General features: G+C 62.6%; 82 protein-coding genes and 1 tRNA gene (1 of these 83 only partly in view). 36 read left to right on the plus strand and 47 right to left on the minus strand.

Annotated features, from left to right (window positions below; genetic code table 11):
- Together ACN2XU_RS17570 and pedF are read right to left on the minus strand one after the other, a co-directional pair.
- Positions 1-161, minus strand: the 5' end (the start) of a protein-coding gene (locus ACN2XU_RS17570; RefSeq protein WP_419411765.1) for a transporter substrate-binding domain-containing protein. 748 nt of this gene lie to the left of the window's left edge; only the first 161 of its 909 coding nucleotides appear in the window; the start codon lies at positions 159-161; its stop codon lies off the left edge, out of view.
- 77 nt (positions 162-238) lie between these two features.
- A complete protein-coding gene (pedF, locus tag ACN2XU_RS17575; RefSeq protein ID WP_419411766.1) occupies positions 239-931 on the minus strand; it encodes a cytochrome c-550 PedF in 693 nt (230 codons plus the stop codon).
- Positions 932-1,096: 165 nt separating this feature from the next.
- On the opposite strand from pedF, the gene ACN2XU_RS17580 reads away from it, so the two are divergent.
- From ACN2XU_RS17580 to ACN2XU_RS17595, 4 genes are all read left to right on the plus strand, one after another.
- Positions 1,097-2,260: an ABC transporter substrate-binding protein gene (locus ACN2XU_RS17580; RefSeq protein ID WP_419411767.1), complete on the plus strand. Its 1,164-nt coding sequence runs from the start codon at positions 1,097-1,099 to the stop codon at positions 2,258-2,260.
- A gap of 33 nt (positions 2,261-2,293) precedes the next feature.
- Entirely contained in the window at positions 2,294-3,262 is a 969-nt protein-coding gene (locus tag ACN2XU_RS17585) for a YVTN family beta-propeller repeat protein (protein ID WP_419411768.1), read from the plus strand.
- A 100-nt stretch (positions 3,263-3,362) separates the two neighbouring features.
- A complete protein-coding gene (locus ACN2XU_RS17590) occupies positions 3,363-4,079 on the plus strand; it encodes an ABC transporter ATP-binding protein (RefSeq protein ID WP_419411769.1) in 717 nt (238 codons plus the stop codon).
- A complete protein-coding gene (locus tag ACN2XU_RS17595) occupies positions 4,076-4,867 on the plus strand; it encodes an ABC transporter permease (protein ID WP_419411770.1) in 792 nt (263 codons plus the stop codon). Before ACN2XU_RS17590 ends, ACN2XU_RS17595 begins: the two co-directional genes overlap by 4 nt.
- A gap of 35 nt (positions 4,868-4,902) precedes the next feature.
- Here ACN2XU_RS17595 and ACN2XU_RS17600 read toward each other — a convergent pair whose 3' ends face one another.
- Together ACN2XU_RS17600 and ACN2XU_RS17605 are read right to left on the minus strand one after the other, a co-directional pair.
- Positions 4,903-5,538, minus strand: a complete 636-nt coding sequence (locus tag ACN2XU_RS17600; RefSeq protein WP_419411845.1) for an ABC transporter ATP-binding protein — start codon at positions 5,536-5,538, stop codon at positions 4,903-4,905.
- Positions 5,538-6,512, minus strand: coding sequence for an ABC transporter substrate-binding protein (locus tag ACN2XU_RS17605; protein WP_419411771.1), 975 nt, complete (start codon positions 6,510-6,512; stop codon positions 5,538-5,540). The genes ACN2XU_RS17600 and ACN2XU_RS17605 overlap by 1 nt, the downstream gene beginning before the upstream one ends.
- Positions 6,513-6,675: 163 nt before the next feature.
- Between ACN2XU_RS17605 and ACN2XU_RS17610 the strand changes: the two genes are divergently transcribed.
- Both ACN2XU_RS17610 and ACN2XU_RS17615 read left to right on the plus strand, forming a co-directional pair.
- Positions 6,676-7,080, plus strand: coding sequence for a c-type cytochrome (locus ACN2XU_RS17610; protein WP_419411772.1), 405 nt, complete (start codon positions 6,676-6,678; stop codon positions 7,078-7,080).
- 225 nt (positions 7,081-7,305) lie between these two features.
- Positions 7,306-9,069, plus strand: a complete 1,764-nt coding sequence (locus ACN2XU_RS17615; RefSeq protein WP_419411773.1) for a PQQ-dependent methanol/ethanol family dehydrogenase — start codon at positions 7,306-7,308, stop codon at positions 9,067-9,069.
- Positions 9,070-9,519: 450 nt separating this feature from the next.
- Here the strand turns inward: ACN2XU_RS17615 and ACN2XU_RS17620 are convergent, their stop codons facing one another.
- A complete protein-coding gene (locus ACN2XU_RS17620) occupies positions 9,520-11,070 on the minus strand; it encodes a helicase HerA-like domain-containing protein (protein ID WP_419411774.1) in 1,551 nt (516 codons plus the stop codon).
- Between the two features lie 491 nt (positions 11,071-11,561).
- On the opposite strand from ACN2XU_RS17620, the gene ACN2XU_RS17625 reads away from it, so the two are divergent.
- Positions 11,562-12,197, plus strand: coding sequence for an invasion associated locus B family protein (locus ACN2XU_RS17625; protein WP_419411775.1), 636 nt, complete (start codon positions 11,562-11,564; stop codon positions 12,195-12,197).
- A gap of 127 nt (positions 12,198-12,324) precedes the next feature.
- Here ACN2XU_RS17625 and lpxB read toward each other — a convergent pair whose 3' ends face one another.
- The 12 genes from lpxB to frr all read right to left on the minus strand — a co-directional run bounded on the left by lpxB (position 12,325) and on the right by frr (position 23,662).
- Entirely contained in the window at positions 12,325-13,485 is a 1,161-nt protein-coding gene (gene lpxB / locus ACN2XU_RS17630) for a lipid-A-disaccharide synthase (RefSeq protein WP_419411846.1), read from the minus strand.
- Positions 13,485-14,270 carry an LpxI family protein gene (locus ACN2XU_RS17635; RefSeq protein ID WP_419411776.1) on the minus strand — a complete coding sequence of 262 codons (786 nt, stop codon included), beginning with the start codon at positions 14,268-14,270 and terminating at the stop codon, positions 13,485-13,487. The genes lpxB and ACN2XU_RS17635 overlap by 1 nt, the downstream gene beginning before the upstream one ends.
- Before the next feature lie 4 nt (positions 14,271-14,274).
- Positions 14,275-15,063, minus strand: coding sequence for an acyl-ACP--UDP-N-acetylglucosamine O-acyltransferase (gene lpxA / locus ACN2XU_RS17640; RefSeq protein WP_419411777.1), 789 nt, complete (start codon positions 15,061-15,063; stop codon positions 14,275-14,277).
- Positions 15,060-15,521 carry a 3-hydroxyacyl-ACP dehydratase FabZ gene (gene fabZ / locus ACN2XU_RS17645; protein WP_419411778.1) on the minus strand — a complete coding sequence of 154 codons (462 nt, stop codon included), beginning with the start codon at positions 15,519-15,521 and terminating at the stop codon, positions 15,060-15,062. The genes lpxA and fabZ overlap by 4 nt, the downstream gene beginning before the upstream one ends.
- 62 nt (positions 15,522-15,583) lie before the next feature.
- Positions 15,584-16,168 (minus strand): OmpH/Skp family outer membrane protein, encoded by a 585-nt coding sequence (locus ACN2XU_RS17650; protein WP_419411779.1) that lies wholly within the window; start codon positions 16,166-16,168, stop codon positions 15,584-15,586.
- 4 nt (positions 16,169-16,172) lie between these two features.
- Positions 16,173-18,575 carry an outer membrane protein assembly factor BamA gene (gene bamA / locus ACN2XU_RS17655; RefSeq protein ID WP_419411780.1) on the minus strand — a complete coding sequence of 801 codons (2,403 nt, stop codon included), beginning with the start codon at positions 18,573-18,575 and terminating at the stop codon, positions 16,173-16,175.
- A gap of 150 nt (positions 18,576-18,725) precedes the next feature.
- Positions 18,726-18,857 (minus strand): hypothetical protein, encoded by a 132-nt coding sequence (locus ACN2XU_RS17660; RefSeq protein WP_419411781.1) that lies wholly within the window; start codon positions 18,855-18,857, stop codon positions 18,726-18,728.
- Positions 18,858-18,946: 89 nt separating this feature from the next.
- Positions 18,947-20,290 carry an RIP metalloprotease RseP gene (gene rseP, locus ACN2XU_RS17665; RefSeq protein WP_419411782.1) on the minus strand — a complete coding sequence of 448 codons (1,344 nt, stop codon included), beginning with the start codon at positions 20,288-20,290 and terminating at the stop codon, positions 18,947-18,949.
- A 25-nt stretch (positions 20,291-20,315) separates the two neighbouring features.
- Positions 20,316-21,479 (minus strand): 1-deoxy-D-xylulose-5-phosphate reductoisomerase, encoded by a 1,164-nt coding sequence (dxr, locus tag ACN2XU_RS17670; protein WP_419411783.1) that lies wholly within the window; start codon positions 21,477-21,479, stop codon positions 20,316-20,318.
- A gap of 12 nt (positions 21,480-21,491) precedes the next feature.
- A complete protein-coding gene (locus ACN2XU_RS17675) occupies positions 21,492-22,274 on the minus strand; it encodes a phosphatidate cytidylyltransferase (RefSeq protein WP_419411784.1) in 783 nt (260 codons plus the stop codon).
- Positions 22,271-22,996 (minus strand): undecaprenyl pyrophosphate synthase, encoded by a 726-nt coding sequence (uppS, locus tag ACN2XU_RS17680; RefSeq protein WP_419411785.1) that lies wholly within the window; start codon positions 22,994-22,996, stop codon positions 22,271-22,273. Before uppS ends, ACN2XU_RS17675 begins: the two co-directional genes overlap by 4 nt.
- Positions 22,997-23,098: 102 nt before the next feature.
- Positions 23,099-23,662 (minus strand): ribosome recycling factor, encoded by a 564-nt coding sequence (gene frr, locus ACN2XU_RS17685; RefSeq protein WP_419411786.1) that lies wholly within the window; start codon positions 23,660-23,662, stop codon positions 23,099-23,101.
- 341 nt (positions 23,663-24,003) lie between these two features.
- On the opposite strand from frr, the gene ACN2XU_RS17690 reads away from it, so the two are divergent.
- Positions 24,004-24,978, plus strand: coding sequence for a GlxA family transcriptional regulator (locus ACN2XU_RS17690; RefSeq protein ID WP_419411787.1), 975 nt, complete (start codon positions 24,004-24,006; stop codon positions 24,976-24,978).
- Here the strand turns inward: ACN2XU_RS17690 and pyrH are convergent.
- Complete coding sequence (gene pyrH / locus ACN2XU_RS17695) at positions 24,929-25,660, minus strand: UMP kinase (RefSeq protein WP_419411788.1); 732 nt, start codon at positions 25,658-25,660, stop codon at positions 24,929-24,931. The two genes, ACN2XU_RS17690 and pyrH, sit on opposite strands and share 50 nt — an antisense overlap.
- 121 nt (positions 25,661-25,781) lie before the next feature.
- Here pyrH and miaA point away from each other — a divergent pair, with 121 nt between their 5' ends.
- The 4 genes from miaA (at position 25,782) to ACN2XU_RS17715 (ending at position 30,443) form a co-directional block, all read left to right on the plus strand.
- Complete coding sequence (gene miaA, locus ACN2XU_RS17700; RefSeq protein WP_419411789.1) at positions 25,782-26,693, plus strand: tRNA (adenosine(37)-N6)-dimethylallyltransferase MiaA; 912 nt, start codon at positions 25,782-25,784, stop codon at positions 26,691-26,693.
- A complete protein-coding gene (locus ACN2XU_RS17705; protein ID WP_419411790.1) occupies positions 26,690-27,532 on the plus strand; it encodes a helix-turn-helix domain-containing protein in 843 nt (280 codons plus the stop codon). The genes miaA and ACN2XU_RS17705 overlap by 4 nt, the downstream gene beginning before the upstream one ends.
- A 205-nt stretch (positions 27,533-27,737) precedes the next feature.
- Entirely contained in the window at positions 27,738-29,408 is a 1,671-nt protein-coding gene (locus ACN2XU_RS17710) for an ABC transporter substrate-binding protein (protein WP_419411791.1), read from the plus strand.
- 159 nt (positions 29,409-29,567) lie between these two features.
- Positions 29,568-30,443, plus strand: a complete 876-nt coding sequence (locus ACN2XU_RS17715) for an endonuclease/exonuclease/phosphatase family protein (RefSeq protein ID WP_419411792.1) — start codon at positions 29,568-29,570, stop codon at positions 30,441-30,443.
- A gap of 53 nt (positions 30,444-30,496) precedes the next feature.
- Here ACN2XU_RS17715 and ACN2XU_RS17720 read toward each other — a convergent pair whose 3' ends face one another.
- On the minus strand, positions 30,497-31,102 hold the full coding sequence (locus ACN2XU_RS17720; RefSeq protein ID WP_419411793.1) for a lytic transglycosylase domain-containing protein: 606 nt from the start codon (positions 31,100-31,102) through the stop codon (positions 30,497-30,499).
- 142 nt (positions 31,103-31,244) lie between these two features.
- Between ACN2XU_RS17720 and ssb the strand changes: the two genes are divergently transcribed.
- On the plus strand, positions 31,245-31,769 hold the full coding sequence (ssb, locus tag ACN2XU_RS17725) for a single-stranded DNA-binding protein (protein ID WP_419411794.1): 525 nt from the start codon (positions 31,245-31,247) through the stop codon (positions 31,767-31,769).
- A gap of 234 nt (positions 31,770-32,003) precedes the next feature.
- On the plus strand, positions 32,004-32,867 hold the full coding sequence (locus tag ACN2XU_RS17730) for a VPLPA-CTERM sorting domain-containing protein (protein WP_419411795.1): 864 nt from the start codon (positions 32,004-32,006) through the stop codon (positions 32,865-32,867).
- Positions 32,868-32,942: 75 nt separating this feature from the next.
- On the opposite strand, the gene aroB is transcribed toward ACN2XU_RS17730, so the two are convergent.
- Positions 32,943-34,058: a 3-dehydroquinate synthase gene (gene aroB / locus ACN2XU_RS17735; protein WP_419411796.1), complete on the minus strand. Its 1,116-nt coding sequence runs from the start codon at positions 34,056-34,058 to the stop codon at positions 32,943-32,945.
- Positions 34,055-34,627 carry a shikimate kinase gene (locus tag ACN2XU_RS17740; protein ID WP_419411797.1) on the minus strand — a complete coding sequence of 191 codons (573 nt, stop codon included), beginning with the start codon at positions 34,625-34,627 and terminating at the stop codon, positions 34,055-34,057. The genes aroB and ACN2XU_RS17740 overlap by 4 nt, the downstream gene beginning before the upstream one ends.
- Positions 34,628-34,724: 97 nt before the next feature.
- On the opposite strand from ACN2XU_RS17740, the gene ACN2XU_RS17745 reads away from it, so the two are divergent.
- The 3 genes from ACN2XU_RS17745 to ACN2XU_RS17755 are packed head-to-tail and all read left to right on the plus strand — an operon-like array spanning position 34,725 to position 37,292.
- Positions 34,725-34,874 carry a hypothetical protein gene (locus ACN2XU_RS17745; protein ID WP_419411798.1) on the plus strand — a complete coding sequence of 50 codons (150 nt, stop codon included), beginning with the start codon at positions 34,725-34,727 and terminating at the stop codon, positions 34,872-34,874.
- A 19-nt stretch (positions 34,875-34,893) separates the two neighbouring features.
- Entirely contained in the window at positions 34,894-36,369 is a 1,476-nt protein-coding gene (locus ACN2XU_RS17750) for a hypothetical protein (RefSeq protein WP_419411799.1), read from the plus strand.
- Positions 36,366-37,292: a site-specific tyrosine recombinase XerD gene (locus tag ACN2XU_RS17755; protein ID WP_419411800.1), complete on the plus strand. Its 927-nt coding sequence runs from the start codon at positions 36,366-36,368 to the stop codon at positions 37,290-37,292. The genes ACN2XU_RS17750 and ACN2XU_RS17755 overlap by 4 nt, the downstream gene beginning before the upstream one ends.
- On the opposite strand, the gene ACN2XU_RS17760 is transcribed toward ACN2XU_RS17755, so the two are convergent.
- Positions 37,271-38,113 (minus strand): metallophosphoesterase family protein, encoded by an 843-nt coding sequence (locus tag ACN2XU_RS17760; RefSeq protein WP_419411801.1) that lies wholly within the window; start codon positions 38,111-38,113, stop codon positions 37,271-37,273. The two genes, ACN2XU_RS17755 and ACN2XU_RS17760, sit on opposite strands and share 22 nt — an antisense overlap.
- 70 nt (positions 38,114-38,183) lie before the next feature.
- Between ACN2XU_RS17760 and ACN2XU_RS17765 the strand changes: the two genes are divergently transcribed.
- Positions 38,184-39,491, plus strand: a complete 1,308-nt coding sequence (locus tag ACN2XU_RS17765) for an HlyC/CorC family transporter (protein ID WP_419411802.1) — start codon at positions 38,184-38,186, stop codon at positions 39,489-39,491.
- On the opposite strand, the gene ACN2XU_RS17770 is transcribed toward ACN2XU_RS17765, so the two are convergent.
- A complete protein-coding gene (locus ACN2XU_RS17770) occupies positions 39,488-40,591 on the minus strand; it encodes a histidine kinase dimerization/phosphoacceptor domain -containing protein (RefSeq protein ID WP_419411803.1) in 1,104 nt (367 codons plus the stop codon). The genes ACN2XU_RS17765 and ACN2XU_RS17770 overlap by 4 nt on opposite strands.
- A gap of 361 nt (positions 40,592-40,952) precedes the next feature.
- Here ACN2XU_RS17770 and ACN2XU_RS17775 point away from each other — a divergent pair, with 361 nt between their 5' ends.
- Positions 40,953-41,555, plus strand: coding sequence for a nucleotidyltransferase family protein (locus tag ACN2XU_RS17775; RefSeq protein ID WP_419411804.1), 603 nt, complete (start codon positions 40,953-40,955; stop codon positions 41,553-41,555).
- Positions 41,556-41,681: 126 nt separating this feature from the next.
- On the opposite strand, the gene ACN2XU_RS17780 is transcribed toward ACN2XU_RS17775, so the two are convergent.
- Positions 41,682-45,158 carry an Ig-like domain-containing protein gene (locus tag ACN2XU_RS17780; RefSeq protein WP_419411805.1) on the minus strand — a complete coding sequence of 1,159 codons (3,477 nt, stop codon included), beginning with the start codon at positions 45,156-45,158 and terminating at the stop codon, positions 41,682-41,684.
- Positions 45,159-46,048: 890 nt separating this feature from the next.
- Here ACN2XU_RS17780 and aroQ point away from each other — a divergent pair.
- Positions 46,049-46,480 carry a type II 3-dehydroquinate dehydratase gene (gene aroQ, locus ACN2XU_RS17785; RefSeq protein WP_419411806.1) on the plus strand — a complete coding sequence of 144 codons (432 nt, stop codon included), beginning with the start codon at positions 46,049-46,051 and terminating at the stop codon, positions 46,478-46,480.
- A 354-nt stretch (positions 46,481-46,834) separates the two neighbouring features.
- On the opposite strand, the gene phoB is transcribed toward aroQ, so the two are convergent.
- The 11 genes from phoB to ACN2XU_RS17840 form a co-directional block, all read right to left on the minus strand.
- A complete protein-coding gene (gene phoB, locus ACN2XU_RS17790; protein WP_419411807.1) occupies positions 46,835-47,524 on the minus strand; it encodes a phosphate regulon transcriptional regulator PhoB in 690 nt (229 codons plus the stop codon).
- Between the two features lie 16 nt (positions 47,525-47,540).
- Positions 47,541-48,269, minus strand: coding sequence for a phosphate signaling complex protein PhoU (gene phoU / locus ACN2XU_RS17795; protein ID WP_419411808.1), 729 nt, complete (start codon positions 48,267-48,269; stop codon positions 47,541-47,543).
- A gap of 4 nt (positions 48,270-48,273) precedes the next feature.
- Positions 48,274-49,074, minus strand: a complete 801-nt coding sequence (gene pstB, locus ACN2XU_RS17800) for a phosphate ABC transporter ATP-binding protein PstB (RefSeq protein WP_419411809.1) — start codon at positions 49,072-49,074, stop codon at positions 48,274-48,276.
- Positions 49,075-49,116: 42 nt separating this feature from the next.
- Positions 49,117-50,475 carry a phosphate ABC transporter permease PstA gene (gene pstA / locus ACN2XU_RS17805; protein ID WP_419411810.1) on the minus strand — a complete coding sequence of 453 codons (1,359 nt, stop codon included), beginning with the start codon at positions 50,473-50,475 and terminating at the stop codon, positions 49,117-49,119.
- Positions 50,475-51,941: a phosphate ABC transporter permease subunit PstC gene (gene pstC, locus ACN2XU_RS17810; RefSeq protein ID WP_419411811.1), complete on the minus strand. Its 1,467-nt coding sequence runs from the start codon at positions 51,939-51,941 to the stop codon at positions 50,475-50,477. Before pstC ends, pstA begins: the two co-directional genes overlap by 1 nt.
- A 111-nt stretch (positions 51,942-52,052) precedes the next feature.
- Positions 52,053-53,087 (minus strand): PstS family phosphate ABC transporter substrate-binding protein, encoded by a 1,035-nt coding sequence (locus ACN2XU_RS17815; protein ID WP_419411812.1) that lies wholly within the window; start codon positions 53,085-53,087, stop codon positions 52,053-52,055.
- 226 nt (positions 53,088-53,313) lie between these two features.
- Positions 53,314-54,348: a sensor histidine kinase gene (locus ACN2XU_RS17820; RefSeq protein WP_419411813.1), complete on the minus strand. Its 1,035-nt coding sequence runs from the start codon at positions 54,346-54,348 to the stop codon at positions 53,314-53,316.
- 3 nt (positions 54,349-54,351) lie between these two features.
- Positions 54,352-55,530, minus strand: coding sequence for a trans-sulfuration enzyme family protein (locus ACN2XU_RS17825; RefSeq protein ID WP_419411814.1), 1,179 nt, complete (start codon positions 55,528-55,530; stop codon positions 54,352-54,354).
- 134 nt (positions 55,531-55,664) lie between these two features.
- Positions 55,665-56,186, minus strand: a complete 522-nt coding sequence (locus ACN2XU_RS17830) for a gamma carbonic anhydrase family protein (RefSeq protein WP_419411815.1) — start codon at positions 56,184-56,186, stop codon at positions 55,665-55,667.
- Entirely contained in the window at positions 56,183-56,824 is a 642-nt protein-coding gene (gmk, locus tag ACN2XU_RS17835; protein ID WP_419411816.1) for a guanylate kinase, read from the minus strand. Before gmk ends, ACN2XU_RS17830 begins: the two co-directional genes overlap by 4 nt.
- Before the next feature lie 6 nt (positions 56,825-56,830).
- Positions 56,831-57,721: a YicC/YloC family endoribonuclease gene (locus ACN2XU_RS17840; RefSeq protein WP_419411817.1), complete on the minus strand. Its 891-nt coding sequence runs from the start codon at positions 57,719-57,721 to the stop codon at positions 56,831-56,833.
- A gap of 280 nt (positions 57,722-58,001) precedes the next feature.
- Between ACN2XU_RS17840 and ACN2XU_RS17845 the strand changes: the two genes are divergently transcribed.
- Entirely contained in the window at positions 58,002-58,751 is a 750-nt protein-coding gene (locus ACN2XU_RS17845; protein WP_419411847.1) for a PAS domain-containing protein, read from the plus strand.
- Positions 58,752-59,000: 249 nt separating this feature from the next.
- On the opposite strand, the gene ACN2XU_RS17850 is transcribed toward ACN2XU_RS17845, so the two are convergent.
- Positions 59,001-60,371: a class II 3-deoxy-7-phosphoheptulonate synthase gene (locus ACN2XU_RS17850; RefSeq protein ID WP_419411818.1), complete on the minus strand. Its 1,371-nt coding sequence runs from the start codon at positions 60,369-60,371 to the stop codon at positions 59,001-59,003.
- 187 nt (positions 60,372-60,558) lie between these two features.
- Here ACN2XU_RS17850 and ACN2XU_RS17855 point away from each other — a divergent pair, with 187 nt between their 5' ends.
- Complete coding sequence (locus tag ACN2XU_RS17855) at positions 60,559-61,569, plus strand: GlxA family transcriptional regulator (RefSeq protein WP_419411819.1); 1,011 nt, start codon at positions 60,559-60,561, stop codon at positions 61,567-61,569.
- Between the two features lie 291 nt (positions 61,570-61,860).
- On the opposite strand, the gene ACN2XU_RS17860 is transcribed toward ACN2XU_RS17855, so the two are convergent.
- Both ACN2XU_RS17860 and ACN2XU_RS17865 read right to left on the minus strand, forming a co-directional pair.
- Complete coding sequence (locus ACN2XU_RS17860; RefSeq protein ID WP_419411820.1) at positions 61,861-62,280, minus strand: hypothetical protein; 420 nt, start codon at positions 62,278-62,280, stop codon at positions 61,861-61,863.
- Positions 62,281-62,380: 100 nt separating this feature from the next.
- Positions 62,381-63,463: a PQQ-dependent sugar dehydrogenase gene (locus ACN2XU_RS17865; protein WP_419411821.1), complete on the minus strand. Its 1,083-nt coding sequence runs from the start codon at positions 63,461-63,463 to the stop codon at positions 62,381-62,383.
- Between the two features lie 161 nt (positions 63,464-63,624).
- On the opposite strand from ACN2XU_RS17865, the gene ACN2XU_RS17870 reads away from it, so the two are divergent.
- The 8 genes from ACN2XU_RS17870 (at position 63,625) to ACN2XU_RS17905 (ending at position 70,134) form a co-directional block, all read left to right on the plus strand.
- Positions 63,625-64,821 (plus strand): ABC transporter substrate-binding protein, encoded by a 1,197-nt coding sequence (locus ACN2XU_RS17870; protein ID WP_419411822.1) that lies wholly within the window; start codon positions 63,625-63,627, stop codon positions 64,819-64,821.
- Between the two features lie 115 nt (positions 64,822-64,936).
- A complete protein-coding gene (locus tag ACN2XU_RS17875) occupies positions 64,937-65,716 on the plus strand; it encodes an ABC transporter ATP-binding protein (RefSeq protein WP_419411823.1) in 780 nt (259 codons plus the stop codon).
- Positions 65,713-66,540: an ABC transporter ATP-binding protein gene (locus ACN2XU_RS17880; protein WP_419411824.1), complete on the plus strand. Its 828-nt coding sequence runs from the start codon at positions 65,713-65,715 to the stop codon at positions 66,538-66,540. The genes ACN2XU_RS17875 and ACN2XU_RS17880 overlap by 4 nt, the downstream gene beginning before the upstream one ends.
- A gap of 20 nt (positions 66,541-66,560) precedes the next feature.
- Positions 66,561-67,097 (plus strand): hypothetical protein, encoded by a 537-nt coding sequence (locus ACN2XU_RS17885; protein WP_419411825.1) that lies wholly within the window; start codon positions 66,561-66,563, stop codon positions 67,095-67,097.
- Positions 67,094-67,504, plus strand: a complete 411-nt coding sequence (locus ACN2XU_RS17890) for a hypothetical protein (protein ID WP_419411826.1) — start codon at positions 67,094-67,096, stop codon at positions 67,502-67,504. The genes ACN2XU_RS17885 and ACN2XU_RS17890 overlap by 4 nt, the downstream gene beginning before the upstream one ends.
- Complete coding sequence (locus ACN2XU_RS17895; RefSeq protein WP_419411827.1) at positions 67,504-68,514, plus strand: branched-chain amino acid ABC transporter permease; 1,011 nt, start codon at positions 67,504-67,506, stop codon at positions 68,512-68,514. The genes ACN2XU_RS17890 and ACN2XU_RS17895 overlap by 1 nt, the downstream gene beginning before the upstream one ends.
- 1 nt (position 68,515) lies before the next feature.
- Positions 68,516-69,796: a branched-chain amino acid ABC transporter permease gene (locus tag ACN2XU_RS17900; RefSeq protein ID WP_419411828.1), complete on the plus strand. Its 1,281-nt coding sequence runs from the start codon at positions 68,516-68,518 to the stop codon at positions 69,794-69,796.
- Positions 69,797-69,900: 104 nt separating this feature from the next.
- Positions 69,901-70,134, plus strand: coding sequence for a hypothetical protein (locus ACN2XU_RS17905; protein ID WP_419411829.1), 234 nt, complete (start codon positions 69,901-69,903; stop codon positions 70,132-70,134).
- A gap of 9 nt (positions 70,135-70,143) precedes the next feature.
- On the opposite strand, the gene ACN2XU_RS17910 is transcribed toward ACN2XU_RS17905, so the two are convergent.
- On the minus strand, positions 70,144-70,764 hold the full coding sequence (locus ACN2XU_RS17910; RefSeq protein WP_419411830.1) for a helix-turn-helix domain-containing protein: 621 nt from the start codon (positions 70,762-70,764) through the stop codon (positions 70,144-70,146).
- A gap of 68 nt (positions 70,765-70,832) precedes the next feature.
- On the opposite strand from ACN2XU_RS17910, the gene ACN2XU_RS17915 reads away from it, so the two are divergent.
- The 3 genes from ACN2XU_RS17915 (at position 70,833) to ACN2XU_RS17925 (ending at position 74,682) form a co-directional block, all read left to right on the plus strand.
- Positions 70,833-72,338, plus strand: coding sequence for a class I adenylate-forming enzyme family protein (locus ACN2XU_RS17915; RefSeq protein WP_419411831.1), 1,506 nt, complete (start codon positions 70,833-70,835; stop codon positions 72,336-72,338).
- A 55-nt stretch (positions 72,339-72,393) separates the two neighbouring features.
- Complete coding sequence (locus ACN2XU_RS17920; protein WP_419411832.1) at positions 72,394-73,041, plus strand: DsbA family oxidoreductase; 648 nt, start codon at positions 72,394-72,396, stop codon at positions 73,039-73,041.
- Between the two features lie 429 nt (positions 73,042-73,470).
- Positions 73,471-74,682 carry a multidrug effflux MFS transporter gene (locus tag ACN2XU_RS17925; RefSeq protein WP_419411833.1) on the plus strand — a complete coding sequence of 404 codons (1,212 nt, stop codon included), beginning with the start codon at positions 73,471-73,473 and terminating at the stop codon, positions 74,680-74,682.
- Between the two features lie 30 nt (positions 74,683-74,712).
- Here ACN2XU_RS17925 and ACN2XU_RS17930 read toward each other — a convergent pair whose 3' ends face one another.
- Complete coding sequence (locus ACN2XU_RS17930) at positions 74,713-76,260, minus strand: methyl-accepting chemotaxis protein (RefSeq protein WP_419411834.1); 1,548 nt, start codon at positions 76,258-76,260, stop codon at positions 74,713-74,715.
- 498 nt (positions 76,261-76,758) lie between these two features.
- On the opposite strand from ACN2XU_RS17930, the gene ACN2XU_RS17935 reads away from it, so the two are divergent.
- Positions 76,759-77,973 (plus strand): NADP-dependent isocitrate dehydrogenase, encoded by a 1,215-nt coding sequence (locus tag ACN2XU_RS17935; protein WP_419411835.1) that lies wholly within the window; start codon positions 76,759-76,761, stop codon positions 77,971-77,973.
- A gap of 136 nt (positions 77,974-78,109) precedes the next feature.
- Positions 78,110-78,727, plus strand: a complete 618-nt coding sequence (locus tag ACN2XU_RS17940) for a YitT family protein (protein WP_419411836.1) — start codon at positions 78,110-78,112, stop codon at positions 78,725-78,727.
- A gap of 45 nt (positions 78,728-78,772) precedes the next feature.
- Here the strand turns inward: ACN2XU_RS17940 and ACN2XU_RS17945 are convergent, their stop codons facing one another.
- On the minus strand, positions 78,773-79,024 hold the full coding sequence (locus tag ACN2XU_RS17945; RefSeq protein WP_419411837.1) for an EF-hand domain-containing protein: 252 nt from the start codon (positions 79,022-79,024) through the stop codon (positions 78,773-78,775).
- A 240-nt stretch (positions 79,025-79,264) separates the two neighbouring features.
- Here ACN2XU_RS17945 and ACN2XU_RS17950 point away from each other — a divergent pair, with 240 nt between their 5' ends.
- Positions 79,265-79,699 (plus strand): RNA polymerase sigma factor, encoded by a 435-nt coding sequence (locus tag ACN2XU_RS17950; protein ID WP_419411838.1) that lies wholly within the window; start codon positions 79,265-79,267, stop codon positions 79,697-79,699.
- 239 nt (positions 79,700-79,938) lie between these two features.
- On the opposite strand, the gene ACN2XU_RS17955 is transcribed toward ACN2XU_RS17950, so the two are convergent.
- From ACN2XU_RS17955 to ACN2XU_RS17980, 6 genes are all read right to left on the minus strand, one after another.
- A complete protein-coding gene (locus ACN2XU_RS17955) occupies positions 79,939-80,808 on the minus strand; it encodes a glycosyltransferase family 2 protein (protein WP_419411839.1) in 870 nt (289 codons plus the stop codon).
- Between the two features lie 50 nt (positions 80,809-80,858).
- Positions 80,859-81,395 carry a hypothetical protein gene (locus tag ACN2XU_RS17960; protein ID WP_419411840.1) on the minus strand — a complete coding sequence of 179 codons (537 nt, stop codon included), beginning with the start codon at positions 81,393-81,395 and terminating at the stop codon, positions 80,859-80,861.
- Positions 81,392-82,330: a hypothetical protein gene (locus ACN2XU_RS17965; RefSeq protein ID WP_419411841.1), complete on the minus strand. Its 939-nt coding sequence runs from the start codon at positions 82,328-82,330 to the stop codon at positions 81,392-81,394. Before ACN2XU_RS17965 ends, ACN2XU_RS17960 begins: the two co-directional genes overlap by 4 nt.
- Positions 82,331-82,545: 215 nt before the next feature.
- Positions 82,546-83,067, minus strand: a complete 522-nt coding sequence (locus ACN2XU_RS17970; RefSeq protein WP_419411842.1) for an acyloxyacyl hydrolase — start codon at positions 83,065-83,067, stop codon at positions 82,546-82,548.
- A gap of 182 nt (positions 83,068-83,249) precedes the next feature.
- Positions 83,250-84,551 carry a hypothetical protein gene (locus ACN2XU_RS17975; RefSeq protein ID WP_419411843.1) on the minus strand — a complete coding sequence of 434 codons (1,302 nt, stop codon included), beginning with the start codon at positions 84,549-84,551 and terminating at the stop codon, positions 83,250-83,252.
- Positions 84,552-85,044: 493 nt separating this feature from the next.
- Positions 85,045-85,121: transfer RNA gene (locus ACN2XU_RS17980), tRNA-Met, on the minus strand.

The raw sequence follows: 85,121 nt of genomic DNA on the forward strand, positions 1-85,121 counted from the left end.
ACGATCTGATCGAAATCCTGCCCGACGATATCCCGGCCTGCATTCTGCGGCTTGGCCTGCGGGACATAGTCGGCGCAGGGATCGTTCGCCAAGACCGGACCGGCAAGCCCGGCCAGCAGACAAAGCACGGCGATCCCCGCCACAATCCCCTGTTTGCGCATGGTCTGCCTCCCCGCAGTCCCTGGTCCGTCTGTCCGTCTGACCGACTGGATGCCGGATCACGTCCAGCCCTCGCCTATCAGTGTGCCGCCGACAGCCCGATGGTCAAGGCCTCGGTTGCATGGCGGAAGCCTTCGGGCGTGCCATCGATCAACCGCGCCGCACGCCGTGCCGCGCTGTCCGCAACCGGCGCGCCCGAAAGCGTCTCGATGCCGCCCGCAATCTCGCTCAGCCGCGCCTTGAGCGCATCGCTGTCCGCGCCCGAGGGATCTTCGGACAGCACCGCAAGCTGATCGCGGATTCCCTTGAGCTCGTCCGAGACCTCATCCATGGAGGCGTCGTCCGGGCGCGTCTCGATATACGTCCGGATCGCCCAGGCCGCATCCTGTCCAAGCAATTCGCCAAAGGCCGGCATCTTGGTCACGCCGTTCTGCGTATAGCCGGTGCGAATCCGCTCCACGAACCATTCATCGCCATACTCCTCCGCTTCGAGAAACCGCAGGTCCGGTGCCAGACCGCCGGAAATCACCTCCAGCCCATGGCACCGCGCACAGTTCTGATTGTAACCCGACGCGCCGATCTCCACCGCTTTTTGCCAGACGTCCTCCCCCGCCGCCGCGGCCCGGTACGGATTCTCCGTCAGCCATTCGTCCCCGGTCTCCGGCAGACCCGCCGTGTCCACGGCCTGCGGCGCCACATCGCCATGCGCAAGCGCCATGACGGGGGTCAGGATCAGGCCTGCAAGGGCCGCTCTCAGGGTCAGTCTGCGCATCGTATCCTCCTCCGGATGTCTCCGTTCGCGTTGCCCTTTGGTGTAGGCGATGGCCACGCAGGGCTCTATTGGACTTTCGTGGCGCGACGGCCCCGGCCCTGTGACACCTTGGTCGTATTGTTCGCCCCGGCCTGGCCAATAAGGTCATCCCCGGGAGGATTTTTCATGCTCAAGGCACTCGCCCTGTCGGCGCTCTGCGGATGTGTCTGCGCCGCGCCCGCGATCGCGGCCGATATCACGGTGCATTACCTGCGACGTGAAACCGTGATGCCGCCGACCCTGTCGAACCTCGATCCGGTCCCCGCCGATCTCGGCTTGCGCGGCGCGCAACTGGCGCTTGAGGACAACCGCACCACCGGGCGTTTCCTCGGTCAGACATGGACCCTCGACACCACCAGCGTCGCCCCGGAGGCGGACCTGACCGCCGCCGCGCAAGAGGCGCTGGGCGATGCCGATCTTCTGCTGATCGACGCCCCCGCCGCCGATCTGCTGGCCGCCGCCGATCTGCCGGAGGCGGCGCAGGCTCTGATCTTCAATGTCTCCGCCCCCGATCCGGCCCTGCGCAGCGGGGACTGCCGCGCCAATGTGCTCCACACCGCCGCCTCGCGCGCGATGCTTTCGGATGCGCTGATGCAGTTCTTCGTGGCGCGCCGCTGGACCGATGTCGCCGTGATCGTCGGTGAAGGCCCCGGCGACAGCGAACAGGCCGAGGCGCTGGACCGCTCCGCCACCAAGTTCGGCCTGCGCCTCGGCGCGCGCAAGACGTGGGCCTTCGATGCCGACATGCGCCGCAGCGCCGGCGCCGAGGTGCCGCTCTTTACCCAGGATCTGGGCGATTACGACGTGCTGCTGATCGCCGATGCGCGCAACGATTTCGCCCGCTACATTCCCTACAACACATGGCTGCCGCGCCCCACCGCCGGGGCCGAGGGCCTCACCGCCAAGGCATGGGACAGCGTCGTCGAGCAATTCGGCGCGGCCCAGCTCCAGGCCCGCTTTGCAGAGCTGACCGGGCGCGACATGCGCTCGGACGATTACGCCGCCTGGGCTGCCCTGCGCGCCATCGGCGAGGCCGTCACACGGACCGGGGCCGCAGACGCCGCCACGCTGCGCGCCTACATGCTCGGTCCGGAATTCGAGCTTGGCGGCTTCAAGGGCGCGCCGCTGACCTTCCGCACCTGGAACGGCCAGATGCGGCAGCCGATCCCCCTCACCCATCGCGGCGCTCTGGTCGCGCAGGCGCCGCTCGATGGCTTCCTGCATCAGCGCAACCCGCTCGACAGCCTCGGCCTCGACGCGCCCGAAAGCGCCTGCGCCGCCTTTGACTGACCCCTCGCCACCCGTTACCGCAAGGATCCCTTCATGACCCGCCTGCTTGCCTCCACCGCCATCGCCCTCACCCTCGCCACCGGCGCGATGGCGGATGAAATCTGGGTGACCAATGAAAAGGACAACACCGTCTCGGTCATCGACATCGACACACAGCAGGTCACGCGCACGATTCCCACCGGCGAGCGTCCGCGCGGCATCATCTTCAGCCACGATTATTCCGTCGTTTACATCTGCGCCTCCGACAGCGATTCCGTCCAGGTCATGGATCCGAATACGGGCGAAATCCTGCACGATCTGCCCTCCGGCGAGGACCCGGAACAATTCGCCCTGCATCCTGACAATCGCCACCTCTACATCGCCAATGAAAACGATGCGATCACCACGATCGTCGACACGGAAACGCGCACTGTGGTCGCCCAGATCGACGTCGGCATCGAGCCCGAGGGCATGGCCGTCTCTCCGGATGGCACGATCGCCATCACGACCTCCGAGACCACCAACATGGCGCATTGGATCGACACCGAAACACAGCAGCTTTTTGCAAACACACTGGTCGACAGCCGCCCGCGCCACGCGGAATTCGTCAAGAACGGCAGCGAACTATGGGTCTCGTCCGAGATCGGCGGCACGATCTCGGTCTTCGACGTCGCAACCCAGTCGGAAAAGGCCAAATTCGGCTTCGAACTGCCGAACATTCACCCCGACAGGGTTCAGCCTGTCGGCTTCGAGCTTGGCGCTGAGGATCGCTTTGCCTATGTCGCGCTCGGCCCGTCCAACCACGTTGCCGTGGTCAATGCCGAGACCTTCGAGGTCGAGGATTACATCCTCGTTGGCCGCCGTGTCTGGCACATGGCCTTCAATGCCGACAAATCCCTGCTCTTCACCACCAACGGTGTCTCCGGCGATGTCAGTGTGATCGACGTGGATTCGCGCAAGGCGGTCAAGGCGATCAAGGTCGGTCGCTTCCCGTGGGGCGCCGCCTACCGCCCCACCAAGTGACGAATTTCATGCGCAAAACGTCCTGTAATGCCCTGCTTGCTGCACCAAAGGCCAGACTTGCGCCTCAAACCGCCCGCCACACAGCCCGGCGGCCGCGCCCATGAGCCTGAGCACACAGGATCTGAGCTATGCGTATGGCAGCAAGCAAGCTCTGAAATCGGTCTCCTTCACCGCGCGCCGCGGCCGCTTCACCGCGCTTCTTGGCCCGAATGGGGCTGGAAAATCCACGTTATTCGCCCTGCTCACACGGCTGTTCACCTCCGCGCAGGGCAGCATCCATGTTGCCGGGCATGATCTGAGGCGCAATCCCCGCGCCGCGCTGGCCGAAATGGGCATCGTCTTTCAACAGCAAACCCTCGATCTGGACCTCACGGTCCGCCAGAACCTGAACTATTTCGCCGCGCTGCACGGGTTCTCCGGCAAGGACGCGGCCACCCGCATCGACGCGGCGCTCGACCGGCTGGCCATGCGCGAGCGTGCCGCCGAGAGGGCCCGCTCGCTCAACGGCGGCCATCGCCGCCGCACTGAAATCGCCCGCGCCCTGCTGCACGATCCCAGCGTCCTGCTGCTCGACGAGCCCACCGTCGGCCTTGACGCCGCCGCGCGCGCCGCCATCACGCATCACCTGCATGATCTCGCCTCGGCGGACAATCTGACCGTGCTCTGGGCAACCCACCTCACTGACGAGGTCACCCCGGATGATGATCTGATCGTGCTGCATCAGGGCGCAATCCGCGCAACCGGACGCGCTGCCGATCTGCATGGGCAAACGCCGCTCGCCGACTGGTTCCTCGAACAGACCAAGGGACCGGCATGAGCGCCTACCTGATCGCGTTCCGCGCCATCGTCTCCCGCGAGGCGCTGCGTTTCGTGCATCAGCGTGAACGCTTCCTTGCCGCCCTTGTTCGCCCGCTCGTCTGGCTTTTGGTCTTTGCCGCCGGATTTCGGGCCGCGCTCGGCCTGTCGATCATCCCGCCTTATCAAACCTACATCACCTACGAGACCTACATTGTCCCCGGACTCTGCGGCATGATCCTGCTGTTCAACGGCATGCAAAGCTCCCTCAGCCTTGTCTACGACCGGGAAATGGGCTCAATGCGGCTTCTTCTCACCGCCCCGCTTCCCCGGTGGTTTCTCTTGTTTTCAAAGCTTTGCGGGGCGACCTTCATTGGCGTTCTGCAGTGTTACGCGTTCCTCGCGATCGCTTGGATGTTCGACATCACGCATCCGCCCTTTGGATACCTGAGCGTTCTGCCCGCCCTGCTGATCGCCGGGCTGATGCTTGGGGCGCTTGGCCTTGCGATCTCCAGTTTCATCAAACAGCTGGAGAACTTCGCGGGGGTGATGAACTTCGTGATCTTTCCGATGTTCTTTCTCAGCTCCGCCCTCTATCCCCTTTGGAAGATGGCAGAATCCTCGCCTCTGCTCTACGATATCTGCGCCGTGAACCCGTTCACACACGCGGTCGAACTGATCCGTTTTGCCATGCATATGCAGTGGAACGGCATGGCGCTGCTCTGGACCGGACTGGCCATGGTTGTGTTCATGACCCTGGCGCTCTGGGGCTATGACCCGGCGCGAGGACTGACATCAAAACGTCAATAATTCAGAAGCATACGCACCGAATTTAAGGCATAACATTACCGAAAAGTCGCGGGGCTGCCATCCAGCCGCAGCACCCGGTCCGCCAGGCGCCGCGCCTCGGCCGGGGCGTGGGTGACAAGCAAGGTCGTCACCCGGTGCACGCTGCGAAGCCGTTCGAAAAGACCCATCATCTCATCCGCCAGCGCCTCATCGAGCGATACGAAGGGCTCATCCATCAGCAAAAGCTCCGGCTCGGCGGCGAACGCCCGCGCCAGCGCCATGCGCCGTTGCTGCCCAAGGCTCAGCACGCCGGGAAATACATCGCCGCGCCCGGCAAGCCCGACATCCGCGAGCATGGCATCGGCCCGCGCGGCGTCCGCATCGGTCGTCAGGATGATATTATCCCGCAACGACCGCCACGGCAGCAGCGTCGGCTCCTGAAATACCATGGCCATCCGATCCGGGACGCGCACGTCGCCGGTGTGCCGCGTCTCCAGACCGGCCAGAATGCGGATCAGCGTGGTTTTTCCCGCCCCCGACGGGCCGGTCAAAGCCAGCGTTTCTCCCTGCCGGAGGGCAAGAGACACCGGTCCCAGCACATCGTGCCCGCCGAGGCGCAGGCCCGGCAGCTCAAGACGGGCGATGGTGTCGCCCGCCGGAGTTTCAGCATCATGAACCAGCGTCAGGCCCATCACGATCCGGGCTGCACGAACAACCCTTCGGGCAGCTCCGTCGCGGTCCCGACAAGGTCCGCGCCGCCCAGTTCCGCCATCAGCTTCAGCATCTTGGCCGCTGCCGCCTCATCCACCGGGCCCGCCGCCGGAATACCCTCGCGGAACCCGGCCTTGAGGTTTTCGAATTGTGCGTCGGTTTGCGCGTTCATCCGCGGCCGCAGCCGTGTCCATTCCTCCTCGGAAGACATCAGCAGGTCCTTGGCATCCCGCGACGCTGCCGCCAGCCCCTCGACCAATTCCGGGTTCTCGCGCAGCAGCGCGCCCCTGACCACATAGCCAAGCAATGGCGTCTGCGGATCAAGCCCGAGCGCCGTGGCCGCCTCGTCCACCGTCACCAGCGGACGCATGCCCGCCGCTTCCATCTTGGCCAGGAAATGCCAGAAGTTGATCGCCCCCGCCAATTCGCCGTTCAACGCGGTCTTGAAGATCAGCGGCGGCGCGCCAAAGACCTGTTCGGTCTCGGTCTTCAGATCCATGCCGAATTCCTGCTCCGCATAGGCCTGAAGGATCAGCCAGCTTTTGTCGAGCGGCCCGCCCGCGATGCCGATTTTCTGTCCCTTGAGATCCGCAAGGCTCTGCGCCGTGCTGCCCTCCGGCACCATGACCGACCCAACCGCGCGGCTGTAGGGGATGAAGACAAAGTCCTTGCCAGCCGCCCGCTGCCGCGCGACCCAGAGCCAGTCGGAGACGATCACATCGGCCTTGCCACCCTGAAACGCCACCTGCGCCGCAGAGCTGCCCGCAACGCCTTGCACCACGAGCTCAAAGCCATGCGCCTGGTCGAAGTCATTGTGCTGGATGCTGTCCAACTCCCAGTTGACCGTGCCATATTGCAAGACGGCGGCCTTGAGCACCGGCATGTCCGCGAAGGCCGCGCCTGCGGTCAGCGCCAGCGCGGTTGCAGCGCTCCCCAGCATTCTCATGAAGCTCATGGTTTTCCTCCCGAAGGGTTTGTTCGCCAGCAACAGTACCAGTGCCATGATCCCCTGATATACGACCAATGGACAGGGGCGACAGGGGCCAGCGTTGACATGGATCAAGATGTTTGTCCCCGAGCGGCGTAGCCTTGCGGGCAGGTTACAAAAGGATAGACCCATGCGCCTGCTCGCTCCCTGCATCACCGCCCTGCTCCTCGCGGCTCCCGCCTTCGCCGACAGCTTCGAGGAGGTGAAAGTCACCGCCGGCAAGACCTTGTTCGATGGCGAATGCCGCCGTTGCCATGCGGACAATGCTTCGGACCCCTCCTACGGGCCGCCATTGGAAAACGTGCTCTATCGCGCCGCTGGCAGCGTGCCGGATTACGACTATTCGATTGCGCTGGAAGCCTCGGGGATCGTCTGGACCCCGGCGGCGTTGCGGGCCTGGATGGAAGACAACGACGGTTTCATGCCCGGCACCAAGATGCGCCACGTGGGCATCGAGGATCGCACGGTGCAGGATTTCATCCTCGCCTACCTGTCCTCCATAAGCCCGCAGGACAACCGGCAGATCTCCAAATGATCGCGCGCCGCGCCCGGCCGGTTCGGGCGCGGTTTGCCCGGCGTGTCGCGCAATGCCGATTCCCCCGGCTCAGAAAAGCGAACCCCCTGTCAAGACCGAAAGGGTCGTACGACCTATGGCCCGTTCCGCGACACGGGCCTCTCCCTATAGGCTTCACGCAGTATTGATCCCCGCCGGGAAACACCCGCCACGGGGAGCACGATGCGTGTTCACGGGAGGAGACACATGAACAAATTCGTCGCAGCCGTCACCCTGGCCCTGCTCGCCACCGGCGCCCAGGCGCAGGTGACAGAGGAGATGCTGGCAAACGATGCCACGATGACCAACCAGGTCGTCACCAATGGCATGGGCCGCCACCTTCAGCGCTATTCCCCGCTGGAGACCCTCAACAAGGACAACGTTCGCAATCTCGTCCCCGCCTGGGCCTTCAGCCTCGGCGGCGAGAAACAGCGCGGGCAGGAAACCCAACCGCTCGTCTATGATGGCATCATGTACATCACCGGCTCCTACAGCCGCCTTTACGCCATCGACGTCAAGACCGGCAAGGAAGTCTGGCAGTACGACGCCCGCCTGCCCGAAGGCATCCTGCCCTGCTGTGACGTGATCAACCGCGGCGCGGCCATTCACGGCGACAAGGTGATCTTCGGTACGCTCGACGCCCGCCTCGTGGCGCTCGACCGCGCCACCGGCGACGTGATCTGGCGCGACAAGATCGCCGATTACAAGGCGGGCTACAGCTACACCGCCGCCCCGCTGATCGTTGGCGATCTGGTCATCACCGGCAACTCCGGCGGCGAATTCGGCATTGTCGGCGAAGTGCAGGCCCGCAACGTCGACAGCGGCGAGATCGTCTGGACCCGTCCGGTCATCGAAGGCCACATGGGCACGCTCAACGGCGAAGAGTCCACCATGACCGGCACGCTCAACGCCACATGGCCGGGTGATATGTGGAAGACCGGCGGCGGCGCCACCTGGCTGGGTGGCTCGTATGACGCGCGCACCGACACCATCATCATGGGCACCGGAAACCCGGCCCCGTGGAACAGCCACCTGCGCGATGCCGGCACACCGACCGAAGGCAACACCGGCGACAACCTCTATGCCGCCAGCCGCCTTGGCCTCGACCCGGCCACCGGCGAGATCAAGTGGCACTTCCAGAGCACGCCGCGCGAAGGCTGGGACTATGACGGCGTCAACGAAGTGGTTGCCTATGACGACCGCGAGGGCAACATGCGGCTCGCCACTGCCGACCGCAACGGCTTCTTCTATGTGCTGAACGCCGAGGATGGCGGCTTTGTCGGGGCCACGCCCTTCGTCAAGGACATCACCTGGGCCTCCGGCATCGACGAGACCGGCCGCCCGATCTTCAACGAAGACAACCGCCCCGGCAATCCCGCCGACGCGGCCGATGGCAAGAAAGGCGATGTCGTCTTCTCCTCGCCCGGCTTCCTCGGGGGCAAGAACTGGATGCCGATGGCCTTCTCGCAGCGCACCGGCAACTTCTACGTGCCCTCCAACGAATGGGGCATGGACATCTGGAACGAGCCCGTCTCCTACAAGAAGGGCGCGGCCTACCTCGGCTCCGGCTTCACCATCAAGCCGAACTACGAAGACCACATCGGCAGCCTGAAGGCGATCGACCCCGATACGCTCGAAGTGCTCTGGGACGTGCAGAACGAGGCCCCGCTCTGGGGCGGCGTGATGACCACCGCGGGCGGTCTCGTGTTCTACGGCACGCCCGAAGGTGAGTTCGTCGCGCTCGATGACGAGACCGGCGAAAAGCTGTGGTCCTTCCAGACCGGCTCCGGCATTGTCGGCCAGCCGATCACCTGGGAGCAGGATGGCGAGCAGTATGTCTCGATCATCTCCGGCTGGGGCGGCGCGGTTCCGCTCTGGGGCGGCGAAGTGGCCAAGAAAGTGTCCTACCTGAACCAGGGCGGCACCCTCTGGACCTTCCGCCTGCCCAAGGAACTGGCCTCGGCCAACTGATCCCGAGGATCGGCTTTGACAGGAACGCCCGGGGCATGGCTCCGGGCGTTTCTCTTGCCAAAGGGAGATACCGGCGCAAACTGGGCAAAAACCGCATGAAAGCGCGCTCAGCGCGGGCTATTGAGGCCCAAAACCGGACTTTGTTAACCCCCCTGCCGCTGCAAATGTGCAAACCCTCCGGGGCCGGAGTTTGCAAACCGCGTTTTGTACCAAACTCGGCCCGAATCGTACCAACTTCATAAAGATCCGGTAAATCGCGCCTTTACCTTTCGTTCACCCGGCGCGAACCCGTTACCAAACCCTTTCCAAAACGCTGGCAAAGCCCACCGGGCGTTGCGTTCACACGCCCGCGCGCCGCTGCAACAGCGCCTTAACCCGGCGCGCCCCGCCCCGAATTCAATACAAAATAAACGGTTCAGGGCCGCTCGAAACACCGGGCCAAAGGCGCGTTCACCGCGCCTTGAACAGCCCGCCAAGGATGCCCCGCACGATGCGCCGACCGGTGGTGCCGGTCAGCTCCTTCACCACCATGTCCTGCATCTGCTCGCCGAAGCTCTTGCTCTGCCGCGTGCGCCGCACCGGCTTGGACGACGAACGCCCGACCCGCGTGCCGGAATAGCGCCGCCCGGCGCTGTATTCGCGGGCCGCCGCCTCCTGCTGCTCTTCCTCGGCTTCGGCCGCCTCCGCCGCCCTGGCCGCGTCCTCGGCACGCTGTTTCAGCATCTCGAAGGCGGACTCACGGTCCAGCCGGGTCTCGTACTTTCCGGCCAGTGCCGAGGCCCCCATGACACCCCCGCGCTCAGCGGGCAGAATCGGGCCAAGCTGCGACGATGGTGGCCGGACAAGCGTCCGCTGCGCCATGCCCGGCACGCCCTTTTTCTGCAGCATGGACGTCACCGCCTCGCCGACACCCACCTCCCGGATCGCCGCTTCGATGTCGAAGGCGGGGTTCTCGCGATAGGTCTCCGCCGCCATCCGCAGCGCCTTGCGATCCCGCGCCGTAAAGGCGCGCAGCGCGTGCTGCACCCGGTTGCCAAGCTGGCCAAGGATGTCTTCGGGAATGTCGTCGGGGTTTTGCGTGATGAAATAGACGCCGACGCCCTTGGAGCGGATCAGACGCGCCACCTGTTCGACCTTGTCGATCAGGGCCTTGGGCGCGTCATCAAACAGCAAATGTGCCTCATCAAAGAAGAAAACCAGCTTCGGCTTGTCCGGATCGCCGACCTCGGGCAGCTCCTCGAACAGCTCCGACAAGAGCCAGAGAAGGAAGGTCGCATAGAGGCGCGGGCTCTGCATCAGCGTGTCGGCGGCCAGGATATTCACCTGCCCGCGCCCCTCCGCATCGACCCGCATCAGATCACTCAACTCCAGCGCCGGCTCCCCGAAGAGCGCCGCACCGCCCTGATTTTCCAGCACCAGAAGCCGCCGCTGGATCGCCCCGACGCTCGCGGTCGAGATATTGCCATAGCGCAGGCCGAGGCTCGCGCGGTTCTCCCCGACCCAGACCAGCATGGCCTGCAGATCGCTCAGATCGAGCAGCGGGAGCCCCTCTTCATCGGCGGCCCGGAAGGCAATGTTCAAAACCCCCTCCTGCGCCTCCGACAGCTCCAGCAGCCGCGCCAGAAGCAGCGGTCCCATCTCCGACACCGTTGTGCGCACCGGGTGCCCCTGCTGCCCGAAGAGGTCCCAGAAGGTCACCGGAAAGGCCTCGTAGGTGAAATCGTCAAAGCCAATCGTGGCGTTGCGCTCCATGAACGGGGCATGCAGCTTGCCTGCGGGATCGCCGGCCTTGGCCATGCCGGACAGATCGCCCTTGACGTCCGCCATGAAGACCGGGACCCCGGCCTTGCAAAAGCCTTCGGCGAGGATTTGCAGCGTCACCGTCTTACCGGTCCCCGTTGCCCCCGCAACCAGCCCGTGGCGGTTGGCATATTTCAGTGTCAAATGCTGCGTCTCGCCGTAATCCGGCCCACCGCCGCCGACGAAAATTCCGTCCGTCATTTGCTGTTCTCCCCGCGTGTTCGCCCGAACATACATCCTTAACCATTTGATGCGATAGTCCAATTGCCCGGGATGACATGTCCTCTCCTATTCCGGGTAAACTTCCTCCCTGTCAGACTGACCGCGCCCTCGGGCGCGGTTTTTTTCTTCGGGGTGGACAGATGCGCACGGTCTTGGCGCCCCGAGGGGCAAGACCCTGGTAACCTTTTGCGCAGAGACGGATTTTCCCAAAAAATCACTGTTGACCGATGCCTCTGGTTTTCGTAGCGTTCCGATCAATGAAAAGTCGGCCAGTCCGACAGGGAGTGAAACGAAAGGGGGCCTGTGCAGGCCCCTTTTCAATTTTTCAAAGATATTCAATTGCTTGTATCGGCTGTCTTCCAGCATTTTTTCGCCCGCTGACGGGAAAGTCAGGAAATTCCGCCCTGACACTGCCCGCGGGACATGCTAAGCGAACAGGCAACCATAAAAGAGGATTTCAGAGGACTTCCATGAAACGATCCATTCTTCTTCTGTCTCTGCTTGCCGCGCTTGGCGCCGCCCCCGCACTGGCCCAGGACAGCACCGAGGCGCCCGCAGCGGATGCCCCGGCGGACGCACCGGCAGGCGGCTCGAACATTGGTGGTGCCCTCGATCTGGGCGAAGACGCCAACGCCGCCCCGGTCGATCCCAACCAGCCGGAAACCTACATCAAAGAGACGTTCAACGACTGGTCCCTGCAGTGCCTGAAGGTCGAAGGCAGCGAAGACGTCTGCCAGATGTACCAGTTGCTGCAGGACCCGAATGGCGCCTCCGTCGCCGAAGTCAGCATCTTCCGTCTCAACAACGGCGGCCGCGCCGTGGCCGGTGGCACATTCGTGGTGCCGCTTGAAACATTGCTGACGCAAAAACTGATGGTTGCGGTCGATGGCGGCCAGGCCCGCCGCTACGATTACAGCTTCTGCGCCCCGGTCGGCTGCTATGCGCGCGTTGGGTTTACCCAAGAGGACATAAACCGCTTCAAAGCCGGCGCCTCCGCCACCGTCACCCTCGTCCCCGCGCTTGCGCCGGATCAGAAGGTGGAGATCAAGATGTCGCTGAGCGGCTTCACCGCAGCCTATGAGCAATCTTCGGCGCTTAACCAATAATCGCAGGTCACACAGACCATCAAAGCCCCCGCAGCCTGCGCTGTCCGGGGGCTTTTTCGTGGGGATCGGGATGCTTGGTTAAAGTGCCACGGCCCGCATACCGCCCGAAACAGGTGCATTCCGGTGATCAATCACGGACGCTCTCCCTGCCCAGCCCGGTCAGCACAGCCCGCGCCGCGCGCAGTCCGGGGAAGTCTTGCCCTTGCCCAAGCCGCTGCATGGTCAGCGCCATCGCTGCATCCTGAGCGCGCGGATCGTCGAGCACGGACAGCACGGCGCTGGCAATCGGGTCGGGCTGGCATTTGTTGCCGATGAACTCGGGCACGGCGCGGGTCTCGGAGACTAGGTTGACCAGGGTCACCGTATCCACAAGCAGCATCCGCCCGATGATCTGCCGCGACAGCCAGCTCATGTCATAGGCAATGACCATCGGCGTGCCCGCCGCCGCCAGCTCAAGCGAAACTGTTCCGGACGCCGCCAGAGCGACATCCGCCGCGCGAAAGGCGGCGCGTTTCTCGGCGCCGTCGCTGTCGTCGTCTGGCGTGATGACTAGCGGCGCACCGGGCCAGTTTGCAACGGCGTCGCGCACCGCGTCGGCCACATTCGGCGCCGCCGGAACGACCAGCCGGAGCTGCGGCCGGGTCGCGTGCAATCGCGCGGCCACCTGTGAAAAGATCGGCATGAGCCGCGCGATTTCCGACCGGCGCGAGCCGGGCAGCATGAGCGCCAAAGGCCCGCTTATGCCATGCCTCGCGCGAAAGTCCTTTGCGTCGGCGTCGCTGGCCTGCGGGTCCATGACCACCGGATGGCCGACAAAGTCACAGGCAATCCCGGCGGCCTCCATATAGGGCGGTTCAAAGGGCAGCAGAGCCAGCACCTGGTCCACATGCGCCGCCATCTTCTTCGCCCGCCCCGGCCGCCATGCCCAGACCGTCGGCGCGACATAATGCACCACCCGCACATCGCTGACCGCCTTGACCAGACGGTTCACACGCAGGGAAAATTCCGGCAGGTCGATGGTGATCAGAACATCGGGCTTTTCCGCGATGACCGCATCGGCGGTCTGCCGGATGCGGGCCTTGAGATTGCGATATTCCCTGAGGATTTCGCCAATCCCCATGATGCTGATCTCGTCCATCGGAAACAGGCTTTCCAGCCCTTCGGCCGCCATGCGCGGCCCGCCGATTCCACGAAAACTGACGTCCGGCATGAGCGTCTTGAGTCCCTGCATCAGGGCTGCACCGAGCTTGTCCCCGGAGGCCTCCCCGGCGGTGATAAAGACGCGCATCACTCAGGCCTTTCCCGAACCCAGAGAAACAGGCCCGCATTGTTTAAAATCTGGATGACTTCAGCGCGGTCGAGCACCATCACGCCGCCCGCTTCGATGATCAGGCCCGACAGCCCGAGGCTCACCGCGCGTCTGGCGGTCTCGGGACCGATGACCGGCAGATCGGCCCGGCGGTCCTGTCCCGGTTTGGGCGCTTTGTAAAAGACTGCGCCGGGCGCGGGCGCCATGGCAGAGAGCATGGCATCTGTGCCGTCCTGCCCTTCGCGCGCCACCGGCCCACCGCCGGTCACGACACAGGCCTGCCCAAGGTCTTCAAAGGCTTGCGACAGGCTGATCCGGTCGCCTTCCACTGCGGCGTGGCGGGCTTCCTTGTCCGGTTGCGCCCGGGTCAGCACACCGACAGGCGGCAACAGCGCCGGGGCAACCTCATGGGCGGCCACGACCTGAAACCCGGCATCCTCGATAATCGAGATTGCAATGCGCAAAGCACCATCATCACCGTGTTTCAAGGCGCGATTGATCCGGGGCAAGAGCTTCATCGTGGCGAAATCCAACCGCATCGGGGACAGCTTTGGGCGATCCACGCTGCCGCAGAGGCAGAGCCGTGTCACCCCCCGCCGCCGCAACCAGCGCAAGAATCCTCCGAGCCGTTCAAGCGGAAAAACCCGGACCGGATCAAGGCCCTCCGGCTCTGATCCTTGCAGCGCGCAGACCAGAGGCGGTTCGGACAGGGCGCCAATCACAGCCGCCGGCAACGCGCCACGTCCGGCAATCAACGCCAGCATGGGATCACCCCGGCGTCAGGAACGACCGGTCGCTGTCACCCAGAACGAAGGTGACGATCTCCCGCACGTAATCGCTCTGGGTTTCCTCGCCCAGACGCCGGGCGCGGTCCTGAAAGGCACCCTCGCCCTGAGCCAGCATCTGGAACGCGGCGCGCAGCGCGGTGATGTCCGATCTCGCGACGCCCTTGCGCTTGAGCCCGACGAGGTTCAGCCCATCGAGCCTGCCGCGCGGCGCCTGGACAAGGCCATAGGGGATCACGTCATTGGTGACCATGGTCACGGCGCCAATGATCGCACCACGTCCGATCCGAACCCATTGATGCACGCCGCTGAGCCCACCGATGATCACGTCATCTTCCAACACGCAATGTCCGGCCAGGGCCGCGGAATTCACAACGATCACGCGATTGCCGACCTGCGCGTCATGCGCCACGTGACAGCCCGCCATGAACAGCCCATCGTCGCCGACACGGGTCACGCCGCCCCCGCCGCTCGTGCCGGTATTCATGGTGACATGTTCCCGGATGCGATTGCGCTTGCCGATGATCAGCTTGGTCTTCTCGCCCTTGAACTTCAGATCCTGCGGGATCTCGCCCAGCACGGAAAAGCTGAACACGCTGGTCTCATCGCCGATCTCGGTCTGGCCGGTGACCACAACGTGGGATTTCAGGACGACGCCCTGCCCCAGCACGACCTCGGGGCCGATGTGGCAGAAGGGACCGATGTCGCAGCCCGGGCCGATCTGTGCGCCCTCTTCGATGACGGCGCTGGGGTGGATCACGGCGTCGGTCACGCCGGAATGTCCATCATGGCCGTGAACTCGCATTCCGCAGCCATTTCGCCTTCGACCTCGGCGACGCCGCCGAATTTCCAGACCTTGCCGCCCGGTTTCCCCCGCAATGTGTTCAACGTCATACGCAGTTGATCGCCCGGAACCACCTTGCGACGGAATTTGCATTTGTCGATCGACATGAAGTAGACCTTCAGCTCCTTGTCGGCCATGCCAAGGGCGGTGCCCACCATGACCGCCGCCGTCTGCGCCATGGCCTCGACGATGGTTACGCCCGGCATGATCGGCATGCCCGGGAAATGGCCCTGGAAATGCGGCTCGTTCATAGTCACGTTCTTGATCCCGACCGCCGACTGCGTGCCGTCGATGTCAACCACCCGATCAACCAGAAGAAAGGGATAACGATGGGGAATGATCCGCTGGATCAACTGGATGTCTGCGGTCAGCAGCGTGTCGGTCATGGCCATTTCCTTGGGTCTTGTCTGTCTGTTTCCCTACCAACCGAGCGCTGCCGGGGCAAGCGTCAGGGTTGGTGAGGCTGTTGAGACTCCGGCTCGACCTGTGTGCTGCCGTCGCCGATCTGCGCATCCATGCGCTCGATCACAAGGTCCGTCACATCGACGTCAGACACCGCAACAATCACCGCGCGCCGTTCAAGGATCACCGCCGCACGGCTGTCCTGCATGATCTGCCGCAGGATCGGTTGAACGATCTGGATCATCTGGCGCCGCACCTCCTCGGGGCGGGCGCTGATCGCACGGGCCTTTGCGTCCTGTTCGCTGCGCAGGCGCTGGACTTTTTTGTCGAACGCATCGGCAAGCGCGCGAAAATCTTCCGGCGCCAGCGTCCGGCGCTGCTCCGTCAGGCGCTGCTCTTCTTCTGTCAGTTCCGTTTCAATGCGCCGGTTCTCGGCCGCAAGCGCGACCCCTTCGTTCTCGATCTCTTCGACCGCGCGCTTGCCGAAGGCGCTTTCGGTAAAGACCCGCTCCAGCTCGATCACCAAAATCGGGCTTTGCACAACGCCTTCGTTCAAGCCACCGGTCAGCGGCTGCGCAGCCAGCGAGAGCGGCCAGAGCCACAGCAGCGCGCAGACGACGAACCGGAGCATCACGTCAGAATTCGGTCGAGATGGACAGGTTGAAGTTCAACGGAATGTCTTCCTTTTCCTTCTTGAGCGCTTCGGAGAAGTTCAGCCGAAGCGGGCCGATGAAGCTGTCCCAGAAGATCGACACACCGATCACGTGGCGCGCGCTGAAGTCGCTGTAGAGCACGTTGGGATTGTTGGTCGGGTTGTCATAGCCCCAGACCGACCCGATGTCGTAGAACACGCCGCCGGTGATGCCGTATTCCTCCGGCAGACCAAGCGGGAATTCCGCCTCCAGGCTGGCGACGGCATAGTAGTTGCCACCAAGAACGTCGTTGACGTCCGTTCCGCCCACGTATTCGCGCGGGCCGATGCCGCCATATTCGAAGCCGCGCATCAGGTTCGGGCCCGTCACGAACCGGTCGTTAACGCGGCTCGATCCCTTCGAGTAGCTCAGCGCACCACCTTCGATGGAGGCACGCAGCGTGACCTCTTCATTGAAGACCTTGGTCTGGGCAACGGCCTTGGCCTTGGTCCGAATGAAGGTGCTGTCGCCGCCAAGACCGCCGAAATCCTGACCGAACTCAAGCAAGACGCCCGCGTTGGGATTGAGTCCAGTGCGGCGGGTGTCATAGCTGTAGGTATAGCCGATCGAGCTGTCCCAACGTTCTTCCAGACCCGCCTCTCGCGCAACCTCAAGGCCGGTGGACGGCGTACCATCCAGATCCGGATGTCCAATCACCGTGGTGGTGTCCAGATCACGCATGTCCGAGTACCGCAGCGTATAGCGCAGTTGCAGGCGGCCGTTGTCAGACACCGGGAAGGTGAGCGATGGCTGGAAGATGCCATCGGCAGAGGTATAGGCGGAGGACAGCACATCGGTTTCGGAATAGCTCAGGTTCAACCCGAAGGCGACATCACGGCCAAGGAAGCGCGGCTCGACAAAACCGAGCGAGTAGCGGTTGGCACTGGCCGCGGTCTGGACGGCAAAGCTGAACTGCTGGCCCCGTCCAAGGAAGTTGCGCTCGCTGAACGAGATCGACGCGCCAAATCCGTCAGTGGTGGAATACGATCCGCCGAAGCTGAGCGCGCCGGTCGGCTTTTCCTCGACGTTCACGTCAACAATGACCTGGTTCGGCGAAGAGCCTTCCCGGGCCTCCACGTCGGCATTGTCAAAATACCCGAGCGCCCGGATCCTTTCGGCGCTTTCGCGAATGGCGCGCGGGTTGAAGGGGTCGCCCTCGGCCACGTCGAATTGTTCGCGCACCACGCGATCGAGCGTGGTGGTGTTGCCCTCGATGTCGATCCGCTCGACAAAGATGCGCTCACCGCGCGTCAGCATCAGCTCCACATCCAGCGTCAGGTCGCGGTCGTTGCGGGTGATACGCGGCTCGACGCGGACGAAATTCAGCCCCTCGTCGATCGCCAGCCGTTCGAGGCGGGCAATCTCGTTTTCGACCTTGGAGGGCGAATAGGTCGCGCCGCTGCGCAGCTTGACGACTCTTTGGAAAACGTCGGGATCGACATCCGACAGGTCCGATGTCACCGTGACCTCTCCGACGTTGAACTGCTGGCCTTCTTCGACGTTGAAGGTGACGAAGTAACCGTCCCGTTCTTCGGCAAGCTCGGCATTCACGCCGGTCACCCGGAAATCGACATATCCGCGCGAGGCGTAGAAATCGTTCAGCAGCTGCTTGTCGAACTCGATACGGTCTTCGATGAAGGTGTCTTTCTTGATCAAGGCCCGCAGCAAGCCCGCTTGCTTGGTCTCCAGCACCCGGCGCAGGCGGCGATCGGAATAGGTGCCATTGCCGGCAAATCCGATGCGCTCGATTTCGGACACACCGCCCTCGAAAATTTCGAAGGCAAGATCGACACGGTTGTTGCTGCGCTTGATGACCTTGGGGGTCACCCGGGCCGCGATCCGGCCCTGAACGGCATAGGCTTCGGAAATCGCCTGCGCGTCGGCTTCGGCCTGACGCGGGCTGAACACGCGGCGGGACTGGGATTGCACGATCTCGGCCAGATCATCGTCCTTGAGACGCTTGTTGCCTTCGAAATTGATCCGGTTGACGGTCGGGTATTCCACGACTCGGATCACGAGGGTCGCGCCCTGCGGGATGATCTCCACGGATTCGAAAAGGCCAGAGGCGACGATTTTCTGATAGGCGTCGTTCAGCTCTGCGGCGGTGACGCGCTGCCCGCGGGCAATCCCGGCGTAGGACAGGATGGTACTGCCCTCGATCCGGCGGTTACCCTCGATCGAGACCGAACTGAAGGAGTAGGCCTGTGCAACGGCACGTTGAGGGAGGGTGACCGCCCCAACACCAACACCCAGCGCGATGGCGACAGCCACGGCCTTCGATGCGTTGGAAACCTGGTTCGCTTTGAACATCTTTCGCGCGTAACGCGCGGAAACGACCTTTGCCATTCTCGCCAATCCACTCCGACCTGTCTTAAAAAGTCACTATCGGGATTGGGGAGGCTTGTCAAAAGCCGATGACAGGGCTCGCTACAAGATATTGCGGTTTTTGCGCCAATTGGCGCAAACCGGCCATAGCGCTCCGCGCGCCGGTCCGGCTTATTGCAAGAACGTTCCGATGTACGCTCCGAAAAACAGAGCGAAGACGATGGTCGCGATATAGAGCAGCCGGTCCCAGTTGATCGAGACAAGCAGGCTCATGCTGCGGTATCCGGCGTGAATCGTTTGCATGGATTCGGTCCCTTTCTGAACGGAACCTTTCTGACAAGGAAATGGGGCAGGATTTTGACCCCCGCCCCATCAATCCCCGTAAACTGTGCTCAGTGGCAGAACAAATCGTTTGTCAGCCCGAAGATCATCAACGCAAGCACAACAGTCAGGCCAATGGACATCAACACGCGCAGTGCCTTGTCGCTGGGCGGGCGACCGGAGATGGCCTCGTAGGCATAGAAAACCAGGTGTCCGCCATCGAGCACCGGAACCGGGAACAGGTTCAACATGCCGACCGCCGTCGAGAGCACCGCGATAAACCAGATGAAGTTCACCGCGCCCTGGCTTGCCATCTCGCCCGAGGTCTGGGCAATGCCGATGGCACCGGACAGATTGCAGGTGCTGATCGCGCCGGTGGCCATGTGCCAAAGGCCGGAAATGGAGCCGGTCATGATGGCCCCGACCTGCGAAAGCCCCTCGCCAATCGCTTCACCAAAACCAAGCGGTACGGTGTCGGGTTCAAAGAGCAGGCTGCTGCTCAGGCCGATGCGATACACAGTGCGGAAACCGCCATCCGGCAGCGGCTCGTCGGTGCTGCGCGGGGTCAGGGTGCGGGTCAATGTCTCGCCATCGCGCCAGATTTCCAGCTCTGCGGGGGCGCCTTCGGAGTTTTCGATCACTTCGGGAAGCTGGTCGAAGGCAAAGATATCCTTGCCATCCAACTTGACGATCACGTCGCCCACCTCCAACCCGGCATCCATGGACGCAGACCGCGGCGCGACACCGCCGACGATGGGTGCGAAGAAATAAGGTCCGTCTACGGTCATCTCGCGACCATCGCGCAAAACACGGTACTCCAGCACCGGCTCGCGCGGCAGATCCGCCATGAATTCGTTGTAAGCGGCGGTTTCCTCCGCGCTCGGCAGAGCCTTGCCCGCGATGGCGAGGATCTGATCGCCCTCCTCCAGTTCCTGAACGAAAGGCACCGGCTTCAGACTTGCGATCACCAGCGGATCGGCGGGCTGGCCCTTGACCATGAAAACACCGGCAAAGATCGCCAGCGACAGGATGAAATTGAACAGCGGTCCGGCAGCCACCGTCGCGGTGCGCGCCCAGAGCGGCGCACCGTCCATGGTCGTGCGGCGCTGTTCGTCGGAGATCGTCTGGTAGACCTCTTCGTCACGCCCGCCCGAGGGATTGGCATCCCCGCGAAATTTCACATATCCGCCAAAGGGAATCGCCGCGATCTGCCATTTGGTGCCATCACGGTCGACGCGCGACCAAAGCACCGGGCCGAAGCCCAGCGAGAAGACCTCCGGGAAGATCCCGGACTTCTTGCCAACAATGTAATGTCCGTACTCGTGGATTGCGACGATGATCGACAATGCCACGATGAAGAACAGGATATTCCAGAGCGAGCCACCGAATTGCGGCATCAGCGTGGTAATTTCCAAGGTCTCGCCCCCTCTTTCTGAGCCGTCAGACCGTCATGAACTCTCGGGCCTTCTGCCTTGCGAGATGGTCTGCCTGCATGACGTTATCAAGAGTAACTTCGGCATCAATAAGGCCCGTCTGGGCCGAAAGGCTGGTCAGGACCTCTTCAACAACAGCCGCCATACGGGTGAACTGTATCCGATTTTCGATGAAACCGTCGAGGGCCGTCTCCTTGGCCGCGTTGAAGATCGCCCCGGCCATGCCGCCGGCTTCCATCACCCCGCGTGCCAGCCGCAGCGCGGGCCAGCGGGTCTCGCAGGCGGGCCGGAAGGTCATCTGACCCAGCTTCACAAGATCGAGCCGCTCCACCGGCAGCGCGCGGCGCTCCGGGTAATGCAGGGCAAACCCGATGGCATGGCGCATATCCGGCATGCCCACATGCGCCATCAGCGCGCCGTCACGGAACCCGACCAGCGCATGGATCATGGATTCAGGATGCACTACGGTTTCGATCATGGCCGGGTCGATGCCAAAGAACTCCTTGGTCTCAATGAGTTCCAGCGCCTTGTTGAACATGGACGCGCTGTCGATGGTGATGCGCTGGCCCATGTCCCAATTGGGATGGGTCGCCGCCTGCGCCGGAGTTGCCTTGTCGAGATCCTCCAGCGGCCAGTCCCGGAACGCGCCGCCACTGGCGGTGATCACGATGCGTTCAACCGCTGACAGATCCTCACCGATCAGCGCCTGAAAAACCGCCGAGTGCTCGCTGTCCACCGGCAACAGGCTGCCCTGCCCGTCCCGCGCGGCCTTCAACATCAAAGGCCCGGCGCAGACCATGCTTTCCTTGTTCGCGAGCGCCAGCGCTGCGCCACCCTGCAACGCCCGCAACCCCGGCTCCAGGCCTGCCGCACCGACGATCGCCGACATCACCCAATCCGCCGGACGGCTGGCGGCCTCGATCAGCGCCGCGCGCCCGCCCGCGGCTTCGATCCCACTTCCTGCCAGAGCCTCGCGCAATTCCGGCAAGGCGGACTCATCCGCAACGACGGCAATCTCTGCCCGGAGCGCGATCGCGTCACGCGCCAGCGCAGCCGCGTTGCGACCACCGGTCAGCGCCACGACGTGATAAGCCTCCGGCGCCCGTGCGATCAGGTCGATGGTATTCTGTCCGATAGACCCCGTGGCCCCGAGGATGGAAACGCGCCGCATCAGACTCTCCTGTCAGGGCCCCGGCGGGAAGCCGATGATCTGCCCTGCGATCACGAGAAATACCGACGCGCCAAGCATGCCGTCAAAGCGGTCGAGCAAACCGCCGTGTCCCGGTATCAGCGACGAACTGTCCTTGACGCCGCAACGGCGCTTGATGGCGCTTTCCGCAACATCGCCAAGCTGGCTGGCCATGCTGATCGCGACAGACACCCCGGCAAGGCCGGCCCCGGCCACGGTCCATTGCGCAAAGATCAGACCGACAACAGCCGCCGCGATCCAGCCCGCAACCGTTCCGGACCATGTCTTCTTCGGACTGACGCGCGGCCAGAACTTCGGACCGCCGATCATCCGCCCGGCAAAGTAGCCTGCCACATCCGTCACCACGACGACCAGAACCAGCCAGAGCATCCAGAGCAGGCCAAAATCATCGCGCAGGCCTGTCATGCCAAAACCCGCGAGCAGGATGAGCGCCGTAAAGACACCGTAAGTCACCCCGCCGCGGCCCATACGGCCAAGCCCGACCATCGAGGGCGCCAGCAACAGCGGCAAGGCCACGGCGGCTGGCAAATGCGGTGCCAGAAACGAGACCAGCGCCGCCAGGCCGCCAAGCATCAACGCCTCGGTCCGGCGTTCCGGGTCCAGCATGCGCACCAGTTCCCAGACCATGAGGCCCGAAATCAAACCGATCAACGCATGAAACCACAGTCCACCAAGCCAGACCGTCATCAGGCCCACAACGATCATCGCAACGCCCGACAGAACGCGCGGCTTGAGGTCTTCCCAGTTGGCACTCATTTCTTCACGGCTCCAAACCGGCGGTCGCGTCTGGCAAAGGATCGCACCAGCTCGCCCAGTTCAAGGGCGGTGAAATCCGGCCAGAGCGTGTCGACAAATTCGTATTCCGCGTAGGCCGATTGCCAGAGCAGGAAGTTCGAAATCCGCGCCTCGCCGCTGGTGCGGATCACAAGGTCCGGATCCGGCAGGACATGTGTATCAAGATAGCGCGGCAGCGTCTCCTCATCCACCGATGCCGGATCGAGCTTTCCGTCCGCCACATCCTGCGCCAGCCGTTGCGTGGCGCGGGCGACCTCATCGCGACCCCCATAATTCAGGGCAATGGTCAGGTTCGTCCCCGTGCAGGACGCAGTCAGTTGTTCGAGTTCGTCCATGAGGCCGATCAGCTTGTTGTCGAGCCGCACCCGGTCTCCGATAAAGCGGACCTGGACGTTCTGCTTCTTGAGCGCGCGCGCCTCCTTGGCGATATACCGGCGGAACAGGCTCATCAGCCCGGCCACCTCGACCTGTGTGCGTTTCCAGTTCTCGGTCGAAAAGGCAAAGATCGTCAGATACTTTATACCAAGGTCGGGGCAGGCTTCGACGACTTCGCGCACCCGTTTGGCGCCCGCGTGATGCCCAAACAGCCGGGGCCGTCCGCGCATGGTCGCCCAGCGGCCATTGCCATCCATGATGATGGCCACGTGACGCGGGCCATGGGTCTCACGGAGGGAATGTTTCATCAGGGCGTCCTTGCAATCCGGCTTCAGCCGGAAGTGTAGATGATCGCTCAGGCACTCGCCAAAGGCAACGGGCGGGTCGGCAAGACACCGCCCGGACCCGGCTCAGACCTGCATGATCTCTTCTTGCTTGTTCTCAAGCGCCGCATCGACGTTCTTGATGTATTTGTCGGTCAGCTCCTGGACTTCCTGCTCCCAGAACTTCTGGTCATCCTCGCTGAGGCCATCGGCCTTGGCTTTCTTGATCTGGTCCATCCCGTCGCGGCGTACGTTTCGGACGCTGACGCGGGCGTGTTCGGCATAGGTACCGGCAACTTTGCCAAGCTCGCGGCGACGCTCTTCGTTCAACTCCGGGATCGGGAGCATGATGATCGTGCCGTTGAGCTGCGGATTGATGCCGAGGCCCGACTCGCGGATGGCCTTTTCAACCTTGCCGACAAGACCCTTGTCCCACACGTTGATCGTGACCATGCGCGGCTCCGGCACGTTGACCGTCCCGACCTGGTTGATCGGTGTCATGCTGCCATAGGCATCGACCATGATCGGCTCAAGCATTGAGCCGGACGCACGACCTGTGCGCAGCGACGCGAATTCGGTACGCAAGTTGGCGATCGCGCCATCCATGCGGCGCTTCAGATCATCGGTATCAAGCTCGAAATCTTCTGACATCTGCCTGTCTCTCCCCTGTTCGGTGTCGCCGAAACCCGGCGGCGCAATTTGGTGATGCTATAACCAAAGAACGTGCGTGTTGTATAGAGCATGGCTTTGGAGGGAAACCGTAAATTCGGCGAGTTCCGGCACCGCATGGGCCGGGCATCGCGGCGCATGCAAATGCTGTGCGGAATTCATCGAACCCAACCCTGTTCGAAAAGCCTGCCAGATTGCGGCATCGCTCAGAATTCTCCCGATTTCGTGCGCAAAAGGCAGGTCAAGGCAAGAGAGTCTTTACGTTTCTGCTCCAAAACAGCTCGTACCGCAGCAGGATCGGCGGGTTTCATAAAGAGGACAGGATGCAAGTCTGTTTCGTGGTATGCCCCGACGCGCCCATGCTGGATATGGCCCTGACGCGGCATGTGCTGGAACACGCCAACCGCGCCGCCGGACGGCCCTTGATCACCTTCCGCACCCGCACCCTGACCGGAGAGCCGGTCGCCACCGCCGAGGGCGCGCGGCTCTTTCCTGATGCCAAGGGCTGGGATCGTGGGCCGGGGCTCGATCTTATTCTTGTCTTCGCCGGCCAAAGCCCCTTGGCGCGGATTCCCTTTGGACTTCGTGGGTTCTTGCTCGATGCGGACCGGATCGGCGCAACGATTGGCGGGATTGGGTCCGGGACGCAAATTCTGGCCGAGCTGGGCTTGCTAGCCGGGCGTGAGGCTGTGCTGTCAGGCCCCTTGCCGCAGGACCGCGATCCGCTCTGGCCTGACATCGCGCGCACGCAGGCTCCCTTTGTCCTGGCGCGGCAGCGTCTGACGACGCCCGGCGGCCTGACGGTGATCGATTCCCTTCTGGCATGGCTGTCGCGGGCCATCGCTCCGGAACTTGCCGCGGAAATCCGCCGCGCGGCGCTGAACGGTGCCGCCCTCCCATCGCGCCCCAAGAACGAAGAAACCGCAGACCCCCTGCTCAGCCGGATGGAATCGGTCATGTCCGCGCATATCGACACGCCGCTGCCCCTGTCCGCCATCGCGCGAGAGCTCGACTTGTCACCAAAGCAGATGCGCCACCGCTGCCAGACCGGCCTTGGCAAGACACCAAGCCAAGTTTATCTTGATCTGCGGCTCGCGCGGGCAAGGCGTTTGGTGCAGGAAACCGGGCAAACCGTGCATGAAATCGCCAAAGCCACCGGCTTTGTCTCTCCCTCGGCCTTCACCCGAAGCTACAAGTCGCACTACGGCGAGACGCCAAGGGCGCTGCGCGCATCAAAACGCCAGAGTGTCAGCCGTGGACGCGCGTATACGTCCCCTGCCCTGCAAGGATCCCCTTGAACCCGCCGGGTTCGTCAAGCGAGAATACGATAATCGGCAGATTGTTGTCGCGGGCCAGAGCGATAGCGCTGGCGTCCATGACATTGAGATGCTGCGCAAGCACATCGTCATAGGACACGCTGTCGTAGCGCACCGCATCGGCATGTTTGACCGGATCCTTGTCGTAGACGCCGTCCACCTTCGTGCCCTTGAAGATTGCTTCGCAGGCCATTTCATTCGCCCGCAGCGTCGCGGCCGTGTCGGTGGTGAAATATGGATTTCCCGTTCCGGCGGCAAAAATGCAGACACGCTTTTTCTCAAGGTGACGCACGGCACGTCGGCGAATGTAGGGTTCGGCCACCTCATCCATGCGAATGGCACTGATGACCCGGCAAAACACCCCCAACCCTTCGAGCGCGGACTGCAGCGCAAGGGCGTTCATCACTGTCGCAAGCATGCCCATGTAATCCGCCGTGGTGCGTTCCATGCCCTGCGCGCTGCCCGCGAGCCCGCGAAAAATGTTGCCGCCGCCAATCACCATGCAGATCTCGACGCCCATGTCGTGCACGGTTTTCACTTCGTTGGCGATGCGCTGAACCGTCGGCGGATGCAGGCCAAAGCCCTGATCCCCCATCAAGGCCTCGCCGGAGATCTTCAACATCACGCGTCTGAACTTTGTTTCTGGCGTGCCGGTTTCGGTCATGTTGCGCTCCATCTAGGCTGGGGGATATGATCGCGCCATATTTGGCGCAAATCCGCAGTGGCTGCAATGGCTCGCTGCTGCAATGCGGCAATGGCAAGCAACAGGACCGGACCAGAGCAAAATGGCAGTGTCGCACATGGTGGCCGCGAGAGAAATCGCGCGAGAATTCGACCCTGCGCGGCCGGTTTTGATCGCCGGACCCACGGCCAGCGGAAAATCCGCGCTGGCGCTGGCGCTCGCCGAACTACAGGGCGGCGTGATCGTCAACGCTGACGCCATTCAGGTCTACGAGAACTGGCGAATCCTGACCGCGCGGCCCTCCGCTGAAGACGAAAACCGTGCACCCCATGCGCTTTATGGGCACGTGGCGGGCGATACGCCCTATTCCGTCGGAGACTGGCTGCGGGCTGTTGCGGACTTGCGCCAATCCGGGGCGCGGTTGATCGTGACTGGCGGCACGGGGCTGTATTTCACTGCCCTGACCGATGGATTGGCGGAGATTCCGGCCACGCCGCCGGAGATCCGCGCGGAAGGCGCCGCGCTGCTGGCAAAGATCGGGCTCGAAGCAATGGTCGCGGACTTGGATGCCGAAACCGCCGCGCGCATTGATCGGAACAATCCGGCCCGCGTGATGCGCGCCTGGGAGGTGCTTCGGAGCACGGGACAGGGGCTGGCCGCCTGGCAGGCGCAGACACCGCCGCCACTCTTGCCGCTCAATCATGCGCAAACTGCCCTTTTTGAGGCGCCAAAAGACTGGCTGACACCGCGGATCGAGGCACGATTCGACAAGATGATCGCCACCGGAGCATTGGAGGAGGCACAGGCCAACCTGCCTTCCTGGTCCCCGACCCTGCCGTCTTCAAAGGCCATCGGAGCGGCCGAGTTGATTGCCGTGGTGCGGGGGGAGATGCCGCTCCCGGCCGCCTCTGCGCGCGCCACGATCCTGACGCGGCAATTCGCCAAGCGCCAGCGCACATGGTTCAAGGCCCGCATGTCCGGCTGGCGCAGGGTTCATCCCGGGGCGTTGGCATGAGCGGCGTGCCCACCTTTCTGCGCAAGGCCATGCCTCCGGCCCCGGCTCCGAAAGGACCGGTTGCCTGCGGCTCTTTTGGTCTCGCGGCGCAGGGTGCGGCCTGGAAATACGGTTTGCAACATGACCGGCCAGACAACTATTTGTTGTGGATCACACGGGGTCAGGGCCGGGTGATCGTAAACGGGGTCCGGCGCGGCCTGTCGATGCACAGCGCCCTTTTTCTGCCTGCAGGCACCCTGTTCTCCGTCGATCTGCCCAACACCGCGCAGGCGCTCTATCTTGAAAGCCCGGCGGGGCTGACCGGCAGGCTGCCGAAAGATCCCGTGCACCTGCGCATCCGCGAGAGCCTGGCACAGGCAGAACTGACGGGCACCATGGACACGATTCAACGCGAGCTTGCACAACGCAGGCCACTGCTGGAAGAGGCCATCGAGGCGTATGTCGCGTTGCTGGGGGTATGGCTGAACCGGCAGATGCAGGCGGGACAGGCGGACGAGAGCCGCGACACCGCCGCCACACGGCTTGTTCGGCAATTCGCCCAGAAGGTCACCCGGGATTTTCGAACGCCTCTTGCGATGGCGGCCTATGCGGAAGCTCTGAACGTGACCCCCACGCATCTGAGCCGCGTGTGCCGCCAGACCTGTGGCAAGACCGCCGCCGATATATTGACCGAACGCAAATTGCACGCGGCACGCATTGCCCTCGCCAGCCCCACGCCCGCCGTGCAGATCATCGCCCGCGATCTCGGCTTTGCCTCGCCGGCCTATTTCACCCGGTTCGTGCAAAATCACACCGGACTGTCGCCGACGGCCCTGCGGGCGCAATCGCGCAGCCGCTGAGCTTTGCCCAGGTCAAATAACGCAGGAGAATTGGCGTTTCAGGAACATTTTGCCGATACTGGCCGGTCCGGACCCGAAGAAACGAAGCATTGACCCCGGGCAAAGAGTCATGCGCAATAGTCCCTGAAGGGTGCAGACCATGCCTCGCATCTCGGGCATCAGGACGCGCGCCACGGGAACTCAGGCCGATCTCAGGGAGACACGCATGACGCATACGTCCGACGGCACCCGGATCCATCCGGCGGCCCGTATGTACGCAGAAGAACTCAGGGCCGGGCTGCTGGATCGCCGCGAGTTTCTTGTGCGGACCACGGCTCTGGGCGTGTCGGTCCCGGCGGCCTATGCGTTTGGCGGTCTGGGGAGTCCTGCCGAGGCCGCCACCCCCATGCAGCAAGGTGGCACCCTGCGCATTCAGCAAGAAGTGCGTGCCCTGAAGGACCCGCGCACCTTTGATTGGACGCAGATTTCCAATTTTACCCGCGGCTGGCTCGAATACATGGTCGAATACAACCGCGACGGCAGCCTGCGCGGCATGCTGCTCGAAAGCTGGGAAGCCAATGACGATGCCACCGAGTACACGTTGAACGTGCGCAAGGGCGTGACGTGGAATACCGGCGAGGCCTTTACCTCCGCCGATGTGGTGCGGATGATCGCGTATTGGTGCGACCGCTCCGTCGAGGGCAATTCGATGGCCGCGCGCATGGCACCGCTGATTGACGCAGAGACGAACAAACTCATGGCGGGCGCGGTCACGGCGGTGGACGACCACACGGTCAGGATCGTGCTGCCCATCTCGGACATCACGATCATTGCCGGCATGGCCGACTACCCGGCCGCCGTCGTTCACAGCTCTCACGACCCGGCAGCCATGCTGACCAATCCCATCGGCACCGGACCCTACCTGCCCGAAAGCCTTGAGGTCGGTAAAAAGGGGGTGCTGGTCAGGAACGTGGATCATCAATGGTGGGGCGCCTCGGCAAACGGCATCGGTGGCGCCGCGCTCGACCGGATCGAATTCCTCGACTATGGCACGGACCCCGCCGCGTGGATCGCTGCCATAGAGGCCGACGAAGTCGACATGCTGTATCAGAATGTGAACGAATTCATCGCGATCGGCGACGCCATTGGCCTGGAGAAATCCGAGGTCGTCACCGGGGCCACCGTCGTCATTCGGTTCAATCAACAAACGCTGGTTGACGGAACCGCGATCTATGCCGATCCGAAGCTGCGCGAGATTTTGGTCAAGGCGGTCGACAATGGCATCTGTCTTGAACTGGGCTATGCCGGGCTTGGCACAGTGGCCGAGAACCACCATGTCGCGCCGGTCCATCCGGAATACGCCGATATCGGTCCGGCCCCCTATGCGCCGCGGGACGCCGCCGCACGTCTCGAAGAGATCGGCATGGCCGCGTTCGAGCATGAGTTGGTTTCGCTGGATGACGGATTCACAAAGAACACGGCAGATGCCGCCGCCGCCCAGCTGCGCGACGCCGGGATAAAGGTCCGTCGGCGGGTTCTGCCCGGATCGACGTTCTGGAATGATTGGGCCAAGTATCCGTTCTCGACCACGGAATGGAACCACCGCCCGCTGGGTGTTCAGGTGCTTGCGCTGGCCTATCGGACGGGTGAGGCGTGGAATGAGTCCGGCTATTCCAACCCCGACTTTGACATCCGGTTGAACGCCGCCCTGTCGATTGCCGATGCCGAGGCGCGGCGCACGGTGATGGCCGAGATCGAAACGATCCTGCGCGGTGATTGGGTCATCATCCAGCCATATTGGCGCTCCCTCTATCGGCATTTCCGGCCCGGTGTTCTGGGCGCGGACATGCATCCGTCGTTTGAGATCCATCTCTACAAACTCGGCTTCGCGGCCTGATCGGACCCTGTCGTCAGGGGCGACTGACCCGCAGGTAGGCCTTCGGCACCGGCGAGGCGGACCACGGCGTCATTTACACATCCGGCCGCTTTCGCATAGGTTTCAACTATGGCGTTTATTGAACGCCAATAGCAACAACTGCCGCGAGAGGAATTTTCCATGCCCTTTGTGTTTGCAACCTTCAACACCGAATGGCTTTTCGACGATGAAGACCCCTTGAAACGCTGGGGTTTGCGTTTGCCGCCGGGCGGGATCAACGAAAAGATCGAGCGCATCGCGCAGGCTATCATCGCGATGGGTCCGACCCCGGGACGCGGGCCCGATATCATCGCCCTGCAGGAGGTCGAAGGGCCGGTGACGCTTGACCCGTTGCTGGCGAGGCTGCAGGCGCTCGGCTCGCCGCTGAAGCACGCCTACTGTTCGGAAACGCTTGATCCGTTCACCGGACAGAACGTGGCGGTGCTGAGCGCGACGCCGGTGTCCATTCGGCCTGTTACGCGCCTTGACCAAACCGCTGTGCCCTATATCGACGCGCGCGAGCGGGAGATGATGGGTTCTTTGGGCAAGTTCCTGCGGGTCGATATCGAGGTCGATGACACCGTCCTGACGATCTTCAATTGTCATCTGAAATCGCGCCGGGGCGGCACAGAAGAAACCCGCCGTCTGCGCGATGTGCAGGCCAAGATCATGCGCGATCTGTCGCGCCCGCGCGTCGAGCAGGGCAGCCTGCGCAGCCCCTCCTTTACCCTCATTGCCGGCGATATGAATGACGAACCCCGCACCCGCCCCATCGACATCATGGCAGGCAAGCTGGACACCAGTTACAACCTGATCTCCGCCACGGCCGAGCTGCCGATTGAGGAGCAATACACCTATATCTACGATGGCAAGAAACAGCAGCTGGATCACATTCTGCTGTCGAAATTCACCCATGACCGAATGCAGAGCGCCGGATTTACCCGTGTGCCCGAAACGACCTCGGATCATGACGCGATCTGGTGCGCAATGGATCTGACCCTGCCGCCCCCCGCGTGACAGATCAAAGGGGATTGACCGGAAGGTGTAATCCCCTCCGGGGGCGGCCAGGCTTAGCTGCCCCAGATTTTCTTGACGTAGTTTTTCGTCTCACGGTAGGGCGGTATGCCGCCATGTTTCTTTACCGCGCCGGGACCCGCGTTATAGGCGGCGAGCGCAAGGCGCCAGCTCTTGAAGGTCTCGAACTGCATCTTGAGATAGCGCGCGCCACCCTCAAGGTTCTGCTGCGGGTCATGCGGATTGACGCCCAACACACGCGCGGTGCCCGGCATCAGCTGGGCAAGGCCGATGGCGCCCTTGTGTGATTTGGCAGAGGCGTTGAAGCGCGATTCCTGATTGACCAGCCGCAGGAACAGATCCTCTGGCACACCATGTTTGCGCGCAGCGGCGCGGGCCATATCAACGAATGCACCGCGATAGCTGCCCCGATAGCTCGGCAGCGTTCCGTCGAGCGCGCCGTATTTGGTTGGGGTGATGACACTGGCCGGTTTGAGACGAACGGAGTTGTTGTACTGTTGGGATGCCCGGCTATCGAGAACGCGAGTCTGATTGGAAAACAGGCGGGCCCGGCCCTGCGTCGATACCTGTTCGGCCACCACGACCGTTGACGTGCATAGTAATGCCGCCCCGATCACAAGGCTCAAGATCCCCCGAAACATCGCACCGTCCCAATTCCAAGCACAAAATCGCCTGCACTATACCCAATCCTTCAGATTTGGCCAGCCGCCCCTTTATGCCCCGGCACGGGGTGGTATACCGTGCGGCAATTATCTGCCGACAAGATTCGAAGGGGAACGACGCATGGCCGGTTCAGTGAATAAGGTGATCCTGGTGGGCAACCTGGGGCGTGACCCTGAGGTGCGCAGCTTTCAGAACGGCGGAAAGGTCTGCAACCTGCGGATCGCGACCTCCGAGAACTGGAAGGATCGCAACACCGGCGAGCGCCGTGAACGGACGGAATGGCATTCGGTTGCCATCTTCAACGAAAACCTCGCCCGCCTGGCCGAGCAATACCTGCGCAAGGGGTCCAAGGTGTATGTCGAGGGCAAACTCGAAACCCGCAAATGGCAGGATCAGAACGGTCAAGACCGGTATTCGACCGAGGTCGTGCTGCGCCCCTATGCCGGTGAGCTGACCTTCCTTGACAGCCCGGGCGGCGCCGGTGGTGGTGGCGGCGGCGCCGGTGGCAGCTTTGGCGGCGGTGGCGGCGGCGGATATGATGACCGTGGCGGCTATGATGAGGGCGGATACGGCGGTGGCTCCAGCTCCGGTTCCGGGCCGTCGCGCGCCCCGGCCCGCGATATCGACGACGAAATTCCGTTCTGAGCCGAGGTGCTCTGAGAAAAGACAAGAGCGGCGCATCGTTTGCGCCGCTCTTCTTATAGGGGTGTACACTTATCCTGACACCACCCTGACCCATCTCCCGAACGGTTTTTTTGCGTTTCAACAGTCTGTTAACCACGAAAAAACCGGTCGAATTCTGGCAAAATGATGGCAACGCTGCTAAAAATAGAGCGCTTTTGAAACTTCGGACCATTCCACGTTAGCGCGAGAGGCCTCATGACCCTGATAAAGACCACGCTCTTCTCTGTCCTTGCCACAGCTGCCCTTTTTCCCGTTGCGGCCTCCGCAGCCACACTGACCGTATCCACCTCCGTGGACGTGACCCAGCGGATCAGCTACGATAAGGACGGCGATCCGAATTATGCGGATCCGTTTTCCGGCGAATATGTTTTTTGGGACGAGTACATCCGTATCCTGACCGAAGAGGCCAACGTTTGGGACGCGTCACAGATTCCCACCGCGCCACCCGCTGCTAACCCCTATGACATCGAAAGCACCGGAACGATCGGATTCAACTTCACCTTCGATCCCGCGACGCTCAATACAGCCGCCCTGGAAACCGGCGCATTCGATCCGGACACCGGCGCCAATCCGACCGTCGTGGGCGCCACGGGAACGGTGAACGCCACGATCACCAACGCGCAAGGCACAAGCACGGAAGTCGTGCCCGGCCCGATGCCGATCTACGCAAGCAACAACTTCGCGACAGGGGATGCGAGTATCGGAACCATCGACGCGATCTTCGTCATGATGTTAAACTCGACGCGTCCGGACGGATCTACAGAAGTCGGCTTCTTTGCGGCCGGGTTCGACGATAATTACTTTGAAAGCCTGACCGGCGGGACTTCGTTCAGCTGGGAGGACGCGAACCTGTCCTATCTCGAAGTGCGCAACTCGATCCATTCCTTTGACGGCGATCCGCTCTATGACGAAGAGGTTCGTGGATTCGGTAACGGCTACAGCGTGACGACAGGCGGCGCAGGCGGCGGTCTGTCCCCCGTACCGGTTCCGGCGGCCCTGCCGTTGCTGCTCGCGGGTCTTGGTGGTCTGGCCATGGTGCGTCGTCGCCGGAAGGGGTGATTACGGCCCGCAAGCATGATCCAAAGGGCGCCTTTCGGGGCGCCCTTTTTCGATGTCTGCGCAGGGGACTTCGGCTCAGCCGCAGGCGGCACGCTGCTCCGAGAGCAAACCAAGCACCGCCTCGCGCGGCACATCGGACGTGACAAAGCTTTGCCCGATGCCACGGGCAAGGATGAAGCGAAGCTGACCGTCGATGACCTTCTTGTCCTGCCCCATCAGGTCGAGCAAGGTCTCCGCGTCTGGAAGATCGCCGGAAATGTCCTTCAGGTCGCGCTTCATGCCCATCGTCGCAAGATGCGCACGCACCCTGCTCGGGTCTTCCTGCGAACACAGGCCAAGCCGGGCCGAAAGCTCGAAGGCAAGCGCGCAGCCGATCGCCACGCCCTCGCCGTGCAACAGCCGGTCGGAATAGCCCGTCGCCGCCTCCAGCGCATGACAGAACGTATGCCCCAGGTTCAGCAGCGCGCGGTCGCCCTGCTCTGTCTCGTCGCGCAGGACGATCTCGGCCTTCATCTCCACCGAGCGTTTCACCGCGTAAGTGCGCGCCGCCACATCGCCCGCCGCCGCGGCAGGGCCGTTTTCTTCAAGCCAGTCGAAAAAATCAGCATCGCCCAGAAGGCCGTATTTCGCCACCTCGCCATAGCCAGCAAGAAAATCGCGGCCGGTCAGCGTCCCCAGCACGCCGACATCCGCCAGAACCAGCGCCGGCTGGTGAAAGGCTCCGATCAGGTTCTTGCCCTGCGGTGCGTTGATCCCGGTCTTGCCGCCCACGGAGCTGTCGACCTGCGCCAGCAGCGAGGTCGGAACCTGCACGAAGCGCACCCCGCGCCGCAGCACCGCCGCCGCGAACCCCACCAGATCGCCGATCACACCGCCCCCGAGAGCAACAACCACATCGCGCCGCTCGACCTTCTGCTCCAGAAGCCATTCGACCGTGCGGGTGAATTGTGGCCAGCCCTTCGTCGACTCGCCCGCGGGCAGCACCAGCGACACTGACGCGATCCCCGTCGCGGCCAGCGCGTCCTCCAGCGATTTGAGATGCAGCGCTGCGACGTTTTCATCGCTGACGATGGCCACACGTTTGCGGTGCAGCAGCGGTGCGATCTCCTGTCCGGCCCGGGCAAGCAGCCCCTCGCCAATGCGCACCTGATAGGCCCGGCCCGGCAGTGGAACGTCAACGATTTGGGTCATGTCTGGCTCTCCAATACATCGGGGCGCGTCTCAAGCAAGGTTTCCCGCACGATCCGGGCCATCGCCTCCAATGAGCGCTGCGCCTCGGACATCACGATCACATCGGCCAGCCCATAGGTTGGAACACGCTTGTCATAAAGCGCCTTCAACGTGCCTTTCGGGTCCGGCGAGCGCAGCAGCGGGCGCGTGTCCTTGTGGCGCACCCGCTCCCACAGCACATCCAGATCGGCATTGAGCCAGACCGAAACGCCCTTCTTGCTGATCATTGTGCGGTTGTCCGCGCTCATGAACGCGCCGCCGCCGGTGGACAGAACGCAAGGCGTCGCATCCAGCAAGCGGTCGATGACCTGGGTTTCCTTGCGGCGGAAAAACGGCTCGCCGTCGCGTTCGAAAATCTCGGCGATGCTCATGTTGGCGGCCTGTTCGATCTCGTGATCGGAATCGCGGAATGGCACGCGCAACTGGCCAGCGAGAGTCCGCCCGACGGCGGTCTTGCCTGCGCCCATCATACCGACCAGCACAACCGTCTTGTGCAGGATCAGCCGCTTTGCCCGTGTCCCCTCGGCCATCTTACGCCCATTCGTTTCTTCGTTGCGTGAATGACGTGAACGCGACAAAAAGGCTAGGTATAAACTTTAAAAAACACCGAGGCAGGGAGAACCGCGCATGGGGCGCATACTGAAATATCTGTTCTATCTTCTTGTTCTTGGGGCAATAGTGCTGATCGGCTATGCTTATCTGGGACCGTTCTTCGGAGCGGATTTCAGCCCGCCCCAAACCGAGATTCGCCTGCCAGTCGAGCTTGATGCCAAATAGAACCAACAGAAATCGCGCCATGAAACGTTTGCTCGCGGGATTGTGCAGTGCCGGTCTTGCCTGGCCCGGCGGTGCGCTGCTGGCGCAAAGCGACCCCGTGGCTAATAGTGCGACGGCCCCGATCGTCTCGGAGACGCCGCTGGACAATCCCGGGAGCGGCGGTGCCGGCCTGTTGTCATCGCGCGTCACCGGCCTGCCCGGCACGCTCTGGATCGGCTCTGATCCCATGCGGCTGCGCGAATTGATCACCGCCGCGCGCCCGGCGGTGCCCGCCCTGCGCGAGCTTTTGCACACGCTGATGCTTGCCGAGGCGGATCCGCCCGCGTCCGGCGCGGCGGGCATTGCGCATCTCGGGGCGCGGCTCGATTGGCTGATCCGGCTTGGCGCCGTGGAAGAGGCGCAGGCCCTGATCGAAATCGCCGGGCACGATACGCCCGAGCTGTTCTCGCGCTGGGCGGATCTCAACCTGTTGCTTGGTCAGACAAACGCGCCCTGCGCCGCCTTGCGCAGCACGCCCGGCCTGAGCAACGACATCGCCTTGCGGATCTTTTGCACCGCGCGCAGCGGCGATTGGCAGCGGGCAACGCTGCTGCTTGGCTCGGCGCGCACGCTCGGCGATCTTCCCGCGCGCGATGTGGATCTGTTGGAGCGGTTTCTCGACGACGCGCTCGCCGAGGAGCGCCCGGCACTGATCCCGCCGGTGCGCCCGACGCCGCTGGAGTTCCGGCTGTTCGAAGCCATGGGCGAGCCTTTGCCGACCGCGCCGCTGCCGTTGGCGTTTTCGGTGCTCGATCTGGGCGGCGACAACGGCTGGCGCGCGCAGATCGAGGCCGCCGAGCGGCTGGCCCGTGTCGGCGCGCTGCCTGCCAACCAATTGCTTGGCCTCTACACCCTGCGCGAACCGGCCGCGTCCGGCGGGGTCTGGGACCGGATCGATGCGCTGCAAGACTTCGAGAAGGCGCTGAACCGCGGGGCGCCGGATGCGGTCTCGCTGGCCCTGCCCAAGGTCTGGTCACAAATGGCCAGCGCCGGGTTGCTTGTGCCCTTCGCGGATCTGTTTGCCGAACGGCTTGTCGGTCTTGGACTGAGCGGCCGGGCAAGCCGTATGGCGCTGCGCAGCGTCTTCCTTTCGCCCGGTTACGAGGCTCTGAGCAGCCGGATCGGCGATGAAGGTCCTGAGGTCCGGTTCCTGACAGCCATCGCGCGCGGGCAGATGCCGCCCGACGCCGGGGTGGTCGCGCTGCCGCATTCGGCAGCCGTGGCGGCCGGGTTCTCCGGGGCGCAGATTCCGGCGGTTCTGCACGAGCAACTGGCGCAGGGGCGGCTTGGCGAAGTCATCCTGCGCGCCGTGGCCCTGTTCAACTCAGGTGCCGATGGCAATGCTGCGGATCTGACCGATGCGCTGGTTACGCTGCGCGGGATCGGGCTGGAGGATGTGGCACGCCGGGCCGCCCTGCAACTGATGATCCTCGATGCCGAGCGGGCGCGGCGATGAGCGCCCGATTCTGGATCGCGAATTTTCTCGAAGCCATGGCGGCGGAGCGCGGCGCGGCGGGCAATACACTGGCCGCCTACGAGCGCGACCTGAGCCACGCCGAAACGTGGCTCGGGGATCGCGACCTGGATTTTACCACGGCGGAAAAGCGCCACGTCGAGGACTACCTTGTCTATTGCGATCGACAGGGGCTGTCCCGCGCGACACGGGCGCGTCGGCTCTCGGCGATCAAACAGCTCTATCGCTTTGCTTTTGAAGAAGGCCTGCGCAGCGACAATCCGGCGATCCAGATCTCCGGACCGGGGCGCGACAAGCGGCTGCCCAAGACTCTGACCATCGAAGAGGTCGACCGGCTGTTGATCGCCGCCACGGAGCAAGGGCGCACGACCGCTGACAACCTGCGCAACGGCTGCCTGATGCAGGTGCTCTATGCCACGGGTATGCGGGTGAGCGAGTTGGTCTCGCTGCCACTGAGTTCCGCGCGCGGCGATCCGCGCATGTTGCTGATCCGAGGCAAAGGCGGCAAGGAGCGCATGGTGCCGCTCTCTCCGCCCGCGCGGGAGGCGCTGGCAGACTGGCTGGCGGCGCGCGATGCGGAAGAGGACATCAAACGGGTCAAAGGCAAACCGGCCTCCGCTTTCCTGTTTCCCTCACGCGGCAAGGCGGGACATCTAACGCGCCACGGGTTCTATATGCTGATCAAGGAGATCGCGGTGCGCGCCGGTGTCATGCCGGACAAGGTCTCGCCGCACACGCTGCGCCACGCCTTTGCCACGCACCTTCTGCAGAACGGGGCCGACCTGCGCTCGATCCAGACGTTGCTTGGCCATGCGGATGTGGCGACGACCGAGATTTACACCCATGTGCTCGAAGAGCGCCTGCGCGCGCTGGTTCTGGATCATCACCCCCTGGCCAGGGACTGACGCCGCAGCCCGGCCGGCAGGATGTCTTCCGACGGCCACCAGCCGCTGCGCAGGGCGTAATGATAGCCTTGCGTCAAACCGGCCTGTTCCATCGCCTGTGCAGCGGCCTCGAAATCATAGCTCAGCGCGCAAATCTCTGCCTGCCCGTCGCCGTGCAGGATGGCATAGCGTGTCAGCGGCGCGCCGTCGTTGGGCGGCAGGCCGATGACCCCGGCATTGACCCAAAGCCCATTCTGCACCGGGGTCATGAAGGGCATGCCGCTGTGGCCGGCAAGAACAACCTTTGGCCCGCGCGGCGATGATGCTGGGGCGAGGCCAGCGATCTGCGCCTCCAGACCCTCGGCGGAAGTGTCCGGCCAGACAAAGCGGTTGACCGCATCGCTGCCACCATGCAGGACCCACACAGGGCCACGCGTCTTGTCTTCGAAACACAGCACATCTGGCAAAGCGGCCATCCAGGCCCGCGCTGCCGCACCGACCCGCGCATTGGCATGGGCATACCAGCCCGCCGCAAGACGATCGCAGACCGAGCCAGCCTCGAATCCGCAACCGCAATCCAGCGCCCCTTCCGCCAGTTGCCGTTCGACATTGCCCGCAATCACATGACAGCCCCAGTCCCGGATCTCGTCGATGGTCGCTTCGGGATCGGCACAGTAGCCGACAACATCGCCAGTACAGATACAGCGTTCCGGCGGAATGCCGCGCGCTTCGGCGACGGCACGTATGGCCTGCGTCGCCTGAAGATTGGAGTACGGCCCCCCGAATACCAGCACCGGACCGGCCGAAGACAGGACTTTGCGGCGGGTGGATGTGACCAACATGTTCCAAGCCCTTGAATGCAGAGAGCCCGGCCCCCATAACCCCTTTAATCAATAAAGGAACGCCCGCCACATGGAACCCGAAACCAGCCTGCTGGATACCGCCTTCTGGATCACATCCACGTCAATCGTGGCGCTGTTGATGCTGTCCGCTTTCTTTTCGGGGTCCGAAACCGCGCTGACCGCCGCCTCGCGCGGGAAATTGCGCAACGGCGCCGACAAAGGCTCGCGCGGAGCGGCGACGGCGCTCAAGATCACCGAGGACAATGAACGGCTGATCGGTTCGGTCCTGCTTGGCAATAACCTCGTCAACATCCTGGCTACCTCGCTGGCGACGGCGCTCTTTACCCGGCTGTTTGGTGAGAGCGGCGTGGCGCTGGCGACCCTGGTGATGACGCTGCTGGTTCTGATCTTTGCCGAGGTGCTGCCGAAAACCTACGCCATCACCAATCCCGAGACCGCCGCCTCGCGCGTGGCGGCCCCGATTGCTCTGATCGTCAAACTGTTTGCCCCGGTGGTGTCCGCGGTGCGGGTTCTTGTGCGCGGGGTGTTGCGGGTGTTCGGCGTCCCCACCGACCCGGACAGCCACATCCTCGCCGTGCGCGAAGAGATCGCAGGCGCGCTGCAACTCGGCCATTCCGAAGGCATTGTCGAAAAGGAAGACCGCGACCGCATTCTCGGGGCGCTGGATCTGTCCGAACGCACGGTCGAGGAAATCATGCTGCACCGCTCGGGTATCGAGATGATCAACGCCAGCGCCGATCCGCAGGAAATCCTGCAGCAATGCCTTGAAAGCCCGCACACCCGCCTGCCGGTCTATCGCGGAGAGCCGGAGAACATCGTCGGCGTCGTGCATGCCAAGGATCTCGTGCGCGCGATGTACAAGCTCTACGAGGATGGCGGCGCGGCAGAGGAACGCTTCCGCGAGTTCCGTGTTCTGGATGTCGCCATGAAGCCCTACTTCGTGCCGGACACCACGTCGCTCGACGATCAGATGCGCCAGTTCCTGCGCCGCCGCACGCATTTCGCGCTGGTCGTGGACGAATACGGCTCGCTGCAAGGCCTGATCACGCTGGAGGACATTCTCGAAGAGATCGTCGGCGAAATCACCGACGAACACGACCCGCAGGGCAGCGATACGCTGGAAAAGGGCGATGATGGCAATTACTGGATCGACGGGGGCATGACGATCCGCGATTTCAATCGCGCGACCGATTGGTCCCTGCCCGACGACGAAGCCAACACCATCGCCGGTCTGGTCATTCACGAGGCGCAGATGATCCCGACCGTCGGACAGGTTTTCTCGTTTCACGGCTTCCGCTTCGAAGTCGTCGCGCGCGAAAACAATCGCATCACACAGTTGAAGGTGCGTCCGCTCTAGGGCGCGGGCTCCAGTGGAACAGTAAGATCGAGACAATAGCCCCCGGGCTGTGGCCCGGCATTCATGGTGCCGCCGATTTGCTCGGCGGAGGCTTCCATCAGCCGAATGCCGATTCCGGTACTGGCGTCGATGGGGCCCTTGCTCTCGCCGCCAGTGCCATTGTCCCGGCAAATCAGCACAAGGCTCCCCGCGTCTTCCGACACCGCGATCGACACCACCCCGCCGGCGCCCTCCGGAAAGGCATGTTTGAACGCATTGGCGGCAAATTCGCTGATGATCAGCGCGAGCGAGGAGGCGACCTGCGGCGACACGGTCAGCGGCGCGCATGTGATTTCAAGCACGATGCCGGCCGGAGCTTGGCTTTGCAGCAGGACGACCATCCGATCAAGATACTCGGAGAGCGAAACACTCTTGTGGCTGTTTGATTGGTACAAGGCCGCGTGCAGCTCTGCCACCGCCGTCACCCGCCGGTCCACCGCCTGCAGAATGTCACGGGTTTCGTCATGGTCTGCCCGTGATCTATAGATTCGCAGAAAAGACGAAACCGTCTGCAGCGAGTTCTTGACCCGGTGGTCGATTTCATCGCGCAACACCTCTTCCGCAGCCAGTGCCCTGTGCAAGTCAAGCTGCTTCATGACCTGCTGCGCCATCACCCGCAGCACATCGCGCTGCAGATCCGTCAAGACGCGCGGCTTGTCATCCAGAACGCAGAGCGTACCAATCGCTCGGCCAGTCGGCGTGATCAACGGCGCACCTGCATAAAACCGCATCTTCCCGGTCATCCCGGAACACAGAGGGTTGTCGCGTGTGCGATCGTCATCGAGCGTATCGGGAATTTCCGTCAAGTCATCGTGTAAGATCGCATGCGAGCAGATCGAGGATTCGAGATCGGTCTGCGCGACATCCAGACCGACACGGGCTTTGAACCACTGCCGGCTGTCATCCACAAAACTGATCAAGGCTGTCGGAACATCGAGCAACCTCGCCACCAGTGCGACGAGCGCGTCAAAATCCGGTCCCGTCTCGGTGTCGAGTATATTGTACCCTTTGAGCTCTTCCAGGCGAACAGATTGATCGCCGGGGATGTCGGCCAATGTCATGATCGCCTCTCTTTCCTTTGAGTAAGCAATATTAGCAAATTCAAACGCTCTAGCAAGGCATTGATTTTATGCAAGAACATTACGCGACGACAGTCTTACGTAACGCAGTTTCCGATGCGTTCACGTTCGGGATGGCAACGCTGGCCGATCCGGACAGCCAGGGATTGCCAGGCCAGACGACGAGGTGGATTTCCCATGGCATGACCGGATCTCCCGCGCATCAATCCCGCACCGACCGTGCGAAGAAAGGACGCTATGCTACTGCAGCAATTAGGGAAACTCTTCTGCCCTGATACAATATCGACCGTTTCTGACACAGCTCTGGCTGACAAATGACCGCACTTTCTGCTATAAATGCCCCATGCATGATATTGCCATTCTGATCCCCGCTGCCGGCGCCAGTTCCCGGATGCTTGGGAAAGACAAACTGCTCGAAGTGGTCGACGATGCCCCGCTGCTGCGCAGGCAGGCCAGTCGTGCATTGGCCACCGGCTGCCATGTGACCGTCACCGTGCCGGATCACGACCATCCGCGCTGTGCGGCGTTGGCCGGGCTGCCGGTGCAACTTATTGCGATCCCGGATGCATCCGACGGCATGTCTGCTTCGCTGCGACGCGGGGTTGGACTCCTGCCGAAGGGGATGTCTGCCGTGATGATACTGCCCGGTGATATGCCTGACCTTGAGACTGCGGATATGATGCAGCTTATCAAGGGGTTCCGCGCCCTTCCTCATCCGATGCTTCAACAGGCCTGCGGCGCTGACGGAACGCCCGGTCACCCGGTCCTGTTTCCTGCGGATTGCTTCCTCGCGCTGACCCGCCTGACCGGCGATCAAGGGGCGCGGGACATTGTCCAGGCAAACGCGCATCGGCTGGCGCGTATCCCGCTTGAAGGCAACCGTGCCTTGACGGATCTCGATACGCCGGAGGCTTGGGCCACGTGGCGGGCTGAGGTGATGGCTTAGCAAGATCGTTCAATCTATTGATTTCAAATAAAAATGAGGCAGGTCACCCTGCCCCGTTTCTTTGTCTGTCCGCACTTGAGAAGGCGTTTGGCCCAGCCCTGTGGGGCTGAACCGAAACCATCCCAATCACTTTGTCAGAAGCTGTGCTTCGTGCTTTTTCAGCGAGCGGCGCGCGGCGCCATAGGCTTCGAGGCCCTCGGCCTGCTCCAGTTCGGGGAACAGCTCGAAGATTTCTTCAAGTTGCGCCGTCCCGATGCCCTTCAGCGTGTAATCTCCAGGCTGGAAGCTTTCGGTCCAGGCGCCGTTCGACAGGATTACTTCGTGGTTTTCGAACATCACGTGAATGTACGAGACCCCGAGGCTTTCGACCTCGTCCACCCCGTCAAGACCGGTCAGGTGCTTGGCCGCGACCAGAACTTCCCGCTCTTCAAAGTAAAGCGCGGTCTTGTCGTTGGCCACCAGGATGCGGTGATTCGGCGAGACCAGCATATCGTGCTCAGGCAGGTTATTCCCAAGAACGCCCTTCTGGATCAGGATCGGCTTGAAGTGCGGCTTGCGCGCCAGATCAAATCCGGTCAGGTCCTTGCGGCCCACCCATTTGATCGCCTGAATGCCGTTGTCACGGGTGATGACACGGTCGCCGGGTTCGAGATCTTCGACAAGACGCTCACCCTGCGGCGTCGCGATCAGCGTACCGGGGGTAAAGCACGGGACCACTTCTTCGATTTCGAAGAAGTCCATGGTGCCGGTGACATCGCCATCAGCATTGAGGAATTCGACGGTGCCGTCGATGCCGTTGCCGTTGCTGTCCGGCGAGGTGTCGACAATGCGCCAATCCTCGCCGCGCACCCCGACGCCGCTCAAATCGAGGATGTCGTAGTCATCCCCTTCCGCGCCGCCATCCACGGTGTCGCCGATGCCGTCTGCGGCGCTATCGACGACGATCACGTCGCGATCCGCACCACCAGAGATGCTGTCGTCACCTGCGCCGCCGTTCAGAGTGTCGCCACCCTGACCGCCGATCAGCGTGTCGTCGTCACCGCCACCGTTGATCGAGTCTTCATCGATGCCACCGTCAAGGTAGTCATTGCCAGAACCGCCAAGCAGAGTATCATCATCGTCGCCCCCAAAGATTGTGTCATTTCCGAGCGCGCCAATCAGACTGTCGCGGTCGTTCTCGGTGTTAACGTCGATGTCGTCGGTTAGTTCCAAGGCCGCCGGTGCGGAGCCGTCGATATAGTCGTCGTCCTGACCGCCGTCGATGGTGTCGGAGCCATGACCGCCAAGCAGCGAGTCGTTCCCTTGGTTGCCGGTGATGAGGTCATCATCAATGCCGCCATCCACCGTGTCATCGCCCTGTCCGCCGTCGATCGTATCATCGTCGTCGCCGGTTTCGATGGAATCGTTCCCGGTGTTGCCCTCGACATAATCGCGGCCATCCTCGGTGTTGGGATCAGAGGTGAAGCCCAGCGTCGGGAAAAACGGATCGTCGCCTTCGTAGTTCGAGAAGGTGTTGACGCCCGCAATGATCGTGTCATCGCCCGCGCCGCCAAAGATGGTATCGGCCCCCTGCGGGTCCACGAGGATGTCGTTGCCATCGCCCAGCGTGACAAGGTCGTTGTCGATGCCAGGGTTGACTACATCGTTGCCAGCGCCGGCATTGATGGTGTCGTTGTCGTCCCCGGTGTTGATCACGTCGACACCAGCGGTGCCGTCAACGCTGTCCAGATCGTCGCTCGGATCGGGGTCTTCGTCCAATCCGTTGAACGGGTCGTCATCCTGCAGCGACGGATCGACCGGGAAGATGTCCGTGTCGATGCGGCCGGGATCCGCAGGTGTGACGGTCACGATGATCTCGGCCGTGTCGGTGCCGCCGTTGCCGTCGTCGATGGTATAGGGAATCGTGTCTTCACCGATAAAGGTTGGATCGGGCACATAGGTCACGGTGCCATCGGGGTTGAGCGTCGCCGTTCCGTTGGTGGGCGTGCCGATCGCGACACAGACAACCGGATCGCCGTTGGGATCGCTGTCATTCTCCGTCGGATCAAGCGTGACGGGCGTGCCGACCTCCGTGGTTGGCGTGTCGTCGACAGCGACCGGCGGATCGTTCGGAGCGTCGTCGGACACGGTGACCGTAACGGTCGCAGCGTCGGTGCCGCCGTTGCCATCGTCGATGGTGTAATCGAACGTATCGGTTCCGGTGAAACCGGCGTCCGGCGTGTAGGTGATCGTCCCATCGGGATTGACCGCCACCGAGCCGTTGGCCGGATCGGTTGCCGATGTCGTGCTCAGCGTGTCGCCTTCGGGATCGGTGTCGTTGCCGAGCACGGTGAGGGTCACAGGCGTGCCGACGGTGGTCGTGCCAGCATCGTCGACAGCATCCGGCGCGGTGTTCGCATCCGTCACGGTGACCGTGATGGTGCCCTGATCGCCGAGACCACCCGTGTCGCGCAGCTCGTAGGTGAAGCTGTCGGTCCCGGTAAAGCCGGCGTTCGGCGTATAGGTCACGGTGCCGTCAGCATTCAGGACTGCGGTGCCGTTGGCGGGGGTGCCGATGGAGAGAACGGACAGATCGTCGGTGCTGTCTTCGGCATCCAGATCGTTCAATGTAGGGTCAAGCGTCACGGGCGTTGCGACGCCCGTGGTTTCGGTGTCGTCGAAGGCCACCGGCGGCGTGTTGGTTCCGTTATCAACCACCACGGTCACGGTTGCCGTATCGGTGCCGCCATTGCCGTCATCAATGGTGTAATCGAAGGTGTCAGTGCCCATGAAGCCCGCATCGGGCGTGTAGGTGATGGTCCCGTCGGGATTGACCACAACGGAGCCATTGGCCGGATCGGTGGCGGAGGTCGTGGTCAGCGTATCGCCTTCGGGATCGCTGTCGTTGCCCTGTACCTGAACAACAACGGCCGTATCGACCGAAGTCGTTTCGGTGTCGTCCACAGCGTCCGGCGCGGTGTTGCCATCCACGTCAACGGTGGTGAAATGCACGTCGGAAACGGTCACGGCCTGCTGCACGGTGCCGCCGTTTTCGTAAATGATCTCAATGCTGTGAACCGGCTGATCAATGGTCACAAGGAGCGAGCCGGAGGCGTCGGTAAACGTGCCTTCTGTTGTGCCTGTCGCGGTCTGCCCAGACGTCGCGACGGCGCCCGCAGGGGTCAGCGTGACCGGCACGAGGTTGCCCTCGGCGTCATAAGCGTTGACCGTGACGATGTCTTCGAAGTCTCCGGCGCCGATGTTGTCCATATCGCCGTTCAGGGAAGAAAAATCGAGGTCGTTGATGCGGAATGAAACGGCCTGCACCTCGTCGGTGAAGCTGTCGGTGTCCGTGGCGGTAAAGGTCAGCGTTGTGCTGGCGGTCGACGGCACGCCATCGTCATTCGCATCGTCGAACATCTTCAGGAAGGAATTCGGGTTCAGGTCTTCGCCATCGGCGACATAGCCTTCGGCGCTGTAGGTAAACGCGGAGGCATACGGATCGGCCGCATTGAACGTGACCCCGACTTCAACACCGCCGGTGTCGACCGCGACGCTCGCCCCGTCATCCAGATTGGTACCATAGGCGCCCAAAGCACCCCAGTTAAGAAACAGATCAGCCATCTTTCGACCCTCATTACCTTTCCCGGGGAGAACCCGGTTCGCAGTGTCGGCGACAATGCGCGCGGCACTGCCCGTTTCCTCAGTTACCCGTCAGGCTTGCGATTGATTGCGAAGTGTCACGGCAAAGCGCAACGCCCTGAAATAAGAGCAGACACACTTCGCCATAGCAGCACGGGCGGATTCTCCACCCTCGCATCACCTCGCATCCATCGCGGATGCTCAACAGATCAGCGGCCGCCCCCGTGGCCAACAGACTTCACCCCCCAGTGGGCTTGCGTTAATTAATACGCAATGACCGGTGACGCACAAAGGACAAAATTTGCCAACGCTTCCCCCTGGCCGGGCTGACCGGGCCAAATGTGACCGAATTTTCGCAAAGGCTGAGCGAAATTTTCATCACATTGTTTCCAGTTTTTCCGGAGTTCGCTTCGGTAAATCCCTTAGAATTTGTCGAAATCTTGATCTCCGGCTCAAATGGCGCTTTTGCAGCCGCATTGATTGTCCGCGCTTTGATAACAGTTGCCCGGCTCCGGAGATCTGGCCCGTGCGATCGCATTCGGTGACAAAATGTGGCGATATTCGCCACCTCGCGTGAACCAATCGCGACGCGACGCTGAGATTGTTCATGCGCGGGGCGGGTTTGCAGCACTCCTGGCTCGAATCATTCGGCCCATTTCGCCACAGTTTCGCTACAATTGAGACAGGCTCAGGGGCCGCAGATGCCGGGCTCGCCGTGATCCATGATATTGGCGATGCATTGCGCCATTGCCAGACGAAACCGAGGCGCGCGCCTCGGTCAAGGATGTCCTTGCGGCAGGCGTGGTGGCATTTTTCTTTTCAATGTCAGGCGGCTTGGCTACATCGGTGGCAAAATCGGGAGTGAGAATGGCATGAAGACGATCTATGTATTGAACGGTCCGAACCTGAACCTGCTGGGCAAGCGGCAGCCGGACCTCTATGGCACTGAGACCCTGGACGACGTGACCGCGCTCTGTACGCGTGTCGCCGATGACGGGTTCGCCATTCATCAGGCACAATCCAATTACGAGGGTGGCCTGGTCGACCTGATCCATGAGGCGCGCGAAAAAGCGTGTGGAATCGTAATAAACGCAGGGGCTTATACGCACACGTCCGTGGCCATTCTGGATGCGCTGAACACCTTTGAAGGACCGGTTATGGAGGTGCACATCAGCCAGGTGCACAAGCGCGAGAGCTTTCGCCACCATTCCTATATATCGATGCGCGCCGATGGCGTGATCGCGGGTCTCGGGACGGAGAGCTATGCTGCGGCCGTGCGCCGGATCTGCCAATTGGTGGGTTAACCTTTCGGGCGCGCCCTGCCCCGGTTAACGCAGCGCGCCGAGGGGTAACGGCGCGTACGTTGCCAGTGCAACGCCCATATCTTGTGATCAACGCCTCTGCCCGGCAGAGGCGTTAACCGTTTCGAGGCCAGCGTTAACGGGCGTTTGGTACGATTCTCGCCGAGTTTGGTACAAAATCCAAAAGCCGCATGCATTGTGATAGCGCTACCGGGCCAAACCCGCACATGACATTGCGTCAGAATTGGTTAATCACCGCGAAAACCGGGCAGCACAGGGCGGACATTCCGCGCCCGCAGGGAACCGGATTGCTTGCAGGAACCCGGCGCCGGTCGCTCAGGGCCGGTCGCTCAGGGCCTATCCGAGTGCATAGCCCGCCCCGCGCACGGTGCGCAGCGGGTCCTCGCCGCCGTGTTTGCACAGCGCCTTGCGCAGGCGCCCGACGTGCACATCGACGGTCCGGGTGTCGACGTAGATATCGCGCCCCCACACCCGGTCCAGCAGTTGTTCGCGAGTAAAAACGCGCCCCGGCTTTTCCATGAAGGTGGAGAGCAGACGGAATTCCGTCGGTCCGAGTTTCAACGGATCTTCGCCGCGGGTCACCCGGTGCGATTCAGAATCGAGCCGGATGTCCTCGTACTCCAGAACCAGCCCGGAGGCCGCCGGACGGCTGCGGCGCAACTGGGCGCGAACCCGCGCCATCAACTCGACCACCGAATAGGGTTTGATCACATAGTCATCCGCGCCGGTCTCAAGCCCGCGCACCCGGTCCACCTCTTCGGAGCGGGCCGAGAGCATGATGATCGGCACCGCACGCGTCTCTGGCCGGGTCTTGAGCTGGCGGCAAACCTCGATTCCGGACACCTTGGGCAGCATCCAGTCGAGCACGATCACATCAGGGTGCTCCTCGTCCATGAGCACAAGCCCCTCCTCGCCATTCTCGGCGGGCACGACGCGGAAGCCCTCCGCTTCGAGATTATAGCGCAGGACTTCCCGCTGGGCGGGTTCGTCCTCGACCAGAAGAACGGTGGGTTGATCGGCAGCCATGGGCGTGCTTCCTCTGTCAGTCGGTCAGCGGGGTGCTGAGCGCGGCATCGGTGGAGGTTTCATCCTGCTTGTCGCGCGCCTCTTCGGGTCTGCGGCCCGAGGTGAGAAAAACGACCTGCTCGGCGATGGAGGTGACGTGGTCGCCCATGCGCTCCATGTTCTTGGCAATGAAATGCAGGTGCATGCAGGCGGTGATATTGCGCGGGTCTTCGAGCATGAAGGTCAGGAACTCGCGGAACAGCGTATTGTACATCTGGTCGATTTCGCTGTCGCGGTCGATGACATCAAGCGCCAGCGCCTCGTCACGCTGGATGTAGCTGTCGAGCGCGTCCTTGAGCATCACTTCGATCTCGCGGGCCATGCGGCGCAGCGAGTGCGAAGCGCCGTCGATGTTCGGCATTTCGACCAGGACGGAGGTGCGCTTGGCCATGTTCTTGGCCAGATCGCCGATGCGTTCGAGGTTGGCGGACATGCGCATGACCGAGAGGATCACCCGCAGGTCGATCGCCGTGGGCGCGCGCAGGGCAATGACGCGGGCGGCCTCGGCGTTGAGCGCCTCTTCCATGGCGTCGATCACCTTGTCCCCGGCGCGGACCTTTTCAGCCAGCTCGATGTCCCGGTTCTCAAGGCTGATGGAGCCGTCGCGGATGGCAACTTCGACCAGACCGCCCATCTTGAGGATCTTGGCCTGAATGCCTTCCAGGTCGCGGTCGAAGGCTGAGGAAATGTGCTGGTACGTTTCCATGAGATTATCCAATCCGTCCGGTGATGTAGGACTCGGTCCTTGGGTCTACGGGGTTGGTGAAGATGGTGCCGGTCTCGCCGAATTCCACGAGATTGCCGAGGTGGAAGAAGGCGGTTTTCTGGCTGACGCGGGCCGCCTGCTGCATCGAGTGGGTGACGATGACCACCGAATAGTTCTGGCGCAGCTCGTCGATAAGCTCTTCGACCTGGGCCGTGGCGATGGGGTCGAGCGCGGAGCATGGCTCGTCCATCAGCAGCACCTCGGGTTCGGTGGCCACGGCGCGGGCGATGCACAGGCGCTGTTGCTGGCCACCGGAAAGGCCGGTGCCCGGCGCGTGCAGGCGATCCTTGACCTCGTTCCAGATCGCACCGCGTTTGAGCGCGGTTTCGACGATCTCGTCCAGCTCCGCCTTGTTCTTGGCCAGACCGTGGATGCGCGGGCCGTAGGCGACATTGTCGTAGATCGACTTCGGGAAGGGGTTGGGCTTCTGGAACACCATGCCGACCTTGGCGCGCAGCTGCACGGGGTCGACACGCTTGTCGTAGATGTCCTCTCCGTCGATCTCGATCCGGCCTTCGACGCGGCAGATGTCGATGGTGTCGTTCATACGGTTGAGTGTGCGCAGGAACGTCGACTTGCCACAGCCGGAGGGGCCGATGAAGGCGGTCACGGTCTTGTCTTCGATATCGACGTCCACGTCCTTGATGGCGTGTGTATCGCCGTAATAGACCTGAACGCCGCGCGCGCCGATCTTGATGTCTTTTGCGGTCACGTCTCTCTCCGTAAATAGCGGTGCGTCGTACATGGGTATACCCCTTTAACGGTGGCGCTCAAAGCGCGCGGCCTTTTACCAGCGGCGCTCGAAACGGCGGCGCAGCAGAATGGCGATGAGGTTCATGGTCAGAAGGAAGACCAGAAGGATGATGATGCCGCCCCAGGCGCGTTCGTAGTAGGCCGGGTCGGCGCGTTTCGCCCATTCGTAGATCTGGGCGGGCATGGCGGAATTGGGCGACAGGAAGCCCTCCGCGATGCCGTCGGGCACGTTCGTAGCGATATAGCCGACCATGCCGATGAGCAGCAGCGGCGCGGTTTCCCCAAGCGCCTGCGCGAGGCCGATGATGGTCCCGGTCAGGATGCCCGGCATGGCCAGCGGCAGCACGTGGTGAAAGGTGGCCTGCATCTTCGACGCGCCGATACCAAGCGCGGCATCGCGGATCGAGGGCGGCACGGCCTTGAGTGAGGCGCGGGTCGAGATGATGATCGTCGGCAGCGTCATCAGCGTCAGCACGAGGCCGCCGACCAACGGTGCGGATTGCGGCAGGTGGGCGAACTGGATGAACACGGCGAGGCCGAGAATGCCGAAGACGATCGAAGGCACGGCGGCGAGGTTGGAGATGTTCACCTCGATCAGGTCGGTCCAGCGGTTTTGCGGGGCGAATTCTTCGAGGTAGATCGAGGCGGCGACGCCGATGGGCAGCGAGAGCACAAGCACCACGATCATCATGAAGAAGGAGCCGAGCATGGACACGCCGATCCCCGCCTGTTCGGGGCGCGATTCAGAGGCGTCGGCTCCGAAGACGAAACCGGCGTTGAACGTCTTGGCGATCACGCCGCGCTCAACCAGCGCGTCGGTCAGATCCAGGTGTTCGGCATCGATGTTCTTGTCGCGGACGACGTCTTCGCGGTTCACCCGGCCCTTGAGGTAGCCATCGACGCGGGAGGCCGCGAGCATGCGAAACTCGACGGTCTCGCCCACAAGATCGGGGTTGGCCAGCACCACATCACGCACCTGCGCGGCGGCAGAGGCAGACAGGAGCGCCTTCATGTCTTTGGATTTGCTCAGCGGGGTTTCGATGCCCGCATCGGTAACGGCGGCAAAGATCGCCTGCTCGATGAGCGGGTTGTAGCCAAAGGTCGAGACCTTGGCCATCTCCTCGGGATCGCGGTTGCCGGACTTGTCGAGCTTGGCCGGGTCGAGATAGACCGGCACGGTGATGAAGGTCTGCTGGAACGCACCGACACCGGAGGACAGGATGGCGCCGATCAGGACCAGCAGGAAGAAGATCCCTGCTCCGATCGCGGCCAGCCCGTAGAGGCGGAAGCGCTTTTCGGACGCGTTGCGCTTGGTGGTGCGCGCGTCGGCCGTCGTCAGCGAGCCATGGCGGCGCGGCGTGTCGGCGGCGGGATTGATGGATGCGTCGGTCATCAGTCGTACTGCTCCCGGTATTTGCGCACGATGTAGAGTGCGAGAACGTTGAGCCCCAGCGTCAGGACAAAGAGGGACATGCCAAGGGCAAAGGCGACCAGAGCCTCGGGCGAGGCGAAATCGCTGTCGCCGGTCAGCTGGCTGACGATCTTGGCGGTCACGGTGGTCATGGCCTCGAACGGATTGAGCGAAAGCCGGGCGGCGGCCCCTGCCCCGAGCACCACGATCATCGTCTCGCCGATGGCGCGCGAGGCGGCCAGGAGAACGGCGCCGACGATGCCCGGAAGCGCGGCAGGCAGGATCACCTGTTTGATGGTTTCGGATTTGGTCGCGCCAAGCCCGTAGGAGCCATCGCGCATCGACTGCGGCACGGCGTTGATGATGTCATCGGACAGCGAAGAGACGAAGGGGATCAGCATGATGCCCATGGCGATCCCGGCGGTCATCACCGCGCGCTGCCCCTGCATCCAGCCCAGCCCGTCGTCGCCAAAGACGCTGAGCAGGATCGGCCCGATCGTCAGCAGCGCAAACAGACCGTAGACGATCGTCGGGATGCCGGCGAGGATTTCCAGCAGCGGCTTGGCAATCGCGCGGACCTTGGGTCCGGCATATTCCGACAGGTAGACGGCGGCGAAGAGGCCGATGGGCACGGCGACAAGCAACGCGACAAAGCTGATGTAGAGCGTGCCCCAGAGCAGCGGCAGAATGCCAAGCGAGGACGATCCACCCCGGCCCGAGAAGCTCGGCGACCAATCCAGCAGCATGAAGAAGTCAGCGGCCGGATAGAGGCGGAAGAACTCGATGGTGTTGAAGATCAGCGAAAGCACGATGCCGATGGTCGTCAGCACCGCGATGGAGGCGGCGGCAATCAGCAGCGCCTTGATGCCCTTTTCCACGGTGTTCCGGGCACGGAAGTCGAAATGCGCGTCCTTGAGACCAAACCCGAGCCCCGCCAGGGCAACGACGAGCACGGCAATCGCCATGACCAGCGTGGCCGTTGCGTTTTCGGAGCGATAGGCCTGCGCGGCGGCGAGAACCGGCCCGGTCAGTTCGGAGGTGACAACCTGCCCTGCGTCCTTGAGCCCCTGCGTCACGGCGGCGGCGTCGCTGCCGCTGGCGGTTGTCTGGGTCATCAGTCCCGCAGCGGTGGCAGCGTCGAGGCCGTCGGCGGTGCGGCGCACCTCCGCCATGACGAGCCCGAGGTTCGAGCCCTCTGCGATCTCGGTTTCGGGGATCATGCCGGAGACCGACATGTTGATCCAGATCGGCTGAACGATCAGCCAGAGGACCAGCAGCAGGAAGGCCGGTACGACTGCCTTCATCGCCACATTGGCGCCGTAGTAACTGGGCAGCGAGTGCATTTGGCGGATCTCTCCGCCGGCGCTGGCGAGGGCGCGGGTGCGGCCAAGGATGTATCCGGCGGCGGCTATCCCGAGCACGATGACGATGAGCCAGAGTAAAGGCATATGCCCCCCGTGTGTTGCGGTCTGGTTTGGGAAAAGGGTCTAAAAGAGTGAGGGGGCGGCGGAATATGCCGCCCCCTGCATGTCCGGCCTGGGGAAGGCCGGTCCGGCAGATTACATGCCTTCGTTCATGGTCACTTCGTCAGCGACGATGCCCTGGGTCTGTGCCAGCTCCGGATCGGAGACGAGGCCGTACTCGGAGAGCGGGCCGTCGGGACCTGCGATCTCGTCGGAGACGAAGAACGTGGCATACTCTTTCAAGCCCGGGATGACGCCGATGTGTGCCTTCTTGATGTAGAAGTACAGCGGGCGGGAGACCGGGTAATCACCGGCGGCGATGGTCTCGGTGGTCGGCTCGACGCCGTCCATGGTGGCGACCTTCAGCGTGTCGGTGTTGTTCTCGTAGAACGCGAGGCCAAAGACGCCGATGGCGTTGGTGTTGGCTTCGATGGAGGCGAGCGTCTCAGTGTAGTCGCCGTCGATGTCCACGGACTTGCCGTCGGTGCGCACCGCGAGGCAGGCATCCTCTGCGTCGTCCTCGGACATGCCCGAAGCGATCATGGCTTCCATGGCGCCGGTGGCTTCACAGCCCGCTGCGATCACCTTCTCTTCAAAGACTTCACGGGTGCCGTGCTTGGTGCCCGGGATGAAGGCGAGGATGTCTTCGGCCGGCAGGTCGGCGTTGAAGTCGGCCCACTGGGTATAGGGGTTGTCGACCAGTTCGCCATCGACAACAACCTTCGGCGCCAGGGCGTTGAACAGGTCGGACGGGGTGAAGGCGGTGTAGGCCGGGCCGTCGAGCTGCGATGCAAAGACGATGCCGTCATAGCCGATGCGCACTTCGATGATGTCAGTCACGCCGTTCTCGGCACAGGCCGCGATTTCCTTCTCGCGGATGGCGCGGGAGGCGTTGGCGATGTCGGTGTGCTCTTCGCCGACACCTTGGCAGAAACGCTTGAGGCCCGCGGAGGAGCCGCCCGATTCCACGACCGGTGTCGGGAAGTCAAAGTTTTCGCCGAAGGCTTCGGCCACGATGGACGCGTAGGGCAGCACGGTCGAAGAACCGGCGACCTGCACGTTGTCACGGGCAGCAGCGGAGGTTGCGGCGGCCGCGATGGCCAGCACGGAAGCGGTGAGCTTGATGTTCATGTCGAACTCCTGAAGTCTCGTGGCGGCCATCCCCTTGATGCCGCCTTAAGGGGCGTCCTAAGGGGGCCGCGCAATGCTTTTGTGACACTTGCGTAACGGTTTTATGACAGTGTTCGATTTGCGCGACGTTTCCCGCAGGCGCGGTTGTCTGTGCACGGCGCAAAGCGCGCGTGACGGCGCGCGGCACCGGTGTGCCCGCCTGGTTGCCCGAAAGGCGCGCGCCCGGTCAGCCGACGGGTAGAATCACGGAAAAACAGGTGCCTTTGCCCAATGTGCTGTCGACCGTGAGCCGACCGCGATGACGCGAGACGATGTGTTTCACAATCGCAAGGCCAAGTCCCGTTCCGCCCTTCTCGCGCGAGCGGTGGCTGTCGACACGGTAAAACCGCTCGGTCAGGCGCGGAATGTGCAGCGGCTCGATGCCGGGGCCAGTGTCCTGCACGTCGATGCGAATCCCCTCGCTGCGCAGCCGGGGCCGGAACTCCGGCGCGGTCAGGCGCAGCGTGACGGCGGCCCCCTTGCCGGAATACTTGATGGCGTTCTCGATCAGGTTCGTGAGCACCTGGCGGAGCTGGTCGGCGTCGCCGACGATCTCGAAGGCCGTCTCTGGCAGTTCCGAAGTCAGATCCACACCCGCCTCGTCGGCAAGCTGTTCAAGCCCGTGCACGGTGCTGCGGATGAGCTCGGCGGGATCGACGCGGCCGGTGGGGCGGACGCGCTCTTCCTGCTCCACACGGCTCAGCGACAGCAGGTCGCCCACCAACCGGTTCATCCGGCTCGCCTCACGCTCCATGATGTCGAGAAAGCGCGCACGGGCGGGCGAATCATTGGCCGCCGGCCCCTTCAGCGTTTCGATGAAGCCCATGATGGCGGTCAGCGGCGTGCGCAGCTCATGGCTGACATTGGCGACAAAATCGCGCCGCATCCGGTCCGATTGCTCCAGATGGGTGAGGTCCTGAAAGCAGCACAGCGCCCCGAAGCCACCCTCGTTCAATGGCACGGGGCGCACGGTAACGCGATAGGTGGTGTCCTGATCGCCGTCCTTGATCAGGAAGTCGGCGGTGCCGGGGGTCTGGCGCAGCAGGCAGGCCTCGATGGCGTCGAGCAAGGCGGGCTGGCGCAGGGCGGTGATGAAATGCCGCCCCTCCAACCCCTGCCCCAGCAGCCGCGTTGCCTCGTCATTGACCGCCGCCACCCGCTCGCTCTGCCGGATCAGCAGGGCCGGAAGCGGCACCGCGGCGAGAAAGGGCTGCGCCAGCATGGCTCAGGCCTCACGGGCGGCGCGCAAGCCATCGTCAAAGCAGGCCAGCAGCGCCTCCGGCTCTTCGAGCCCGACCGAGACCCGGAAAAACCCTTCGGACACGCCGATGGCAGCGCGGCCCTCCGGTGTCAGGGCGCGGTGCGAGGAGGACGCCGGGTGCGACAGCGTGGTGCCCACATCGCCCAGCGTGGGCGCAAAGGCGATGCCATCGGCCGCCCGTGCAAAGGCATTGGCCGCAGCGCGCCCGCCGGCAATCTCGAAGCTGACCATGTTGCAGCCTTGCCCTTGCAGCAGCCCCTGCGCGCGCGCCGCATCGGGATGATCGGCGCGCGTGGGATAGAGCACCCGTGTCACGCCCGGCTGCGCCGCCAGATGCGCGGCGAGCCGCTGCGCGGTCTCCTGAGTTCGCTGAAACCGCAGGGCAAAGGTGGCCAGGCCGCGCTCGGCAAGCCAGCAGTCAAAGGGGCTCGCGGTCAGGCCCGTGGTCACGGCAAAGACCCGCATCCGCTGTGCCAGCTCCGGGTCCTTGGCTGCAACCCAGCCCAGCGTGACATCCGAATGCCCGGCCAGCAGCTTGGTCACCGAATGCAGGACGATGTCCGCGCCATGCTCCGCAGGCCGGATCGCGGCGGGCGTGGTAAAGGTGTTGTCGACCACCAGCAGAACGCCCTTCGCCTTGCACAGCGCCGCGATGCCATCGAGATCGGCAACGCGCAGCGTCGGGTTCGAGACCACCTCGATCAGCACAATCTTTGTCTCGGGGCGCAGTGCCGCCTCCATCGCCGCCACATCGCAGGGATCGGCCAGAGTGGTCTGTATCCCCAGGCGCGGCAAATCCTCCGCCATGAGCCGCAGCGAGCGGCCATAAAGCTGATTGCCGCCAACCACATGATCGCCGGCCTTGCACAGCCCCATCAGAACCGCCGTCACCGCCGCCATGCCGGACCCGACCACAAGGCCGTTCTCCATGCCTTCGAGCGCATCGACGCGCGCGGCCAGCAGGTCGGCGTTGGGATGGCCTTCGCGGGCATAGGTGTGCCCCTTGGTGCGCCCTTCATATTGCGCATCGAGCGCGTCAGGCGTGTCCGAGGCATAAACGACAGAGGGCATGATCGGCGAGATCACCGGGCGCGACGCGCCTTCGATCATCGGCACCACGGGGCGTTGCAAGGTCGGTTTCATCTTGGTTTGTCCTGTTTTCTTTGGCCTGACGCATAGCCCGGGGCGTCCTCAGGCCGGGGCAACGCCCCAAATCAAAAAACCGGGGCAGCGCCCCAGATCATAAAACGGTCCGTCCGGAAAAATCCAACACGCACTCAGAGCGCCTGCAGTCCCCTGGCAAAGCGCGCCGCATTGTCTTGGTAGTTCAGCGCGGAGGCCTTCAGCCCCTCGATGGCGGCCTCGTCCAGTTGCCGCACCACCTTGCCCGGCATCCCCATGACAAGCGATCCGTCCGGGATCTCCTTGCCCTCAGTCACCAGCGCCCCGGCGCCAATCAGGCAGTTGCGGCCAATCCTGGCGCCGTTGAGGATGGTCGCGCCCATGCCGATCAGAGTGTTTTCGCCGATGGTGCAACCATGCAGCATGACCTTGTGGCCGATGGTGCAGCCTGCCCCGATCACCAGCGGATAGCCCATGTCCGTGTGGCACACGACGTTTTCCTGGACATTGGCGCCCGCGCCGACGCGGATTTCCTCATTGTCACCACGCAGCGTGCAGCCGAACCAGACGCTGGAGCCCGCCTCCAGCACCACCTTGCCGATGACATTGGCATCGGGGGCGATCCAGGCATCCGTCGCCACATCCGGCGCGACTCCCTCCAGCGAATACAGCGTCATGTCAGCTCCTCGAATTCTGTTTGCAACTTGCGCACATGCGTCACCAGCATCGGCTGCTGCAACCGGCGCAGGCGTGTGGCGGTGACAATGGTCTGCAGGTCGGCGAAGGTGCGGTCAAGATCGTCGTTGACCAGCACGTAATCATAGCTGCCCCAGTGGCTGATCTCGTCCCAGCTTTTCTGCATGCGCTTGGTGATCACCTCTTCGGAATCCTGGCCGCGCGATTTCAGCCGCCGCCGCAATTCCGCGATGGAGGGGGGCAGGATGAAGATCGACAGCGTGTGCTGTCCCAACACCGAATTGACGATCTGCTGTGCCCCCTGCCAGTCGATATCGAACAGGACGTCGCGCCCGGCGTCGATGGCCGCCTGCACCGGGGGGCGCGGGCTGCCGTAGAAATTGCCAAAGACATGGGCGTGTTCAAGCATGCCATCCTCGGCCACGGAGCGTTTGAACTCGGTCTCGGTCAGGAAATTGTAATCGCTTCCGTCGACCTCGCCGGAGCGCGGCGCACGGGTGGTCGCGGAGACCGAAAAGCTCAGGCTCGGGTCCCAGGCCAGGAGCCGCTTCGAGAGGGTCGATTTGCCCGCGCCGGACGGCGAGGACAGGATGATCAGGAGGCCGCGCCGCTGCATCATGTCATGTTACTCCACATTCTGAACCTGCTCGCGCATCTGCTCGATCACGGTCTTGAGCGCCAGACCGGTTGTGGTCAACGCGGCGTCACCCGATTTGGAACACAGCGTGTTGGCCTCGCGGTTGAACTCCTGCATGAGAAAGTCGAGCTTGCGCCCGACCGCCCCCTCGGCGCGCAGCAAATCGCGCGCGGCGGTGACATGGGCGCGCAGGCGGTCGATCTCTTCGGTCACATCGGCCTTTGTAGCCAGCAGCGCCAGTTCCTGTGCAATGCGGGTCTCGTCGAGGCCATCGGTGTTTTCCATCACGCGGGCAAGCTGCGCCTTGAGGCGCTCTGCCTGCGCCGGGGCGCGGGCGGCGGCGCGGGCCTCAGCCTCGTCGACCAGCGCCGCGATCTCCTCGGTCTGGCGGGTCAGCACGGCGGCGAGTTTGTCGCCCTCGGCGCGGCGCATGGTGATGAACTCCGCAAGCGCAACGTCGAAATCGGCGAGCAGCACGGCGGTCAGATCGCTTTGGTCGATTTCGGGGGCCTCGGCGGTCATGACCCCGCGCAATGCGACGATATCGGCCGCCGTCGAGGGCGCAAGCGACAGGCCAAGCGACATGGCTGCCTGTTCGATGGTCATCATTGCATCGAGCACGGCGGCAAGCTGTGGCTCGTCGAGGCGCTGTGTGCCGTCCTCGGTGGCCGAGGTGATGCGCAGCCCGATTTGCACGTTGCCCCGGGTGAGCGCTGCCGCCGCGCGGGCGCGCACCTGCGCCTCCAGCCCGTCGATCCAGTCCGGCAGCCGCAGCCGCAGATCCAGCCCCTTGGCATTCACGCCGCGCAGCTCCCAGGTCCATCTCAGGCCAAGACCCTCGTCTTGCCTCGATGCAAAGCCCGTCATCGACTGCCGCATTCCGGCCTCCTTTCACTTGTTGCCTCCGGGGTAGCGCCCCCGTTCGGGCAAGGCAAGCGCTGCCGCGGTTAAGAAAGGTTAACACCTTGAAATGGCGCAGGATTATCAGGGAACCCACAAGCTATTGAAAAGCTGAGAATTTAGCGCGGCGTTAACCTCTTGGTCACAAATGGGGCGAAATTGGGACAGCCTTCTGCTAGTAATGTTTCAGCAATACTGATTAAATCGTCCGAGTGGCAGGGGGCTCCCGCCGGATGAGCGAACGCTGGGAGTGACTGCGATGTTTGGCAATGGTGGCAATGATCGGGACGTGGTTTCGATGACGGATCGGGAAAAGGCAAAGCGGATGGGCCCCGTAAGGGCGGTCGAGGCCTATTGGATGGGCCTGTGTGGCGAGGACCAGATCCCGCTGCGCAGCCAGATCGATCCGCGTGGCATGGAAACCGCACTTGAGAATGCCTTTCTCATGGAGCGCATCGCACCGACCATGGGCAAGATCCGGGTTGCGGGCACACATCTGTCGGACCTGATGGGGATGCAGATCGCCGGAATGCCGCTCTCGACGATGATTGCGCCCTCCGACCGGGAACAGTTCGGCCTCGCCATCGAGGCACTGTTTGCCGAGCCCTCCATCGTCAGGGTCGAGTTGCGGGCCGAGGGCGGCTTTGGCAAGCCCGACATGGAAGCGCATATGATCATCCTGCCGCTGCGCTCCGACTTCGGCGACGTCAGCCGCGCGCTTGGGGCGCTCATCACGCAGGGCCGCATCGGCCGCACCCCGCGCCGGTTCAACATCGTCAGCATCGACGTGACCCCGGCCCTGAAGATCGCCAATCCGGGCAAGCCAGCGCCAATGACCCCCGCCGAACAGGGCGCGCCCGCGCCGCTCCCGCGCATGTCCGCGCCAAAGCCGGTTTCGGTCGGGTCCGGCTTCTCCGAACGCCGCGCCGTCGTCAAGACCGACGCAGAGGCCCGCCCGCCGGTAGTCCAGCGCGGCCACCTTCGGCTGGTGGTCTCGAACGACGACTGATCGGTTTTCCGCCCCGATCCCTAAGATTAGAGAAAAATCAAAGACATACATCACGGCGCTCCACGCAGGGCGCCGTGATCTGTCAGGATCGCACGCAACGGCCCGCCGGGACCGGGGCAAGCGGCCGCTGGTCTGCTGCACTTGGCGGCGAGATGACCCCGGCGCGTTGCCATTCGAAGCCGCGTCGCACACGAAAAAAGCCGCCCATCCGGATTGGACAGGCGGCTTTTCGCATTTCAAGCCAAGAGCTTAGCCGTTGGCGGCCTCGGCGGCGGCCTGGCGACGACCCGAAAGCTCCTCGGCCACGAGGAAAGCCAGTTCCAGCGATTGCGACGCGTTCAAACGCGGATCACAGGCCGTATGATAACGATCCGAGAGGTTCTCTTCGGTCACGTCCCGCACACCGCCGGTGCATTCGGTGACGTCCTGACCGGTCATCTCGAAATGCACGCCACCCGGGACCGTGCCCTCTGCGCCATGCACCGCGAAGAATTCGCGCACTTCGCGCAGAACGCTGTCGAAGGGGCGCGTCTTGTAACCGGTGGCGGATTTGATCGTGTTGCCATGCATCGGGTCACAGACCCAGGTGACATTGGCCCCCTCTTCCTGCACGGCCTTGATCAGGCGCGGCAGGTGTTCGGCGACCTTGCCCGCGCCGAACCGCGCGATCAGCGTCAGCTTGCCCGCCTCATTGGCCGGGTTGAGCTTTTGCATCAGCACCTTGAGATCCTCGGCGGTGGTCGTCGGGCCACATTTCAGGCCAACCGGGTTCAGCACGCCACTGGCAAACTCAACATGCGCACCGTCGGGCTGGCGGGTGCGGTCGCCGATCCAGATCATGTGGCCGGACCCTGCCAGCCATTTGCCGGAGGTGGAATCGTTGCGGCAGAGCGCCTCCTCATATTCCAGCAGCAGCGATTCATGGCTGGTGTAGAAGTCCACAACCTGCAGGGTGTGCGCCTGCTGTCCGGTCACGCCCGCCGCCTTGATGAAGTCGAGTGTATCAGTGATGCGCGCGGCCATCTCGCGGTACTTTTCAGCGCCGTCGCGGTCGGTAAAGCCCAGCGTCCATTGGTGCACCTGATGCACGTCCGCATAACCACCGGTCGAAAAGGCCCGCAACAGGTTCAGCGTGGCGGCGGCCTGCGTGTAGGCCTGCAACATCTTCCTGGGGTCCGGGATGCGGGATTCCGGTGTGAAGGCCAGCTCGTTGATGATGTCGCCGCGATAGCTCGGCAGCTCGACGCCATCAATCGTTTCGGTCGGCGCGGAGCGCGGCTTGGCGAACTGACCGGCCATGCGGCCGACCTTCACCACCGGCACCTTGGCACCATAGGTCAGGACCATGGCCATCTGCAGCATGACCTTGAAGGTGTCGCGAATGCCGTCGGCGCTGAACTGATCGAAGGCCTCGGCACAATCGCCGCCCTGCAACAGGAACGCCTCGCCCCGCCCGGCGGCGGCAAGATGCGATTTCAGCGTGCGCGCCTCACCGGCAAAGACCAGCGGCGGATATTTGGACAACTGTGCCTCGACGGCATTCAGCGCGGCCTCATCCGTATAGTCGGGCATCTGAACCCGCGGTTTGGCGCGCCAGTTCGATTTGTGCCACTCGCTCATTGGTCTTCTCCGGTTCTCTCAGGTTAGCTCGGGTCGTTTGCGTTAACGTCCCTGATCTATAGCGAATGCAGCGGGCAGGCCCAACCACGAAATTTCGCGCCTCTCTTGACGCGCCCGGCAGGTCGTGGCCAAGGTCTTGGGAAGACAGGACATGGCCTGTTGAATGACGCCGGAAGGACGCTGCCTGATGCTCCCACCCTCTCAGCGAAAGATCGTCGAGCTCGACGAGATCCCGGACAAGCCGCGTCGGTTCGTCTTCGTGCTGTTGGAGAATTTTACGCTGTTGAGTTTCGCGGCGGCGCTGGATTGCTTGCGGCTGGCCAACCGCATGTCTGGCAAGACGCTGTATGAATGGACGCTGGTCGGCGAGACTGGCGGGGACGTCAGCTGTTCCACCGGCACAGTATTCAAGCCGGAGCATGGCCTTGGTGAGCTGAACCGCGGCGATATGGTCGTCCTGTGCGGCGGCGCGCAGGTGCAAGAGGCCACCACCAAGAAACTGCTCGGCTGGTTGCGCCGCGAGGCCCGCAAGGGCGTCGGCTTTGCCGGATTGTGCACGGCGGCCTATACGCTGGCCAAGGCCGGGCTTCTGGATGGCAAGCGGGCGACGATCCACTGGGAGAATCAGGACAGCTTTTCGGAGGAGTTCGAGGAGGTCATCCTGACCAAATCGGTCTTTGCCATCGACGGCAACCGGCTGACCACGGCGGGCGGCACCTCTTCCATCGACCTGTTCCTGCAGGTGATCGCCAATGACCATGGCGAAGCGCTGGCCAATGCGGTGGCCGATCAGCAGATCTACAGCTCGATCCGCACCGATCAGGACACGCAGCGGCTCTCGGTGCCAACCCGCATCGGCGTGCGTCACCCCAAGTTGAGCCAGGTCATCCACAAGATGGAAGCCAACATCGAAGAACCGATCAGCCCTTCGATCCTGGCCAGGGATGTGGGCATGTCCACGCGCCAGCTCGAACGGCTCTTCAGGCGCTACCTGAATCGCTCGCCAAAGCGCTATTACATGGAACTGCGGCTGCAAAAGGCGCGCAACCTGCTGATGCAAACCGACATGAGTGTGATCAACGTGGCGCTGGCTTGCGGCTTTGCCTCGCCCTCGCATTTCTCCAAATGCTACCGCGCGCATTACGACACGACGCCCTACCGCGAACGCGGCGCCCACGCCTCGCGCCAGTCGGTCTGAGTCAAGACGTACAAGCCCGCTTGCCGGCCGCCGCCAGCAATTCGGAACAGAAGACATCCATCGCCGGTTTCTTCGGACCACACCCGGGATCTGCGTCGAGCCGAGACAAGACCTGGCCGCTTTAATAACCCGCCCGCGTCAAAGCGCTCGACGCCGCCCGTTTCACCGGTCCCAAAATATCCCGGGGGAGGCCGAAGGCCGGGGGCGGAGCCCCAGTTTGCGGGGTTCCGCAGGAACCGCGCCGGTCGGCGCGCGCAAGCGCGGCGAAATCCGTCGCCTGCATGCGTCCCGTCAGAACAGCCCAGTCAGCTTTGCGTAATCGCTGTTGAAGCGAAAGTTGATCGAAACGACCTCTTCCCCGCGATCGTGATAAAAAACATAGGCATAGAGGTAAGTGTAGCCGGTCCAGTAGGCCAGAAGTTCCTCCACGAAGCCATTCTCATGCACGATGCGGCGCAGGGTGGCGACGTTTTCGAAGTCCTGCGGATAGAGCCGCTCGACGGAGGCGTCGAGCGCGTCGAGCTGGGATTCCGTCATCTCGTCTCCACCGCCGAAGCGGAGCATCAGATCCTGTATCTGGCGGGTCGTGATCAGCCGGTCCATGACACCGCGCATGTCGTCATAGCAGGCAAAGACCGGCTCGCCCTGCTGCGCGGTGGCCGGGGTGGTCAGGGCAACGGCGGCGAGGCAAAATGACTGCAGAAAACGCATCGGGTCAACTCCTTCGGGTCACAATAGCCGGTATGCTGTCATGGCCCGTTGGATTTGCACAGGTCTTTCGCGCCCTGCCCGGCGCGCCCGGATCCCCGGATCAATCAAGCCGGTAGAGCGCGCCCTCGTAGACCGACAGGAACCACAGTTTGCCATCCGGTCCCTGCGCCACGTCGCGCACACGGCCGGTTTCCGGTCCTTCGATCCTTTCGACCTCGCGGAGCGGATCGCCCGAAAGACGCGAGATATAGCCGAATTTCAACGAGCCGACAAAGGCGTCGCCGTCCCAATCCCCGCCCTCGAAGAAGGTCATTCCGGAGGGAGCCATGGACGGATCCCAGAAGAACACCGGCTGCGCCATGCCGTCCTTTGTGGTGCCCTCTCCGATCTTCGTGCCGTTGTAATTGACCCCGTAGGAAATCACCGGCCAGCCGTAGTTGGTGCCGGGTGTGATGCGGTTGATCTCGTCGCCGCCCTGCGCGCCATGCTCCACGGTCCAGAGCTGCCCGGCGGCGTCAAGCGCGGCACCTTGCGGATTGCGATGGCCATAGCTCCAGATTTCCGGCTGCGCCCCGTCTGTGCCCACAAACGGATTGCCGGGCACCGGTTTGCCGTCCTTGGTGATGTGCAGGACAGAGCCGTTATGCATCGACAGATCCTGTGCCTGTCCGTCGTTGCCGCGATCCCCGACGGTCACAAAGAGCGTGCCCTCGGGCGATTCCACCAGGCGCGATCCAAAGTGAAAGCCGCCACCGGTGCCGCGGGCGATCTCGAAGATTGTCTCGCCCTCGGCCAGGCTGCGGCCATCCTCGGACAGGCGCGCGCGGTAAACGGCGGTGCCGGAGCCACGGACAAACTGGCGCTTGGCATAGGTCACGAAAATCTCGCGCGACTCGGCAAAATCGCGCGGCACGAGGATGTCGAGTAGGCCGCCCTGCCCGTCCGCCTGCACTTTGGGCGGATTGGCCACCGCCCAGCGATCCTCGCCCTTCTGCGCCACCAGCGCGCCGTCGCGCAGGGTGATCAAAATGGTGCCATCGGGCAGAAAATCGAAGGCCCAGGGCGTGTCGAGCCCCTCCACGACAACCGTGGCCTGTTTCGTGCCCGATTGCGTTTCAATCGGACCGGCCATCGCGGCACCGGCAAGCATCGGGAATAAAAGAACAAAAGAAAATCTGTGCATGGGTCACCTCCTTGGGATCATATGGGCGGTTTGGCGCGCCGGACAAGACATGTCTGACGGCGATGTGACCGGACGGCAGGCGATGCGATGCCTCTTTTCTTTTGCAAAACCCGCGCATAGGCTGACGCCAGAACACAGTGTTCCAATGAGGGAGAAACCACATGAAAAAGCTGTTGATGGCGACAACCGCCACCGCGATGCTTGCTGGCGCGGCCTATGCCGAAAGCCATGAAAACGCGATCAAGCTCGGGGTGATCCTCGGCTTTACCGGTCCGATCGAAAGCCTGACCCCGGCGATGGCTGCGGGTGCCGAAATGGCAATGAGCGAAGTCACCGACAGCGGCAAGCTGCTGGGCGGCGCGATGATCGAGCCGGTCCGCGCCGACAGCACCTGTGTCGACAGTGCCGCCGCCACCGCCGCCGCCGAGCGCCTGATCACCTCCGAGGGGATCAAGGGCATCATGGGCGCGGATTGCTCCGGCGTGACCGGCGCGGTTCTGGCCAATGCCGCCGTGCCGAATGGCATGGTGATGATCTCGCCGTCGGCGACCTCTCCGGCGCTGTCCGAGGCCGAGGACAACGGCCTGTTCTTCCGCACCGCCCCGTCCGACGCCCGTCAGGGGGCCGTTCTGGCGCAGATCCTGCTGGACAAGGGCATCAATTCGGTGGCCGTGACCTATACCAACAATGACTATGGCAAAGGCTTCTCCGACGCCTTCAACAAGAACTTCACCGATGGCGGTGGCGAGGTCACGCTGACCGCCGCGCATGAGGACGGCAAGGCCGATTACTCTGCCGAAGTCGGCGCGCTGGCCTCTGCGGGCGGCGATGCGCTTGTCGTGCTTGGCTATGTCGATCAGGGCGGCGCCGGGATCATTCAGGCCTCGCTGGACACCGGTGCGTTCGATCTGTTCGCACTGGGTGACGGCATGGTCGGCGACAGCCTGACCGAGCGGTTCGGCTCTGACATTGATGGCGCCATCGCCACGATCGCCGGTTCCGAAAACGAAGGTGGCCCGAAGTTCGCTGAAATGGCCGGCGCCGCCGGAATCGACGGCACCGCCGTTTACGCGGGCGAGAGCTATGACGCGGCAGCGCTGATCCTGCTGGCCATGGCGGCGGCAAACTCCGCCGAGCCGGGCGATTACGCGGGCAAGATCCTCGACGTGGCCAACGCGCCGGGCGAAGTGATCCTGCCGGGTGAGCTTGACAAGGCGCTGGAGATTCTCGCCGGCGGCGGCGAAATCGACTATGCTGGCGCGACCGGCGTCGAGCTTGTGGGTCCGGGTGAGGCAGCTGGCTCCTATGCCGAGTACACCATCGAGGATGGTGCCCTCAAGGTTGTGGGCTATCACTGATCTGATGGCACAGCCCTGATTTCAGGGCTTGCGCATTTCGGCGGCGCGGGGCATTCCCGCGCCGCCTTCATAAGCAAAGAGCGTTGATAACGGCGCCGCGACAGGGGAAAATGGATTGATCCGGGTTGAGAACCTTCACCGCCATTTCGGCGGGTTTCGTGCCGTTGACGGCGCCTCCTTGGAGATTGCCACAGGCTCCATCACCGGGCTTGTCGGGCCGAATGGCGCGGGCAAGACCACGCTGTTCAACGTGATCGCCGGTGCCCTGCCGCCGACATCGGGCCGTGTGTTCATGGATGGCGAGGACATCACCGGGCTGCCGCCCCATGCGCTGTTCCACAAAGGGTTGCTCCGCACGTTTCAGATCGCGCATGAGTTCTCCTCCATGTCCTGCCGCGAGAACCTGATGATGGTGCCGGGCGGGCAGTCGGGCGAAGTGCTGTGGAATACGTGGTTCGGGCGCAAACGCATCGCCGACGAGGAACGCGCGCTGCGCGCCAAGGCCGACGAGGTGCTGGATTTCCTGACCATCGCGCATCTGGCCGATCACCCCGCCGGTGCAATCTCCGGTGGCCAGAAAAAGCTGCTGGAGCTGGGGCGGACCATGATGGTCGATGCCAAGATCGTGTTCCTCGACGAGGTGGGCGCGGGCGTGAACCGCACGCTGCTGATGACCATCGCGGACACGATCATCCGTTTGAACAAGGAGCGCGGCTATACCTTCTGCGTCATCGAGCATGACATGGATTTCATCGGCAAGATCTGTGATCCGGTGATCGTCATGGCCGAGGGCAAGAAGCTCGCCGAAGGAACGCTGGCCGAGATCAAGGCCAATGAAGCGGTGATCGAGGCCTACCTGGGCACCGGTTTGAAGAACAAGGAGGCCGCGTCATGAGTACTGGCACCTACGACGATCGCGGCAACCGCGACCGCAGCCTCGGCAATGCGGCGGGGATGGGCACGGTAGATGGCTATCGCGGCAGCGGTGCGCCGCGTCCGGGCGGGCCGGGGCCGTTCCTGATTGGCGAGGCCATGACCGGCGGCTACGGAAAATCCGGGCCGGATATCCTGCATGATTGCACGATCGCAGTGGAAAAGGGCGAAATCGCCGTCATTGTCGGGCCGAATGGCGCGGGCAAATCCACGGCGATGAAGGCGGTGTTCGGCATGCTGGACCTGCGGTCCGGGCGGGTGATGCTCGACGGGGAAGACATCACCGATATGAGCCCGCAGGCGCGGGTCCGCCATGGCATGGGGTTCGTGCCGCAGACCTCCAATATCTTCACCTCGATGACGGTGGAAGAAAACCTTGAGATGGGAGCCTTCATCCGGGGCGACGACTACCGCGCCACCATGGCGCAGGTCTATGATCTGTTTCCGATCCTGAAGGAAAAGCGGCTGCAGGCGGCGGGCGAGTTGTCGGGGGGACAGCGTCAGCAGGTGGCCGTGGGCCGTGCGCTGATGACAGAGCCGAAGCTGTTGATGCTCGATGAGCCGACAGCCGGGGTTTCGCCCATCGTCATGGACGAGCTGTTTGACCGCATCATCGAGGTCGCCCGGACCGGGATTTCGATCCTGATGGTGGAACAGAATGCGCGGCAGGCACTGGAGATCGCCGACAAGGGCTATGTTCTGGTTCAGGGCGCCAATGCGCACACCGGGACGGGCAAGGATCTGCTGGCCAATGACGAGGTTCGCCGCTCGTTCCTTGGCGGGTGATACGTGTGGCGGGGGCGAATGTGAGTATTTGGAAAGAGAAGAAACAGGGGACCGGGGATCATGCGCTCCGGCATTGGGCCGGGGTTGGCGTGCTGGCGCTTTGCCTCGCGGCGGGGGCTGTTTCGGCGCAGGATGACGCCATCACGGATGACATCATCGAAGACGATCCCGGCGATGTGCACGAGGACGGCGCGCTGCCGCAGATGACCGTGGAAACTGCGCCGGTGCAGGCGGACGTGGCGCTGAATTGTGCCTTTGCGACCGAGTGCTATGAGGCGGAGGGCTGCCAGGACAGCGGTTTTGGCTTCCTGCTGGATGGTCATGGCGGCGGTCTCGACCAGGGCACGCTGATGATGGAAGCGGTGATTGCTTCGGACGCGGGCGATGTCTTCATGATGGGCGCGCGCGATGCCGGGGCCTACGTGCTGTCCGGTGGCGGGTTCGACGCGCGGCATATGCTGACCGTCGCGCCGGATGGGGCGGCGCGTTACACGGTGCATTATTCTGATGGTCCGGTGATGGTCTCCTACCTCGGCCAATGTGTGGGGGCGGAATGATGCGCGGAATCGCGGCTGTCCTTGGTCGCAACGGCACGGCAGCGGCTCTGCCCGCGCTGCTGCTGGCACCGCTTCCCATGGCGGCAGAAACCTGGCGCTGCATGCTGCAGAGCCCCTGTGATGAGCGCCGCTGTGATAACACAGAGATCCGCTTCACCATCGATGCGGACCAGTTTGCGCCACCGCTGGACCGGGGTGATCCGCCGCGCCGCAGAGTGACGCAGGTCCGTTTTGGCGAGACGTCGTTCGAGGCCGAGCCGATCATGAGCGGCGAGACGCGCGGTTTCTGGCTGCAGACGGCGGATGGCCGCGCGCGGTTGCTGACGATCCGGGCTGACGGCGCGGCGCTTTATTCCGAAGACCCATCCGGGCAGACATGGCCCGGTCATTGCGAAGGGATCGACTGATGGATCTTCTAAACGCCCTTGTGGCGCTTTCCAACTTCGTGCTGATCCCGGCGATCGCCTATGGCAGCCAACTGGCGCTTGGGGCGCTCGGGGTGACGCTGATCTATGGCATCCTGCGGTTCTCCAACTTTGCCCATGGCGACACCATGGCCTTTGGCACCATGGTGGTGATCCTGTTCACATGGCTGTTCCAGAGCTGGGGCGTCAACCTCGGCCCATTGCCGACCGCCCTTCTTGCCGTGCCCTTCGGGATTGCGGCGACCGCGGTTCTGGTGCTGGCGACGGACCGGGTGGTTTATCGCTTCTACAGGGCGCAAAAGGTAAAGCCGGTGATCCTCGTCATGGTCTCGCTCGGCGTGATGTTCATCTACAACGGTATCACGCGGATCATTCTTGGCCCCGACGATCAACGCTTTGCCGATGGCGAGCGGTTCCTGATCTCGGCGCGGGATTTCAAGGAATGGAGCGGTCTGGAGGAGGGTCTGGCCATCCGCACGACCCAAGGCTTGACCGTGGTGGTCGCGGTGATCGTCGTTGCCCTGCTCTTCTGGTTCCTCAACCGCACACGCACCGGAAAATCCATGCGGGCCTATTCCGACAATGAGGATCTCGCGCTGCTCTCCGGCATAAACCCCGAAAAGGTCGAGCGCGTCACATGGGTGATCGTGGCGGCGCTGGTGACCATCGCGGGCGTGCTGTACGGGCTTGATAAGTCGTACAAACCGTTCACCTATTTCCAGCTCCTGCTGCCGATCTTTGCGGCCGCCATCGTGGGCGGGCTTGGCTCTCCGCTCGGCGCCATCGCGGGCGGCTTTGTCATCGCGTTCAGCGAGGTCGGGATCACCTATGCGTGGAAGAAGGTGCTGGGCCATGCCCTGCCCGAGAGCCTTGAGCCGGACGGGCTCGTGCAGCTGATGTCGACGGACTACAAATTTGCGGTCAGCTTCGTGATCCTCGTGATCGTGCTGCTGTTCAAGCCCACCGGGCTATTCAAAGGGAAGGCGGTGTAAGATGCGGACGGTTTTGCTGTTTGCCCTCGTGGCGGTGCTGATCGTCGGAACCGGCGTTGTGCAGAGCTGGAACGCGGCGCTGCTGATCCTGAACATGGGGTTGGTGAGCGCGGTGATGGCGCTTGGCGTGAACCTGCAGTGGGGCATCGCGGGGCTGTTCAACGTGGGCGTCATGGGCTTTGTGGCGCTCGGTGGGCTGGGTGTCGTGCTGACCTCGACAGCGCCGGTGCCCGAGGCGTGGAGCGCGGGCGGCGTTCGCGTCCTGGCGGCGCTGGCCCTGGGGGCGGCCACGGTTGTCGCGGCGGTGATGACCTGGACCAAGGTCAGGAATGGCTGGATCACGGCGGCGGTGCTGCTTGTCGGCTTTTTCGTGTTCCGATGGATGCTCGACCCCGGCGTCGAGGCGATCGAGGCGATCAACCCGGCGCTGCAGGGCAACCTTGGCGGGCTTGGCCTTCCGGTGCTGATGGCCTGGCCGGTCGGCGGGCTGCTGGCGGCGGGAGCCGCCTGGATCATCGGGAAGACGGCGCTGGGGCTGCGGTCCGATTACCTCGCGATTGCGACGCTGGGCATCGCCGAGATCGTCATTGCGGTGATGAAAAACGAGGACTGGCTGGCGCGCGGCGTGAAGAACGTCATCGGCCTGCCCCGCCCCGTGCCCTACGAGGTGGATCTGCAGAACGATCCCGGTTTCGTGGAGAGTGCGGCGGGCTTTGGTCTCGATCCGACGACGGCGTCGACGCTTTATGTAAAGTTGGGCTATTCGCTGCTGTTTGCGGTGGTGCTGATCGTATTGCTGGTGCTGGCGCAGTTGGCGCTCAACAGCCCCTGGGGCCGGATGATGCGGGCGATCCGCGACAACGAGACCTCGGCGCGGGCGATGGGCAAGGACGTGACCTTCCGCCATTTGCAGGTCTTCATCCTCGGCAGTGCCATTTGCGGCATTGCGGGGGCCATGATGACCACGCTGGACGGGCAGTTGACCCCGTCGAGCTATCAGCCGCTGCGCTATACCTTCCTGATCTGGGTGATGGTGATCGTTGGCGGCTCGGGCAACAACCTCGGCGCCGTGCTGGGCGGTTTCCTGATCTGGTTCCTCTGGGTGCAGGTGGAGCCGATGGGGCAATGGTTGATGGCCACGATCACCTCCGGCATGACCGATGGCTCTGCGATCAAGGCGCATCTGCAGGACAGCGCCCAACACTTGCGGCTGCTGACCATGGGCGTGATCCTGCTGCTGGTGTTGCGGTTCTCGCCGCGGGGGCTGCTGCCGGAACGCTGATTTTCTGAAAACCTGAATGAGAAGGCCGTGGTCCCCGCTGCGGCCTTCATCTTTTTTTCAGGATTCCGTCTCAGCATGGTCCAATGCGAGAAGGAGACGCGTAAATGGTAGAGTCCGAGCCCCAACTGCTGAAGCCTGACGTTCTGGCGCGATTGCGGAGCCGATTTCCCCATCTGGACGAAAGCGCGGTGGCCGATTTTGCCCCCGATCAGACCCGGCTCAGCCGCCATCTGGCAGAGCGGCATGATCTGACCATGCTCGAAGCACATGAGGAGTTGCAGGACTTTCTCGGTCTCGAACGGTTGAGCGCGCATGTGGCACAGGTCGCCAGCCGCTGAAGCCCGGCGTCAGGTCAGCGACGTGACCCAGAGGATATTCGCATCCTCCTCGCTCACCGAAATGACGTTGTGGCCCATGGTGCTGTCGTAATACGCACTGTCGCCACGCTTCATTTCGACCGGTTCGTAAAATTCGGTATAAAGCCGAATTACGCCGGTGAGCACATAGAGAAACTCTTCGCCGTCGTGCCGCACCCAACCGTCGAATTCTTCCATTGATCGAGCCCGCACGCGGGCGCGGTAGGGCAGCATTTTCTTGCGGGTGAGGGTCTCGGCCAGCAATTCATGTTCATAGGTGGCGGTGGCCTGGCTTTGCCCCTCGCCGTCCCGGGTTACGGTCATGCGGCCATTGACTTTTTCCTGCTGTGGCGGCGTAAAAAGCTGTGGGACGGAAATCTCCAGACCCACGGCCAGCTTTTTCAGCGCGTCATAAGTCGGTGACATCTGACCGTTTTCGATCTTCGACAGGGTCGAGCGGGCGAGCCCGGCCTGCCGGGCCGCCTGTTCCAGCGTCCATGCCTTTTCCTTGCGCAGCTCGCGCACCCGTTGACCGAGGTCAAGCGGTTCACCACCGTGTTCGTGGCCCGTGTCACGTGCGATCCGGATCAGGGATTTGGGGTCTTTCGTCATGACCATGTGCTATAGGGTGCGGTCCGCGCCCTTGCAAGCGCGGGCGTGCGGCCCTAAGCCTCGACGGCATGATATCTCTCTTTCATGAGGGGGACTTTGCCCCCTGCCCCAAGCCCTTCAACCTGGCAGCGCATGTGCTGGCTGCAGGCGCTGAAACGCCGGACAAGATCGCGCTTGCGATTGTTCATCCCACGGGGGCGGAGCGATGGTCCTATGCCCGGTTGATCGCGGCCGTGCGTGGTACGGCGACAGGGCTTTTGGACGCCGGGCTGAAACCGGGCGATGTCCTTCTGATGCGGCTGGGCAATACCGTTGATTTTCCGATAGCCTATCTCGGCGCAATTGCCGCCGGAATCGTGCCCGTTCCGACCTCCTCGCAGCTGACCGCGCGCGAAGTGACCAAAATCATCGACCATTTGACCCCGAAAGCCATCCTGCGCGGCGATGGCGTCCCCTGTCCCGAGACCGATGTTCCGATCTTTGGTCCGCAGATTTACGAAGCCTGGCACGGGTTGCCGCCCGCTGCCTATGCCCTCGGCGACCCCGAGCGGCTGGCCTATATTGTCTACACCTCCGGCACATCAGGGACGCCGCGCGCCGTTGGCCATGCGCATCGCGCGATCTGGGCCCGGCAGATGATGATCGACGGCTGGTACGCCTTGCGCTCAACCGATCGCTTGTTGCATGCGGGCGCGTTCAACTGGACCTTCACCCTGGGGACCGGCCTCATGGACCCCTGGACCCTGGGAGCAACCGCGTTGATCCCCGCCGCAGGCACCGATCCGGCACAGCTCGGCCTCCTGCTCAAACGCAATGATGCCACGATTTTCGCAGCCGCCCCGGGTGTTTACCGGCAGATCCTGAAGTTCCCCATGGCACCCCTTCCGAAGCTGCGACACGGATTGGCCGCGGGCGAGAAGCTGCCCGATACGGTCCGCGAGGCCTGGCGCGCGGCCACAGGCGGCGCCATTTTCGAAGCCTATGGTATGTCCGAATGCTCGACCTTCATCTCTTCGGCGCCAAGCCGCCCTTTCAGGCACGGCACCTTGGGCACGCCGCAAAACGGTCGCCACATCGCGCTGGTTGACGAGACCGGCACCCCCGTCCCAATCGGCACCGAAGGGGTGATCGCAGTGCATCGCAGTGATCCGGGACTGATGATCGGCTATGTGGGCGCGCCGGAAGCAACCGCAGGCAAGTTCGCGGGCGACTGGTTTCTGAGCGGCGACAAAGGGGTGATGGAGGACGATGGCCAGATCCGTTATCTCGGACGGGCGGACGACATGATGAATGCGGGTGGCTATCGCGTCTCGCCACTGGAGGTCGAGGCGGCCCTGGCCGATCTGCCCGGCGTGCAGGACATCGCGGTGACCGACGTGCAGGTCAAGGAGGGCGTCACGGTGATCGCCGCGTTTTACTGCAGCCCCGAGCCGCTCGATGAGGACGCGCTCAAGGCCGCTGCCGCGGAACGTCTCGCCCGCTACAAACAGCCCCGCGCCTATATCCATGTGGAGGCCTTGCCGCGCAATCCGAACGGAAAACTGCAACGCCAGAGGTTGAAAGACCGCTTCTGACGCCCTCGCCATTCCTGTCGGTATTGGCTATAGCGAGGTCATGAAAGAGGTGCCCATGATCCAGCTTGATATTTTCTCTGACCCGATTTGCCCTTGGTGCTATATCGGCAAGGCCAATCTCGACAGGGCGCTGGAGGCCAATCCCATGCATCCGTTTCGGGTGCGCTGGCTGCCGTTCATGCTGAACCCGGATATGCCAAGCGAGGGCATGGACCGGCGGAGTTATCTCGAAACCAAGTTCGGCGGGCAGCAAGGTGCAGTTGACGCCTACTTGCCGGTGACGCAACACGCAGAAAAGGCCGGGTTGAAGATCAACCTTGACGCGATCAAGACGACTCCATCGACCGTTGACGCGCATCGCCTGATCCATTGGGCCGAGGTCGAAGGCATGCAGACGGCCGTGGTTTCTGCGCTGTTCCGCGCTTATTTCGTCGATGGCCGCGACATTGGCGAAGCCGAAGTTCTTGCCGATATTGCCGACAGCTGCGGCATGGACGCTGCCTTGGTGCTTCGTCTCTTGGCCACCGATGAGGATCGCCGCGAAATCGTCGAACGCGATGCGGCCGCCCGCGGTATGGGCGTGAATTCTGTCCCGACCTTCATCGTCGGACAACAACACGCGGTGCCGGGCGCGCAGTCGCCAGAGCTTTGGAACCAAGTCATCCAGGAACTTCTGGCCGGTGAGGCCCAAGCGGAGACATGAACTGCGTCAGGCTCGTGACGCGGAATTGCCCGCACCTGTTGATCGTTCCTTGCAGAACATCTTTGTTCGCAGGGTCAAGGGCTGAATACGGCTCGACAGATATTTCCTCACTGAAGGTAAGGGCCTGGTCAACCTCATGATGTTGCCGTCGCCATTCAGAAATCCGGATTATGTGCCAGGCTCAAACGTGAGGGACACACCGCATGGCTGATCGCGCGAGCGGGCGAAGACGAGACGGCCACCAAAACGGGCAGCGCGCCAAATCCTGAAAACGTTCAGACGTGGGTCCACTGCGCGCCGTGATATATCTGCGCTGTAGCGGCCTCCCATTTGTGCATTTACGAACCTTTCCTTTTTCAGTCTGCCGGGTGTAAACGGGGCACCATAGCCGGGACCTGCCGGTCAATTCTACGAATTCCCGAGGACGACATGGCCAATTTCCCGAGTAAGGGCGAATTCATCGCGATTATCGCGATGATAATAGCAACCATCGCATTTGCGATTGACGCAATGTTGCCCGCGTTGCCACAGCTCGTCGAGGAGTTTTCACCCGATGCGCCAAACCGGGCACAGTTGGTTGTAACGATGTTTGTACTTGGGATGGGCGTCGGTACGTTGTTCACCGGACCATTATCCGACGCGTTCGGACGAAAACCTGTCCTGATTGCGGGAGCGGGGCTCTATATGGCCTCTGCCGCAGCAGCGCTTTGGGCTCATAATCTCGAATTTCTGCTGGTGGCACGATTCCTGCAGGGGCTGGGCGCGGCCGGTCCCCGCGTTGTCGCATTGGCCATTGTGCGGGATCTATATGCCGGGCGCGGCATGGCGCAGATCATGTCCTTCGTGATGATCGTGTTCACGCTGGTCCCGGCGATTGCGCCATTGATCGGCAGCCAGCTTGTTGCGATTGGCGGATGGCACGCGGTGTTCCTCGCCTTTGCCGTATTCAGCCTGATCGTTACAGGTTGGCTCGGGGTTCGGCTCCCCGAAACCCTGCCGGTTGAGCGGCGGACCGATTTTGAGGTCGGAAAGCTTCGCGCGGCTCTGTCCGAGTTGCTGACCCATCCCATCGTGCGCATGTCCATCATTGCGCAGGCTTTCTGCTTTGGCATCCTGTTTTCGATGATCTCGACGGTTCAGCCTATCTATGACGGCTTTTTTGGCCGGGCCGAGAGTTTTCCGCTTTGGTTTGGTGGTATCGCCATCGCGGCGAGTTCCGCGAGTTTTCTGAACGCCGCGCTCGTGATGCGGCTCGGGATGCGGCTGCTTGTGACGGTCATGCTCAGCGTTCAGGTGCTGCTGACTGGCGGGATACTCGTTCTCATTGCGGTCGGCGTTTCGGGCGATGCGCTGTTTTATGGATTTGTCGTCTGGCAAACCGGGGTCTTCTTTCAAGCGGGTCTGACCTTGGGCAATCTCAACGCTTTGGCAATGGAGCCGATGGGCCATATCGCGGGCCTCGCCGCATCGGTCATCGGCGCCCTTGCGACAGTGGGCGCTGTGCTTTTGGCCGTTCCGGTGAGCTTGATGTTCGATGGTACGCCCCTGCCCGTGGCAATCGGGATTTTGCTGCAGGTCCTTGGAGCGCTGATTGCGATGCGGCGTCTGAACCGGGCTGAAACCGCGATATCTGCCGTTTGACACGGCAGATATCCTTTCGTTTTTGGGTGTTCAGACCTGTTTGGCTTTTGGCTGGCCCATGCTCAGGCTGGAAACCTCGAACTCTTTCATCAGATCTGAGAGTTCCGCCGCATGGCTGCGCAGGCGCAATCCCGAGCTTGCCATTTCCGCGCTTTGGCCAATGATCTTTTGAGCTTCGGAATCCAAGCCTGACATCTGCTGCGACAGGCTGGCCATCTCCTCGGCCCGGTTGTCGGCGTCCACCTGAATCTCTTCGATCAGAGTGTTCACTTCATTGACGTGCTGCACGATCATCGAAAGACGGTTGCCCGCATCATGGACAAGCCGGGCACCCGACGCGACCTCTTCTTCGGAACTGGAAATCAGCTCCTTCACGCCGCGCGCCGCTTCGGCGGTCCGTTGTGACAGGGCCTGCACCTCGCCCGCCACAACGGCAAATCCACGGCCAGAGGTGCCCGCGCGGGCGGCTTCGACACCGGCGTTGAGGGCAAGCAAGTTCGTCTGGAACGCAATGTCGTCGATGAGGTCCATAATATTGCCGACCTCGCCCGAGCTTTTCTCGATCCGCTCCATGGCCGCGACCGCCTGTTTGGTGATCTCGCCGCCCTGGTCCGCCTCGTTCCGGGCCGTGGCGACCCGTTCCGCCGCCCGCTTGGCATGTGCGGCGGCTTCGCCAAGACGCGCGCTGAGCTTTTCGACTTGCTCCGATTGAGTGCCGAGGCCGGTCGCCTGCGACTGCGTGTCCATTTCCAGGCTCTTGATCAGGTCGGCCAACAGCCGCGCTTCGCAGTCAAAGCTCTGGGCCATGTCGAGTGCCTTGCCCAACGTGGTGTCAAGCTGTTCGACCGCAAGATTGAAATCCGAGCGCAGGTCTTCGAACGCTTCGGGAATATCGTCGACGATCCGGCAATCGAGGCTGCGCTCTGACAGTCTGTGCAGATTGGCCCGCAGGATCACAATGGCCTGCTCTGCTTCCGCCATCATGGTGCGCGCTTTGCTTTCGGCAATCTCCGCGCGATGCGATTGATCCGCGAGCGATTCCGATTGGTTGGTGATCTGGGTGACCATGCGGTTGTCACGGAGCATCGAGATGGCCAGCACGCCGGTTTCAAAGACGACAAGCGTGCCGTGGAGCGCCGTCCGCATCAGGTTTTCACTCAGGTCCGCAGACGGGTAAACCATGGCGGGCATGAACACGGTCAATCCCAGGTGATGGGCCGCAGTCACGCCGGCGCCGACAAGCATCGCGCGAATGCTGCCCATGGTGGAGATCCCGGCCAGCATGACGAAATACACCATATGTGTGTCGATCTGCCAGGCGTGGCCACGGAAAGATGCGGTCATGACGATAACCTGACCGATCAGGCAAATCGCCACGATGTCCGGCGAAAACCGGGATTGACGCCGCAGAGCGAGGGTTGCGATTGCCGCAAGTACCGCCGTTGCAACGCTGTCGAGGTAACTCCGCTCCTCGATCAGGGCATCCGACAGGATCTGGATGACCACCATGATGAAGGCAAGGCCAAGGACCGCTTTGCCAGTGTTCGTCTTGGACGAACGATTTTCGTGACTGCTCATGTTTTTTCTTCTCCACAGAACGCCGCGAGACGCTGCCCGTCCCTCACCGCCCAGGCGCCAAGGCGCATTAATCGCTCCCTCGGATCCGGGTCTTCAAAGGTGGCAAGAGCGCCGAACGGGGCTTGAGTTGGCCCGATCAATTGCCCGCCACCCAGTTCAGCCAGACGCGCGGCCCCGGGTCCCCAAGGCGCCGCAATGATCAGAACGGGCGTACCCGCACTGCTGACAAATGGTCCAAAGACGCCCTGAACGGCCCAGAACCCCGCCAAAAGCAGCGCGGCCAGCCCCATAGCCAAATCCAATGCATCTTCTCGAACATGTCTCATGCGAGGCTGTATAGGACCGACGATGTTTCGAAACCGTTAGCTTCAGCTTCAGGATTCAGAGCTATTACTTAAAAAGCGACGCTCATCGGTATACCGGTGCATACAAAATTGAGACTTGCCAGGAAATGCGATAGACCGGCGACAGACTGCCAGCCACCCAGAGGAACAGGCGATGACGAAAATCAAGGTCGACAATCCGATAGTCGAAATGGACGGTGATGAAATGACCCGCATCATGTGGGATTTTATCAAGAAAAAGCTGATCGAGCCCTATTTGGACATCGACCTGCTGTATTACGATCTGGGCATAGAGGAGCGCGATCGGACGGAAGATCAGATCACGATCGACGCCGCGGAAAAAACCAAAGAGGTCGGTGTTGCGGTCAAATGCGCAACGATCACACCGGACGAAGCGCGGGTCGAGGAATTCGGCCTCAAGAAGATGTGGCGCAGTCCGAACGGCACGATCCGGAACATCCTCGGCGGGGTCGTGTTTCGTCAGCCGATCATCTGCCGCAACGTACCGCGCCTGGTGCCCGGCTGGACCGACCCGATTGTGGTGGGGCGTCATGCCTTTGGCGATCAGTACAAAGCAACGGATTTCACCTTTCCCGGCAAGGGTAAGCTGACGATGAAATTCGAAGGCGAGGATGGCACGGTGATCGAACGCGAGGTTTATGATGCGCCGGATGCCGGTGTCTTCATGGGCATGTACAACCTTGATGCCTCGATCCGCGATTTCGCCCGCGCCTCGTTGAACTACGGTCTGAATATCGGCTGGCCGGTCTATCTTTCGACCAAGAACACCATCCTCAAGGCCTATGACGGGCGTTTCAAGGATCTGTTCGAAGAGATCTACGAGGCTGAATTTGCTAATAAATTCAAAGAGGCAGGCATCTGGTACGAGCACCGTCTGATTGATGACATGGTGGCCTGCGCGCTGAAGTGGAACGGCAAGTTCGTCTGGGCCTGCAAGAACTACGACGGCGATGTGCAATCCGACACCGTGGCGCAGGGATTTGGCTCACTGGGTATGATGGCCAGCCAGCTGATGACCCCCGATGGCAAGATTGTGGAGGCCGAAGCCGCCCATGGCACGGTCACGCGCCACTATCGCCAGCATCAGAAGGGCGAAGCCACGTCGACCAACTCGATCGCGTCGATCTATGCCTGGACCGGTGGGCTGAAGCATCGGGCCAAGCTCGATGAAAACGTCGCGCTGCGGGCCTTTGCCGAGACGCTGGAGCGCGTGGTGGTCGAGACGGTGGAATCGGGGCACATGACAAAGGATCTGGCGCTGCTGGTCGGACCAGATCAGAGCTGGTTGACCACCATGGGCTTTCTCGAAAAGGTCGATACCAATCTGAACAAGGCGCTGAACGGCTGAGGCCTTGGGGGCGCCGGGGGCACCCTGCCCCGCCCCCTTGTCGATGTGCTGAATTTGCAGGCAAAGCGGTGTGCGCGCGCGGCAGGATCCCGTCAACCGCTTGCCATGCCCGGCGCTGCGGCGGAATGCTGGCGCCATGATCCTGCTCGCGCGCCCCAAACCCGACAGCCATACCCCCTGGGAAGACGTCCAGGGCATATTGATCGGTGCGACCCTGGTCGCCCTGTCGATCCAGTTTCTGCGCGCCAGCGAGTTGATCACCGGGCAGATCGCCGGCCTTGCCCTGATCGTCTCCTACCCCACCGGATGGCCGTTTGGGGCGGTATTTTTCGTTCTGAACCTGCCGTTCTACGTGCTCGCCGTGCGGCAGCTTGGCTGGCAGTTTGCCATCAAGAACTTTGTTGCGGTGGCACTGATGTCATCAATTGCGGAAAGCCTGCCGCTGGTTTTGACCGTGCAACCGGTGCATCCGATCCTTGGGGCGAGTCTCTTTGGATTGCTGGCGGGGGTCGGCCTGCTCTCTTTGTTCCGGCATGGCGCGTCGCTGGGCGGAGTCGGGATCGTCGCGCTCTGGCTGCAGGATCAACGCGGAATCGCGGCGGGCAACACGCAATTGGCCTTTGATTTATGTGTCTTCGTGGGGGCGCTTTTTCTGTTCGATTGGCTGACGGTGGCCTGGTCCCTGCTTGGGGCGGTGATCCTGAATGTGATCATCACGATCAACCATCGGCGAGACCGCTACATCGCGCATTGAAACGCCGCCCCCGGCGGGGATCACTCCGGAGGCGGCAGGAGGGGTTTATCCCTCGGATGTGGGCAAAAGGCCGGCTTCGCTCGCGGCGGCGAGTTCGTCCGCGTTCAGAAGACCATCGCCATCGGAGTCCATTTCGAGAAACTGCTCGGTGCTGATGTCGCTGTGCACGGCCTGCATCTCTTCGATCGACACAAGGCCGTCGCCGCTGGTGTCCAGAGACATGGAATCCTGCGCTTGGGCCATTGCGGCGGGCAACAGGGCAATCACGGCAAGGGCCTTGAGCGGTGCGTGGGTCATGGTTTTCTCTCCTTGGTTATGGTTTGCATCGCGGGGTTTTGCCCCCGTGCAAAGGGTATGAGAGCCGAGCGCGCATCTGCGTCCCGAGCGCTTGCGACACGGGCGGTGGATTGCCCATGCACCCGCCCGGCGTGCGCGGCGCCCCGCCCAAAAAGCGCCGTGGCGCGGCATAGGCGGAAAGGCCCCGTCTGGTCGGGGATTTTTTCGCGGCGCACTCTGCGCGCCATGGAACAGGAAACCTTGACCCGATTGCGTGCCCGCGCGGCACGGCTTGGCCACACGGGGGCCAACGGAGAGGATCTGGTGCAGGAGGTGCTCTTGCGCTTCCTTGAACGCCGGGAGGCCGGGGCGCAGGTAGATGCGCCCCTGCCCTATATGATGACGGCCCTGCGCCATGCCTCACAGCATCGCCATGCGCAGGGGCGTCGACAGGTCCCGCTGGAGGATCTGCCGGAGAGGTCGGTGCCCGATGCGGAAGCGGCTTGTCTTCTGACGGAAGTGTCGCGAGCCATCGACAGCTTGCCAGAGGCGGACCGGGCACTGCTCCGCCGTGTTCTGGAGGGAGAGACCAGGCCCTGCGAGCTGGCGCAGCATTTCGGCGTTCCCGAGGGGACAATCATGTCGCGGCTGGCGCGCGCGCGGCAACGGCTTCGCGCCCTGCTGGAGGCTGATTAGACGGGATTGGATCGAAACGATGGCCCTGGCTGATCCCTTTGATCAGCCAGGGCATCCGCACCGGCAACCTCGCCGCGAACCCGATCAGGGGCCGGCGAACAGCGCATCTGTGCCAGGATTTCTTGTGAAGAGGCCGCGCGCCCCTTTTGCGCAAACGCCCGCGCCATGATCAGACTGCAAACCGGCCGGGAAGTCGGTAACAAGGAAATCGTGGGGCGAGCCGCTCTTGCCGTAGAGCCTCAGCCCTGCGCGCCGAAACGCGGCGGCAATTCCGTGCGGTACGGCAGTTTCAGGGCGCGTGTCTTGACGATACACCCCTTTTCCAAGCGTGCCGGCTTGACCGAAAGCGTGGCGTATGCGCCCGCTTCCGCCTCATCCCACGGCAGGAATTTCTTGGCGGAAAAGGTATCGTGGAAGGACCGCGCATCGGCGGCCGCCTCTTTCCAGCCGGAGCCCGGCACTCCCGGCTCTTCGGCACCGCCGACGGCCATGCGCACCGCGTTTCCCGCGTCCAGCACCGATGAATTGGCGTATTTGAGATGTGCAAGGTACAGCCCGCGCGGCATGACAAAGGGAAAGGTCTCAAGCCGCCGCGGGGCCACGCGCACGCCGTGCAACAGGAAATCCATCGGGCGCCGCGCCGCTATCGCTTTGGAATAATGGCCGGAAAAGGCAATGTTGCGACGCTCGGAGAGCACGGGCGCATCGGTCAGTGGCGCCGCACCCTCAACCTCGACCACATCGAACCCAAGCGCGGTGAGCACCGGGGCATCAGCATTGGCGGCAATAGCCTCCGTCAGCGACGCGTAACGATCCGGGTCGAAGCAGATCAGCTCATCGGCATCAGTGCGGATCACCCAATCAAAGCTTTCGCAAAGGCCGGCATGAAACCCGTTGAGCAGCGCCGCGCGGCTGCGGTCGAAAAAGGCAAAGCCGTCGCGCGGAATGGTGATGACCGAAGCGCCGGGGCAACGCTTTGCGATCTCGGGATCTGCCCCGTGCGCGACGACGAACAGGTTTTCGGCGCCAAGCTGCGCCGCATGATGTGTGTACCACCGGGACAGCGCCCAGTAGTCGCGGTAAACCATCGTCAGCGCACAGATTTTCATGGCATCTTCCTCGCCCAAGAGGTGCCGCAGGGGCGCCGGGCTGTCAAGCGTCAGCGGGTTTGCAGCCGTGTCACGATCTCAAGGAGCCGCAATTCAATCGCACGGAATCGTTGGAGTGCCTCGACATCCGGGCGTCCGGTGCTGATCATTGCGCTGTCGCGCACCACCACGCTGTGACTGCAATCGGGGACAGTCAGAGTTATGAAACTGCCAAGCCCATCTTCATGGGGCGGGATCGGCAACGCCCCGTTTGCGCCGGGCGGCGGCCGCCGAAGGTCTGCCTTGATCGTCGTCCATGACAGAGAGAGGAACCCTTGCTCTTGCACCATCCAGTCGATCAGTGCCTGAAGCGCCTCGCGCGATATCTGCGTTTCAAGCATGGCATCATAGAGCGGCACAAAGATCTGACCATTGGACAGGATGCGCAGCAATCGGCGGTCTCCTGCGCTCTCTCCATAGGCGACAGTCAGGCCAAGCACGTCCGTGACCGGTTCAGCCGGTGGCAAGTTGCAATCACCAGAGGCAAAAGCCGCAACGGGGGCAAAACCCAATGCGGCTTTCAGGACAAATGTGTAAAGGGCGCTCAAGCGGCCCGTGTCTTGCGCCGCGAAACACCCGCCAGACCGGCCAGCGCCGTCAGGCTCAGCAGCATGCCAGCCGGAAGCGGCACCGGCGCGATGCCATGCGTTATGGTGGTGGTATAACCAAGGTCAGCAAAGCTCGCGATTGTGGTAGCGGACAGCGTCGACGCCGCGAAGGGGGCATCCGCCTTTGTCCCGGACACGCTGTTGATGATTCCTGTCATGATATCTCGCGAACCACCGACGAAATTGGCCTCGTCCCAATGTCCGTTTGCCGTTCCCGGACCATAGTCCAGCTCAACCGGGACCGACGTGGCGGACAATCCGAATTCCGCATTATACGCGGCCAGGCCATAGGCCCCGGTGTATTGCCCCGATCCATTGGTATAGACGCTCTGCGTTCCCGAAAAGCCGGCGAGACTGTTGGTGTTCCACAGCGTACCAAACCCAAGAACATGCCCCATTTCATGCACGATCACGTCCAGAAACGTCCCGCTGGCTTCCATGCCGGGAAGGTCGTTCGTGTCGAAAGTCATCGTACCGGTGTTGACATAAGCATACGACAGCGTTCCGTCCGACACGTTGTAGGCAGTGTTTGGTCCGGCAGACGCCAGAACGCCCCCGATCCCGTCACCTGCCGCGCCTTTGGCTTTGATGGTCGGGCCGGTGTAAAGATTGGTGCCATCAGCCGTGAACGCGATTTGATAGCCGGTGATCATGGTCTCCCAGAAAAATTCCGCGGCGGAAAAGACCGCTTTCTGGCTCGTTGTCAGACCACCTTCGAATTCGACCTTTATATCGAACACAGAAGAAGAAAAGCTTGCCTTGGGAGAAATCGAGGCCTCGGCAGGCGCGGTGACCAGGGCCGACGCAGGCAGGGCCAGCACTGCCGCCGCAAGTCCGACACCGACAACCATGATTTTACTTTTTCTGTTTGCCATCGGTCTGCTCCTGCCTCGGCTTGATACGGTCATTCAAGACAAACCAAACGCGCACCTGAAAAACGCTAACGATGATGACCTTTATTCAGAACTATTGCCCGCCGCCGCGTTCAAAATCCACAAAAAACTAATAATTCGTTAATGTTTATGGCCCGGATCGAGCCGCGCTCGGAGGGATCCGGGCCATGGGTCGCAACGCGAACCGACGATCGCGTTTAGCGCGTCGGGACGCTGACGCGAAACTGGACCGTCTCGATGCCGGGGTTGTTGTCGTAAATCCCGGCGTTCGAGCGGTGGTCATAGCTCAACCCAAACCGCCAGCCCTTCCGGTTCTCATAGCCAAGTTCAAGACCCGAGCGGAATTCGATCGGACCGCCGAGGTCAAACCCACCGTTATCAAAATAGAGGCCCGGCATGGCGTGGAGTTCGGCGTAGAGCGGGCTGCCCTGCGGCTGAATCTTGTAGGTCTGGCCAAAACCAAACCAGGTTTCGCCATGCTCCCCCACCGACAGACCGACGGCATGTCCAAAAGGACCGCGCTTGTGACCGAGATCGTAGCGAAGATAGACCTCCGAAGCTTCGCCCGCGCGGCGTTCCAGAACACTACCAGCGGAAATCGCGAAATGCGGGGTGGTCTCGGTCCGCCCCAAACAGCCAACCTCGGTGCCACAATAATTGCGGCTCATGTCCGTCAGACCAAGAATGAGCATCAATACTGCGAATGTTCCGTCTGCCATGGTCTTCGGTCCCGTTCTTAAGGCCTGATGGCCGCTGCGTCATGCATCTTGCATGGCCCATAACCTGTGCGGAGTCCAGAGAGCGCGCCCGTCATCCGGCCGCTGTTGCCGCCGGTCTACAGACGACCTGCGCCAAGGCGCTTCAACCCTGGGCTTTATCTGCATAATCCGGATCAGCCGCTTCAGTCAGCAGCCCGCACAACGGCATCCAAAAGAGCCTCAAGCCGGGCCAGGCGCGCATCCTGCTCCGCATTGCGCGCGCGCTCCTCGGCCAGCTCAGCCCGCAGACCCGCACTTTCGTCATGCAAATCAGCAATATAGAGATGTGCCTTCTCAAGCTCATTCAGCATCCCGCCTGTCATTGCGGTAAGATTGAAGGGGCCGTTCTCCGGCGTTGGACCAACATTGGGAAGGTGTTTGTATTCTCGCATCATGGCGGCTTGCTCGGGAATGCTGGGCAGAGGGTAATCCGCGTCAAAGACCCGGTCACAGCCTGCCGAACAGGACCCCGCAGTAAAAAGGTTTCCAAGGATCGTCATATCGCCAGTCCGCGATAGGGCCATTTGCACGCCTCCGTCGGAATGGTTAATCAAAAAGCGGTTGGGAGAATTGTTTTCGTGTACGAAATACCACTCGGACATGGCAGCGGTGTTGGCCAATGTGAAATAGGAGCCGCCGTTGTTCACCATACTGAACATCTCGCGAACACCCGCGGGGCTGCCTGCCGAGTTCTGTACGGTTATTTGCGCTGTGCCATCGCTGCGCACGACGTGAAACGGCACGGTGGGATTGCCAGTGCCAACGCCTATGTCGCCGGTATCTTCCACGACCAACGCGTCATCCGGCGCTCTGTCATCAATTATGAAAGGAATCGTATCAGAATCGGAGTCCCGAACGAAAAGACTGGTTTCGTTCCCGATCACTTCCCAGCGCTGGTTTCCGAGTCCACCCGCTTGCTCAAGCATGATCCCGGGGCTGTCGGATCCCACAAAGTGCAAACTGTTCTGCGGAAGAGATGTGCCAAATCCGACCCGGCCCGTATCTTTGAGCCAGAACGCAGCACTCGGGGCCCCCCCTTCGATGGTGAACGGTGTGACCTCCGCATCGTCAGTCCAATCCGTCCCTTCGTCGACAATCACGAACTTTTCGGACCCAGCGGCTCCCTCCGCGCCGATCCGCCAATCCCGGTCTGCAAAAGACGACGTGCTCGTGTCCTCAAAAATGATCGCCGCGGTCGTCCACTTCAGTTTCAATGGCGGATTGCCGAGCCCGTTCGATTCGCTGTTCGTGCAGCTGTTGCCGAAACACGCGCTCCCATTGAACGAAGACATACCGCTGTCGAAAAAGTTGCTTGATGCCCCGTTCTGCGTGATTCTGCCCGAAAGGGTCAGATCGCTTCCCGACAGCGCCTGCGCTTCAGCACAGGATGCTTCCACCCAAACCGCCAAGGCGGATATCATGCTCACCGTAATAAAGTGTCTCATTGAAAATTCCTTTGGGTCGTTTGAACGCGCCATCCGCACATCGTGGCCTGACCGCCTGTCCCACCAGCGTCTTTTTGTTGAGGTCTTCAAACAGACGTTTGCACTGGCCATCGTCAATATGGGTCAAACACGGTTGGTCGATCAAGAGTTGTATGACGGGCGTGAATCGTCCGCTCGCCCTCACGTCCGAATGACCAGGCGATTGGTGATCTGGAGGAAACACTTGGCCGCCGTTGCGAAAGGCGCATCTGGAGCATGTTACGGCGTTTCGATCCGGTCCGGAACGTGGCGCCCGGAATCTGGTCCAAGATTGCTTCTTCGACTGTCTTCTGTCGCGACGCTTTGCCTGTTCGTGACAGAAGGAAAGGTATGGGTATTGTTTCGCACAATGCAAAAACGCCTCCCGGAGCGGATTACGATATGTTTGGATTTTTGAGCTTTGCGGAGATCAAAAAGGCCGCTACCCGGTTGGGTGCGGCCTGTTCTGTAGATTTGGTTGCGGGAGTAGGATTTGAACCTACGACCTTCAGGTTATGAGCCTGACGAGCTACCGGGCTGCTCCATCCCGCG

The organism is Pacificoceanicola niger (assembly GCF_048553275.1).
Lineage (GTDB): Bacteria > Pseudomonadota > Alphaproteobacteria > Rhodobacterales > Rhodobacteraceae > Pacificoceanicola.

Excerpts from the sequence above, each read along its gene's own strand:
- ACN2XU_RS17845 (WP_419411847.1), top strand. The coding sequence starts at position 58,002 with ATGTTTGGCAATGGTGGCAATGATCGGGACGTGGTTTCGATGACGGAT.
- ACN2XU_RS17780 (WP_419411805.1), bottom strand. The coding sequence starts at position 45,158 with ATGGCTGATCTGTTTCTTAACTGGGGTGCTTTGGGCGCCTATGGTACC.
- ACN2XU_RS17600 (WP_419411845.1), bottom strand. The coding sequence starts at position 5,538 with ATGGGCCTGACGCTGGTTCATGATGCTGAAACTCCGGCGGGCGACACC.
- miaA (WP_419411789.1), top strand. The coding sequence starts at position 25,782 with ATGGCAGTGTCGCACATGGTGGCCGCGAGAGAAATCGCGCGAGAATTC.
- ACN2XU_RS17855 (WP_419411819.1), top strand. The coding sequence starts at position 60,559 with ATGCTCCCACCCTCTCAGCGAAAGATCGTCGAGCTCGACGAGATCCCG.
- ACN2XU_RS17705 (WP_419411790.1), top strand. The coding sequence starts at position 26,690 with ATGAGCGGCGTGCCCACCTTTCTGCGCAAGGCCATGCCTCCGGCCCCG.
- ACN2XU_RS17955 (WP_419411839.1), bottom strand. The coding sequence starts at position 80,808 with ATGAAAATCTGTGCGCTGACGATGGTTTACCGCGACTACTGGGCGCTG.
- ACN2XU_RS17660 (WP_419411781.1), bottom strand. The coding sequence starts at position 18,857 with ATGCAAACGATTCACGCCGGATACCGCAGCATGAGCCTGCTTGTCTCG.
- ACN2XU_RS17765 (WP_419411802.1), top strand. The coding sequence starts at position 38,184 with ATGGAACCCGAAACCAGCCTGCTGGATACCGCCTTCTGGATCACATCC.
- ACN2XU_RS17930 (WP_419411834.1), bottom strand. The coding sequence starts at position 76,260 with ATGAGCAGTCACGAAAATCGTTCGTCCAAGACGAACACTGGCAAAGCG.
- ACN2XU_RS17820 (WP_419411813.1), bottom strand. The coding sequence starts at position 54,348 with ATGCTGGCGCAGCCCTTTCTCGCCGCGGTGCCGCTTCCGGCCCTGCTG.
- ACN2XU_RS17940 (WP_419411836.1), top strand. The coding sequence starts at position 78,110 with ATGATCCTGCTCGCGCGCCCCAAACCCGACAGCCATACCCCCTGGGAA.
- ACN2XU_RS17740 (WP_419411797.1), bottom strand. The coding sequence starts at position 34,627 with ATGGCCGAGGGGACACGGGCAAAGCGGCTGATCCTGCACAAGACGGTT.
- ACN2XU_RS17745 (WP_419411798.1), top strand. The coding sequence starts at position 34,725 with ATGGGGCGCATACTGAAATATCTGTTCTATCTTCTTGTTCTTGGGGCA.
- ACN2XU_RS17610 (WP_419411772.1), top strand. The coding sequence starts at position 6,676 with ATGCGCCTGCTCGCTCCCTGCATCACCGCCCTGCTCCTCGCGGCTCCC.
- ACN2XU_RS17975 (WP_419411843.1), bottom strand. The coding sequence starts at position 84,551 with ATGAGACACTTTATTACGGTGAGCATGATATCCGCCTTGGCGGTTTGG.
- ACN2XU_RS17970 (WP_419411842.1), bottom strand. The coding sequence starts at position 83,067 with ATGGCAGACGGAACATTCGCAGTATTGATGCTCATTCTTGGTCTGACG.
- ACN2XU_RS17720 (WP_419411793.1), bottom strand. The coding sequence starts at position 31,102 with ATGTTTCGGGGGATCTTGAGCCTTGTGATCGGGGCGGCATTACTATGC.
- ACN2XU_RS17615 (WP_419411773.1), top strand. The coding sequence starts at position 7,306 with ATGAACAAATTCGTCGCAGCCGTCACCCTGGCCCTGCTCGCCACCGGC.
- ssb (WP_419411794.1), top strand. The coding sequence starts at position 31,245 with ATGGCCGGTTCAGTGAATAAGGTGATCCTGGTGGGCAACCTGGGGCGT.
- ACN2XU_RS17605 (WP_419411771.1), bottom strand. The coding sequence starts at position 6,512 with ATGAGCTTCATGAGAATGCTGGGGAGCGCTGCAACCGCGCTGGCGCTG.
- lpxB (WP_419411846.1), bottom strand. The coding sequence starts at position 13,485 with ATGCGCGTCTTTATCACCGCCGGGGAGGCCTCCGGGGACAAGCTCGGT.
- ACN2XU_RS17890 (WP_419411826.1), top strand. The coding sequence starts at position 67,094 with ATGATGCGCGGAATCGCGGCTGTCCTTGGTCGCAACGGCACGGCAGCG.
- ACN2XU_RS17750 (WP_419411799.1), top strand. The coding sequence starts at position 34,894 with ATGAAACGTTTGCTCGCGGGATTGTGCAGTGCCGGTCTTGCCTGGCCC.
- dxr (WP_419411783.1), bottom strand. The coding sequence starts at position 21,479 with ATGCGGCGCGTTTCCATCCTCGGGGCCACGGGGTCTATCGGACAGAAT.
- ACN2XU_RS17715 (WP_419411792.1), top strand. The coding sequence starts at position 29,568 with ATGCCCTTTGTGTTTGCAACCTTCAACACCGAATGGCTTTTCGACGAT.
- pedF (WP_419411766.1), bottom strand. The coding sequence starts at position 931 with ATGCGCAGACTGACCCTGAGAGCGGCCCTTGCAGGCCTGATCCTGACC.
- ACN2XU_RS17830 (WP_419411815.1), bottom strand. The coding sequence starts at position 56,186 with ATGACGCTGTATTCGCTGGAGGGAGTCGCGCCGGATGTGGCGACGGAT.
- ACN2XU_RS17815 (WP_419411812.1), bottom strand. The coding sequence starts at position 53,087 with ATGAACATCAAGCTCACCGCTTCCGTGCTGGCCATCGCGGCCGCCGCA.
- aroQ (WP_419411806.1), top strand. The coding sequence starts at position 46,049 with ATGAAGACGATCTATGTATTGAACGGTCCGAACCTGAACCTGCTGGGC.
- ACN2XU_RS17590 (WP_419411769.1), top strand. The coding sequence starts at position 3,363 with ATGAGCCTGAGCACACAGGATCTGAGCTATGCGTATGGCAGCAAGCAA.
- ACN2XU_RS17650 (WP_419411779.1), bottom strand. The coding sequence starts at position 16,168 with ATGCTCCGGTTCGTCGTCTGCGCGCTGCTGTGGCTCTGGCCGCTCTCG.
- ACN2XU_RS17900 (WP_419411828.1), top strand. The coding sequence starts at position 68,516 with ATGCGGACGGTTTTGCTGTTTGCCCTCGTGGCGGTGCTGATCGTCGGA.
- ACN2XU_RS17710 (WP_419411791.1), top strand. The coding sequence starts at position 27,738 with ATGACGCATACGTCCGACGGCACCCGGATCCATCCGGCGGCCCGTATG.
- frr (WP_419411786.1), bottom strand. The coding sequence starts at position 23,662 with ATGTCAGAAGATTTCGAGCTTGATACCGATGATCTGAAGCGCCGCATG.
- fabZ (WP_419411778.1), bottom strand. The coding sequence starts at position 15,521 with ATGACCGACACGCTGCTGACCGCAGACATCCAGTTGATCCAGCGGATC.
- phoB (WP_419411807.1), bottom strand. The coding sequence starts at position 47,524 with ATGGCTGCCGATCAACCCACCGTTCTTCTGGTCGAGGACGAACCCGCC.
- ACN2XU_RS17755 (WP_419411800.1), top strand. The coding sequence starts at position 36,366 with ATGAGCGCCCGATTCTGGATCGCGAATTTTCTCGAAGCCATGGCGGCG.
- ACN2XU_RS17580 (WP_419411767.1), top strand. The coding sequence starts at position 1,097 with ATGCTCAAGGCACTCGCCCTGTCGGCGCTCTGCGGATGTGTCTGCGCC.
- ACN2XU_RS17595 (WP_419411770.1), top strand. The coding sequence starts at position 4,076 with ATGAGCGCCTACCTGATCGCGTTCCGCGCCATCGTCTCCCGCGAGGCG.
- ACN2XU_RS17910 (WP_419411830.1), bottom strand. The coding sequence starts at position 70,764 with ATGACGAAAGACCCCAAATCCCTGATCCGGATCGCACGTGACACGGGC.
- uppS (WP_419411785.1), bottom strand. The coding sequence starts at position 22,996 with ATGAAACATTCCCTCCGTGAGACCCATGGCCCGCGTCACGTGGCCATC.
- ACN2XU_RS17625 (WP_419411775.1), top strand. The coding sequence starts at position 11,562 with ATGAAACGATCCATTCTTCTTCTGTCTCTGCTTGCCGCGCTTGGCGCC.
- aroB (WP_419411796.1), bottom strand. The coding sequence starts at position 34,058 with ATGACCCAAATCGTTGACGTTCCACTGCCGGGCCGGGCCTATCAGGTG.
- ACN2XU_RS17770 (WP_419411803.1), bottom strand. The coding sequence starts at position 40,591 with ATGACATTGGCCGACATCCCCGGCGATCAATCTGTTCGCCTGGAAGAG.
- phoU (WP_419411808.1), bottom strand. The coding sequence starts at position 48,269 with ATGGAAACGTACCAGCACATTTCCTCAGCCTTCGACCGCGACCTGGAA.
- ACN2XU_RS17860 (WP_419411820.1), bottom strand. The coding sequence starts at position 62,280 with ATGCGTTTTCTGCAGTCATTTTGCCTCGCCGCCGTTGCCCTGACCACC.
- ACN2XU_RS17870 (WP_419411822.1), top strand. The coding sequence starts at position 63,625 with ATGAAAAAGCTGTTGATGGCGACAACCGCCACCGCGATGCTTGCTGGC.
- ACN2XU_RS17850 (WP_419411818.1), bottom strand. The coding sequence starts at position 60,371 with ATGAGCGAGTGGCACAAATCGAACTGGCGCGCCAAACCGCGGGTTCAG.
- ACN2XU_RS17925 (WP_419411833.1), top strand. The coding sequence starts at position 73,471 with ATGGCCAATTTCCCGAGTAAGGGCGAATTCATCGCGATTATCGCGATG.
- ACN2XU_RS17920 (WP_419411832.1), top strand. The coding sequence starts at position 72,394 with ATGATCCAGCTTGATATTTTCTCTGACCCGATTTGCCCTTGGTGCTAT.
- ACN2XU_RS17760 (WP_419411801.1), bottom strand. The coding sequence starts at position 38,113 with ATGTTGGTCACATCCACCCGCCGCAAAGTCCTGTCTTCGGCCGGTCCG.
- ACN2XU_RS17730 (WP_419411795.1), top strand. The coding sequence starts at position 32,004 with ATGACCCTGATAAAGACCACGCTCTTCTCTGTCCTTGCCACAGCTGCC.
- ACN2XU_RS17825 (WP_419411814.1), bottom strand. The coding sequence starts at position 55,530 with ATGAAACCGACCTTGCAACGCCCCGTGGTGCCGATGATCGAAGGCGCG.
- pyrH (WP_419411788.1), bottom strand. The coding sequence starts at position 25,660 with ATGACCGAAACCGGCACGCCAGAAACAAAGTTCAGACGCGTGATGTTG.
- ACN2XU_RS17865 (WP_419411821.1), bottom strand. The coding sequence starts at position 63,463 with ATGCACAGATTTTCTTTTGTTCTTTTATTCCCGATGCTTGCCGGTGCC.
- ACN2XU_RS17840 (WP_419411817.1), bottom strand. The coding sequence starts at position 57,721 with ATGCGGCAGTCGATGACGGGCTTTGCATCGAGGCAAGACGAGGGTCTT.
- ACN2XU_RS17945 (WP_419411837.1), bottom strand. The coding sequence starts at position 79,024 with ATGACCCACGCACCGCTCAAGGCCCTTGCCGTGATTGCCCTGTTGCCC.
- gmk (WP_419411816.1), bottom strand. The coding sequence starts at position 56,824 with ATGATGCAGCGGCGCGGCCTCCTGATCATCCTGTCCTCGCCGTCCGGC.
- ACN2XU_RS17905 (WP_419411829.1), top strand. The coding sequence starts at position 69,901 with ATGGTAGAGTCCGAGCCCCAACTGCTGAAGCCTGACGTTCTGGCGCGA.
- ACN2XU_RS17675 (WP_419411784.1), bottom strand. The coding sequence starts at position 22,274 with ATGAGTGCCAACTGGGAAGACCTCAAGCCGCGCGTTCTGTCGGGCGTT.
- ACN2XU_RS17585 (WP_419411768.1), top strand. The coding sequence starts at position 2,294 with ATGACCCGCCTGCTTGCCTCCACCGCCATCGCCCTCACCCTCGCCACC.
- ACN2XU_RS17635 (WP_419411776.1), bottom strand. The coding sequence starts at position 14,270 with ATGCTGGCGTTGATTGCCGGACGTGGCGCGTTGCCGGCGGCTGTGATT.
- ACN2XU_RS17880 (WP_419411824.1), top strand. The coding sequence starts at position 65,713 with ATGAGTACTGGCACCTACGACGATCGCGGCAACCGCGACCGCAGCCTC.
- ACN2XU_RS17690 (WP_419411787.1), top strand. The coding sequence starts at position 24,004 with ATGCAAGTCTGTTTCGTGGTATGCCCCGACGCGCCCATGCTGGATATG.
- pstC (WP_419411811.1), bottom strand. The coding sequence starts at position 51,941 with ATGCCTTTACTCTGGCTCATCGTCATCGTGCTCGGGATAGCCGCCGCC.
- ACN2XU_RS17895 (WP_419411827.1), top strand. The coding sequence starts at position 67,504 with ATGGATCTTCTAAACGCCCTTGTGGCGCTTTCCAACTTCGTGCTGATC.
- ACN2XU_RS17965 (WP_419411841.1), bottom strand. The coding sequence starts at position 82,330 with ATGGCAAACAGAAAAAGTAAAATCATGGTTGTCGGTGTCGGACTTGCG.
- ACN2XU_RS17915 (WP_419411831.1), top strand. The coding sequence starts at position 70,833 with ATGATATCTCTCTTTCATGAGGGGGACTTTGCCCCCTGCCCCAAGCCC.
- pstB (WP_419411809.1), bottom strand. The coding sequence starts at position 49,074 with ATGTACGACGCACCGCTATTTACGGAGAGAGACGTGACCGCAAAAGAC.
- ACN2XU_RS17775 (WP_419411804.1), top strand. The coding sequence starts at position 40,953 with ATGCATGATATTGCCATTCTGATCCCCGCTGCCGGCGCCAGTTCCCGG.
- bamA (WP_419411780.1), bottom strand. The coding sequence starts at position 18,575 with ATGGCAAAGGTCGTTTCCGCGCGTTACGCGCGAAAGATGTTCAAAGCG.
- ACN2XU_RS17620 (WP_419411774.1), bottom strand. The coding sequence starts at position 11,070 with ATGACGGACGGAATTTTCGTCGGCGGCGGTGGGCCGGATTACGGCGAG.
- ACN2XU_RS17935 (WP_419411835.1), top strand. The coding sequence starts at position 76,759 with ATGACGAAAATCAAGGTCGACAATCCGATAGTCGAAATGGACGGTGAT.
- pstA (WP_419411810.1), bottom strand. The coding sequence starts at position 50,475 with ATGACCGACGCATCCATCAATCCCGCCGCCGACACGCCGCGCCGCCAT.